Origin of the sequence: Pseudarthrobacter sp. L19, from assembly GCF_050859435.1 — a bacterium.
Taxonomy (GTDB): domain Bacteria; phylum Actinomycetota; class Actinomycetes; order Actinomycetales; family Micrococcaceae; genus Arthrobacter.
Genome location: NZ_CP193935.1, coordinates 2,393,837 through 2,509,179, shown reverse-complemented (window position 1 = coordinate 2,509,179; position 115,343 = coordinate 2,393,837). Strand labels below are relative to the sequence as shown.

Genomic DNA, 115,343 nt, shown 5'->3' with positions numbered 1-115,343 from the left:
ACTCCGACGGCGACGTCTTCGTCCACTACTCCGAAATCCAGACCGGAGGCTTCAAGACCCTCGATGAGAACCAGCGCGTTCAGTTCGAAATCGGCCAGGGTGCCAAGGGCCCCCAGGCCACCGGCGTCACGGTTGTCTAATTAGGCCTTCAGGAATGCGTTAGAAGCATTCCCGGCTAAGAAAATGATCCCCGGCTTTTGCCGGGGATCATTTTTGCGTTCCGCCGTCCCGCTAGCGCACGAGCGTCCGCAGCAGCCGGGCGCTCTGGCGCACGGACAGGTCGGGCAGGTAGGCCCGGCTGAGCGCCCGGCCCATGGCCGGAAGCTGCAGCGGGTCCTGGTAGTACAGGTAGAGCGTGCGGTACTCGGGCTTGAAGCGGGACTTGAACGTCGCCAGCGAGCGGAAGCCGTAGACCGGTTCCAGCGCCCGGCCCACCACGTCCAGGATCCCGGCCAGGCCCTCGCCGCCGGCACCGTCGGAGTCCTCGTCCCGGGTCTCGTCGCGGGATTCGTCGCGCGCCAGCGGCGATCCGGAGAGGGAGATGACGTCCACCGAGTCGCGCAGTTCCGTCACCGCCGAGGCGATCAGGAACTCCATCACCCCCGGAAAGGCGTCGCCGCGGCGCCGCATGAAGTCCAGGGTCCAGCTGACCAGCGATCCGCCGTCGTACACGGGGAGCCAGCTGGTGACGCCCTGCACCCGGCCCTCCGCGTCCACGGCCAGGCAGCACAGCACCTCGTCGTCCATCAGCTCGTCCAGGCCGCCCAGCGTGAAGCCCATCTCGGGAACGGACTTCCGGGCCGCCCATTCCTCCGAGACCTCGCTAAGCTGCGCCCGCAGCGCCGGCGAGAAGTCCCGGTAACGGCCCCAGACGGCGTGCACGCCCGTCTTGGCCGCGCGGTTCATCGCCGTGCGGACGTTCTGCCACTCCTTGCCCTTGAAGGTCAGCTCCTCCAGGCCCAGGCGCGTCTCCTGGGCAACCGCCAGCCGCCGGAAACCACGGGACTCCAGCAGCGGCCAGATTTCGTCCGTGCAGGAGTAGAAGCACGGGATCAGGGCATTGTCGGCGCAGAAGTCCAGGAACCCGGCGGCGGTGTCCAGCCGGTTCGCCGCGGGCCCAAGCGGCCCGCCGAGGGTCAGCGCCACATTGTTGTGCTGCTGGTAGGCGACCGCGCCGCGGGCGGCCTGGTTGAACCAGAACTTGTTCGGCTCCCAGAGAGCCATCCAGGACAGCGAGTCGCCGCCCTGGTGCACCAGCCGGCGCGCCACCTCGCGGTCCCCGTGGCCGGCGTCGGTGCCGTGTGCCCGGCGCAACAGCACCAGCCACACACCGGCCAGCGCCACCACCCAGAAGGCGATGCCGGAGTAGGCGAAGAGGAAGGCCTCCACGGGGTTCCGGTCCTGGAAGACCCGGTTATAGGTCCCCGGAATCGGCAACGGCAGGTACTGCCGCGCCAGCTCGGCCGCCAGGCCCAGCCAGCCGCCGTCGCGTTCCAGTCCCCCGGCGGCGAACCAGGCGCCTGTGTACGCGCCGGCCAGGACCAGGAAGGTCCCGCCCACGGTCAGGGCCAGGGTCCGCCGGGCACGCCGGGTGGTTTCGACCCGGAACAGCCGGCGGTTGGCGAACAGCAGCAGCACCAGCGCCAGCGGCACCGCCGCAAGCGGCAGGATGTGCACGAAGCCCGAGCCCATGATGGCCGTGTGCGGCCGGTTGGGGTAATGAGGGATGCGGGCGAACAGGGCCAGGTAGACCGCGGCCAGCGCCGTCACGCCCAGCTGGACCAGGATGGCGATCCGCAGCGCCAGCTGCCGTCCGTGCCGCATCCCGTCGGCGCAGATCAGCAGCAGGACCACTGGCACCACGGCGAGGGCCAGGCCCAGCGGCCCGGCGAAGCCGAGCCGGCCCGCCTCCAGGCACGAGGCGTCCACGGCGCCGCCGCAGTTTTGCTCCAGCTGGTTCAGCGTGGGCAACGGGTTGAGGACGACGTCGCGCAACAAGGCCAGCGGCCCGTTCGCGGTCCGCACCACCGCGGTCAGGATCGGCCCGACGGCGAAGATCGCGACGGTGAGCGAGAGCAGGTTCCGGGTCTCGCGCCCGGTGGATCGGTGCCGCTGCAGGGTGCCCTTGTCCCCCTGCAGCCACCACCCGGCCAGCAGGCCGACCACGGCACCGGAGAGGCCCACCACCGTCTCGGGGTGGCCTACGTACAGCACCAGCAGCAGCGCCACGGAAAGCACCGCGGTCCGCAGCCGGCGCTGCCACAGGGTAGGCAGCAGCCCGCAGGCGGCCAGGGCCACGGCGAGGATCGCTGCGTAGGGCCCTATCAGCGGGGCATCGACCATCAGGCCCAGCCAGCCGTCCCCGGCGTAGCGCGCCAGCTGGGTGACCAGGAGGAACAGGGACACGGCGGCGAACTGACCAGCGAGGAAGAACACGGCCGTGCGCAGGGAGCCCACCCGCCGCTCGGCGACTCCCATCAGCCCGAGGATCATCAGCGACGCCGCGAGGTATGCCAGCGGGTTGGTCGCGAAGAACAGCGAGGTGAACATGGTCCACCAGCGCCCGGCCTGAAGCCCCTGGACGCTGACAGAGGCAAAGTCCAGCAGCGGATCCGGCGGCCCGGCGAGGAAGCTGCCGGTGGCCGCTCCGGCGAAGAGGAAGAGCGCCAGGACCGACAGGGTGACGGGGAGCTGGCGGGCCTGACGGAGGATGCCGCGCAGCCCGCTCACCGCTTGATCCCCCACCGCTGGGCAAGAAAGTCCAGGCCGCCGGGCATGCCGCGTGAGGCCGCTTCCCAGGAGTGCCCGGCGTTGGCGATCCGGTGGTCCTCCACGGCGAAGCCGGCCCTCCTGGCGGCCCCGGCGAGCAGGGCCATGTACTCGATGAACTCGGGGTCGCGTTCGCCGGCACCGAAATACACGGCGTTGCCCTCGTACCGGCGTTCCTGCATCAGGCGCAGCGGGGTCTGTGCCTCGAAGGCCGCCGTGTCGCCGCCGAAGGAGGCGTCGATGGTCTTACGGCGTTCCTTGGCCAGGGACGGCTCCTTCTCGCTGGAGAACGCCAGGGCGGCGCTGTACACCTCGGGGTGGCGGGTCACCATCTCCATGGCACAGGTGGCGCCGTAGGAAAATCCGCCGACGGCCCACTGGTGCGGGTCGGCGTCGACGTCGAGGGTGGCACGGATCCAGTCCGGCACGTCGCGGGAGAGGAAGGTGTCGGCCTTGGCGATGCGGCTGTCCATGCAGAGCGTGTTGCCGGAGGCGGACCCGTTGGGGTCCACCACCACCGCGATCGGGGCCACGCCGCCGTGGTCCGCGGCGAAGCGGTCCATGCGGCTGCGCAGGGCGCCGCCGGTCAGCCAGTCGGCAGGGGCCCCAGGCTGGCCCGAGAAGAGGACCAGGACCGGCAGCGCGGGCCGGGGCGTGCCGCGGTAGGCCGGCGGGAAGTAGATGTAGGCGTCGCGGCTCTGGAAGCCGGAGGCGGTTCCGGGGATCGTGGCCTTGCGGACCGTGCCGTCCGGCGGCAGGCCGTTCGGGGCGGTCCATTCGGCCAGCGGAACCGCGGCGGCTCCCCCGGGCTGCTTGCGCAGTGCGTCCTCCAGCACCGGAATGCGCGCGACGGCGGTGCCGGTCAGGTCGCTCACGGTGTGGTTCAGGCCGAAGTAGGCGTTGATCTGGACGGCGGAAAGCAGCAGCACGCCCAGCAGGGCGGCCGTGGCCACTGCGGTGGCTCGGATCCGGTGCACCACCGGCAGGACGGGTCCCGGAATGGCGGCCAGGAAGGGCCGGCGGCCCCAGATGCCGTGCAGCCGGAGCAGCCAGAACAGCAGGGCCGCGACGCCGGGAACGCTCCAGGCGAGTGTCTCCCAAGGCAGTTCCTCGGGGAAGACGGACAGGACGTAGATCAGGAGGAGGTGCACTCCGGCGACCAGCCCGGCGCCCAGCAGCAGGGCAGAACCGACGACCACCGCCGTCGCCCCGGGGGTATGCCGGCGGCCGCTCTTCCACAGCAGGTAGGCGGCACCGGCGGCCGCGGCCGCCCAGGCAACCCAGAGCACCGGCCCGTCCACCAGCCGGATGTCTTCGATGAAGTCCAAGGCGGTTAGCGCCAGGTGCCGACGCCGATGACGGGGCCGGCCTCAAGCCAGGAAGAGAGCCCGGTGTACGCGTCGAAGCGCATGGCCAGCAGGACGTCCCGGCCCTCGTAGTGCAGTTCGACGATCACGGACTCCGGCTGCACCTTCACCAGTTCGGTTTCGGTGGGCGGACGCCGGCCGATCAGCTCCAGGGAGCTGCGGCGGAAGGTGTACTTCGGACGCACGCTCAGGGAGGCAAGACGGAACCACTCGAGGTCGTTGTCCTGATAACGACAAACCCCCATCTGCCAGCTGTTTCCAGCTACGCAAATGGAGGCGTCCACCGTGCCCAGGGCGCGCCGCAGATTAATGCGGCGCACCCCGGAGAGGCACAGTGCAAAGACCAGCAACGCAAACGCCGTTGCCAGGATGATGAACGGAAGACCAGTATCGTCCATCAAGGTAGGGCTAGCGGATCCCCGCAGTAGCCGAATCACCCATCTGGGCGTTGTCGGCCACGATCACCACGCGGTTGTTGTCGACGGAGAAGAATCCGCCGTCAACGTCCACTGCGATGCGGTCACCGGAAACAGGCTCGATGGCCAGTTCACCTTCGGCCAGAATCGCCAGCAGGGGCGAGTGGCCGGGCAGGATTCCGATTTCACCATCGCTGGTGCGGGCCTTGACCATCTTGGCCGCTCCGGACCACACGAAGTGGTCCGCTGCGACAATCTCAACCTCAAGCTCAGCCATATTACTTGGTCTGTTCCTGGATCTTGGCCCACTGGCGCTCGACGTCATCCAGGCCGCCGACGTTGAAGAACGCCTGCTCTGCGATGTGGTCCAGCTCGCCGTCGCAGATCGCCGCGAAGCCTTCCACGGTGTCCTTGATGGACACGGTGGAGCCCTCGACGCCGGTGAACTGCTTGGCGGTGTAGGTGTTCTGAGAGAGGAACTGCTGGATACGGCGTGCACGCGACACGACGATCTTGTCCTCTTCGGAGAGTTCATCGACACCGAGGATGGCGATGATGTCCTGGAGTTCCTTGTTCTTCTGCAGGATCTGCTTCACCCGGACGGCCGTGTTGTAGTGGTCGTTGCCGATGTACTGCGGATCCAGGATGCGCGAGGTCGACGTCAGCGGGTCAACGGCCGGGTACAGACCACGGGAAGCGATTTCACGGGAGAGTTCCGTGGTCGCGTCGAGGTGTGCGAAGGTCGTGGCCGGAGCCGGGTCGGTGTAGTCATCTGCGGGAACGTAGATGGCCTGCATCGAGGTGATGGAGTGGCCCTTGGTCGAGGTGATGCGCTCCTGCAGGAGGCCCATCTCGTCGGCCAGGTTGGGCTGGTAGCCCACGGCGGACGGCATGCGGCCGAGGAGGGTGGATACCTCGGAGCCTGCCTGGGTGAAGCGGAAGATGTTATCGATGAAGAGCAGCACGTCCTGGTTCTGCACATCGCGGAAGTACTCCGCCATGGTCAGGGCGGACAGGGCCACGCGCAGACGCGTTCCCGGCGGCTCATCCATCTGGCCGAAGACAAGGGCGGTGTCCTTGAGGACGCCTGCCTCTTCCATTTCGACCCAGAGGTCGTTGCCTTCACGGGTGCGCTCACCCACGCCGGCGAATACCGAGGTACCGCCGAAGTTGCGGGCAACACGGGTGATCATTTCCTGGATCAGCACGGTCTTTCCGACGCCGGCGCCGCCGAACAGGCCGATCTTTCCACCCTTGATGTACGGGGTGAGGAGGTCGATGACCTTGATGCCGGTCTCGAGCATCTCAGTGGAGCCCTCAAGGGTCGCGAAGGCGGGGGCCTTGCGGTGGATCGGCCAGCGCTCGGAGACCTGCAGTTCGGACTCCGCAACGTCCAGGGGCTGGCCTAGGACGTTGAAGATGTGGCCCTTGACGCCGTCGCCGACGGGCACGGAGATCGGGGCACCGGTGTCGACCACGGTGGTGCCGCGGACCAGGCCGTCGGTCGCCTGCAGCGAGATGGCGCGGATGAGGTTGTCGCCGAGGTGCAGCGCAACTTCGAAGGTGATGGTCTTGGTCTCACCGTTGAGAGAAATCTCGGTGGTGAGAGCGTTGTAAATCGAGGGGATTGCGTCAGCCGGGAATTCGACGTCGACAACCGGGCCAATAACACGTGCAATACGGCCGGTGGCACCGGACGTCGCGGCTACGTGTTCGGTAGCAGTGGCAGTCATCTCTCTCACTTCACTCAGTAGATGGCGTGGGCGGTTAAGTTCGTTCTGTGGTGCAGGTACAGCTGGGCCCGTGACGGGCAGGCTAGGACGCGTTCAGTGCGTCGGCGCCTGCCACGATCTCAGAAAGCTCCTGCGTAATTTCAGCCTGGCGGGCAGTGTTGCGCAGACGCGTGTACTTCTTGATGAGTTCCGTGGCGTTGTCGCCGGCGGACTTCATCGCGCGCTGGCGGGCTGCGAGCTCGGAAGCTGCGGCCTGCAACATGGCGGCGAAGATGCGTGACTCGATGTAGCGCGGCAGCAGGGCATCGAGGACCTGCTCCGTCTCCGGTTCGAATTCGTAGAGCGGCAGCAGCTCCGACTCGGAGGCAGCCTGTTCCTCGACGACCTCCAGCGGGAGCAGACGGATGACCGTCGGTTCCTGCGTCACCATGGACTTGAACCGCGTGTAGACGACATGGATCTCGTCCACACCGCCCTCTTCGTAGACCTCGGCGAAGTCGGCCAGAAGTGCCTCGCCCACCTCGCGTGCGGTCTCGAACTGCGGAGCGTCCGTGTTGCCGGTCCAGACCCGCTCGTACGGACGGTTCCGGAAGTCGAAGTACGCCTGTGCCTTGCGGCCCATGAGGTACATCTTGACTTCCTTGCCCTCCTCGTGGAGCAGCTCGACGAGGCCTTCGGCCTGCTTGAGTACGGTCGCGGAGTAGGACCCGGCGAGGCCGCGGTCGGAGGTGATGACCAGCACTGCGGCCCGGCGGATCTGCTCCGGCTCGGTCACCAGCGGGTGGTCGATTTCGCTCTGGCTTGCGACAGCAGAAACGGCACGCGTAATCGCGTTTGCGTAAGGCAGTGAAGCCGCTACGCGTGCGCGGGCCTTGCCGATGCGCGAGGTAGCGATCAGTTCCATCGCCTTGAAGATCTTGCGCATCGACGTCGTCGAGCTGATCTTCTGGCGGTAGACCCGAATCTGGGCTCCCATACTTATCCTTTCCTAAGCTTCCGTCGGGCCGGGACTGCCGGACCCTCGAGGGATCCGACAGTCCCGGCCTACGGAACTAGCGCTTCTGCTTGACGATTTTTCCTGGTCGACCTGGTCTTCATCGATCGGGGCGTACTCCTCGTGCCCCGCACCGACCAGCAGGCTGTCGCCCTCGCCGAAGAAGCCCTTCTTGAAGTCCACAATCGCGGTCTTCAGTGCTTCTGCGGTGTCGTCGCTCATCACGTTGGTCTGAGCCAGCGTGGTAAGGATGGAGGACTTGTGCTTGAGGTGCTCCAGGAACTCGGTCTCGAAGCGGTTGATGTCCTCAACCGGAACGTCGTCGAGGTAGCCGTTGGTGCCGGCCCAGATGGAAACGACCTGGTCCTCAACCGGGAACGGAGAGTACTGGCCCTGCTTCAGCAGTTCCATCAGGCGTGCGCCACGGGTCAGCTGCTGGCGGGAAGCCGCATCCAGGTCCGAGGCGAACATGGCGAAGGCCTGCATGTCGCGGTACTGGGCCAGTTCCAGCTTCAAAGTACCGGAGACCTTCTTCATGGACTTCACCTGGGCGGCGCCACCGACGCGGGACACGGAGACACCGACGTCGACTGCGGGACGCTGGTTGGCGTTGAAGAGGTCCGACTGCAGGAAGATCTGGCCGTCGGTGATCGAGATGACGTTGGTCGGGATGTAGGCGGACACGTCGTTCGCCTTAGTCTCGATCAGCGGCAGACCGGTCATGGAACCTGCACCGAGCTCGTCGGAGAGCTTTGCACAACGCTCCAGCAGACGGGAGTGCAAGTAGAAGACGTCGCCCGGGTAGGCTTCGCGTCCCGGCGGGCGGCGCAGCAGCAGCGACACGGCGCGGTAGGCTTCGGCCTGCTTGGACAGGTCATCGAACACGATGAGGACGTGCTTGCCGCCGTACATCCAGTGCTGGCCGATGGCCGAACCGGCGTACGGTGCCAGGTACTTGAAGCCGGCCGGGTCGGAGGCCGGGGACGCCACGATGGTGGTGTACTCCAGCGCGCCATTGTCCTCAAGGGTCTGGCGGACCGCCGCGATGGTGGACGCCTTCTGGCCGATGGCGACGTAGATGCAACGGACCTGCTTGTTCACATCGCCGGAAGCCCAGTTGGCCTTCTGGTTGATGATCGTGTCGATCGCGATGGCGGACTTGCCGGTCTGGCGGTCACCAATGATCAGCTGGCGCTGGCCGCGGCCGATCGGGATCATCGCGTCGATGGCCTTCAGGCCGGTCTGCATCGGCTCGTGGACCGACTTGCGCTGGGTCACGCCCGGTGCCTGGAGTTCCAGGGCACGGGTGGTCTCGGCCTTGATCTCGCCGAGGTCGTCAATCGGCTGGCCCAGCGGGTCAACCACGCGCCCGAGGAAGGCGTCGCCCACGGGTACGGACAGAACCTGTCCGGTGCGGTGCACTTCCTGGCCTTCTTCGATGCCCTGGAAGTCACCGAGGACGATGACACCGATCTCGCGGACGTCGAGGTTCTGGGCGAGGCCCAGCGTGCCGTCTTCGAAGCGAAGCAGCTCGTTCGCCATGACCGAGGGGAGGCCCTCAACACGGGCGATGCCGTCACCTGCGGTCGTTACACGGCCAACCTCTACGCGCTCTGCGTTACCGGGTTCGTAGGACGCCGCGAACTCGTTCAACGCATTACGGACGTCGTCGGCGTTGATGGTCAAATCGGCCATCTGCAGTCCCTGCTCTCCTGTTTTCGTGATCATCGTTGCTCACGATGACCGGGGTTTCTTGTCGGTAAGTTGTGCTTGTCCGGCTGACTAGGCAAGCTGTCGCTGGAGCTGGCCCAGGCGGGCGAGGACCGAAGCGTCAACCACTTCGTCGCCTACCTGGATCCGGATTCCACCGATCAGTGCCGGGTCAATGTTCATGTTGAGCTTCAGCTCGCGGCCGTAGAGGGCGTTGAGCGCCGTCTGCAGCCGGCCGGTCTGTTCCTCCGTCAGCGGACGGGTGACGCTGACCGTGGCAATCCAGCGCTGCTGGCGCTTGGCTGCAAGCTCCGCAAAACGGCTGACGAGCCGGGTGACCTTGAGTCCTCGGGGCTGCGCGACGGCCTGGCCGATGAGGACCTTGGCCTCCTCGCTGGCACCGGGGACGAGCTTGGCGGCAAGGGCAGCCTTGGCTGCCTGGCTCGCCTGCGGCTCGGACAAGGCACGCTGAACCTCGTGGCTGGCGTCGACGGCCCGGTTGAAGCCGAAGAGGTCGTTCTCCAGCTCCTCCAGTCCGCTGAGGCCCGAGGCAGAGACTGCCGACTTGTTTTCAGCAACGGCAATGACCACCGTGGCGGCCAGGGTCTCGAGTGCATCGCCGATGTCGCGGGCCGACGCCCAGCGTGAGCCGGCCAGTCCGCTCGCGATCTGCACGGCGTCAGCGGAGACTTTTCCGCTGAACAGCTGCGTGACCAGCGCCGACTTCTCGCTGCCGGTGCGGGACGGGTCGGTCAGGGCGCGGCGCAGGCCAGCGGAGCTGTCCACCGTTCCCAGGATTCCGAAGAGTTCCTTAGCCAACTGCAGCGACGCGTTGGGAAGCGTGGGCTCCAACGCGGCGAGTGCCGCGGTCAGCGATTCGCTCGATACACCTGCCATTACTTAGCTGCACCTGCGCTCTGGTTCTCCAGATCTGCCAGGAAACGATCGACCACGCGGGCCGAACGTGCATCGTCGGTGAGGGCCTCGCCGACGATCCGGCTTGCCAGCGTGGTGGCCAGCGTGCCGACCTCCGCGCGCAGCGACACAACGGCCGCCTGGCGCTCGGATTCGATCTGGGCGTGTGCCTGGGCGGTGATGCGGGCAGACTCGGCAGCTGCCTTCTCCTTCAGATCCGCCAGGATCTGGGCGCCTTCGGCACGGGCTTCCTCGCGGATGCGGTTGGCCTCGGTGCGGGCATCCGTCAGCTGCTGCTTGTACTCTTCGAGTGCCGCAGTGGCCTCAGCCTGGGCCTTTTCGGCCTTGGCAATGCCGCCCTCAATCGCCTCGGCACGCTCTGCGAAGTTCTTCTCGAACATCGGGACAACGTACTTCGTCACGATGTAAAGGAGGACAGCAAAGCCTACGAGGACGACAAACATTTCCCAGATGTTGGGAACGAGGGGGTTGGACCCGGCCTCGCTGGCGGCTGAGATGATCAGCTGCTTCATATTTCACCCGTCCTTATCTACTCGGTTCTGGATGTTCGCTCGTGTTCTGAAGATTTACTCGAGAACGAATGCGAAGACCAGGCCGAGGATGGCGAGGGCTTCAGTCAGCGCGAGGCCGAGGAATGCGATCGGCTGCAGGACGCGCTGGGCTTCCGGCTGACGTGCAACGCCGTTGATGTAAGCAGCGAACACGAGACCCACACCGATACCACCGCCGATGGCGGAGAGGCCGTAGCCGATGAGGTTGAGGGAGCCGTTGATGGAGCCTTCCATTTTTCTTCCTTTCAAGATGCCACCCGTGTGGCAGGTTGTTTGGGTTGCTTCATCCCCCGGAGGGGAAGTCTGTTGGAGCCTTAGTGGCTGTCGGCGTGCAGCGCGCCTTCGATGTAGATCGCGGTCAGCAGCGTGAAGACGTACGCCTGCAGCGCCATGATCAGCGCCTCCAGCATGTACATCGCCAGCGAGCCGGCGAGGACCAGAACCGAGGCGCCCTTGAGCAGGACGTTCTCCTGCATTACCAGGAACTCGATGCCGGAACCGGCGATCATCACGATCAGGTGGCCGGCCAGCATGGTGGCGAACAGACGGAGGCTGTGCGTCACCGGGCGGACCAGGAAGTTGGAGATGATCTCGATCGGGATAACGATCGGAAGAATGTAGACCGGCACGCCGCTGGGGACCGTGGCCAGCTTGAAGTACTTCAGGCCGTTCTTCTTGATGCCGATGGCAATCCAGGTCACGTAGACGATGGCTGCCAGCACGTAGGCGCCGCCGACGTGGGAGAAGCTCGGGAGCTGGATCACCGGGATGGCGCCGTAGATGTTGTTCACCAGGATGAAGAAGAACAGGCTGAACAGCAGCGGGACGTACTTGATGAAGTCCTTGCCGCCGATGATGTCCTTGGCGATGCCGTTCCGGACGAAACCGTAGGCGGCCTCGCCGGCGAACTGCAGCTTGCCCGGAACGAGCTGCTGCTTCCGCGCGGCCAGCACGAAGAAGGTGGCGATAATGACGACCGAGAGGATCACCAGCAGCATCTGCTTGGAGAATCCTTCGGCAGCACCCCAGGGCAGGATTGCCGGCAGGTGCATTTGTTCAATTCCGGGAGGAGTAAACTCTCCTGAATCTTGGGCCGGGAGCGCAAGCGCGATCAACGCGTTTCCTCTCTGCAGTGTCCATCATTGGGCGTTGGGCGGGGAGCGATGGCATTGCTGCCAACCAGTCCCCCTCTGAAATTTTTTGGCATTACTGTTCCGCGTCCTTGGACGGGGCACCTGCAGCGTCGTCTCCGCCAGCCGTAGACCGGTGACTGGTGAGGCCGTGCATATGAGAAAGATAGAACCCTCCCGCGGCTCCAAGCAGGGCGCCTGCGAGCACAATCCAGCGGGTCCCCCACAGATTATCCAGACCCCACCCTATCAAACTCCAGACGATGATTCCGCCAACAATGTAGCTGAACACGGCGATTCCGGCGTTGTAGCCGCCGTCGTCGCCGTCGCGCGAAACGCCGGGGGCACCCATGGCCGGACGGGTGTTTTGCGGGGGGTTCTGGTCACGATTTTTACGGTCCTTCATGGGAGCCGCCTTCCGGGGATTCCGGGTCATTGAATATCTGGAGCCGGGCCCTGCTGAACCCGATAATTTCGGCCGCCTGCCATGCCACAACGGTGACGACCGCGCCGATCAGGAACCAGCGTGCGTGCAGCCAGTCCGGGGAGCCGAGGACAAACAGGACGAGAGCGAAGCCGACAACTTTCACGAAGTAGGTGGCGACAAACAGGCCGATGGCGCCGGAGGGGTTACTCCGGCCCACAAAGTGTCCTACCAGCAGGCTGATGGCGAAGAAGACCATGACAAGCCCCCCGCCGAAGGAGCTGGAGAGTGCACCGAAGCCGCCGTTGAAGATCCAGGCCGGAACGGCCGTCACCACCAGGGCCGCCGCCGCCGCCGCCGAACTCAGGGCGAGGAGCCGCAGCCAGAGTGACGCGGTGGGCCCAGCAACGCCGACGCGTCCGCGGCCGGGCGTGCGTCCGGGCTCGGCGTTGGAAGTCATGGAAACCCAATCGTCGGGGGCGGTGAAGAGGAACGCGGCCAGAGCCGCCCCTGAATTCTACACGAGATAGAACACGGCTAGGCCATCGGCAGCCTGGTCACCTTGGATTTCCGGCGGTAGCGGCGGATCAGGTCCGGTGCGGAAACGTAGAGTCCGAGCACCGCGATACTGCCTGCGACGCAGAGGATCACGCCGGGCAATTGTGCCGTCGCGGCAACGAAGCCTAGACAGATTACTGCAGCGCTGCATGCCGTCACCGTAGCCGATGATTGCAGGTGGGAGAAGCCCACGTCCGTAAGCCGCTGGTAGACGTGCTCACGATGGGAGGCATACCACCGCTCCCCGCCCTAATCCGGCGCAGCAACGTGAAGCCAGTGTCCGCCACATAGATCAGCGTCGGGGAGAGCACGTACTCCACGTAGACGCCGGCGAAAAACGCTGCTACGGCCAGTGCTGCGACGGAGGCCCCGAGCAAATAGCTTCCGACGTCGCCAAGGAACACAGAGCCCCGGCCCAGGTTCCAGGGCAGGAAACCGAGGAAGGCCATGGCGAGGATGGCACCACCGGCGGTAAGCCAGGGCTGGTCCGAAAGGGATCCGGCGGCCGCGTAGGCGGCACCCACGGTGACGCCGTGCATCCCGGAGATACCATTGACGCCGTCCATGAAGTTCGCGATGTTGACGTACGCGGCGATCGCGACCGCGGCCAACGGCAGCCACCAGAAAGACTGCCCGGTCATGACGATCAGGACGGCGGAACCTGTCACACCGATGCCGAATTGCGCGGCGGCGCGGCCGCGGATGGAGAGGCCCCGGAGATCCTCGGTCCAACCGACGGCCGAGCAGGCGGCAATAATGAGCAGCACGACCGCGAAAATCCCCCGGTCCACGGTGACGGCGCCGCCGAGAACCGCAACCATATAGCCGACCCCTGTGGCCAGGGCCGCGGCCAGGCCCATCCCACGGATCGTCGTTTTGCTGTGGGAAGAGCGGGACGAGGGAACGTCCACGACACCGAGGCGAACCAGCCATGGCTTGACGGCGATGGGCAGCAGCAGGCTGGCCAGCAGAGTCACGACGGCGGTCAGCACCAGTGGTGTCATGAGGCGACCCGGACGATTCTGATCGGGCCCGTCTCGTCCGACTCGTCGTCGGGGATCTCCGCGATGCTGGCACCCTGTTCGGTTCGGCAACGCTCAAGCCATGCATCGAGGTCCAGGTTCTCCGGGTCCTCCTCCGTGGCCCGGGTGTGGGAGATTTTGGGGTGCAATGGGCGCTGGTCTTGCTCGCCGGTTCCCACCAGCTCCTCGTGAAGCTTCTCTCCCGGCCGCAGCCCGGTGTAGATGATCTCCACCTGCTTGCCGGACATGGCGATCATCCGCTGCGCCACGTCCAGGATCTTGACCGGTTCGCCCATGTCCAGGATCAACACCTCACCGCCGGAGCCGATGGCGCCGGCCTGGATGACCAGCTGGCAGGCCTCGGGGATGGTCATGAAAAACCGGGTGACCTCGGGATCGGTGACGGTCACGGGACCGCCGACCCGGATCTGCTCGGTGAAGAGGGGAAGCATGGACCCGCGGCTGCCCATGACGTTGCCGAAGCGGACGGAGACAAACTTGCCGGCCGTCTGTCCGGCCATCCAGGCGGTCAGCTTCTCCGCCATTCGCTTGGAGTGGCCCAGCGCGGTGGTGGGGTTCGCTGCCTTGTCCGTGGAGATGTTCACGAAGTGGGAGACCCCGGCGTGCTGGGCGGCCCGCAGCACGTTCAGCGTGCCGCAGACGTTGGTCTTCCATGCCTCCACCGGATACTGCTGCAGCAGGGGCGCGTGTTTCAGCGCGGCCGCGTGGAAGACCACCTCCGGCCGGCGATCCGCAAAAATCTCCCGCAGGGCGTCGCCGTCGCGGATGCTCGCCAGCACGGTGTCCCGGCCGGCCAGCAGGCCGCGGCCGGTGATCGAGATCTGGGTCTGCTGGAGTCCGGTCTCGTCATGATCGAGCATGATCAGCTCGGCGGGCCCGAACGGCATGATCTGGCGGCACAGCTCGGATCCGATGGAGCCGCCGGCGCCGGTGACCAGCACACGCTTGCCCCTGATGTAGCCGGCGATCTCATCGACCTTGATGTCCACCGGTCGTCGGCCGATCAGGTCCTCCACCGCGACGTCGCGGAAGTCGGAGAAGCCGGCCGGCGCAGAGCCGCCAAGCATGTCCCGCAAGGGCGGTAGTACCAGCACGCGGATGTTCAGCCCGGTGACGGCATCGGAGATACGCCGGACCACGGACGCCTCGACGTTGGCGAACGCCAGCACCAGGACCCTGGCGCGGGTGCGGCGGATGATGGCGGGAAGGTCCTCCCCTCGGCCCTGGACCTGCACGCCGGAAAGCCGGAGGTGCTTCTTGGCCGGATCGTCATCGATCAGGCCTACCGGGAAGTACGGGGAATCCGGGTCCTGGAGCATCCGGGTGAGGAGGGAGTTGCCGAGGAAGCCTGCGCCGTAGATGAGGGTGTTCTGCGCGCTGTCGCCGGGCCGGGAGCGGCTCTCGACGTAGAGCCGCTTCACGTATCGGGCCGCGCCCATGAAGAGGCAGGCGAACGGGAACGCGATCAGGCCGACGCTGCGGCCGATGTTGATGGCCTCGTAAAGCACCAGCAGGCTGGCGGTGATGGAGGCGGCGACGATCACGGTCACGAAGACCAGGGCCCGCGCCTCCTGGAAGCTTCCGAACGGGTAGCGGCCGCGGTAGAGGGCCAAGGCGTAGCCGGTCAGCACCTGGACGACGACGGCGATCGCCGCGATGACGGCGGCACCGGCGAACTGCTCGACGCGGATCCCCATCTCGTAGCGCAGCAGCAGGGCCAGGATCACGGCCACCACCCAGGACATGGAGTCCAGGATCAGCTGGATCCAGATCCAGAGGGCCGGCTTTTCGTCCCGGATCTGCTCGGATTCTCGAGGTTCAGATTTCGTAGTCAAGTGAGTGTGCAACCGACTTCCAGTACTGCGGCGGCAAGGCGCCTGGGTCAAAAGTACCCGCGCGGGACTGTCGGACAGCGCGGAACCTAGAACGATACTAAGCCGTATCGTTCCCGCGGCCCGCATCTGCGGGCAGCGGCGGCATGGGTTTCCAGGCCCGGTCGCTAAGGATTTCGCGCGATTCCCGCCATCCCTGCCAGAGCGCGGCGACCCCCGTGAGGGTGCGTTCCACGAGGACCAGCCGGGCGATTTCCTTGCCGAACGTCAGCGCCGTTCCGGCCGCGAAGCCTGCGCGGTTGTACCGGCCGTGGGCCCGGAGATACTGGGCGACGTGGCCGCGGTTGCGCATCACGTAGCGCCGGCTCAGGTCGGAGGAATCGTTGAGGTGGCGGAGGCCGAGGTCCACCTGGCGCTGCGCCCGCACCTTCCGGATCACGAAGGCATTGACGTACACCACCGGCGTGCGCTGCGCGGCGAGCCAGCCGTAGACGGCGTCGTCCCAGGTGATGAAGAAGCGCGGATCGGGAAGGCCGATCTCCCGCGCCACGGACGCCCTGATCAGCATGCCCTCGAAGTTGCCCACGTTGGTACGGAAGACGTCGGAGTGCTTGAACACGTCGCGGGATACCGGGAGGAAGACGCCGAGGGCGTCGACGAAGTGGTGCTGCCAGAAAAAGGGTTGGCCGTTGGCGTCGTAGCGGCGTCCCACGATGCATGAGTAGTCCGGCGTGAACCTCGCCAGCGCGTCGACCGCCCCGGGGAGGACTTCGACGTCGTCGTCCATCAGCCAGAGCCATTCGGCGCCGGCCGCCAGCGCGAGTTCCACGCCACGGGAAAAGCCGCCCGCTCCCCCGGCGTTGGTCTCCAGCCGCTCGTACTGCAGGGGAAGGTCCCCCGCAGTCCTGGCCCGGTCGATCACCGCGGCCGTGTCGTCCGTGCTGGCGTTGTCGACGACGATGATTCCCTCGGGTCTCGTGTCGAGCCGGGCGAAGGAGTCCAGCAGGTTCGCCAGGAAGTCCGCCCGGTTGTAGGTGACGACGACGGCGTAGAGCTTCTCCACGCCGCCTAGCCGTTCCGGGCCATCAGGTCCGCGGGCGCGCCGAAGCCCTTGCCCAGGAAGCCGGTGGAGTAGGCGCGGAACCAATGCGCCAGCCCCTTCAGGTCGCCGGCCTTCAGGAAGTAGTACGGGAAGCCGACCACGTCCGCGCCGAACCAGCGCAGGTTGCGGTATTTGCGGGTAAGGTAGCCACGGTTGCGGAAATAGCAGTAGCGCTTGAAGTTGCCCTCCGGAATGACCGGGGTGATGAAGCCGCCGAAGACCGGCTTCATCTCGGTCCAGGTGGCCGGATGCTGGACGGCGACGGTGGCCAGGGTGCCGTACTTGAGCCCGGCCTTCTTGACCCGGGACAGGAAGTCGACCTCGTCGCCGCGGATGAAGAACTTCACGTCCGGAATGCCGATCGTGTAGAAGACCTCGGTGCGGATCAGGGCGCCGTTGAAGAAGTGGACCATGTCCGGAAGGTAGCCCATCGGGGCCAGGCGGGACCGGTCGTTCGTGAGCAGGCCGTTGATCCGGAAGTTGAAGGAGAGCCGGTTGGGATCGGCCGTGGCCGCGACCAGGGGGCTGATGATGTCCAGCCGGTGCTCGTCGGCTGCCTTGAGGAGCTCCTCGAGGCAGCTGGCGTCCTCCGGGTGCCCGTCGTCGTCCATCATCCAGATCCACTCCGCGCCGGAGGCCATGGCGGCCAGGATCGCGTAGGCGAAGCCGCCGGCTCCGCCGAGGTTAGCCTCGGAGCGCAGGTAGTTGATGTTGTCCATGCCCTGCTCGGCCACCAGCCGGTCGGCCGGATCCGTGCCGGAGTCCACCAGGGCGATCGAGTGGATCGGGGCCGTCTGCGCGGCGAGGCCCTTGAGCAGCAGGGCGAGTTCCTCGTGGCGGTTGAAGGTGACGGCCGCGACGGCGACTTTGGGCTGCACTCTAGGCCTCCGGGGTTTCTGCCGCGGGCTTCGCTTCGGCGGGTTGTTGCGCGGGCGCTTCGGCGGCCGGCTTGGCGGGCTCTACGGCTGTCTCTTCGGCTGCGGTCCCGCCTGCCGGTTCCTCGGCCGCCGGTTCCTCGACAGTGGGCTCATCGGCGCCCGCCGGTTCCTCGCCGGCGCCGAGCACGCCGGGCACCACCTCGCGGATCCGCTCCAGGCTGATGGCGCCCTGCCGGACCACGCGCAGCGGCAGCGATGTGGCGTCGATGATGGTCGACGGCGCGGACTCGGCCTCGCCGTCCACGGGACGCCGGCCGCCCTCGAGGTAGACCTCCACGGACTCGGAGAGCATCGCCTCGGCCTCGGCGGCGGTCTGTGCGGCGGGCTGGCCGGTGCGGTTGGCCGAGGAGACGGCCAGTGGCCCGGTCAGCGTGAGCAGGTCCTGGGCGACGTCGTCGGCCGGCAGGCGCAGCGCGACCGTGCCCTTGGTCTCGCCAAGATCCCAGTCAAGGGAGGGCTGGGCGTGCAGGATGAGGGTCAGTCCGCCGGGCCAGAAGGCCTCGGCAAGCTGGCGGGCCTCTGCGGGAACCTCGGTGGCCAGCCCGTCCAGGGCATTGAGCCGCGGAATCAGGACCGGCGGCGGCATCTGCCGGCTGCGGCCCTTGGCGGCCAGCAGCAGGGTCACGGCCATCGGTGAGAAGGCGTCCGCGCCGATGCCGTACACCGTGTCGGTGGGCAGGACGACGCATTTGTTCTCGCGGATCGCCTTCTGGGCGTGTTCCAGTCCGGCCGCGCGCTGGGCCGCATCGTTGCAATCGTAGCTAGTGGTCACTGGCCTATCCTTTCATTCCGGGCCGGGCTTCGCGGTCCGCGCCGCCGGTGGGGCTTGCCAGGCGCCGGGCGCTGGTGGCCCGCTCCCGGCCGTTGAGGTCCTGATGGGTGGTGATGCCGGTCCAGTGGCCGGTGGTCTCCATCATCCGGGCGATCCAGGCGGCCTGCACCTCGGCGTGCTCCATCACGAAGTAACCGCCGGGCCCCAGCAGCCGCGCGGCTGTAGCCGCGGCCGCCGTCGGAAGTTCCATGCCGTCCGCTCCCCCGCCGTAGAGCGCCTCGGGCGGATCGTGCAGGGCCACCTCGGGTTCGTTGGGCACCGCTTCGGCCGGGATGTACGGCGGGTTGGACACGACGACGTCGAAGGTTCCGTCGTGCTCCGGCAGGGCGTCGCGCAGGTCGCCGCGGACCAGCCGGACCCCCAGTGGCAGCAGGTTTTTCGCCGCCCAGGCGTGCGCGAACTCGCTGTATTCGACGGCGTGAACCTCCGCGCCGGGGACCTCGTGCGCAATCGACCCTGCGATCGCCCCCGAGCCGGTGCCGAGATCCACCACCTTGGGCCGGGCGGGCCGTCCGGGGGCCGCCAGCCAGTCGATGACCAGCTGGACCACGGACTCGGTCTCCGGGCGCGGGATGAAGACTCCGGGGCCGACGGCGAGCTCCAGGTAACGGAAGTGCGCCACCCCGGTGATGTGCTGCAGCGGGATCCGGCGGGCGCGGTCGGCCACAAGATCCCCGTACCCCTCCGGGGCCGGGGTGTCGCCGAGCAGGAGGGCGCGGAGCCGGCCCGGCCCGACGCCCAGGAGGTGGCCGGCGAGGAGCTCGGCGTCGACCCTGGGGCTCGGCACGCCGGCGGCGGCCAGCACCGCCGTCGCCCCGCGGACGGCGTCGGCGAGGCTCTGGGCGGGATCAGGCGTCATCGTGGTCGGTCATCAGTCTCGTCGGATGCTCGCGCCGGGGCGTTAGTCGCCGATGGCGTCGAGGCGGGACTGTTCGTCCATCTCGATGGCGGACTGGATCACTGGTTCCAGGTCGCCGTTCATCACTTGGTCGAGGTTGTACGCCTTGTAACCGGTGCGGTGGTCCGCGATCCGGTTTTCAGGGTAGTTGTAGGTGCGGATGCGCTCCGAGCGGTCCATGGTGCGGATCTGCGACTTGCGCTGCGCCGAGTTCTCGGCGTCGATCTGCTCCTGCTGGTGGGCCAGGATGCGGGCGCGGAGCACGCGCATGCCGGCCTCGCGGTTCTGCAGCTGGGACTTCTCGTTCTGCATCGCGACGACGATGCCGGTGGGAAGGTGGGTGATGCGCACCGCGGAGTCGGTGGTGTTCACGGACTGGCCGCCGGGACCGGACGATCGGTAGACGTCGATCTTGAGGTCGTTCTGGTTGATTTCCAGTTCCTCGGGCTCGTCCACCTCGGGCAGCACCAGAACGCCGGCGGCGGAGGTGTGGATCCGGCCCTGGGATTCGGTGACGGGCACTCGCTGGACGCGGTGCACGCCGCCTTCGAACTTGAGCCGGGCGAAGACGCCTTCGGCGGGGTCGTTGGAATTGCCCTTGACGGCCATCTGGACGTCCTTGTAGCCGCCCAAATCCGACTCGGTGGCGGAGATGATCTCGGTCTTCCAGCCGCGCGATTCCGCGTACCGGCTGTACATCCGCAGCAGGTCGGCAGCGAACAGGGCCGCTTCGTCGCCGCCTTCGCCGCCCTTGACCTCAAGGATCACGTTGCGGGCGTCGTCCGGGTCGCGCGGGATCAGCAGACGGCGCAGCTTCGCGGCGGCCGTCTCCAGGGACTCCTCCAGCTCGGGCACCTCGGCCGCGAACTCGGGATCCTCGGCAGCCATCTCCTTCGCCGCAGCCAGGTCATCGTTGAGTGCCTCCCAGCGGTGGTAGGCCTCCACGATGCCGTTCAGCTGCGCGGACCGCCGCCCCAGCTTCCGGGCCAGCTTCTGGTCGGCATACACAGCAGGATCCCCGAGCTGCGCCTGGATAGCAGCATGCTCATCCAACAGCCCCTGTACGGACTCAAACATTTCAAAACCTCTTTCGACTTGGAACCAAGTCTAGTTATGCGACGGCGTTAGGTGAGAAGGGAGCGTGGCGTTCGGTTTTTGCCGCCCCGGGAGTGGCTTCGGGCCTGCCGGAGCTGGGAGGCTGGCGATCGGAGATCGCAAGCCTCCCAGCGGAGGGGCGGGGGCGGCAAAAACCGAACGACAAAGGGCGGGGCCCGCAAAATATGCGACGGCCCCACCCCTGCTCAGCTACTTGTCGTTATCGGACTTCGCACCAAGCGTCGTCTTCTGCACCTGCATGAGGAACTCGACGTTGCTCTGGGTCTCCCGGATCTTGTTGGTCAGCAGCTCAAGGCTCTGCTGCGTCTCGAGACCGGAGAGGACGCGGCGCAGCTTCCACATGATCTTGACTTCCTCGGGCGAGAGGAGGTTCTCCTCGCGCCGGGTGCCGGAGGCGTTGACGTCCACGGCCGGGAAGATGCGCTTGTCCGCCAGCTGGCGGGACAGGCGGAGCTCCATGTTGCCGGTGCCCTTGAACTCTTCGAAGATGACCTCGTCCATCTTGGAGCCGGTCTCGACGAGAGCGGTGGCCAGGATGGTGAGCGAGCCGCCGTTTTCGATGTTGCGGGCGGCACCGAAGAAGCGCTTCGGCGGGTACAGCGCCGCCGAGTCCACGCCACCGGAGAGGATGCGGCCGGAAGCCGGCGCGGCCAGGTTGTAGGCACGGCCCAGGCGGGTCATGGAGTCCAGCAGGACCACCACGTCCATGCCCATCTCGACGAGGCGCTTGGCGCGTTCGATGGAGAGTTCGGCCACGGTGGTGTGGTCGTCGGCCGGACGGTCGAAGGTGGAGGCGATGACCTCACCCTTGACGGTGCGCTGCATGTCCGTGACTTCTTCGGGACGCTCGTCGACCAGAACCATCATGAGGTGGACCTCAGGGTTGTTCGTGGTGATGGCGTTCGCGATGGACTGCAGGATCAGGGTCTTGCCGGCCTTAGGCGGCGAGACGATCAGGCCACGCTGGCCCTTGCCGATCGGGGCAACCAGGTCGATGACGCGGGGTCCGATCTTCTTGGGGTCGGTCTCGAGGCGCAGCCGCTCGGACGGGTAGAGCGGCACCAGCTTGGCGAACTCCACGCGGTCCTTGAGTTCCTCGGCGGTCTTGCCGTTCACCGAGGTGACGCGGACCAGCGCGTTGAACTTCTGGCGGGCGGACTGCTGGTTGCTGCGGTCTTCGCCTTCACGCGGGGCGCGGATGGCGCCAACGACGGCGTCGCCCTTGCGCAGGTTGTACTTCTTGACCTGGGCGAGGGATACGTAGACGTCGTTCGGGCCCGGCAGGTAGCCGGAGGTGCGGATGAACGCGTAGTTCTCCAGCACGTCCAGGATGCCGGCGACCGGCAGCAGGACGTCGTCCTCGGTGACCTCGACGTCGTCGACGTCGGGACCCTGGTTGCGGCCGCGGCGGCGTTCGTTGCGGTCGCGGAAGCGGTCGTTACGGTTGTTGTCCTGGCGGTCGTTACGGTCGTTGCGATCGTTACGGTCCCGGCGGTTGCGACGGTTCCGGCGGCTGCCGCCGTCGTTGTCGTCGTTGGTGTTGTCGCGGTTGTCGCGGTTGTTGTCGCGGGCGTTCTCGCGTCCGGCGTTCTCGTCACGGTTGCCGCGGCCGCGGGTGTTCTCGCGGCGCTGGGCGTCGTCGTTGCCCTGCTCGGCCTGGCGCTGTTCACCCTGGCGCTGCTCGGCCTGGCGCTGTTCGGGCTGGCGCTGCTCGGCGGCGGCCTGCTCGGCCGGAGCCTCTGCGGTCTCGGCCTGGCCGGCAGCCTGGGCTGCTGCTTCGCCGCGGCGGCGGTTGCGGGTCCGCGGCTGGCGGGCGCGGTCGTTGGTCTCGGCGGGCTGTTCGGCCGGGGCGGCCTCGACGGCCGGCTGGGCTTCCACGGCGGCGGGAGCCTCGGTGGCGGTGCTGATGATGCCGTCGCTGCCGGCGCGGCGGCTGCGGCCGCGGCGGGCCCGCGGGCTTTCCTGCGCCGGGGCCTCGGCAGCGTTGGAAGAGGCAGCGCCGTTGGAAGAAGCGCCCTTCGACGCAACAGCGCCGTTGGAGATGATGCCGTTGTCGCTGGCCTTCTCGGCAGCGGCGGGGGCCTTGCTGACCGGGGTGCCGGCGCGGTGGGCGGAGATGGCGGTCACCAGATCGCCCTTACGCATCCGGGAACCCCGGAAATTCCCAGCTGGCTGGCCAGGGCCTGCAGCTGGGCGAGCTTCAGGCCGGCGAGGCCACTGCTCTTGGCGGGTGCTGCCGAAGCAGCAGAAGATGATGAGTCCACAGCTGGAGACAGCTCGGTGGTTTCGGTCACGAAGGATCCTTCCCCCTCGACGGCGTCCAGGCTAGGAGCTGGACGCGGTGATTGATCTGGGCTGCAGTTCAGATCTGCAGCCGGGATTTGCGGCCCGCCGGACTCAAACCGGCCGGCAGGGCCGGATACTGCTACACCAGGACACGTTCCGAAATGGAGGAACGGCCGGCTGACTTTTCAGGGGTACAGAGTGCTTCTGTAGCGTCCTGCGCCAGACGGAAGCAGGTGGCACCGGAAAATATTGCGCAGTGAAAGATGAGAGTGGGCAACGTGGCCGACATCGCGGTCTTTTGAAAAAGCTAGCGTGATTACCGCCGGTGCACTTCTACTTTAGCACCTTCACTGTCCACGGCCAGCGTCATCACGCGCCAGGACACGCCCGGCGTGTTGTCCGCGGTGTACTCGGCGATGAAGGCCTGGGCCTCGGCCGCCCGCTCCGCACCGTTGGCGAGGACCAGGACCGTGGGTCCGGCACCGGAGACGACGGCGGCGTGGCCGGCGCGGCGCAGGGCGGCAATCAGGTCCGCGCTGGGGCGCATGGCCTGGGCCCGGTAGCTCTGGTGCAGGTAGTCCTCGGTGCCGGGCAGCAGGAAGGCGGGGCTCTGGGTCAGGGCGTGGATCAGCAGCGCGGCACGGCCGGAGTTCATGGCCGCGGCATGGTGCCCCACGGAAGCCGGCAGCAGCGCCCGGGCCGCCTCGGTGGACAGTTCGTAGTCAGGAACGGCCACCACGGGAACGATGTCCGCGTGCACGGCGGCGCAGGTGCTGCTGTACTGGTCACTGTCCTGCCATGACAGCGCCAGTCCGCCGAAAATGGCGGGTGCGACGTTGTCCGGGTGTCCCTCCAGGGTGGAGGTGAACTGCAGGATCCAGTCCTTGCCGCGGCGGTCCGCGGCCGGGACCAGGGCGTTGGCGGCGGAGGCGGCCGCCACCACCGCGGCGGCCGAGGACCCGAGGCCCCGGCCGTGCGGGTTGACGTTGTCCGCGGTGATCCGGAGGCCGGCGTGCCGGTATCCGAGCCGGTGCAGCGCCTCCGTCAGGGCCCGGGCCACCAGGTGGCTCGCGTCGCGCGGCAGCGTGTCCGCTCCCTCGCCGCTGAGGTCGAATTCCAGTTCCCCGCTGTCGAGCGTCTCCACCGTCAGGGTGTCGTGCAGCGACAGGGCCAGGCCCAGGCTGTCGTAGCCGGGGCCCAGGTTGGCGCTGGTGGCCGGGACCCGGACGGTGACGGACTGTCCCGCCGCCACCGTGGGCGTGTCGGCGGCGGATTCCGCCGGGACGGTGAGGGTGGTCTCCACTGCTAGTGCTCTTCCAGTCCCAGTTCCGCGGCGACGGTGACGACGTCGTTGGCCACCTTCACCGGCTGGACGTCGCTGCCGTCCTCGGTACGGAGGGCCCACTGCGGGTCCTTCAGGCCGTGGCCGGTGACGGTGATGACAATGGTCTTACCGGCCGGGACCTCGCCGGCTTCGTGCTTCTTGATCAGGCCCGCGACGCCGGCCGCGGAGCCGGGTTCGACGAAGACGCCCTCGCGGGCGGACAGCCAGCGGTGGGCGGCGAGGATTTCGTCGTCGGTCACGGCCTCGATCACGCCGCCGGATTCGTCCCGAGCGGCGACGGCGGTCTCCCAGGAGGCGGGGTTGCCGATCCGGATTGCCGTGGCGATGGTGTCCGGTTCGGTGATCGGGTGGCCGGCGACGAACGGCGCGGCACCGGCGGCCTGGAAGCCCCACATCACCGGGGTGCGGGTGGCGACGGCGGGCAGGGTTCCGGCGGTGGCGGACTCGTAGGGCGCCGCGTATTCCTTGTAGCCCTTCCAGTACGCGCTGATGTTGCCGGCGTTGCCGACCGGGAGGATGTGGATGTCCGGGGCGTCGCCGAGGGAGTCGACCACTTCGAACGCACCGGTCTTCTGGCCCTCGATCCGGGCCGGGTTGACCGAGTTCACCAGGAACACCGGGTAGGACTCCCCCAGCTTCCGGGCGATCTCGAGGCAGTCGTCGAAGTTGCCGTCCACCTGCAGCAGGGTGGCGCCGTGGGCGATCGCCTGGCTGAGCTTGCCCATGGAGATCTTGCCCTCGGGCACCAGCACGGCGCAGCGCAGGCCGGCGGAGGTGGCGTAGGCCGCCGCGGAGGCGGAGGTGTTGCCGGTGGAGGCGCACACCACGGCCTTGGCTCCGGCGGCGACGGCGGCGGTCATGGCCATGGTCATGCCGCGGTCCTTGAAGGAACCGGTGGGGTTCATGCCCTCGACCTTGAGGTAGACGGTGCAGCCGGTGAGCGCGGAGAGCTTCTGCGCGTGGACCAGCGGGGTGCCGCCCTCGCCCAGGGTGATGACCTTCGTGGCCTCGGTGACCGGCAGGCGTTCAGCGTATTCGCGGATGACTCCGCGCCATTGGTGAGCCACTTAGACCCCTTCTACCCGCAGTACGGATGTGACTGAAGTGATGACGTCCAAGCCCTTTACGGCCTGGACGGTGGCCGCGAGGGCGGCCTCGCTGGCGCGGTGCGTGACGATCCGCAGCTCCGCCGAGGTGGCCGGAGAGGACGGTTCGCGGTGCACTGTTTGCCGCATGGTTTCGATCGAGACGCCGTGTTCGGCGAACAGCTGCGCGATCCGCGCGAGCACACCGGGCTGGTCCGCCACGTCCAGGCCGATGTAGTAGCTGGTGACGGCGGCGTCGATGGGCAGCGCGGGCACGTGGCCGGTGGTGGTCTCGGTGCGGCCGGGGCCTCCCAGGACGATCCGCCGGGCCGCGGATACCAGGTCACCGAGCACGGCGGACGCGGTGGGGGTGCCGCCGGCGCCCTGGCCGTAGAACATCAGCTCGCCGGCGTTCTCGGCCTCGATGAAGACTGCGTTGAACGCGCCATGGACGGCGGCCAGCGGGTGCTCGCGCGGCAGCAGGGTGGGGTGCACGCGGACGGAGACGCCCTCGTTGCCCTCGGAATCACTGAGCTTCTCGGCGATCGCCAGCAGCTTGATGACGAAGCCGGCGTCCTTGGCCGCGGCGATGTCGGCCGCGGTGACGCCGGTGATGCCCTCGCAGTACACGTCTTCCAGGGCGAAGCGGGTGTGGAAGGACAGCGAGGCCAGGATGGCGGCCTTCGCCGCGGCGTCGAGGCCCTCGACGTCGGCCGTGGGATCCGCCTCCGCGTAGCCGAGCCGCTGGGCCTCGGCGAGGGCGTCGGCGAACTGCGCGCCGGTGCTGTCCATCTGGTCGAGGATGAAGTTGGTGGTGCCGTTGACGATTCCCAGGACGCGGGTGATCCGGTCCCCGGAGAGGCTGTCCCGAATGGGGCGCAGGATGGGGATGGCGCCGGCGACGGCGGCCTCGTAGGAGAGCTGCACGCCGGCCTTGTCCGCCTCCTCGTAGAGGGTGGGGCCGTCCTGGGCCAGCAGGGCCTTGTTTCCGGTGACCACGGAGGCGCCGTGCCGGATGGCGGTGAGGATCAGGCTGCGCGCCGGTTCGATGCCGCCCATCAGTTCGATCACCAGGTCCGCGTCCTTGACCAGGGACTCGGCGTCGGTGGTCAACAGGTCCGCCGGCAGCTCGACGTCGCGGCGGGCGTCCGGGGTGCGCACGGCGATGCCGCTGAGCTCCAGGCGGGCACCGGTGCGGGAGGCGAGAGCGTCGGCGTCGTCAATGAGAATCCGCGCTACCTGGGCCCCGACGTTGCCACAGCCCAGCAGGGCCACTTTCAGGGTACGCATTTGCGTCATTCAGACTCCCATGTCGCGGTTCAACAGATCGGCTTCGGTCTCCCCGCGGACAATCAGCCGGGCTGCTCCGTCGCGCAGGGCAACAACGCCCGGACGGGCAAGATAGTTGTAATTGCTTGAGAGGACCCAGCAGTAGGCGCCGGTCCCCGGTACAGCGAGCAGATCACCGGCTGCCACGTCCTCGGGCAGATATACATCTCTAACAACTATGTCGCCGCTCTCGCAATGTTTGCCCACCACCCGGGACAGCTGCGGGGCCGCGGTGGAGCTGCGGGAGGCCAGGACCGCCGAATAATCCGCGTCGTAGAGCACCGGCCGGGCGTTATCGCTCATGCCGCCGTCCACCGACACATAGCGGCGGGGGTACGTAACGTTATCGGCCTCGTCGGCGCTGCCGGCGGACGCCGGGGCGTCGACGCGCACGGTTTTCAGTGTGCCGACCTCGTAGAGCGTGAAGGTGCTGGTGCCCACGATCGCGCGGCCGGGCTCGATCGAGATCCGCGGCGCGGTGATCCCCAGCTCGGCGACCTTCGCGCGGACGACGGCGGCCATCGCCCGGGCAATCTCCGCGGGCGGGCGGGGGGTGTCCACGGGGGTGTAGGCGATGCCATAGCCGCCGCCGAGGTCCAGCTCGGGCAGGTCCACGGAGTACTTCGAGCGCATCGCGGCGAGGAAGTCCAGCAGCTTCTCCGCGGCCACGGCGAAGCCGTCGGGTTCGAAGATCTGCGATCCGATGTGGCAGTGCAGGCCCAGCAGTTCGATGCTGGCGTGGCCGGCCGCGGCGGCCACGGCCTCCTCCGCGGCGGAGAGCCCGGCCTGCTCGGTGGAGTCCCCGGCCATGGAGAGGCCGAACTTCTGGTCCTCGTGGGCGGTGGCGATGAATTCGTGGGTGTGGGCGTGGACGCCCGGGGTTAGCCGGAGCATGACCTTGGCGGTCTCGCCCCGGTGGGCGGCAATCGCCGCGACGCGCTCCAGCTCGGGGAGGCTGTCCACCACGATCCGGCCCAGGCCCATGTCCAGGGCGCGGTGGATTTCGGCGTCGGACTTGTTGTTGCCGTGCAGGGCGACGGCGGCACCGGGGAGGCCGGCGCGGGCCGCGACGGCCAGCTCGCCGCCGGAGGCCGTGTCCAGCCGGAGGCCTTCCTCCTCGACCCAGCGGACGACGGCGGTGCACAGGAAGGATTTGCCGGCGTAGTAGACGTCCACTCCCCGCAGATGTCGGCGAAGGCCTCGTTGAAGGCGTCCTGGAAGGCGCGTGCCCGGGCCCGGAAGTCGGTCTCGCTCATCACGAAGAGCGGGGTGCCGAACTGCCGCTGCAGCTCACTGACCGGAATCCCGTCGATGGCGAGCTCGCCGCCATCGGTGCGGGCGACGCCGGCGGCCCACATCGGCGCGTGCAGGGCGTTGAGGTCGGCCGGGACGTCCAGCCAGTCCGGGGCGAGCGGGGACACGGCGTTGTTGGCGGGGCTTGCGGTCATGATGGTCACATCCGTTCCGGCGCCGAGACGCCCAGCAGGTCAAGTCCGTTGGCGAGCACCTGGCTGGTGGCGTCATTGAGCCACAGACGGGTGCGGTTGAGGTCGGTGACGTCTTCCTCGCCGAGGGGAGCCACCCGGCAGGCGTCGTACCAGCGGTGGTAGGCGCCGGCGATGACCTCGAGGTGGCGGGCCACGCGGTGCGGCTCGCGCAGCTCGGCGGCCTTGGCCACGATTGAGGGGTAGCTGCCCAGGTGCGAGAGCAGTTCGTTCTCCGTGGCGTGGTCCAGCAGGGCGGCGTCGAAGGCCTCCCGGCCGTCCACGGAGCGCTCGACGCCGGCTGCGGCGGCGTTGCGGGCGGCACCGCGGGAGCGGGCATGGGCGTACTGGACGTAGAAGACCGGGTTCTCGTTGCTGTGCTTCTTCAGCAGCTCCGGGTCCAGGGTGAGCGGCGAATCGGCGGGGAACCGGGCCAGGGAGTAGCGCACGGCGTCCTTGCCCAGCCAGGAGATCAGGTCCTTGAGCTCGATGATGTTGCCGGCCCGCTTGGACAGCTTGGCACCGTTGACGGAGACGAGCTGGCCGATGAGGACCTCGATGTTGACCTCGGGGTCGTCGCCCGCGGCGGCGGCGATGGCCTTGAGCCGGTTGATGTAACCGTGGTGGTCGGCGCCGAGGAGGTAGATCTTCTCGGTGAAGCCGCGGTCCTTCTTGGACAGGTAATAGGCGGCGTCGGCGGCGAAGTAGGTCGGCTCGCCGTTCGCGCGGATCATCACGCGGTCCTTGTCATCGCCGAAGTCCGTGGTGCGAAGCCAGACGGCGCCGCCGTCGTCGTAGACGTGGCCCTGCTCGCGCAGCCGGGCGACGGCGCTGGCGATCGCCCCGGCGTCGTGGAGTTCCTGCTCGGAGAAGTAGACGTCGAACGCGACGCCGAACTCCGCGAGGGTCTGCTGGATGTCCTTGAGCTGCGCCTGGTAGGCGGAGGCCCGGATGACCGGCAGCGCCGCCACGTCCGTCAACTCCCGGATGGCCGGGTGCTCGGCGAGGACCTCGTGGCCCAGGTCGGCAATGTATTCGCCCGGGTAGCCGCCCTCGGGAACGTCACGGCCGTGCAGGCGGGAGAGCACGGAGTTGGCGAAGACATCCATCTGCGAACCGGCGTCGTTGATGTAGTACTCCGCCGTGACGTCCGCGCCGGAGGCCCGGAGCACGCGCGCGATCGAATCGCCCAGGGCGGCCCAGCGGGTGTGGCCGATGTGCAGCGGCCCGGTGGGGTTGGCGGAGACGAACTCCATGTTCACGGTGCGGCCCGCGAGCGCGGTGTTGGTGCCGTAGCCGGACCCCGCCTCAACGATGGCCTTGGCGAGCGCCCCCGCGGCGGCGGCGTCGACGGTGATGTTCAGGAACCCGGGCCCGGCGATGTCCACGGCGGCCACCCCGGCGATCCCAGCCAGACGCTCGCTCAGGAGCCCGGCCAGCTGGCGGGGGTTGGTCCCGGCCGGCTTTGCCAGCTGCAGGGCGATGTTGGTTGCCCAGTCCCCGTGGTCCCTGTTCTTCGGCCGCTCCACGCGGACAGCCTCCGGAATATCGGTGGCGGCGAGGGCGATCTCACCGGCGGCGACGGCGTCCTGGAGGCAGGCGGATATGGCAAGGGAAAGTTCTTCTGGGGTCACGGTTCAAGCCTACCGGGGGCCCGCATCTGCGCGGAATTCCGGCACCCGCTGCGTCGTTTTCGTTTGCGGCCCACCTTCCTGCTAAGCTCTAGGACGTCCCGCCGGTGACGGCAGGAATCCCTGATTGCCCTCGTAGCTCAGGGGATAGAGCGTCTGCCTCCGGAGCAGAAGGCCGTAGGTTCGAATCCTACCGAGGGCACAGTGAGAACCCCTCCGCTTCAGCTGAAGCGGAGGGGTTCTTTGCGTTGCGCCTGGGTTCCCGCCTACGGCGTCGCGCCTTCCTTGTCCGCGCTGATCTGCAGGGGCTGCTCGTCCGGCGTCGCCAGGGTCAGCACCGCTTCCTCGACCGTCTCGTGGTCCTCGAGTTCGCGTTCGATCCGGCGCAGCGCCACTGCCACCTCGTGCTCGGGGTGGTCGCCCTCCAGGTCCACGGCCGCGACCAGGTAGAGCTTCCGCGGGCCGACAAATTCGAGGTGCAGGTAGGTCAGCCGGGCGATGTCCCGGTGCTCCAGCACCCGGCGGGCCATGGACTGTTCGATGTCGCTGGTGACGCCCTGGCCCACCAGGAAGCGGCGGTTCCGGTCGATCAGCACGACGGCGACGACGGCCAGCAGGACGCCCACGACGATCGAGCCGATGGCGTCGGGCAGCGGGGAGCCGGTGACCTGGTGCAGGAAGATGCCGACGAAGGCGACCACCAGGCCGATCAGCGCCGCGGCATCCTCGGCGAAGACGGCCCGCAGCGTCGGGTCGGAGCTGATCAGCACCTGCTCCAGGGTGTGCCGGTCCAGTTCGTGCGCGGCCTTCCGGGTCTGCCGGAACGCCTGGACGAAGGAGATTCCCTCGAAGACGAACGCCGCCGCCAGGACGATGTAGGCCACCATGAAGTCCGCGGAGGGCTCGGGCGCGATGATCTCCTGGATGCCGTGCATGATCGAGACCACGGCACCGGCGGTGAAGAGCCCGAATGCCGCGAACATGGACCAGACGTAGGCCTCACGGCCGTAGCCCATGGGGTGGCTCTTGTCCCGCGGCCGGGCCGAACGCCGCTCTGCCAGGAAGAGGAAGACCTGGTTGCCGGTGTCCGCCCACGAGTGCGCCGCCTCCGCCGTCATGGACGCCGAACCGGAGAGGAAGGCCGCCACCGACTTGGCGACCGCCACCAGGACGTTCATCGCGAACGCGATGATCACCGTCAGCAGCGTGGAGCTGGATTTCTTCTTCTCTTTACCGGAGTGCGCCATGGGCTTACCGTACCCGCCGGGAGGCCCGCCCGACGGATCGGGCGGCGGCGCCCCTGCCAAATGTCGCACCCCGCTCTTAGGCTGGTCGCATCGGCTAGAGCAAAGGGGTCTCACATGTACTGCTCCATCATCCCGCCCTACCTGTTGCGCCGGCTGGCGGCACAGACGTCGGAACCCCGGCTGGAGGCGGCCGCGCGCGCCGCCCGGGAGGCGTTGCTGCACGTCAAGAGCGTCCAGGCCGCACGGGCCGCGGCGGCTCCGACGGCCCCGCCGGGAATCCGCCAGGTGGCGCCCGGTCCGCCGCAGCGCACCATCTATGACGCGAAGGGCTCGGAGAACCTGCCCGGCGCCCTGGTCCGCAAGGAGGGTGAGCCGGCCACCTCTGATCCGGCCGCCGACGAGGCGTACGACGGGCTCGGACACACGCACCGGCTCTACGCCGAAGCCTTCGGGCGCAACTCGGTGGACGGCAACGGCCTGCCCCTGGACGCGACGGTGCACTACGGGCAGCGCTACGACAACGCCTTCTGGGACGGCCACCAGATGGTCTTCGGCGACGGCGACGGCCAGGTGTTCAACCGGTTCACGGTGGCGCTCAGCGTGATCGGCCACGAGCTCACCCACGGCGTCACCCAGTTCTCCGCGGGGCTGACCTACCGGAACCAGTCCGGTGCGCTGAACGAGTCCGTCTCGGACGTCTTCGGTGCGTTGGTGGAACAGTTCGTCCGGCAGCAGGACGCGGCGCAGGCCAGTTGGCTGATCGGCGAGGGGCTCTTCACCGACCAGGTCCAGGGCGTCGCGCTGCGCTCGATGAAGGCGCCGGGCACGGCGTACGACGACGACGTCCTGGGCAAGGACCCGCAGCCCGACTCGATGGAGGGTTACGTTCACACCAGCTCGGACAACGGAGGGGTGCACCTGAACTCCGGCATTCCCAACCGGGCGTTCTACCTCACGGCCACCACCCTCGGCGGGAACGCGTGGGAGGCGCCGGGACGGATCTGGTACGAGACCCTGACCGGAGGATCGCTGAAGCCGGCGTCGACATTCAGCGCCTTCGCCAAGGCCACCGCGGCCTCCGCGCAGGAGCTGTTCGGGGCCGATTCGCCGGAGCATGACGCGGTGCGCTCGGCGTGGGAAACTGTCAAAGTCAGGCTGTAAGGCGGCAGCCGGCCGTAATCCTGGTGGCTGGAGACGAACCCATGAAGATCACCGTGCAGCGCAGCGGCGGCGTCGCGGGATTCCAACGCGTCTGGAGTACCGAACCCGCGACGCCGGACGCCGTGGACCGTTGGCAGGGCCTGATCGAGGCGTGCCCGTGGGATGACCTCCCCGGGGACGAGGACGAGGCCCCGCAGCCGGACCGGTTCGTCTACAGCATCCGCGCGGGCCGGCGTCGAGCCACCTTGCCCGAACGGCACATCACGGGTCCGTGGCGCGAGCTGGTCGAGTGCGTGCGCGCCGACGCCGGGGACGTGCCAGGGCAGTAGCCCTCCCTAAACCGCCGCGAGATGGCCGCGGAAGGCCCGCCGGTATGACTGCGGGCTGGTGTCGAGTACCTTGGCGAAGTGGTGGCGGAGCAGGACGGGGTGGCCAAACCCGGACTCCCGTGCAACCTCATCGATGGTCAGGTCCGTCGTCTCCAGCAACTCCTGGGCGCGGAGGACGCGCTGGGAGTTCAGCCAGGCCGCGGGCGTGGCCCCGGTTTCGGCCCGGAAGCGCCGGGCGAAGGTCCGCGGCGACATATGGACCCGCCGCGCCAGCTCGTTGACCGGGTGCTCCTCCGCCAGGTTGCCGACCATCCAGCGCAGCAGCTCCTCCATCGGCTGGGACCCGCACCGGGGAATCGGCCGGTCGATGAACTGTGCCTGTCCGCCGTCGCGGTGCGGGGGCACCACCATGTCGCGGGCGATGCTGGCGGCCACCGCCGCGCCGAATTCCAGCCGCACCAGGTGCAGGCTCGCGTCGATCCCCGCGGCGGTCCCGGCGCTGGTGATGATCCGGCCGTCCTGGACGTACAGCACGTTCTCGTCCACCACCGCCTCGGGATACCTCTCGGCCAGTTCGCGCGAGTAGTGCCAGTGGGTGGTGCAGCGCCGGCCGTCCAGCAGCCCGGCCCGGGCCAGGGCGAACGCCCCCGAGCAGATGGACATCACCCACGCGCCGCGCTCGTGGGCGGCACGCAGGGCATCGATCACGGCGTCGGGAACGTCGGAGTCCTTGCCGAACGGGGTCATGATCACCAGGTCCGCGTCCGCTGCCGCCTCCAAGCCGAGTCCCACGTGCATGGTGGGGCCGGACTGCATCGGGACGTCCCCGGGGACGGGGGTGACGATCCGGAAATCGAAGGCGGGCAGGCCCGCGCCGCGGCCAGACCGGTCGACGCCGAACACCTCGAAAGCGGTGCCGAATTCGAAGATGGAAAAGTTGGGAACCACGATCATTGCCACCGAACGAATCATGATTCAAGTGTGGCAGAAATTCTAGCTTTTTGGGCTTTTCTGCCACTTATTTTTGACCCGCCACCGGCGAACCATAGAGCTATGGAACTCATCGGAATCGCCGTCATCATCCTGGTTATCGCCGTCGCAGCGGCCACCCTCCGCGCCCTCCGCAAGGACGGACTGGGCCACAACCCGCCCGTCCGCTCGGAGGACTACTGGATGGCCCACGACCTGCCAAGCACCGGCTACACCCTGCGGAATTTCTAACCACGCAGCCGGCTTCACACAGCGGCGGGCCGGCCGGGCAGTATGCCCGGCCGGCCCGCCGCTCTCCCCGCAGGACTCAGCCGCCGTGAGCGGCCACGGAGAGCGGCTGCCACTCATTCCAGGTGGCCAGCCGGGACTCGTAGTCGGCGGTGACGATGCCCAGGGGCGCCTCGCCGAAGAAGACCCGCAGCGGCGGTTCGTCCGCGTCCACCAGGGTCAGGATCGGCTCCCGGGTGGCCGTCGGATCGCCCGGGGTGCCGCGCCGGCTCGGCCGGTTGGCCGCCCGCTCGCGGACGCCGTCGTACTCCGGCATCTGTTCGGCGTGACGGGCGGAACTGCCGCCCCAGTCGGTGGCGAAGCCGCCCGGCTCCACCAGGGTCACCTTGATGCCGAACTCCGCGACCTCCTGGGCCAGGGACTGGCTCAGGCCCTCGAGCGCCCACTTGGACGCATGGTAGATGCCCACGGTGGGGAAGGCCGAGACGCCGCCCACGGACGAGACCTGGATGATGTGCCCGCTGCCCTGCTCCCGCAGGAAGGGCAGCGCGGCCTGGGTGACCCACAGCGCACCAAAGAGGTTCGTCTCGATCTGCTCGCGGGCGTCGGCTTCGCTCAGCTCCTCCACCGTGCCGAACTGGCCGTAGCCGGCGTTGTTGACCACCACGTCCAGCCGGCCGAAATGCCCGTGCGCCCGGGCCACGGCGGCGAAGGCGGCGCTGCGGTCCGTGACGTCGAGTTCGATGGGAAGGATCCTGTCGCCGAACTCCTGAACCAGCGCGTCCAGGCTCTTCGCGTCACGCGCCGTCGCGGCGACGTTGTCTCCGCGGCCCAGCGCGGCGAGGGCCCATTCCCGGCCGAAACCACGTGAGGTTCCGGTTATAAACCATGTCTTCGTAGCCATACTCGTACTCCTGTCCAGTGTCGGTGATGTTTCGGGGATGCCTAATCGGAGCTGATCTGCAGCCGGAACCGGTCGCGCTTGGTGTGCAGGTCCCACAGGTGTCCGGCGAGGACGGCCGGGTCTTTCTCCGGGTCGCCGTCGATGATGCGGCCACCGATGATCAGCTGGGACACCTGGATGCCCTCCTCACCGAGCACCTCGTTCAACAGCTGGGCGTAGGCGGCCTGGCCGGCGAACGCGACCGAGGTGCCGGTGACATTGCGTCCGGGCTTTACCGCCGAGCCGCCGTTGACGAAGAGAATGGTGCCCTTGTCCTTGCCCAGGAACCGCATGCCGGGGAGGACCTGGTGGACCGCGGCGACCGGGCCATAGATGGAGAACTCCACGGGTCCCACCAGGTCGGCGGGGGTGGTCTCCAGGACCGGACGCATGAAGTCCTTCTGCGGCAACGGGCTGTACTGCAGCACCTCGATTGGGCCGAGGGTTTCGGTGGCGGCCTCCAGCGCCCGGGTGATGGAGGCGGGGTCGCGGACGTCGGCCGCGAAGCCCTTGGCCTCGATCCCCTCGGCCGAGAGGGTCTCCGCCAGGGCATCCACGCGGCCCTGGTTCCGGGAAAGGAGGGCGACGGAGAAGCCTTCCGCGCCGAAACGACGGGCGACGGCGGCACCGAGCCCCGATCCTGCTCCAATGATTGCGATAGTAGTCATGACGGGTCCAAGTCCCCGGCCCGGCCAAATATTCCTCAGTAGGCTTAGCTTTTGAGCCTTTTCCCCGGAAACCGGCCAGTAGACTGGAGCCAGCCATGACACTCCATATCTCCTACCCCGCCGAGCTGCCGGTTTCCGAGCGCCGCGAGGACCTGATGGCCGCGATCGCCGCCAACCAGGTGACCATCATCGCCGGCGAGACCGGCTCCGGTAAGACCACCCAGATTCCGAAGATGTGCCTGGAACTGGGGCTGGCCGAAAAGGGCCTGATCGGACACACCCAGCCGCGGCGCCTCGCCGCGCGGACGGTGGCCGAACGCATCGCCGAGGAACTCGGAGTCGACATCGGCCAGGAGGTGGGCTTCCAGGTCCGCTTTACCGGCGAGGTCAGCCGGTCCACGAAGATCAAGCTGATGACCGACGGCATCCTGCTGGCGGAGATCCAGCGCGACAAGCTGCTGCGCAAGTACAGCGTGATCATCATCGATGAGGCGCACGAGCGCAGCCTCAACATCGACTTCATCCTCGGCTACCTGAAGCGCATCCTGCCGCAGCGGCCGGACCTGAAGGTCATCATCACCTCGGCCACCATCGACCCGGAGCGCTTCGCCAAACACTTCGGCGGCGAGGAGGAGCCGGCCCCGATCGTCGAGGTCTCGGGCCGCACCTTCCCGGTGGAGATCCGCTACCGTCCGCTGTCCGCCCCCGCCGGCGGTCCCGGCGCGGATGACGGAGACGGCGAGGGCACCGCCTCCGACGATGAGCTGGAGGAGGACCGGGACCCGCTGGACGCCGTCTGCGACGCCGTCGACGAACTCGCCCTCGAGGCCCCCGGGGACATCCTGATCTTCTTCTCCGGCGAGCGCGAGATCCGCGACGCCGCCGAGGCACTGAACGCCAGGATCCAGGCGAACCGGCGGCTGGCCGGCACCGAGGTGCTCCCCCTCTTCGCCCGGCTGAGCCTGCAGGAGCAGCACAAGGTCTTCCATCCGGGCAGCAAGCGCCGGATCGTCCTGGCCACCAACGTCGCCGAGACCTCGCTGACGGTGCCCGGCATCAAGTACGTCATCGACACCGGCACGGCCCGCATCTCGCGCTATTCGCACCGCACCAAGGTCCAGCGCCTGCCGATCGAGCGCGTCTCCCAGGCCTCGGCAAACCAGCGTTCGGGCCGTTGCGGGCGCGTCTCCGACGGCATCGCCATCCGGCTGTACTCGGAGGAGGACTTCGAATCCCGGCCGCAGTTCACCGACCCGGAGATCCTGCGCACCAACCTCGCCGCAGTCATCCTGCAGATGACCGCCATGGGCGTCGCACGCGGGCCCAAGGACGTGGAGAACTTCCCGTTCGTCGAACCGCCGGAATCCCGCGCGATCAACGACGGCGTCACCCTGCTCCGCGAACTCGGCGCCCTGAGCGCGGCCAAGACCGCGGACGCTCCCGACGGCGGCCGGCCCGACGGGCAGCCGGAAGGTGGCCAGCGCCGCGGTGGCCGCCGCCCGGCGGGTCCGGCCGCAACGGCAGCGGCCTCACCGCCGTCGGACAGCAACTCGCCCAGCTCCCGGTGGACCCGCGGCTGGGACGGATGATCGTGGAGTCCGGCAAGCGCGGCTGCGTCCGCGAGGTGATGATCCTCGCGGCGGCGCTGACCATTCAGGACCCGCGCGAGCGTCCCCAAGGGGACGGCTCAGGCAAGCAGCAGCTGGCCGCGGAGAAGCACGCGCGGTTCCGGGATGAGAACTCGGACTTCACCGGCTACCTCAACCTCTGGAACTACCTGCAGGAGAAGCAGCAGGAGCTCTCCTCGACCGCGTTCCGCCGGCTGTGCCGCGCCGAGTTCATCAACTACCTGCGGGTGCGCGAATGGCAGGACCTGTTCGCGCAGCTGCGGCAAATGGCCCGGCCGCTCGGGATCAGCCTGGACAACAAGCGCCTGACCGACCCGGTCGGCAACCACGAGGGCATCCACATCAGCCTGCTCTCGGGCCTGCTGAGCCACATCGGCATCCTGGACGAACGCAAGCGCGAATACGCCGGCGCCCGTGGTACCCGCTTCGCGATCTTCCCCGGCTCTGCACTGTTCAAGAAGTCGCCCACCTTCGTGATGGCCGCCGAGCTTGTGGAAACCAGCCGCCTCTGGGCACGGGTGGCCGCCAAATTCGATCCGCTCTGGGCCGAGCAGGTGGCCCCGGACCTGGTCAAGCGCAGCTACAGCGAGCCACACTGGTCCAAGAAGATGGGCTCGGTGATGGCCCACGAGAAGGTCACCCTGTACGGCGTGCCCATCATCCCCAACCGGCGGGTCAACTACGGCCGCGTGGACCCGGAGCTGTCCCGCGAACTTTTCATCCGGCACGCGCTGGTGGAGGGCGACTGGCAGACCCACCACAAGTTCTTCCACCGCAACCGGGCCCTGCTGCAGGAGATCGAGGAGCTGGAAGCCCGGATGCGCCGCCGGGACATCCTGGTGGACGACCAAACCCTGTTCGAGTTCTATGACGCCCGGGTGGGCAAGGACGTGGTCTCCGAGCGCCACTTCGACAAGTGGTGGAAAGAGGCCCGGCAGCAGGATCCGGCGCTGCTGGACTTCGAGAAGTCGCTGCTGATCAGCGAGGACGCGGATGAGCTCGACGATTCGGCGTACCCGAAGACCTGGTTGCACAAGGGCTTCGAGCTGCCGCTGAGCTACGAGTTCAGCCCCGTGGCCCCGGGGGCCGCGCCGAACCCCTCCGACGGCGTCACCGCCGAGGTGCCCGTGCTGTTCCTCAACCAGCTCGACGACGCCGCCTTCCGCTGGCTGATCCCGGGCCAACGCGTGGAACTGGTCACCGCCCTGATCAAGTCCCTGCCCAAGCAGGTGCGCAAGAACTTCGTCCCGGCGCCCGACGTCGCCCGCCAGGCGGTGGCCGCGCTGGAGGCCGACTTCGATCCCGCCACGGACGACCTCGAGCCGTCCCTGGAACTCGTGCTGCGCAGGCTCCGCGGGCAGGTCATCCCGCCGGGATCCTGGAACTGGGACGCCGTCCCGCCGCACCTGCGCGTCAGCTTCCGCGTGGTGGATACCCGCGGCAAGCTCCTCGACGAGGGAAAGGACCTCGCCGCGCTGCAGGAGAAGCTGGCGCCGGCCACGCGCCGGGCCATCGCCGAGTCACTGGGCGCAACTCCTTCGACAACGGCTCCGAAGAGGGGCGCCGCCCCCGCCGCCGCGGCAAAGGGCAACGCCGGCCAGGGCGGATCAGGCAGTGCACAGCAGGCCGGCTCCCCCGCCGGCTTCACCGAGCTGACCGGCCTCAAGGATTGGACCTTCGGCACCGTGCAGCGCCAGGTCCAGGGCATGGTCAAGGGCCACACCGTCACCGGCTACCCGGCGCTGGTGGACCAGGGCACCTCCGTGGCATTGCGGCTCTTCCAGACCGCGGGCGAACAGGAACAGGCGATGCGCGGCGGCGTGATCCGCTTGCTGGCCCTCAAGGTCCCGCCGCCGGACCGCTACGTCCTGGAGCACCTCAACAACACGGAGAAGCTGACCTTCAGCCAGAACCCGCACGGCTCGGTCTCGGCCCTCATCGCGGACTGCGCCTTGGCCGCGATCGACAAGCTCACGCCGGCCGCCCTCCCGTGGGACGAGCCATCCTTCAAGGCACTGTACGAGCAGGTCCGCGCCGAGCTGATCGACACGGTCTTTACCGTTACCGCCGTCGTCGAGCGCATCCTGGCCAGCACCCGGCGGATCGAGAAGCAGCTCCGCGGCACCACCAGCCTGGCGCTGGTCAGCGCCCTGAATGACATCAAGGCCCAGCTGGAGCAACTGGTCTTCCCCGGCTTCGTGGCACGCACGGGCTACGCCCAGTTGAGCCAGCTGCCGCGCTACCTCGCGGCGATCGAGAAGCGGCTGGAGAAGCTGCCCACCACCGTCCAGCGCGACGCCCAGCATATGGCCGTCGTCCAGGGGCTTGAGGACGACTACGACGACGCCGTCTCGGCCCTGCTCCCGGGCCGGCGCATCGGACCGGAGTTAACCCAGGTCCGCTGGATGATCGAGGAGCTGCGGGTGAGCCTGTTCGCCGTCGAACTCGGGACGGCCTATTCGGTCTCCGAGAAGCGGATCCGGACGGTGCTTAACAAGGCGCTGGCCCCGGCATAACGCCGGGGCCAGCGGGGATACGTCGCGGGGGCCTTTATGCGCCCGGCACGAACTCCCCGTAGCCCGCCGCGCGCAGCCCTTCCCGCAGCTTCTCCGCGTTGACGTCGAGGCGCTCCGGATCCGGGTTCTGGTCCACGGCGCCGAAGTCGTAGTCGGCCATGGAGTTGGACGGCCAGACGTGGACGTGCAGGTGGTTGATCTCGTACCCGGCGATGGTCAGGCCCGCGCGGGCGGAGTCGAAGACGTCCACCTGGGCGGCGCCGATTTTCCGCGCCACCTCCATGACGCGCGCCAGCGTCTCGGGCGACGCGTCGGTCCATCGGTCAACCTCCTCGACCGGCACCACCAGGGTGTGCCCGTCGGCGAGCGGGCCCACGGTCAGGAAAGCGACGACGTCGTCCTCGCGCCAGACGAAACGGCCGGGAATCTCGCCGTTGATGATCTTGGTGAACAGGGTGCTCATGCGTCCGCCTTCTCTGCCGGGGTACCGAGGGTGGAGGCGTCCAGGACGAAGCGGTACTTCACGTCGCCGGCCACCATCCGGTCATAGGCCTCATTGAGCTGGTCAGCGCCGACGAGTTCGATGTCGGAGACCACACCGTGCTCGGCGCAGAAGTCCAGCATTTCCTGGGTCTCCTTGATCCCGCCGATCAGCGATCCGGCGTAGGCGATCCGGCGGCGGATCAGCGAGCCGGGATTGACCGGCGGCATCGCTTCGGACGGCAGGCCGAGCTGGAAGAGCGCGCCGTCAACGCGCAGCGTGCGGAAGTACGGGTTGAGGTCGTGCGGGGCGGCGACGGTGTCGATGATGACGTCGAGGCTGCGGTCCGCCGCTTCCATGGCGGCCGGGTCGGTGGAGAGGACCACGTGGTCGGCGCCGAGTTCACGCGCGGCGGCGAACTTGCGCTCCGACGTCGTAAAGACGGTCACCTCCGCCCCCATCGCCTTGGCGATCTTGACGGCCATGTGGCCGAGGCCGCCGAGGCCCACGACGCCGACGGCGTCGCCCTCCTCGACCTCGAAGTGGTTCAGCGGGGAGAACGTGGTGATGCCGGCGCACAGCAGGGGCGCGGCGGCGGCCGGGTCCAGGCCCTCGGGGATGCGGAGCACATAGTTGCGGTCCACCACGATCGAAGTGGAGTAGCCGCCCTGGGTGACGGCGCCGTCGTTGCGGGCATCCTTGGCCCCGTAGGTGCCGGTCATGCCCTTTTCGCAGTACTGCTCGAGGCCGTCAAGGCAGCTCTCGCATTCGCGGCAGGAGTCGACCATGCAGCCCACGCCGACGCGCTCACCGACGGTGAAGTCGTCGACGGCAGAGCCCACACGGGTGACCCGACCCACGATTTCGTGGCCCGGAATCAGCGGGTAGGTGTTTCCACCCCATTCGCCGCGGCTCGCGTGGACGTCGGAGTGGCAGAGGCCGCAGAACTCGACGGCGATCTCGACGTCGTCGGCCTTCGGGGCCCGGCGGGCGACGGTCAGGGGCACGAGGCCGCTGTCCGGGGCGGTGGCGCCGTAAGCAGCGGCCAGGGTGGGGCCGGCGGCGTCGGTGAGGTCGGGAAGGGGCTTGGCGAGGGGCGGCGGTACGGGGCGTCCTGGAGTCATGGTTCGACGCTACCCCCGGCGTTGGTTTCCGTGCCACTTGGGGGACCTTGCTGGCGGCGCCGGACCCGGGCGGCCGGGTCCGTTGCCGTGTGGTTAAGGAGCGTCCGCAGCATCGGGTCATTGACCGGATCGCCGGGACGGTCCGGGTGGGCTTTGGGCTGAAGCTGGCGCTGGAACCCGGGCACTGACCGTTCAGTCCGTGAAGCCGACCGGCTTGCCCGCGGCCCGCGCATAGGCGATTTCGCCGGTCGTGGATTCGCCGATGTAACCGCCGGGGTTGACCACCAGGATGCGATCGGCAAGGTCGATCTTGCGGCGGTGGACTGCGCCGAGCGTTGATTTCTGCTCATCGGTCAGCGGTCCCGCTGCCTCCGCCGGCGCGAGGACGATGGCACCCGCGAGGGTTAACTCGACGTTGGCCGCGCGCATCTCCCGCACGAAGCTGGCTGAGCCGCAGAGGCAAACGATCTGAGGTCGATCTGGCACGGCCGTGTCCCTTCGCGTTAGTGGGGTGGGAGTCACTGTCGCTGCGCGCGACGGCGTTCGCTGACGAGACTACGTCACAGGCGTGCCGGTTCGATGTCAGACTCTCCCGGCCGTCACTTGGGGCGTGCACGGGCCCGGTCCGGTGGGCCTCGGCTGACACTTCCTTGGCTTCCCCACCCCGAGGACGCGCCACATTCCCGGGCAGCCTTCCCTCCATCCTTTAATGTCAGACCCCCGCGGTTGAATGGGTTCATGGAAGGCAGTCGGAAGCTTTTCGAGGATTCAGTCGCAGTAGCGGACCCAATGGTGGGGGACGCGGCGGCGATCATTGATGAGCTCCGCGCCCTCGAGGACAGGAAATCCGCGATCGCGGCCCGGCAGGCACGGTTGGCCGTGGCGTTGGACCTGGTTCGGCGGCGGGAACAAGCTGCTCTGGGCTTGCCCGCTGACCAGCTCGGTGCCGGGGTCGGGGCGGAGGTCGCATTGGCGCGGCGGGAATCCCCCGCCAAAGGCTCCCGCCTCCTGGGGCTGGCCCGGGCACTGGTGACCGAAATGCCGCACACGCTCGCCGCCCTCGACACCGGGCTCCTGAATGAATGGCGCGCCACGCTCCTGGTCCGCGAGACCGCCTGCCTGGACGCCGCCGACCGGGCCGCGGTGGACGAAGAACTCACCGCCGACACCGGCACCTTCGACGGCGCCGGAGACCGTGCCATCATCTCCGCAGCCAAAGCCGCCGCCTACCGGCACGACCCACGCTCCGTCACCCAACGCGCAGCGCACGCCGAAACCGAACGCAATGTCAGCCTCCGACCTGCGCCTGACACCATGTGCTACCTCACCGCCCTGCTCCCCGTCGCGGCAGGAGTCGCCGCCTACGCCGCGTTGACCCGCCACGCTGACACCGCCCACGCCACCGGTGACCCACGATCCCGGGTGCAGGTGATGGCGGACGCTCTGGTCGAGCGGGTCACCGGGACACCTGGCGGGATCACCGGCATCGAAGTCCAGCTCGTCATGACCGACCGGACCCTCCTCGCCGGAGATACTGAACCCGCCCGCCTCTCCGGCTACGGCATCGTCCCCGCAGGGTGGGCAAGGAAACTCGTGGCCGGCAAAGGCGACAACCCGGAATTCACAACCTGGACCCGGCGGCTTTACACCGCGCCCGGCACCGGTGAACTGATCGGGATGGACTCACGGGCCCGACTCTTCCCCGCCGGGCTGCGCCGCTTCATTGAAGCCCGCGACAACACCTGCCGCACCCCGTACTGCGACGCACCCATCCGGCACCTGGACCACATCATCCCCTGGCACCGCGGCGGAGAAACCACAGCAGCCAACGGCGCCGGACTCTGCGAAGCCTGCAACCACACCAAAGAAACCCAAGGCTGGGTCGTCCGACCGGTCAACGGACCACCGGCAGCGATCCGCCACACCCTTGAACTCAGCACTCCTACCGGCCACAGCCACACGTCCACGGCGCCACCGCTTCCCGGATGCGGTCCGGGGACAAACGTGTCCCAGCCCGAAGAGTCGGACTAAAGGAGGATAACCAGGAAACTCAGGCACCGGCAGCGATTGCGCCACCGGCGGGGAGTCCCCACGAGGGGTCAGCCGGATGAGCAGCTCATCGCCTGAGGTTGGGGTGTCGGCCGCGCGCCCACGGCGGCAAACGTGGCCGTCGTGCCCTTTCGTCGCAACGGACGACTGGCCTGTCAGTGCTGCCTGTGCTGTCAGTGTTGCCTGGGCAAACCGGTCAGTCCTTGGTGGCCGGGGACATGCCGTCCGGCTCGGCGCCGGTGACCACGAGATTTCCGGGGTTGTTGGACCATTCGGAGAAGGACCCCGGATACAGCGCCGCCCGGTACCCGGCGATCTCCAGCGCCGCCACCTCGTGGGCTGCCGTCACACCGGACCCGCAGTACACGGCAGTCTGAACGCCCTCGGTGACGCCGAGCTTCGAGAACCGCCGGCGCAGGGCGTCGGCCGGGAGGAACCGCCCGTCGGGGCCCAGGTTGTCCGAGGTCGGGGCGCTGACCGCACCCGGAATGTGTCCGGCCTGCGGATCCACCGGCTCGATCTCGCCCCGGTACCGCTCGCCGGCCCGCGCATCCAGCAACAGCCCCGACCCGGACCAGGCGCCGGCTCCGGCGGCATCGACCACGGGCATTCCCCCGTCGGTCAGCACGACGTCGCCGGGTTCCGCAGCCACATCCCCGCTTTCGACGTCGAATCCCGCCTCCAGCCAGGCGGCCAGGCCGCCGTCGAGCAGGCGGACCGGGGAAACGCCCGCGTTGCGCAGCATCCACCAAGCCCGGGCGGCAGCCATGTTGCCGGTGTTGTCGTAGGCGACCACGATGTCGCCCTCGCGGATTCCCCACGCTCGGGCGGAAGACTGAAACTGCTCCAGCGGCGGCAGCGGGTGCCGTCCGCGGGTGGGGTCCTCGTGGGGGGCCGCCAGCTCGGTGGCGAGGTCGACGAAGACGGCGCCGGGCAGGTGCCCCTCCAGGTAGTGGTCCCGGCCGTGCGGGTCCCCCAGGGCCCAGCGCACGTCCAGGAGCACCGTCCGCGTGCCCGCATCCAACCGGTCCTTGAGTTCGGCAACAGTCATCAGAGTCTCCATCCCGCCACCCTATCCGGCACAGGGCCCCGGGTAGGCTGTAGCGGTGATCAACGCACGCCACCAAGACCGGGATTGGGCCGACGAGGCCATCCGCCGAATCAACGCGGAAAACAACCGGTCCGCCGACACCCACCTCTACTCGGTGCCCCTGCCCGAGCACTGGGGCGTCCGGCTCTACTTAAAGGACGAATCCACGCACCGCACCGGCAGCCTCAAGCACCGTCTGGCGCGGTCCCTGTTTCTCTTCGGCCTGGTCAACGGCTGGATCCGGGAGGGCACCACCATTGTCGAGGCTTCCAGCGGCAGCACCGCCGTCTCCGAGGCCTACTTCGCGCAGCTGCTCGGCCTGCCGTTCATCGCTGTGATGACCCGGACCACCAGCCGGGAGAAGATCGCGCTGATCGAACAGTTCGGCGGCACCTGCCACCTCGTGGACCACGCCTCGGAGGTCTATGCCGCGGCCGAGGAGCTGGCGGCCAGCACCGGCGGCCACTACATGGACCAATTCACCTACGCGGAGCGGGCCACCGACTGGCGTGGCAACAACAACATCGCCGAATCGATCTTCGGCCAGCTGGCCCTCGAGGAGCACCCGGTCCCCCGCTGGATCGTCGTGGGCGCCGGCACCGGCGGCACCAGCGCCACGATCGGCCGCTACCTGCGCTACCAGCGGCATGCGACCCGGCTCGCCGTCGTCGACCCGGAGAACTCCGCGTTCTTCACGGGCTGGCAGGAACACCGCGACGGCGGCAGCTGCGCGGACGTCACCGGCCTGCCCTCCCGGATCGAGGGCATCGGCCGGCCACGGCTGGAACCCAGCTTCGTCCCCGCCGTCATCGACCACATGATCCAGGTCCCGGACGCCGCCTCGGTCGCCGCCATGCGCCACCTCCGTGACATCGCCGGGCTCCACGCCGGCCCGTCCACCGGCACCAACCTCTGGGGCGTGTGGCAGCTGGTGGCGCAGATGATCGCCGACGGCGAGACGGGCAGCATCGTGTCCCTGATGTGCGACGGCGGCGACCGCTACTCCGGCAACTACTACGACGACGGCTGGCTGAAGGCGCAGGGCCTGGACCCCGCGCCGCACGAGGCCACGCTCCGGTCCTTCTTCGAGACCGGGAGCTGGCCCGCCTAGACCTCCACGGAATCGCCGCTGGACAGGTGCCGGTACTCGGTGCCGTAGCGGGCGCCGATCCGGGTCACATGCGCCTCGACCAGACCCACACCCATCTCGTTGAGCAGCCCGTCGTGGACCGGGAAAGCCCGGGGCGCCCGCACACTGATCACGAAGTCCACCACCTCGCCGATTTTGTTCCACGGCGCATGGATGGGCACCAGCAGCGTGCCGACCTCAATCCCGTCCGGCACCGCGAAGGAATCCCCCGGGTGGTACACATTCGCGTCGATCAGGTAGCCGATGTTGGCCACCACAGGAATCTGGGCATGGATCAGGGCATGCTGGCCGCCGAAGCAGCGCACCGCGAAGCCGGCTACCTCGAGCTCGTCGCCCTCGGCGGCGGTGTGGATCCTGGCGGACGCCGCCGGCGCTTTGTCCCGCAGCGTGGCGGCCACACCATCCGGTGCGTAGAGCTGCAGCTCATCGTCGGCCAGGAGGGCCGCGGTGACGGCGCCGACGTCGATGTGGTCGCCGTGTTCGTGGGTGATCAGCACCGCGTCGGCGCCGGCGAGCGCGACGTCGGTCTCGGAGAAGGTGCCGGGGTCCAGCACCAGGACCTTGCCGTCCTTCTCGATCCGGACACAGGCGTGCGTGAATTTCGTCAGCTTCATCCGGCCAGCCTAGGACCCCCGTCGGAGCGGTGTCCACGGCCCGGCTGGTAATCTGGAACCCCTCTCATCCGGCAGCACCCCCGAGCAGCGAAGCGAGTTCCCATGTCCCACGGCGCCACCACCGACGGCCGGGCGGCCGCCGCGCCGACCGGCGGCAAGGACCAGCCTGCGGGCAGGGAGCAGCGGGTGACCAAGCAGCGGCTCGCGGTCAGCGCCGCGCTGGACGAACTCGCCGACTTCGTCAGCACCCAGGAACTGCACCGCATCCTGCAGGAACGCGGCACCTCCGTCTCCCTCGCCACCTCCTACCGGATCCTGCAGTCACTCGCCGACGAGGGCCTGGTGGACGTGCTGCGGAACGCAGACGGCGAGGTGGTCTACCGCCGCTGCGCCGTCACCGGACACCACCACCACCTGCTCTGCCGGAACTGCGGCAAGGCCGTGGAGGTCGAGGCGCCCGCCGTCGAGGCGTGGGCCGCCCGGATCGCCGCCGAACACGGCTTCACGGCCGTCGAGCACACGGTCGAGATCTTCGGCCTGTGCCCGGAGTGCACAGCCCTGCAGGCCAACAGTTAGCCCGTCCCCATATCCACGACGAACCGGATCTGGCCGCGCGGGTTGGTGATCACCAGCTCTGCCGAATCCAGCTGGTAGACCGACGGTTCCCCGAAGAAGTCCCTTAACCAGGCGCGCTTGTCCGCATCCAGGCAATTCCCCACACCATCGGCCATCCCGGCTGGATCCGGGACCATGCCGAACCCGTCCACCTCCATCGGATCGGTCAGGTCCCCGCACGCGGTACCGAGCACCGCCGTCGTGCTTGCCCGCCGGTCGAAGCGCAGCTGCACTGGTGTGGCGGTGAGCCAGTACAGGTTCCGGCCGCGGGCCTGGGCCCACGACGAGCTGAACGACCGGCAGCTCAGGCTGTCGGCGCCATAGGGAGCGCCGGGGGCGGTGCCGCGACCGGTGGTGGCGGTGGGACAGCTCGACGGCTCGGCTGACGTCCCGGGCTGCGGGGTACTCGGAGTGGACCGGGGCCGGTTGGCGGGATCGATGATCTTCGCTTCCCCAGTCGGGGGATTCCTGGGCTCCCCGATCGCGAGGGACCAGCGGTCGCCGGTCCACGAGATGGCGAACCGGACGACGGGCTGCTGTCCATCGCGCCAGGCAGTGACATTCGACGTAGAGGGGAACTCGCTCCGGACGCCCAGGTGCCAGGTGCCCGGGCCCCAGCCGCGGGTGGCATCCACGAGTTGTTGGGCTTCCGGGCCGGCGTTGGTCATGGCGGGTCCGACGAGGGCGGCGACGTCGTCGGAATTGCCGCCGATGGCCGCCTCCATGACGCTGCGGGCGAAGGGTTCGCGGGCGGCAGGATCCGGCGGGTGCGACGTGGCCCCGAGACCGCACGATGTCACCGCCAACACCAGCGCGGCGGCAACCGCCGCCACGGGAACGCGAAAAATTCCGCGGAAGTCTCCGCGCACCACACCCTGATCCCCCATGCGAGCACCCTACGGCACGGATGCCCGGAAAACGCGCCGATTCCGCCTACGCGGCCACGGGACTGGTCCGGCCGTTGAGGCCGCGCCGGGCACGGACGCCGCCGATGATCCGGCAGACCACGTAGATCAGGAAGGACAGCGTGGTCACGTACGGGCTGATGGGAAGCCGGCCGCCCAGTGCCAGCAGGATCCCGCCGACCGTGGCGGACACGGCGAAGACCACGCTCAGCAGCACCACCAGGCGCGGCGAGGAGGTCACCCGCAGGGCGGCGGCCGCAGGCGTGATGAGCAGCGCCAGCACCAGCAGCGCCCCCACGATCTGGATGGACAGCGCCACGCTGACGCCCAGGAGCACCATGAACCCCAGGGCCAGCCCGCGCACCGGGACACCGCGGGCGGCGGCCACCTTGGGGTCGACGCTGGCGAAGGTGAGCGGCCGCCAGATGGCGACGAGCGCAAGCATCACCACGACGGCGGCGCCTGCGAGGACCTGCAGCTGGACCGTTCCCACCGAGACAATCTGCCCGGTGAGGAGGCCGAACTTGTTCGCGGCGCGGCCCTCGTACAGGGAGAGGAACAGGATGCCCAGGCCCAGGCCAAAGGGCATGAGCACGCCGATGGTCGAGTTCTTGTCCCGCGCCCGGACCCCCATCACGCCGAGGATCAGCGCCGCCACCACGGACCCGGCGAGCGAGCCGGCCACCACGTCCGCGCCAATCAGCAGCGCGAAGGCGGCGCCGGCGAAAGAGAGTTCCGAGATGCCATGCACGGCGAAGGCGAGGTCGCGCTTCATCACGAACGTTCCCACCAAGCCGCCCAGCAGGCCGAGGACCACCCCGGCCCAGAGCGAGTTCTGCACCAAGGCCAGCAGCTCGCCGTAGTTCTCGAAGTTGAAGATGGCGTGCAGTACGGAGTCGAAGTCCACTTAACCCACCTCTCCGGCCACGGCGTGCGCGTCCTCGTGGTGGTGGGTGGTGGCGTCCGGCAGGCCCACCACAATCAGCCGGCCGTTGGCGCGGATCACCTCGACGTGGCTGCCGTAGAGGTCGGAGAGCACCTCGGTGGTCATCACTTCCTCGGGCGTTCCCACCCGGAAGCGGCCGCCGGCCAGGTAGAGCACCCGGTCCACATAGTCCATGATCGGGTTGATTTCGTGGGTCACGAACACCACGGCGCTGTTCTGCTCGTGGCATTGCCGGTTGATCAGGGAGCTGACCGCCTGCTGGTGGTTCAGGTCCAGGGACAGCAGCGGCTCGTCGCAGAGCAGCACGCCCGGATCCGTGGCGAGGGCCTGGGCGACCCGCAGCCGCTGCTGCTCGCCGCCGGAGAGCTGGCCGACGGGCACCTTGGCGTAGTCCTGCGCGCCGACCTCCGCCAGCAGGTCATCGATCCGACGGTTCACCTTCCCGCCGCCGAGGCGGATGCCCCAACGGTGGCCGTCGACGCCGAGGCCCACCAGGTCGCGGGCCCGCAGCGGGGTGTCCGGGTCGAAGGACTCCTGCTGGGGCACATAGCCGATCCGACGGTTCCCGCGGGCAATCGGCTGCCCGTCGAGGGTGCCGGTGCCGGCGCTCAGTTTCTGCAGGCCCAGCAGCACCTTGAGGAAACTCGTCTTGCCGCTGCCGTTGGGCCCCAGAACGGCAAAGAACTCCCCCGGCATGATGTCCAGGTCCAGGTCCTGCCAGAGCACGCGGCTCCCGAACCGCAGGGAGGCGCCACGCAGGCTTACGACGGGTGTCAACTCGGGGATCCTCAATTTCTGTCGGGCCGAACGGCCGCGTCTGATGGGATGATTCTAGGTCCGCTAGCCCCGGCCGAGGGCCTTGGCGAGCGCGTCGATGTTGCCGGACATCCACTGGAGGTACGTTTTGCCCTCGGGCAGCGTCTCGCCGAAGTCCACCACCGGCACGCCGGCCGCGGTGGCGGCGTCCTTGAGCGCGATGGTCTGCGGCCCCTCGGTTTGGGGGTTGTACGCCAGCAGGCGGATGGAACCGGACTTCACGAGGTCGACAGCGGAGCGCAGCACGGCCGGGGGCACGTCGGCGCCGTCCTCGATCGCCGCGGTGTACTCCTCCGGCGTCCGGTTCTGCAGGCCGGCGGCTTCGAGCAGGTAGAGCGGCACGGGCTCGGTCACGGCGACGCCGGCGTTCCCGTCGGCGGCCTTCAGCGCGGCCAGCCGCGTATCCAGGCCGGAGAGGTCCTTCTTCAGGGCCGCCGCGTTGGCCTTGAAGGCGTCCGCGGAGGAGGGTTCCAGGGCCGCCAGCTTGTCGGCCAGGGCGTCGGCGAAGGCGCTCATGCCGGACATGCTGTACCAGACGTGCTCGTTGAAGGACGCGGCGTCCCCGGTCTTGAGGCCCGAGGCGTCGGAGGCGTTCAGCAGGTTCTTCTCCCCCAGACCGGCGTCCCCGGCCAGCTTGTGCAGGAAGTCGTCGTAGCCGCCGCCGTTTTCCACCACCAGCTCGGCCTTCGAGACGGTCAGCTTGTCCTGGGTGGTGGCCTCATAGGAGTGCGGGTCCTGGCTGGTGCGGTTGATGATCGAGGTGACGCGCACCTTGTCCCCGCCCACGGAGCGGACCAGGTCCCCGTACACGCTGGTGGAGGCGACGACGTCGACCACGCCGTCGCCGGCACCCGCACGGTCCGCGGTTGGACCCGGGCCGCAGGCGGTCAGCAGCAGGCTGCTGATGCCTGCCAGGAGAAGGACAGTGGCGGAACGGCGCACGGGAAGCCTCGAATCGTTTATTGAGAAGCGTTAGCAATAGAACGAGTCTAACCCTAAATGGGAATCATTCCTATTTAGGGTCAGACCCGCCGCGCTGCTACTCCTGTCCGAGCCTCCGGTAGCCGGTGGCCTGGGTGGCGTCCCGGATCTCGCCGACGAGCAGTTCGATCACATCCTCGAGGAACAGCACACCCTGCGTGTGCCCGTCCGCGCCGATGACGCGGGCCAGGTGCGAACCCGTGCGCTGCATGACGGACATGGCCTTCTCGATCTCGTCCCCCACGGCCAGGTTCGCGAGGGACCGGATCCGGCTCTCCGCGATCGGGTGATGGTAGCGGGACTCCGGGATGGAGAGCACGTCCTTGATGTGCAGGTAGCCGGAGAGCATTCCCTCGTCATCCAGCATCGGGAAGCGGGAGAACCCGGTCCGGCTCACGGCCTTCTCGAACTCCTCGGGCGTGGTGGCCGCCTTGAGCATCACCAGCCGCTCCAGCGGCACCATGACCTCCGCCGCGGTGTGCTCGGAGAATTCCAGCGCACCGGTGATCAGCCCGGCGTCGTCCACCACCAGCCCGTGCCGGGTGGATTCCTGGACGATCGACTGGACCTCCTCCAGGGTGAAGGAGGAGCTCACCTCGTCCTTGGGCTCGATCCGCATGAGCTTCAGGATGTGGTTGGCGGACCAGTTCAGCGCCACGATCGCCGGCTTCACTCCGCGGGCGATCAGCATCAGCGGCGGCGCCAGCAGCAGGGCCGCCTTGTCCGCCACGGAGACGGAGATGTTCTTGGGAACCATCTCGCCGAAGGTCACGTGCAGGAACGTCACCGCCAGCAGTGCGATGGCGAAGGCGACGACGTCGGCCATCTCCACCGGGATGCCCACGCCCTCCAGCGGTACCGCCAGGAGGTGGTGGATGGCCGGCTCGGCCACCTGCAGGATCAGCAGGGAGCAGACCGTGATGCCCAGCTGCGCGCAGGCCAGCATGAGGGAGACGTTCTCCATGGCCCGCAACGTGGTCTGGGCACGCTTGGACCCGGCCTCGGCGAGCGGTTCGATCTGGCTGCGCCGGGCCGACATGATGGCGAATTCCGCCGCGACGAAGAAGGCGTTGCCGAGCAGCAGCACGGCCAGCCACAGGATTCCTGCCCAGTCGCTCATGCGGCACCGGCCTTCCCGGCGTCGATGCGCCCGTTGTCCGGGCCGCCGCCGTGCTCAGGCGGTGCAGGCTTGAAGCAGATCCGGTCGATCCGGCGTCCGTCCATGCGCGTGACGCTGAGGGTGCCGCCGACGACGTCGACCGTGTCACCCACCGAAGCGATCCGGCCCAGCTGGCTCATGACGTAGCCGCCCACTGTTTCGTAGGTTGACTCGTCCGGGACGGTGAGTCCGGGAATCTGCTCGGAGAGTTCGTCCGGGCGCAGCAGTCCGGGGAAGTACCAGTCGCCGGAGGCGCTTTGCAGCAGGCCGGGGCGGACCTTGTCGTGCTCGTCGGCCACCTCGCCCACGATTTCCTCGACGAGGTCCTCGAGCGTGGCGATGCCGGCGGTTCCACCGTATTCGTCCAGTACGACGGCCAGCTGCAGGTTGCCCTCGCGCAGTTCGGCCAGCAGTCCGTCCAGGTGGATGGTCTCGGGCACGCGGAGGACCTCTGTCATGATGGCTCCGGCCTCGAGGTTGGCGCGGCGGTCCGCCGGGACGGCGATCGCCTTCTTGATGTGCACCACGCCGCGGATGTCGTCGGAGGATTCACCGATCACCGGAAACCGGGAGTACCCGGTGCGCTTGGCGGCCTCGACAATGTCGGAGACCGGCTGGTGGCTGTCGATGGTTTCGACCCGGATGCGCGGGGTCATCACGTCGGCCGCGGTCCGCCCGGAGAAGTTCAGCGTCCGCGACACGAAGTTCGCGGTGCCCTCGTCCAGGGTGCCCATGGCGGCGGAGCGGCGGACCAGCGAGGCGAGCTCGGCGGGCGTCCGGGCCCCGGAGATTTCCTCCTTGGCCTCCAGGCCGAAGAGGTGCAGGACCTTGTTGGAGAAGCCGTTGAGCAGCACGATGGCCGGTTTGAAGATGGCGGTGAACACCAGCTGCGGCCGGGCGAGCGCCTTGCCGACCTGGAAGGACAGCGCAATGGCCGCGTTCTTGGGCACCAGCTCGCCGATCAGCATCGAGAGCAGGGTCGCCAGGATCATCGCCACGACCAGGGACACCGATGTCGCGGCGGCCTCCGCCAGGCCGAGGGCCGCGAGCGGGCCCTCCAGCAGGCGGCCCACCGAGGGCTCCATGACGTAGCCGGTCAGCAGGGTGGTCAGGGTGATGCCCAGCTGGCAGCTGGAGAGCTGGGTGGAGAGGGACTTCAGGCATTTGAGCAGCGGCGCGGCCGCCGTGTCGCCGTTGTCCACGGCGCGTTGCACCGTTGCCTGGTCGAGCGCGACCAGGGAGAACTCGACAGCCACGAAGAAACCGGTGCCGAGGATGAGCAGGAAACCTGCTCCAAGCAGTAGCCATTCCATTTAGCGGCCCGCTTCGCGGGGCTGGAGGAGGGACCGGGGGAAACGTCCCGGCGGAGGATGGTCAGCGGACGCCGACCCTGTTTCCTGGAAGACACTCCGGCCGGCAAAGGATGCGTGCCGGGCGGCGGGAGTGTGATGGGCGCGTGAACGGGGTTTGCCGGCTCTGTGGGTGGACTGGGCGGGAACGGCGTGCGTTCCCCGCTGACAGCCCCCAGGCCGGCACCTAGATTTACTGTCCATAAGACTTTCAGTCTACAGGAGCACCGTTCCCCGCCACCGGGGTGTTTCCCGCCGCCCGGGTGCCGTTACCAGCTCTGCGGGACCGGGCGGCCTTCCTCATACCCGGCGGCGGACTGCAGGCCCACCACCGCCCGCTCGCGGAAGGCGGCCAGGTCCGTGGCGCCGGCGTAGGTCATGGAGCTGCGCAGGCCGGCGGTGATCATGTCCAGCAGGTCTTCCACGCCCGGGCGCGCCGCGTCCAGGTACATCCGCGAGGTGGAGATGCCCTCCTCGAAGAGCGCCTTGCGGTCCTTGTCGAAGGCGCCCTCCCGCTGGTTGCGGTTCTGCACCGCCCGCGCCGAGGCCATGCCGAAGCTTTCCTTGTACTGGCGGCCGTTGGCGTCCAGCTGCAGGTCGCCAGGGCTCTCGTGGGTGCCTGCGAACCAGGAACCGATCATCACCTGGCTGGCCCCGGCGGCCAGGGCCAGGGCCACGTCCCGCGGGTAGCGGATGCCGCCGTCGGCCCAGACGCGGCCGCCCTCATCCCGGGCAGCCGCGGAGCATTCGAGGACGGCGGAGAACTGCGGACGCCCGACGGCGGTCATCATGCGGGTAGTGCACATGGCCCCGGGGCCGACACCCACCTTCACGATGTCCGCGCCGGCGGCAATCAGTTCGCGGGTCGCCTCGGCGGTGACCACGTTGCCGGCCACGACCGGGACGCCGGGGTTGAGGCCCTTGACGGCGGCCAGGGCGTCGAACATCTTCTGCTGGTGGCCGTGGGCGGTGTCCAGGACCAGGACGTCGACGCCGGCGGCGAGCAATTCGGCGGCGCGGCCGGCGACGTCCCCGTTGATGCCGACGGCGGCGGCCACCTTGAGGGCTCCCCCGGCGTCCAGCGACGGACGGTACAGCGTGGAACGCAGCGCGCCCTTGCGGGTCAGGACACCGGCCAGCACGCCGTCGCGCTGGACCGGGGCGAAGTCCGTGCCCGCGGCATCCATCGCCTCGAACGCCCGGCGCAGCGCCTGGCCTGAATCGTGCCCGGCGGCGTCAAAGTCGGCGGCGTCGAACACCAGCGGCTGGTGGCGCATCACGGACCCCAGCGACGCGAAGCGGTCCTGGCCCTCGAAGTCCGCGGCGCGGACCACCCCGGCGACAGCACCGGCGTCGTCCACCACGACGGCGGCGCCGTGCGGACGCTTCCCGATCAGGTGCAGGGCGTCGATTACGGTGTCCGTGGTGCTCAGCCGCACCGGCGTCTCGAAGACCGCGTGCCGGGACTTGACCCAGGACGCGACATCCCGCAGCACCTCCAGCGGGACGTCCTGCGGCAGCACGGCCAGGCCGCCGCGGCGGGCCATGGTCTCGGCCATCCGCTTTCCGGTCACGGCCGTCATGTTGGCCACCACCAGCGGAATCGTCGAGCCGGTGCCGTCGTCCGCGGCGAGATCGACATCCAGCCGGGACGTCACCTCCGACCGGGACGGGACCAGGAAGAGGTCCGAGTAGGTCAGGTCGGTGCTGGGCTCACTGAGGAAACGCACGGTTGCTCCTTGCCGGAAAAGGGGTTCTCCGAACGATTCTAGGCGAGCCCTGCGACACTCCGGCGGCCGCCCCGAACCCGCTATTCCCGGCCCGCTACGGCCCGGCAATGATTTGAGTCACGCTTATTGGCGGATTCGCGCGGGTCGTCACTAGACTGGCAAAGGTCTGGGTTCACTGGACGCGGAGAACTGGTTCGATTGACGTGCTGCGGCACCGTGGAAACCAGCGGGAATCAAACTCATGGAAGAGGCGTATTTCAAGTGCCAGAGCAGCCAAGCCACCGTCTACCCGAGGAATTTGGCGGAAACGAGTGGCTCGTTGACGAACTGTACGAGCGGTACCAGCAGGACAAGAACACGGTAGACGCCAAGTGGTGGCCCCTGTTCGAGTCTTTTGAAGCCAGCGACGGTTCCTCGACCAACGGCGCGACGGCTCCGGCCGCAGCCCACCCCACCACCCGCGAACTCCCTGTCGTGGCGCCCGCCGCCCCGGCCCAGGCAGCCCCTGCCGCTCCGGCCCAGGCAGCCCCTGCCGCTCCGGCCCCCGCGGCTCCTGCTGCCGCCCCGGCCCCCGCCGCCCCGAAGGCTCCGGCCACCGTGGCCCGCGACGGCGCGAAGACCGCAGAGCCCGGCGCCGGCACCCAGCCCATCCCGGCCCAGCTCCCTAAGAACGTCAAGGCACCGACCGCCCCCGAGGAAGACGTCGTCTCCGTCCTCCGCGGCCCGGCGAAGGCCATCGCCGCCAACATGGTCACCAGCCTCGAGATTCCCACCGCCACCAGCGTCCGCGCCATCCCGGCCAAGCTGCTGATCGACAACCGCGTCGTGATCAACTCCAACCTGGCCCGCGCCCGCGGCGGCAAGGTTTCCTTCACCCACCTGATCGGCTACGCCGTCATCCGGGCCCTCGCCCAGTTCCCCTCCATGAACGTCTACTACGACGTCGTCGACGGCAAGCCCTCCGCGGTGCAGCCGGCGCACGTGAACTTCGGCATCGCGATCGACATGCCCAAGCCGGACGGCACCCGCCTCCTCATGGTCCCGAACATCAAGAAGGCGGAAACGCTCAACTTCTCCGAGTTCTGGCACACCTACGAGGACCTGATCAAGCGCGCCCGCAACGGCAAGCTGACCGCCGACGACCACGCCGGCACCACGGTCTCGCTGACCAACCCGGGCGGCATCGGCACCGTGCACTCGGTCCCCCGCCTCTCCAAGGGCCAAGCCGCCATCATCGGCGTCGGGGCGCTCGACTACCCGGCCGAGTTCCAGGGCGCCAGCGAGAAGATCATCGCCCAGAACGCCATCAGCAAGGTCCTGACCCTGACCTCCACCTATGACCACCGCGTCATCCAGGGTGCCGGCAGTGGCGAGTTCCTGAAGCTGGTGCACCAGCTGCTCCTCGGCGCGCAGGGCTTCTACGACGAAATCTTCGAATCCCTCCGCATCCCCTACGAGCCCGTGCGCTGGAGCCCGGACCTGCAGGTGGACCCGGCCGACGAGATCAACAAGGTCGCCCGGATCCAGCAGCTGATCCACTCCTACCGTGTCCGCGGCCACCTGATGGCGGACACCGACCCGCTCGAGTACGTCCAGCGCAAGCACCCGGACCTCGACGTCCTCACCTACGGCCTGACCCTCTGGGACCTGGACCGCGAGTGGCCCACCGGCGGCTTCGGCGGCAAGCCGATGCTGAAGTTCCGCGACATCCTGGGCGTGCTCCGCGACGCCTACTGCCGCACCACCGGCATCGAGTACATGCACATCCAGGACCCGGCCGAGCGCAAGTGGTTCCAGGACCAGCTGGAGCACCCGTACTCCAAGCCGAGCCGCGACGAACAGCTCCGCATCGTCTCCCGGCTCAACGCCGCCGAGGCCTTCGAAACGTTCCTGCAGACCAAGTTCGTCGGCCAGAAGCGCTTCTCCCTTGAGGGCGGCGAGTCGCTGATCCCGCTGCTGGACGCCATCATCTCCGACGCCGCCGACGACGGCCTCGACGAGGTTGCGATCGGCATGGCCCACCGCGGCCGCCTGAACGTGCTGACCAACATCGCCGGCAAGACCTACGCCCAGGTCTTCCGCGAGTTCGAAGGCACCCAGGACCCCCGCTCCGTGCAGGGCTCAGGCGACGTGAAGTACCACCTCGGCACCGAGGGCACCTTCACCTCCGACAACGGCAAGCAGACCAAGGTCTACCTCGCCGCCAACCCCTCGCACCTCGAGGCCGTGGACTCCGTGCTCGAGGGCATCGTCCGCGCCAAGCAGGACCGGCTCGACCAGGGCGAGACCTTCCCCGTGCTGCCGATCATGGTTCACGGCGACGCGGCCTTCGCCGGCCAGGGCGTCGTCGCGGAGACCCTGAACCTCTCCCAGCTGCGCGGCTACCGTACCGGCGGCACCATCCATGTGGTGGTCAACAACCAGGTCGGCTTCACCACCGCGCCGTCGTCCTCGCGGTCGTCCACCTACTCCACCGACGTCGCCAAAATGATCCAGGCGCCGGTGTTCCACGTGAACGGTGACGACCCGGAGGCCGTGGTCCGCATCGGCCAACTGGCCTACGAGTTCCGCCAGCGGTTCCACAAGGACGTCGTCATCGACATGGTCTGCTACCGCCGTCGCGGCCACAACGAGGGCGACGACCCCTCGATGACCCAGCCGCTGATGTACAACCTCATCGAGGCCAAGCGCTCGGTCCGCAAGCTCTACACCGAGTCCCTGATCGGCCGCGGCGACATCACCGAGGAAGAAGCGGAGCAGCTGCTGCGCGACTACCAGGAACGCCTGGAGCGGGTCTTCGCCGAGACCCACGCCGCGCAGACCTCGCCGATTCCCGTCATCACCGCGGACACCGGCGCCGTCTCCGACCTGGAGCTCCCCTCGGCCCAGCAGTCCGACACCGGTTCCGGCGCACCCGAGTCCACCGCGATCTCCGCGGAGACCCTGGCCCGGATCGGCAAGGCCCACATCGAATACCCCGAGGGCTTCACCGTCCACGCCAAGCTCAAGCAGCTGCTGGAGAAGCGCGAAGTGATGTCCCGTGAGGGCGGCATCGACTGGGGCTTCGGCGAACTGGCCGCCTTCGGCTCGCTGACCATGGAGGGCGTCCCGGTCCGGCTCGCCGGCCAGGACTCCCGCCGCGGCACCTTCGTTCAGCGCCACGCCGTCTTCCACGACCGCGCCAACGGCGACGAGTGGACCCCGCTGGCCAACCTCACCGAGGACCAGGCCAAGCTCTGGATCTACGACTCCCTGCTCTCCGAATACGCGGCCATGGGCTTCGAATACGGTTACTCGGTGGAGCGCCCCGACGCACTCGTGCTCTGGGAGGCCCAGTTCGGCGACTTCGTCAACGGTGCGCAGACCATCATCGACGAGTTCATCTCCTCGGCCGAGCAGAAGTGGGGCCAGCGGTCCTCGCTGGTGCTGATGCTCCCGCACGGCTACGAGGGCCAGGGCCCGGACCATTCCTCCGCCCGGATCGAGCGCTTCCTGCAGCTCTGCGCCGAAGAGAACATGATCGTGGCCAACCCCACGACCCCGGCCTCGCACTTCCACCTGTTGCGCCGCCAGGCCTACAGCCGTCCGCGGAAGCCGCTGATCATCTTCACCCCGAAGCAGCTGCTGCGCCTCAAGGCGGCGGCCTCCTCGGTGGAGGACTTCACCTCGGGCGCCTTCCGCCCGGTCATCCCGGAGCACGAGCAGCTTCAGGCGGACGCCGTCGAGCGCGTGCTGCTGGTGTCCGGCCGGCTCTACTACGACCTGCTGTCCACGCGGCAGAAGACCGGGGACACCACGACGGCGATCGTCCGCGTCGAGCAGCTCTACCCGCTGCCCGCCGAGGAGATCGCGGCCGAACTGGCCAAGTACCCGAACGCCGAGGTTGTCTGGGGCCAGGACGAGCCCGCCAACCAGGGTCCGTGGCCGTTCATCGGCCTGAACCTGCCGGACGCCCTCGACCGCCGCGTGCGCCTCGTTTCCCGCCCCGCCTCCGCCTCCACGGCGGCCGGGTCGATGAAGCGCCACGCAGCCGAGCAGGACACTTTGCTCAAGCAGGCGTTCGCACGTAAGTAGTACCGGGCTGCCCGGCCGGAAGTGGAACACCACGAACCGGCCGGGCAGCGTCGTTCGAACCAGCAGCCGGGTACGTGGGCAGCGTCCCGGGACGGGGCGCAGGGAGTGAAGAGGTAGACGTGGAAGATCGTATGCTGCGGATCGCAGCCGTGGGAGATGAACTGCTGGCCGGCATGGGCGATCCCCGCGCCCTGGGCTGGCTGGGCCGGGTCCTGGCGCGCACGCCGCAGGACGGCCTCAGCCTCGAGAGCTACCCGCTGCCCTGCCCCCAGGAGGGCACCGAGGGCCTGGCCGATCGCTGGCTGGAGGAGGCCGGCCGCCGGTTCTCCCCGCAGAGCGAGAACCGCCTCGTCATCGGCCTCTCCGGACGGGACATCGAATTCGGCCTCTCCACCGCCCGCAGCCGGCTCAACCTCGCCAACATCCTGGACTCGGCCTCGCAGAACAAGATCGAAGTCTTCGTCGTGGGGCCGCCGCCCACCCTCGACCCGGCCCAGAACCGCCGGCTCGGTGAACTGAACACCGCCTTCGCCGACGTCACCACCCGCCGCAAGCACCTCTACGTGGACACCTTCTCCCCGCTGCTGAACCACGACCAGTGGCGCCAGGACCTGGCCGCGAACGGCGGGACCCCGGGGCAGGCCGGCTACGGCCTGATGGCCTGGCTGGTGCTGCACCGCGGCTGGTTCCAGTGGCTGGGCATCGCCACCCCGGAATAGAACGCGATATATCTTGACCCCGCCCTCCGGCGGCGGTAGCGTGGTGCCATCAACGCGATATATCGCATCCTGCAGCCGAAGAGGAACCATGGAAGAGAACTCATGGACCGTCACCGGTCCCCGGACCATCGACGTCGACGGCGTCCGCTCGCTCAAGCTCGGCATCGTCCGGGGCCGCTTCGACATCGTCAGCCATGACGAGGACGTGGCCCGGATCGAAGTATCCGCGATCGACGGCGACCCGCTGGCCATCAGCCTGACCGACGGCCGCCTGGAGATCCGGCACCAGCTGCACGGACCCCAGGGCTGGTTCAAGAACCTCATGGGCACGGTCAACAACAACTCCACTAACTCGGTGGTCATCAGCATCGCCTTGCCCGCCGGCGTTGCCGTCGAGGCGGGCACGGTCAGCGGGGACGGCATGGTCTCCGGGTTGACCGGCCACACCCGGCTCAACACCGTCTCGGGCTCCGTCCTGGCCGACGGTACCGAGGGCGAGCTTGGGGTCAACACGGTCAGCGGCGAGGTCATCGCCCGCAACCACCGTGGGGTCCTGACGGCCAAGAGCGTCTCCGGCGAGGTCACCGCCTCCGGCGACTTCAGCAACATCCGCGCCAATACCGTCAGCGGCGACCTCAGCTTCGACCTCTTCGGCTTCACCCAGGACTTCGGCGCCAACTCCGTCTCCGGCGACGTCACGGTCCGGCTCCCCCACGACGTCGGCGTGGACATCATCGCCAAGTCCGCCAGCGGCGCCGTCGTCATCGACGATCAGCAGTACACCCAGCCCGGTGGCAGTGTGCAGACCATCGCCGGCCCGGACGCGAAGCTGATGCTGGTGCGGACCAACTCGGTCTCCGGCAAGACCGCGCTCTTCCACCGCCAGCCGGAACCCGGCAGCGAAGCGGGCCTCTGATGCCGCCCGTCTTTGCGCACGGCGCGCTCCGGCTCTACCTGCTGGCCCTGCTCGAGTCGGGTCCCAAGCACGGCTACGAGCTGATCAAGGCCCTCAGTGACCGCTTTGGCGGCACCTACTCCCCCAGCGCCGGGACGATCTATCCCCGGCTCGGCAAACTCGAGGAGGAGGGGCTGGTGGCCACCAGCCCCGAGGGCCGGCGCACGAATTACAGCATCACCGACGCGGGCCGGGTGGAGTTGGACCGACGGCGGGACGAACTCGCCGCGGTGGAAAGCGACATCTCAGCCTCCGTCCGGCGCCTGGCCGACAAGCTGCGCGAGGACATCCGGAGCAACATGCAGGGCCTGCGGGCAGACCTGGCCGCGACCGCCGAAGCCGCCCGCGGCGCGGCGCGGGCCGGCGCAGCGGCGCGCTACTCCCGGGAGGGTGACCTCCGGCTGCGCGAGGCCGAGATGCTGGTGCAGTCCTTCCGCGACGACATCCGGGTGGAACTGCGGCGGCACGCGGGGCAGGAACCGGTCAGCCCGGTGACCCTGGAGACCGTCCGGACCGTCCTGGACCAGGCCCGGATCTCCATCCGGAATTCCCTGGACGGGTGACCTTCCGACCCTGGCGGCAACGCCCGTCCGGTTCGCGGCGGCCCCGCCAATGTGGGAGACTTGAGGGCAGCTCTTTTGAGTACCAAAAATTAAGGAGGCCAGCTATGAGCAAGCGTGCACGTAAACGTCGTGACCGTAAGCGTGGCGGCGCGAACCACGGTAAGCGCCCCAACACCTAAGCCACGGCTTGGATAGACAGCTTTAAAGCCGAAGACCCCGGAAACCATCTGGTTCCGGGGTCTTTTGCTGTCTCGGCCGGCCGTCGTGGCCGGTGGCCGGATCAGGCGTCGGCCGGCTTGTACGAATGGATGCGGTCGAGGATGGAGTTCTTGAGGTTCTCCGGGGCCGCCTCGGAGCAGGATCGCTTCACCATGACCCGGATGACACACTCCAGGTCATACTGCTCGTGGCATTCCGGGCACCCGTCGAGGTGGTCCTTGATCTCTGCAATGTCGTCGTGCGTCAGGGCGCCGTCGAGATACTCGTAGATGCGCTGCATCCGGGTGTCGTCGCAGTCGCCCAGTCCCTGGCAGTCGCTCATTTCCTGTTCTCCTGATTGTTGCCTTCGGCCGCGGCGGTCTCGCCTGCGGCCCTGAAACCCCGTTCGGCCGCGTAGTCGGCCAGCATGTCCCGCAACATGCGCCGGCCGCGGTGCAGCCGGGACATGACGGTCCCGATCGGGGTGTTCATGATGTCTGAAATTTCCTTGTACGCGAAGCCCTCGACGTCGGCGAAGTACACCGCCAGCCGGAACTCCTCCGGAATGGACTGCAGTGCCCGCTTCACGTCGGAGTCGGGCAGGTGGTCCAGTGCCTCCGCCTCTGCCGACCGCAGCCCCGTGGAGGTGTGCGATTCGGCTCGGGCCAGTTGCCAGTCCTCGATGGTGTCCGAGTTCGACTGCAGCGGCTCGCGCTGACGCTTGCGGTACAGGTTGATGTACGTGTTCGTCAGGATGCGGTACAGCCAGGCCTTGAGGTTGGTTCCCGGCTTGTACTGGTGGAAGGCGGAGAAGGCCTTGGTGTAGGCCTCCTGCACCAGGTCCTCAGCGTCCGCGGGGTTCCGGGCCATCCGCATCGCCGCCGAATACAGCTGGTCGACGTACTGCATGGCGTCACGTTCGAAGCGGATGCGCCGCTCCTCCGTGCTTTCGACGTCGGTATCCAGCGGCGTGCCGCTGCCGTCCACAGCGACGGTTTCGCTGGCGGCGCGCTCGGCCGCAACGTCCTCGACGGCGGTCTCCCGGTCCGACGGGGTGGCGGCGGCTTCGTTCCCGGCTGCCTGGTGCTTGGCCGCGACGGCCGGATCCATGGTGCTCATTGCCTTCAAGTCTACTGTCACCGCGGGCCTGCCACCGGTTTTGGTGGTTCCCGGCGGACCCGCGAAGGCACGGGCCCAGGGGTTGGCGACGTCCGTGTCGGTCCGTTCCGTGGTCTGAACCAGAGTCAAACTTCCACCTCTCCTCGCTATTGCGGCACTACCTGCACAACCCCCGTAAACAGGCAAATATTCCGCAAAAGTGCAAGACTAGAACCGGTTCCCCGCAGAACACCCGCGGTTCATCCACCCAGGAGGAAATTCATGTCGCCAGTCCGGTTCTTCGCCCGTCCCATGCTCGCCTCCAGTTTCGTGCTCGCAGGCATGGATAAGTTGCGGAACGCGGACGATACGGCCACCCAGCTGTCCCCCCTGCTGAGCCGCGCGGCCGACGCCCTCCCCTTCCAGACCTCCGAGAAGACCCTGGCCCGCGTGATCGGGGGCGCCCAGGTGGGCGCCGGCGCCTGCTTCGCCCTCGGCAAGTTCGCCCGCCTGTCCGCGACCGTCCTGGGCGTCATCTCCGCCCTCAACGCGTACGTCGAGTGGCGCTCCGCCGACATCTCCTCCAAGGAAGGACGCGAGAACCGGCGCAAGCAGCTGCTCAAGAACATCACCCTGACCGGCGGCGTGCTCCTGGCCTCGGTCGACACCAATGGCAAGCCGAGCCTGGCCTGGCGCGCCGAGCACCTCGCCGCCGACGCCCGCCGCTCCACCGCCCACCTGGCCGCCGACGCCCGCCACTCGACCGCCCACCTGGCTGCCGACGCGCGCAAGAGCACCGGCAAGAAGCTGAAGAAGGCCGACAAGGCGGTCCGCAAGGCCGTGGACAACGCCGTCGGAGCCTAGAGCGTCAATGACTGGTACTGCCCCCGCCGCAGCTGAATCCGTGCCCGCCGGCGGCGGCCCGCACTGGCCCGCGCCCTTCGCCGGCCACCCCATCGATGCCACCGTCACGGTCCCGGGCTCCAAGTCCCTCACCAACCGCTACCTGGTGCTCGCCGCCCTTGCCGACGGACCGTCCCGGCTGCGGGCGCCGCTGCATTCGCGTGACTCGGCCCTGATGATCGCGGCCCTGCGCCGGCTCGGGGCCACCATCACGGAGGTTCCCGGCGACGGCGCGTTCGGCCCCGATCTCGACGTGCTGCCGGCGCCCGCCGGGGCGGGCACGGGTCCGGCCGACATCGACTGCGGCCTGGCCGGCACCGTGATGCGGTTCGTGCCGCCGCTGGCCGCGCTCCGGCAGGGCCGGACGGTGTTCGACGGCGACCCGCACGCCCGGCTGCGGCCGATGGGCACCATCATCGAGGCCCTCACCGGCCTCGGCGTCGACGTCGCCGCGCCCGACGGCGGCCCCGCGACGGCCCTCCCCTTCGCCGTCGAGGGCACCGTCGAAGTCCGGGGCGGCCACCTGGTGATCGATGCCAGCGCGTCCTCCCAGTTCGTCTCAGCCCTGCTGTTGGCCGGCCCCCGCTTCACCGAGGGCCTGCACCTGGAACACCGCAGCGCCGCCAACCCCGGCCAGCCCGTCCCCAGCCTGGACCACATCGCGATGACCGTCACCACCCTCCGGGAGCTCGGCGTCACCGTCGATGACTCCCGCCCCAATCACTGGATCGTCTCCCCCGGCCCCATCCGAGCCTTCGACCGTCGAATCGAGCAGGACCTCTCCAACGCCGGACCGTTCCTCGCCGCGGCCCTCGCCACCCGCGGAACCGTCCGCATCCCCGACTGGCCCGTGGGCACCACGCAGGTCGGCGACCTCTGGCGCGGCATCCTTACCGCGATGGGCGCGACCGTCAGCCTCGAGGGCGGCACCCTGACCGTCACCGGCGGCCGGTCCATCAGCGGCGGCACCTTCGCCGACACTAGCGAGCTCGCCCCCACGGTCGCCGCGCTCTGCGCCCTGGCCGACGGCCCCTCCACCCTGACCGGCATCGCCCACCTGCGCGGCCACGAAACGGACCGGCTCGCCGCGCTCGTCACCGAGATCAACCGGCTGGGCGGCGACGCGGAGGAAACCGCCGACGGCCTCGTCATCCGGCCCGCGCCGCTTCACGGCGGGGTGGTCCGCAGTTACGCCGACCATCGGATGGCCACCGCCGGAGCCATCCTGGGCCTCGCCGTCCCCGGCGTCGAGGTCGAGGACATCGCCACCACGGCCAAGACCATGCCGGACTTCCCGCAGCTTTGGGCCGACATGCTCACCCCGGCCGAGGGCACCAGTGCAGACGAGACCCGTGCAGACAAGGACGCCGCCGGTGGCCCGCAGCACTGACTCCTGGGACGAATCCGACGTCAGGATCCGCCCCAACAAGAAGGGCTCCCGGCCGCGCACCAAGGACCGGCCCAGCCACGACGACGCCGTCACCGGCCGGATCATCACGGTGGACCGCGGCCGCTACACCGCCGTCGTCGCCGAGGGCACCGATACCGAGCGCACCGTGATCGCCGCGCGTGCCCGCGAGCTGCGCCGCAACCCGGTGGTGGCCGGCGACTTCGTCTCCCTGGTCGGCAACGTCAGCGGCGAACCGGATACCCTCGCCCGGCTGGTGAAGATCCAGGACCGGCGTACCCTGCTGCGCCGCAGCGCCGACGACACCGATCCGATCGAGCGAGCGGTGGTGGCCAATGCCGACCAGCTGGTGGTCGTCGTGGCCGCCGCCAATCCGGAGCCCCGCACCGGCTTCATCGACCGCGCGCTGGTCGCCGCCTACGACGCCGGGATCGAGCCGCTGCTGCTGATCACCAAGGCCGACATCAAGGACCCGGCGGAGCTGCTGGCGAACTACCGCCACCTCGACCTGCCCGTCATCATCTCCAAGACCGCCGACGCCTCCGCCTCCGGCATCGATGCGCGTTCCGACGACGGCCTCTCCGCCCGGCTCGACGGCCCCGCCGTCGCCGAACTGCACGGCCACCTCGACGGCAGGGTCACCGTCATGCTCGGCCACTCCGGCGTCGGCAAGTCCACCATGGTCAACGCCCTCACGGGGGCGGAGCGGGCCACCGGCGGTGTCAACGCCGTCACGGGCCGCGGCCGCCACACCTCCTCCTCCGCTTTGGCGCTGAAGGTCACGGACGCCCCGGCCGGCAGCTGGATCATCGACACCCCCGGCATCCGGTCCTTCGGGCTGGCCCACGTGGACCCGGACCGCATCCTGCGTTCCTTCCCCGATCTGGCCCCCGGCACCGAAGACTGCGAGCGCGGCTGCAAGCACGACGCCACCGCCGTCAATTGCGGCGTGGACGCGTGGGTGCAGGCCGGCCACGCGGGGCCCTCGGGCCCGGCCCGGCTGGCCTCTCTGCGCCGCCTGCTGGGCACCGACCCGCGGCACGAAGCCCAGGAGACCAAGGAACTGGGCACCGTCTCCTGACCGCTCGTCGCCTCTCCGCTGCTCTGCCGATCCGGCCGTCGGGGACGTGGCCTCCCCGGCCGGGGCGCGTTTAGACGGTAGTTTGGAAGCATGAGCCAACCCGCGTCGAGCTACAACGATGACCTGCGCCTTGCCCACGTCCTGGCGGACTCGGTCGATTCCCAGACCATGAGCCGCTTCAAGGCCCTTGACCTCAAAATCGAGACGAAGCCGGACCTGACGCCGGTCACCGACGCCGACAAGGCCGCCGAGGAAGCCATCCGCGGCCAGCTTTCCCGCTCCCGCCCCCGCGATGCCGTGTTGGGCGAGGAATTCGGCAGCTCGGGCCACGGCTCCCGCCGCTGGATCATCGACCCGATCGACGGCACCAAGAACTTCGTGCGCGGCGTCCCGGTCTGGGCCACCCTGATCGCCTTGGTGGACGAGGGCGAGCCGGTGGTCGGCGTCGTCAGCGCCCCTGCCCTCGGCAAGCGCTGGTGGGCCGCCAAGGGCGCCGGTGCCTACACGGGCCGCTCGCTGGCCGCCGCCACCCGGCTGCGGGTCTCCAACGTCTTGGACCTCTCGGACGCCTCCCTCTCCTACTCCAGCCTCGGCGGCTGGAAGCAGCGCGGCAACCTCGACGAATTCCTGGGCCTGACCGAGGAAGTCTGGCGCACCCGCGCCTACGGCGACTTCTGGTCCTACTGCCTGGTGGCCGAGGGCGCCGTCGACATCGCCTGCGAACCGGAGCTGAACCTCTACGACATGGCCGCCCTGGTCCCGATCGTCACTGAGGCCGGCGGCCGGTTCACCTCCCTCGAGGGCGAGGACGGCCCGTTCGGCGGCAACGCCCTGGCCACGAACTCGATCCTGCACTCCGAGGTCCTCAAGCGGCTCAACCCCAACCTCGACGACCTGCTCTAGAGCAGGGCCTTTTCTGGGGGCCGGTTCCGCGTAACACAGCGCTTCACATTGCCGCGCCCCTTTCCGGGGCGCGGCACTTGTGTCCTAGGCTCGAAACAGGTCACGAGTGCCAGCGCTAAACCCCGGTTTGCTGGCCGGCAACCCTCTTTCGCGGCGGGGTGCCCCGGGTGACGACCTGGCCGGTCCGGAGCGGACCCGGCAAGCGCGGATCCCCTGCACGCGGGGTCCTTTTCGAGCGAGGTCCCATGTCGACTGCCATTTTTTCGTCCCCAGCATCCACCCCCACGGCCGTATCTGCCGCCCGCGCCCCGCTGGCCGCCGTGACCGGCGCCGAGATCCAGGCTCCGCTGATCCAGGGCGGCCACGTCCGCTACGCCAATCTGGACTACGGCGCCTCGACCCCCGCCCTGTCCGTGGTCTCCGCCTACCTCAACGAGATCCTGCCCTACTACGCCAGCGTCCACCGCGGTGCCGGCTACGCCTCCCAGCTGAGTACCTCGGTCTACGAGAACGCGCGGACCATCGTGCGGGACTTCGTCGGCGGCCGGCCCGACGACGCGGTCATCTTCACCCGGAACACCACCGATTCGCTGAACCTCCTGGCCGGGTGCCTGCCCACCGCCGGCGGCCGGCACCTGGGCGAGGTCCTGTACCTGGACATCGAACACCACGCGAACCTGCTGCCGTGGCAGGGCGTTCCGCACCGCAGCGTCGTCGCCGCGCCCACCCTGGCCGGGACGCTGGCGCGGCTCCGGGCGGAGCTGGCCGCAGGCGGCATCAGCCTGCTCGCGGTCACGGGCGCGTCGAATGTCACCGGCGAGATCCTGCCCGTCCGGGAGCTGGCGGCGCTGGCGCACGAGCACGGGGCCCGGATTGTCGTCGACGCCGCGCAGCTGGCCCCGCACCGCCGGATCGACGTCGCGGCCGACGGCATCGACTACGTCGCCTTCTCGGGGCACAAGCTCTACGCCCCGTTCGGCGCGGGTGTCCTGGTGGGGCGGCCGGACTGGCTCGACGCCGGAACGCCGCACCTGGCAGGCGGCGGCGCCGTCCGCGACGCCCGGCTGGACGCCGTCAGCTGGACCACCGGACCGGCACGGCACGAGGGGGATCACCCAACGTCCTCGGCGCGGCCGCCCTGGCCCGCGCCACGCAGGCGGTCGCCGCCCTGGACGAAGCATCCTGGCACGGCCATGAGGATGCCATCCGGTCCTTCCTTGCCGACGGCCTGCGGGAGATCGACGGCGTGAGCGTGCACCACATCTTCGAGGAGACCGACCGCGGGGACGGCCACGGGACCATCGGCGTGGTGAACTTCTCGGTCGCGGGGTACGACGCCGGCCTCGTCGCCGCGTACCTGTCCGCCGAGCACGGGATCGGCGTGCGGGACGGCCGGTTCTGCGCGCATCCGCTGCTCAAGCGGCTGGGCCTTCCCGCCGGGTCGCTGCGCGCCAGCTTCGGCCTCGGCTCCCGGCTCGAGGACGCCGAGCGGCTGCTGGCCGCGCTGCGGACGCTACGACGGGACGGCCTGGGCTGGGACTACGTGGTGGATGCCGGGCGCTGGGTACCGGCGAACGACACCCGCAGCTACCCGCACTGGGCGCCCAACACCCCCGGCACCGCCGGGGCAGCCCCCTGCACCCTCGACGGCCCCGAATAGCCGGTTTACGGTAGATTCGACGGGTATCTTCCCGAGCTGCCGAAGGAGAGTTCACGTGGCAGGCGGCGGCCCCAAACTGCATCAGACCCGGCGGAAGGAGCTCGGAGCGAGCTTCCAGGACGGCGGGGAACACTATGACCGGGTGCGGCCCGGCTATCCCGCCGACTCCGCCGACTGGCTGATCCCCGCCGGAGCCCGGGACGCGGCCGACGTCGGTGCGGGCACCGGAAAGTTCACCGCCCTCCTCGTGGACCGCGGCCTGGCCACGGCCGCCGTCGACCCATCGGCGGACATGCTGGACCAGCTCCGCGCAATCCTCCCGGGCGTTCCGGCCACGGTGGGGACCGCCGAACACACCGGGCTCCCGGCGTCGGCGTTCGACCTGGTGACGGTGGCGCAGGCCTGGCACTGGTGCGAGCCGCTGCAGGCCAGCACCGAGGCCGCCCGCATCCTGCGGCCGCACGGGGTGCTCGGGCTGATCTGGAACCAGCTGGACACCTCCGTACCGTGGGTGCACCGGCTGTCCCGGATCATGCACGCCGGGGACGTCCACAAACCCTCGTTCCGCCCACCGGTCGGGCCCGAGTTCACCGGGCTGGAGAGCCACCTGACCCGGTGGGAGGACCCGGTGACGCCGGAGGAGATCCTGGAGCTGGCCAAGTCCCGCAGCTACTTCCTGCGGGCCGGGGAGGCCACCCGGGCCAAGGTGCTGGCCAACCTCCAGTGGTACCTGTACGAGCACCTCGGTCACGGTCCCGGCGAGACGCTGGCCCTGCCCTACCTCACCCAAAGCTGGCGCGTGGTCAAGGTCTGAGCCTATGATTTCGGTATGCCTAACTTTTTGTTCAGGCATACGGAAATCATTGGACCCATCAGCCGCAGGAGCCTGCAATGTTGCACCTCGCCGGACAGGATCCCGCCGCCGGCGGCCGGAGCCCGGTCCGTGGCAGGAAGGGGCACCGCCGCGCCCTGCTGGGGCTGCTGGGACCGGCCTTCGTCGCCGCGATCGCCTACGTGGACCCCGGCAATGTGGCGGCCAACCTTACCGCCGGCGCCCAGTTCGGCTACCTGCTGGTCTGGGTGCTGGTGGTGGCCAACGTCGTCGCCGTCCTGGTGCAGTACCAGTCCGCCAAGCTCGGCATCGTCACGGGCCGCAGCCTGCCGGAATTGCTCGGGGAACGCCTGCGTCCCGGCTGGCGGCGCGCCTTCTGGGTCCAGGCCGAGATCGTCGCGGCCGCCACTGACCTGGCCGAGGTGGTGGGCGGCGCCGTCGCCCTCTACCTGCTCTTCGGCCTCCCCCTCCCCTGGGCGCCGTCGTCGTCGGCGGCATCTCCATGGCGCTGCTGGCCATGCAAAGCCGGAACCGGCAGCGGCCCTTCGAGCTGGTGATCATGGGCCTGCTGGGCATCATCACGGTGGGCTTCCTGGCCGGGCTGTTCATCAGCCCGCCGGACCCGTCCGGGGTCCTCTCCGGACTGGTCCCCGGGTTCCGCGGCCCGGACACCGTGCTGCTGGCCGCCAGCATGCTGGGCGCAACCGTCATGCCGCACGCCATTTACGTCCACTCCGCGCTCTCCCGGGACCGGCACCGCCCGGACCGCCACCGGCACGTTCCGCAGCACGCGCTGGACCGGCTGGTCCGCGCCACCCGCTGGGACGTCATCGCGGCGCTGGCCGTGGCCGGGATCGTCAACATCGGCATGCTGCTGCTGGCCGCGTCGACCCTCGGCGGGGTGGAGGGCACGGACAGCATCGAGGGCGCCCACGCCGCCATCAGCGCCAGCCTGGGACCGGTGGTGGGTGTGGTTTTCGCGGTCGGACTGCTCGCCTCCGGCCTGGCTTCGACCTCGGTGGGCTGCTACGCCGGCGGAACCATCATGGAGGGGCTCCTGAAGATCAGGATTTCGCTGATGGTGCGCCGGCTCGTGACCCTGGTGCCCGCCGTGGTGCTGCTGGCGGTGGGCTTCGACCCGACCTGGGCGCTGGTGCTCAGCCAGGTGGTGCTGAGCTTCGGCATCCCGTTCATGCTGGTCCCGCTGGTGGTGCTGACCAGCAGTACCCCGCTGATGGGCGGCTTCGTCGACCGGTTGCCGCTGCGGATCGCGTCCGTGGTCAGCGTGCTGCTGGTGGTGGCCCTGAACCTGGCGCTGCTGTGGTTCACGTTCACCGGTGCGGCCGGACGGTAGGCTAGGGGCTGTGAAAACCAGCCCGCCTTCTTCCTCGATCGAGGACTACGTCAAGGTCATCTACACCTTCACGGAGTGGCAGGACAAGCCGATCACCTCCACGCAGCTGGCCCAGCGCCTCGGCGTCGCGAACTCCTCGGTTTCGGAGATGGTCCGCAAGCTCAAGGAGCAGGGTCTGGTGGACCACAAGCCCTACGGCGCCGTCACCCTTACCGCGGACGGTGAGCGGCTGGCCCTGTCCATGGTCCGGCGGCACCGCCTGATCGAGACGTTCCTGGTGCAGGAGCTCGGCTACCGCTGGGACGAGGTCCACGACGAGGCGGAGACCCTGGAGCACGCGGTCTCGGACACTTTCATCGACCGGATGGCCGCCAAGCTCGGCCACCCGGTCCGCGATCCTCACGGCGATCCCATCCCCGCGGCCGACGGCTCGGTCCTGATGCCCCTGGCCGTCCGGATGAGCGAATTGGCCGACGGCCAGGGCGGCCGCATCACGCGGATCAGCGACGAGAACCCGGACCTGTTGCGCTATCTGGCGACCGAACGGATCGAGCTGGACGCCGCCGTCGCGGTGCTGGGCCGGAAGCCGTTCGGCGGGCCCCTGATGGTGCGGATCGCCGGACCGGACGGATCCCGGGAGCTCGATCTCGCCGACGGGGTCGCGGACGCCCTGTGGGTGCACCCGGAGTCAACCGACGAGGAAGAACCCGGCAGCTGACCTGCCGCTAGTCTCCGCTAGCCCCGGAGACTCCCCCGCCGTCTGGCGCAGTCCCGTCTGCTGCAGTCCCGGCGGACGCCTCCGCGGGCTGCGGCGGATTCCGGATTCCGACGGCGGAGGCCAAGGCGCCGGCGACGAAGAGCGCGGCGGTGACCAGCGACGTCGCGTGCAACCCCGCGGTGGTGATCACCGGCCCGGTGATCAGCCCGGCGAAGGCGATGGTCACCAGCCCGGCGATGCGGGCGACGGCGTTGTTCACGGCCGAGCCGATCCCGGCCTCCTCCGGCGGGACCGCGCCGAGGATGGCCGAGGTCAGCGGCGCCACCGTCACGGCGAGGCCGATCCCGAAGACCACGACGCCGGGCAGGACCTGCCACGCATAGTCCAGGGGCAGGCCGATGCCGAGCATGAGCAGGAAGCCGGCCGCGCAGAGCAGCGGCCCGGCGGTCATGAACCAGCGGGGGCCAAAACGTCCGGAGAGCGCCCCCATCCGGGACGAGAGCAGCAGCAGGATCAGCGTGGAGGGCAGCAGCGCCAAACCGGCGGCGGTGGCGCCGAGCCCGGCCACCTGCTGGAGGTAGAGGCCCAGGACGAAGAAGCCCAGGTTCAGTGCCCCGTAGATGACCAGGGTGGCGGCGTTACCCCAGCCGAAGTTCCGCACCGTGTAGAGCCGCAGCGGCATCATTGGCGCGCGGGTCCGGCCCTCGTGCACCAGGAACGCTGCGAGTCCGGCGATGCCCACGGCCAGCGGCAGCCACACCTGCGGGGAGCCCCAGCCCTGGCTGCCGCGCTCGATGAAGCCATAGACGATCCCGCCCAAGCCGACGACAGCGAGGACCGTGCCGGCGACGTCGATGCTGCTGCCGGGAGGCCGCTCCAGGTCCTGGGCGCGCAACCGGCGCAGCGCCGGCCACACGGCGGCGGCGGGAACGATGTTCAGGAAGAAGATCACCCGCCAGGTGAAGACGTCCACGGAGATCCCGCCCAGCAGCGGGGCGGCGACGATCGCGCCGGAGGTCCACGCGGACCACTTGCCGATCGCGGCGGACTGGGCGGGGCCGCTGAAGATGGTGACGATCAGCGCCAGGGAGCTGGGCACCAGCAGCGCACCTGCCACACCCTGGAGGCCGCGGAAGATGATCAGCGACTCGCCGTTCCACGCCACCCCGCACAGGATGGACGTGGCGGTGAACCCCGCCAGCCCCCATTCGAGGACCCGGACGCGGCCGAACTGGTCGGAGAGGGATCCTGCCACCAGGATCAGCGCGCCGAGGGTCAGCAGGTAGGCGTCGACCACCCATTGCTGGACCACCAGTCCGCCGCCGAGTTCCCGGCTGATGGCCGGCAGGGCCAGGTTCACCACGGAGCCGTCCAGGAAGGCGATGAAGGAGGCCACGATCGCCACGTAGAGCACGCGCTTCTGCAGGCTTGTCATGGGTGCGGCGGGGGTGCCGGGCATGGTTCGTGCCTTCCTGATCCGGTGCCCTGAGCCTAGCACCGGGCGCCCCGCCGGGGGCCCGCGGGTATCCTGCACCGCCGTCGTCCGGGGCACTGCGGCGCCGCTTCTTCCACCGTCGCGTAAAATTGACGGATGATTACCCGCCGCGAAGCAGCCCAGGTCCTCGATATTCCGCTGGAAATGGCCAGCCGCCACGGCCTCCCCGCCCGGCTCTCCGACGCCGAACTCGCCGAACTGCTGGACAGCCCGCCGGCGTGGCTGCGCCAGTCCAAGGCCAACCGGACCGGCAAGCGGCCGGTGTGGGTCCAGCTCACCTGCACCGTCTGCGGCTACTCGGAGGCCGCGCGGCCGAAGAAGTGGTGGCCCGAGTTCAGCTGGGTGTGCTGCGAACGGCACTCCCCTTCGAGCTGCCGGAGCTGGCCCCCAACCACGTCCGGAGCGAGTACGAGGGCGTCGGAACCCGGTTTGTCGGCGTCGTGGACGTGGCCGTACCCGGGGCGTAGCCTGAACGAACGGGTTCATCCCGGGCCCGTTTCTGTTGAGGGAGTGCGCCATGCCTGATAAGTCGCCGCACCGGCACCAGAGCAAGAAGCCGGTCAAGACCATCAAGGAAAAACGGGCCGAGAAAAAGCCAAGCACATCGTCGATGAGCACACGGACCAGGTGTCCCACCTCAAGCGGCGTTAACGACGAAACGGCCGGAAGCAGAAGCTTCCGGCCGTTTCGCTGGGTTGGTGGAGATGGGGGGAATTGAACCCCCGTCCGATGTCGTGTTGTCAGGGCTTCTCCGGGCGCAGTTTGCGTCGGATTTTCTCGGCCCCAGCCATCCTGCAAACAGGTGGCTGATCCGGGCCCAGTCATCTAAGAGTCCCGTTTACCCCGATGACGGGGGTAAACAGCAGTGGCTATCTAAATGACGCCAGGATCCGGGGCAATAGCAACCTCGGGCTGACGGACTGTCTTACTGCTTAGGCAGCGAGAGCGAAGTCAGTGCGTTTTGATTCGGCACTTATTGGTTTGCAGACAGCGTTTACGAGATAATTCTGCATCCTCGGCCCGCTTCACCTGTCGCGACTAACATCGTCGAAACCGATCATCCCCGTGTTTAGTTATCAAACGTCCATAACCCGCCGTTCGGGACCTTGTGGATCCCTCACGGACACTCAATGATAACGCAGCCGCCACCGGAATCATTCCCGCGGCCGGCGGCCGGCGCGGCCCGGCCTTAGCGGCGGTTGCGTTCGCGCATGACGCGCAAGGCCTCGCGCTTGTCCTGCTGTTCGCGCAGGGTCTGGCGCTTGTCGTATTCCTTCTTGCCGCGCGCGACGCCGATCTCCACCTTTGCCCGACCGTCCACGAAGTAGAGCTGCAAAGGCACGATGGTGAAGCCCGACTCACGGACTTTGTGCTCGATCTTGGTCAGTTCCTCGCGGTGCAGGAGCAGCTTCCGACGGCGGCGGGCGGCGTGGTTGGTCCAGCTCCCCTGGTGGTACTCGGGGATGTGGATAGCTTCCATCCAGAGCTCGCCGTTGTAGAAGGTGCAGAACCCGTCCACCATGGACGCGTGGCCCTCGCGCAGGGACTTGACCTCGGTACCCATGAGCGCGATGCCTGCCTCGTAGGTATCCAGGATGTGGTAGTCGTGCCGGGCCTTGCGGTTGGTGGCCACTGCCTTCCGGCCACTTTCTTTGGGCACGGTGCTAACTCCTCAATCGATGGTGCAATTCACTCCAGTTTAGAGCAGGCCCATGGGGTCGACCGCCTGGCCGTTGACCCAGGTCTCGAAGTGGGCGTGGCAGCCGGTGGAGTTGCCGGTGGTGCCGGAGTAGGCGATGAGCTGTCCCTGGCTGACCTGCTGGCCGACCGAGACCACCACGGAGGTGTTGTGGTAGTAGACGGTGGTCAGTGAGTTGCCCTGGATGACGCCGTGGGAGATCTTTACCCGGTTGCCGCCGCCGTCGTTGCCCCAGCCGGCGGAGAACACGGTGCCCGCTGCCGCGGCGTAGACCGGGGTGCCGCAGGTGGCACCGAAGTCGATGCCGGTGTGCATGTAGCCGCCCTGGCCGTAGAAGTCGATGGTGCCCGGCGGCGTCGCCCGCCAGCCGAAGCCGGAGGTGATCGGAATGTTGGCCGCGAAGGGGTGCCGCAGCCCGAATGCCGAGATGGGACCCGGTGCGGGCGGAACGTAAGGTGCCTGGGGCGGCGGCGCCTGGCCCTGGGCCTTGGCTGCTGCGGCCGCTGCCGCCGCGGCGGCCTCGGCGATCCTGCGCTGTTCGGCCAGCCACGCCTCGCGGAGCTTGCGGTCCCGCTCTGCGATTTCGGCGGCCACGGCGTCCTGCTGGGCCTTGACCTGGGCGAGCTGGTTCTGGATGCCAGGCTTGGCGGCCTGGAGTTCGGCGTTGATCCGGGTGGTGTCGGCGATGAGCTTGTCGACCTGGGCCTTCTTGGCCTCGGCCTCGTCCCGGGCCGCCTTTTCCCGCTCCAGCGCGGCGTCGGCCTTGGACTTGAGGTCCTTGATCTCGGCCTCCACCGCCTGCAGCCGCGCCTGGGAGTTCACGTTGGTGGCGTTCTGCTGGGTGAGCTTGTCCATCGCCGAGTTCTGGCTGCGCAGCGCCTGGTCGGCCAGGTCGATGGTGTCTGTGAGGCTGCCGCCCTGGTTCGAGCCGAAGAAGAGCGAGAGGTTGGAGGGAACGCCCCCGGACTTGTAGGCCTGGGTGGCGATCTGGCCGATCAGCTTCTTGGTCTCGGTGATCTTCTGCTGGTCGTTCTGGAGCTGCTGGGTGATCTTGGCCTTGTTCTGCTGGGCCAGGTCCACCCGCGCGGCGAGGGCGTCAACTTCCTTGACTGCCCCGGCCACCCTGCCCTGGGCCTCGAGGAGTGACTGCTGGGCCCCGGGCAGCTGGCCCTGGTACACCACCAGGTCGGCCGCGGCCTGGGAGATCTTCGCGTCGACGAATTCGAGGGAGTCCTGGACCCGGGCGGCCTGGTCCCGCAGGGCGGCCTGCTGGTCCTCGAGGTTGTCCGCCACGGCCAGCGGCGCGGGCGCGCCGAGGCTGGCGGCGAGGGCCAGCACGACGGCGGTGCTGACCAGCCGGCTGTGGCGGAGGGCCTTGCGGGCCGCTGCGGTGCGTCGTGCCTTCGGTGTCATGGGCAGTTCCTCTACGTTGCGCACGGCTAGACCCTGAGGTACCGGCGGAGGGTCAGGAGCGATGATATTCCGGCGAGCACGATGCCCAGCCCGATCAGGGCGGGGGCAAGGATCAGCGTCTGGCCCGGGGAGATGAAGGCGGTGTCCGGGTACTGCTTGGACAGGAAACCGTTGAGGAAGAAGTTTGCCACGGCCCAGAGCGTGCCGGAGGCCAGGGCCGCACCGATCACTGCGGCAATAACGCCCTCGAGGATGAAGGGCAGCTGGATGACGGTCTTGGAGGCGCCGACCAGCCGCATGATGCCCGTTTCCCGGCGGCGGCTGAAGGCCGAGAGCCGGATGGTGGTGGCGATCAGCAGGATGGCGCAGATGATCATGACGCCGGCGATGCTGACGGCCACGAGCGAGGCGGCGTTCATGGCCGAGAAGAGCCGTTCCAGCAGCTGGCGCTGGTCGATGACGGACTCCACGCCGGCCTGGGACGAGAAGTTCTCGCTGATGACCTGGTACTTCTCCGGGTCCTTGAGGTTGATCCGGAAGGAGGCCGGGAGCTGGTCCGGGGTGACCGAGTCGACGATCGGCGAGTTGGAGAACTGCTCCTTGAAGTGCTTGTACGCGTCGTCCTTGGATTCGTACTGGAAGTCGTTGACGTACTGGGCCACGGACGGGGACTGCAGGAGCTTGCGCAGGTTGTCCTGCTGCTCCTGGGTGGCCGGGCCGGAGGCGCAGCCGGGCGCCGTCGATCCGTCGCTGCAGAGGAAGATCGCCACCTGGACCTTGTCGTACCAGTAGCCCTTCATCTGGTTGATCTGCAGCTGGAGCATGCCGGCCGCGCCGACGAAGGTGAGCGAGACGAAGGTGACCAGGATGACCGAGACCACCATGGAGAGGTTGCGGCGCAGGCCGCTGCCGATTTCCCCGAGGATGAAGGCGAGCCTCACAGCTGGACCTCCCCGGCGTCGTCGGCCTTGGCCGTGGTGGTGCCGGCCGGGCCGCCGTCCGGTGTTCCTCCTCGTCCCGGACGCTTGCGTCGCGGCCCGGCGGGCCTGGCCCACCGTGGGGATCATCGAGGTGTAGAGGGCGCGGGCTTCGTCGCGGATGACCTTGCCGTTGCGGAGTTCGACGACGCGCTTGCGCATTTCGTTGACGATGTCGTCGTCGTGGGTGGCCATCACCACGGTGGTGCCGTTCTGGTTGATCTTGTCCAGGACGCCCATGATGCCCATGGAGGTGGTGGGGTCCAGGTTGCCGGTGGGTTCGTCGGCCAGCAGGATGCCGGGGCGGTTGACGACGGCGCGGGCGATTGCCACGCGCTGCTGCTCGCCGCCGGAAAGTTCGTGCGGGAGGCGGTTTTCCTTGCCCTCGAGGCCAACGGTCTTGAGGACCTCGGGCACGGTTTCGCGGATGACGCTGCGGCTGCGGCCGATGACCTGCATGGCGAAGGCGACGTTGGCGAAGACGGTCTTTTGCGGCAGCAGGCGGAAGTCCTGGAAGACGACGCCGATCCCCCGGCGAAGCCGCGGCACCCGCCAGCTGGAAATCCGGGCCACGTTCTGGCCGGCGACGTAGACCGCACCGGAGGAGGCCCGGTCCTCCTTGAGGACCAAGCGCAGGAAGGTGGACTTGCCGGAGCCAGAGGCCCCCACGAGGAAGGCGAACTCTCCCCGGTCGATCTCAAGGTTGATCGAATCCAGCGCCGGCCGCGCCTTCTGGTCGTAGACCTTGGTGACATTTTCGAAGCGGATCATGACCCTATGTACCCAGCAGGAGCCGGGCATCTTTCAGACCAGTTCTGCCGCCGGGGCGCGGGCTTTCTTTTGGGGGAAATAGGGCACCGGCCCTCCGACTATACGCACCGGCCCCGGCGCGCCGGCCGGAGGGCGGTGGCGTGTCGCGGGAATTTGGGCCGCTGGGCCGCGGGGTTTACTTCTCCGCGTTGCGGTTGTCGGTGCGCCAGCGGATGCCGGCGTCGATGAAGTCGTCGATCTCGCCGTCGAATACGGCCGAGGTGTTGCCCACCTCGTGTTCGGTGCGCAGGTCCTTGACCATCTGGTAGGGGTTGAGGACGTAGGAGCGCATCTGGTCGCCCCAGGAGGCCTTGACGTCGCCGGCGAAGGCTTTCTTTTCGGCATCCTCCTGCTCCTTCTTCAGCAGCAGCAGGCGGGACTGGAGGACGCGCATGGCGGCGGCGCGGTTTTGCAGCTGGGACTTCTCGTTCTGCATCGACACGACGGTGCCGGTGGGGATGTGGGTCAGGCGTACCGCGGAGTCGGTGGTGTTGACCGACTGGCCGCCGGGGCCGGAGGAGCGGAAGACGTCCACGCGGATCTCGTTGTCCGGGATCTCGATCGAGTCGGTGGATTCGATCAGCGGGATGACCTCGACGGCGGCGAAGGAGGTCTGGCGGCGGCCCTGGTTGTCGAAGGGGCTGATCCGGACCAGTCGGTGGGTGCCCGCCTCGACGCTGAGCGTGCCGAAGGCGTAGGGAGCCTTGACCTCGAAGGTGGCCGATTTCAGGCCGGCTTCTTCGGCGTAGGAGGTGTCCATGATGGTGGTCGGGTAGCCATGGCGTTCGGCCCAGCGCAGGTACATCCGCAGCAGCATCTCGGCGAAGTCCGCGGCGTCCACGCCGCCGGCGCCGGCCCGGATGGTCACCACGGCTTCGCGTTCGTCGAACTCACCGGAGAGCAGGGTGACCACTTCGAGGTCGGCGAGCGCCTTGCGGACGGATCTCGAGCTCCGCGGCGGCCTCCCCCATCGAATCCTCGTCGCCCTCGTCCTGGCCGAGCTCCACGAGCACCTCGAGATCATCGATGCGGGCCGCAAGCTTGTTGAGGCGCTCAAGTTCGGACTGCTTGTGGGAGAGCTTCGAGGTGATGACCTGCGCGGCGGAGGGATCGTCCCAGAGATTCGGCTCGCCGGCGCGCTCGCTCAGTTCAGCGATGTCTTCCTTGAGCGCCTCGACGTTGGAGACGTTCTCGATCGAGGCGTAGGTGGCGCGCAGGGCGCGGATTTCAGCGGGAAAATCAATGTTTGCCATGGTTTTTCAAGCCTACCCCGGTTGCGAGTCAGCGCGTCAGCCGGGACCGCGCCGTCGACGTCGCCTCGATCCTGATGCCATCGGGGACCAGGAAATTGACGATCGGCGGGTGCACCGCCGCGCTGAGGACCACGACGGCGGTAGCCCCGTCGGGGCTGCCGGTCGCCGGCGTGACGGCCAGGCCGTTGAAGCGGGCGTAGGCGCCGTCGCGGGTGAGGTAGTCGAGGGTGGTGCTGCGGACCCGCGGGCCGCTGAGGATGGCCGTCGGGGTACCGGAGCTGCCGTCGATCTGGCCCAGGGTAAAGCTGTCCGCCGCGGCGATCGAGGCGCCGTCGGCGAGGGAGAGCAGCTTCTTATGTTCGAGGTACACGCTGGAGGCCGCGGCAACCACGGTGACGATCAGCAGGGCGATCAGGACATAGCCGATGATCAGGACCATCAGCTGGCCGGCCTCGCGGGCGTCCTCCGGCTGTTGCGGCGCCGTCTTTCTACTTCCTGTCCGCGGCCCCATCAGCGGAACCGTCCGACGATCTGGGTGGCGGTGGCGCTCAGGTGTCCGGCGTCGAGCCGCAGCGCCTCGCCGAACGGCACGAACGGCAGCGGGACGGTGAGCCGGACCGTCACGGTGACGGCGGATCCGGCGGCGGTGCAGTCAGGGGAACTGCAGACGGTTTCCAGGGTGGCATTGCCCGCGGGCTGCCCGTAGTCGGCGAGCGCGAGTTGGACGGCCTGTTCCGCCGCGGCACGCCCCGCCCCGGCGTCGGTCTGGGCGACGAAGACCTTGGCCGCCTGGTCCGCGGCCCCGGCCACGGCAAACGACCCGCCCTGCAGTTGGCCGAGCGTGATGACGAAGTACACCACGGGGACCATCAGGAGCAGCGCGAGGAAGGTGAACTCGACGACGGCGCTCCCCTGTTCCGGGTTGGTCCCGGCTCCGTCAGGGTCCGGGACTGACGGGGATTCAGTGTCCGGGACAGCCACGGCTTCACGGCTGGAAGGCGGCATGGCCCTTCACCTCCAGCATCCCGGTCGGACCGATCAGGCCGATGACGGGCAGCGGGGCACGGACGGTCACCTCGAGGGTGCGGATTCCACCGTAGCTGGCCTCCCCCGTGCTGACATCGCGGGCGAAGTCAGAGGTCAGCGCCACGCCGATCAAGTGCGCTGTGCGTTCCCTCGCGTCGCCTGCGCCCCGGTCGGCGAGCGTGCCGTACCGCGCCCCGGAGGCAGCGGCGTCAATCAGGGTGTTCTGGACGTGCAGGACGAGCGCGAGCTGGACGATGGCCAGGAAGAACACGGTCGCAAGGGCGCCGACCATCACGAAGTCGACCACGGCGGAACCCCGCTCGGGGTGCTGGCTCTGGGCTGACTGGCCGTCGCGGCGCCGGATCGGGACGGACCGCACTGCTTTTCGCCGGGCCGGGCGGCGCGAGAGTCCTATCCGCCGGGCCCCGCGGTCCTCGTCCCTGTCGTTCCGGCTCCCCGTTCCCCTGCCACCGCCGTCGGGCGCCCGCGGCGGGTCACCTGCCGGTGCGTGTATCACCGCCTATTGCCCGACCTTTTGCATCGCCTGATTGAAGAGCCCTTCGAGAGCTGGCCCGGCGATGGCGAGGAGGGCGGCGACCAGGACGGCAGACATCAGCGTGATCATCACCCAGCCGGGGACGTCACCCCGCTCCCGGGGGTCGCCTCCAGCCCGCTTGCCCTTGTGGAGCTTCACGGGCGCCGCACCCGCGCACCAGAGGAGCGCGAAAAGCAGCCTGTTCATGACGCGAGCCGGATGTGTTTGTGTTGCCATGTGATTCCCCTTTTTCTTGTGCTGCTGATGTTCTTGATGTTCTTTCGATTCGTGGGCGGGCTCGCCCGTCAGAGGCCCAGGGTGATGGCCGCCAGGCCCGGGAAAACGGCGAAGACGACCGTCAGGGGCAACACGCCGAAGACGAGCGGAACCATCATGCCGATCTCCTTTTTGCCTGCAGATTCCATGAGGTCGCGCTTGGCGGCGTCTCGGACGTCCTGGGCCTGCGCCCGGAGGATTTCCGCCAGCGGTGTGCCCCGCTCGACCGCGACGATGAGTCCGTCGACGAAGCGGACCAGCGGGGCCAGATTGGTCCGGGCGGAGAATTCCTGCAGGGCTTCAACCAGCGCTGGCCCGCCCTAGTGGACGCGAGCACCAGGCCGAACTCCTTGGCCAGTTCCCCTTGGGTGCGGCGGCACACCCGGTCCAGCGCCCCGGTGGCGCTCTCGCCGGCGCTCACGGCCAGGGCCATCAGCTCGGCGACGCTCGGGAACTCCGCCATCATGCGGACCTCACGCTTCTTGATGCGGGCACCGAGCGCGTAGTCCCGGAGCATGAAGCCGGCCAGACCCGCGGCGACGACGATCAGGACCGCGAAGAGCGGGTTCAGCCGCACGGCCAGACCACTGATCAGGACTATGGCCACCGCACCCACGAATCCTCCGGCGGCCCAGAGCAGTTGTTCCGCGCGAAACTCGACGGCGGTCTTGTCACTCCCGGCGCGCACCAGCCTGCGGTTCAGGGCGGTCGTTCCAGGGTTGAGCCGGCCCAGAGCCCGCATCCAGTCGCCGAGGACGGGCCGAAGGATGCGTTCCAGGGGTCCGAAGGGAGTGAGATTCCGGGGTGCCTCGTGCAGGAGCCGGGATTGCACGCTGTAGGAGCGAAGCTGCGGGGCGATCCGTTCGGTAAAGCTGACCGGCCGCATGAACGGCAACCGCACCAGCACCAGCCACAGCGCGGCTCCGAGCACGGCACCGCACGCCGCCGCGGAGGCCAGCAGCGCGCTCATCGGAGCACCCGTTCGTCCTGAGGAAGGGCGCCGATCCGGAGCATCAGTGTGTAACAGACGAGCGAGACCACCAGGCCTCCGACCAGCACGGCGGCACCGGCAGCCGTGTTGTAGGCGGCGACCGCTTCGGGCCGGCTGGCGAGCAGAACGAGCACAATCCAGGGTGCGGCGACGGCGAGGCGGGCGGCGTTGACAGTCCAGGACTGGCGCGCCTCCAGTTCGCTGCGGGTACGGGCATTCTCACGCAGGAAGTCCGCGAGGGTACCGAGCAAGCGCCCAAGATCGGAGCCACCCACCTCGCGGGTGAGGCGCAGAGCTTCCACGATGCGGTCGGCGACGGGGTCGGCGAGCCGTTCCTTAAGCCGATTCAGGGCCGGGTCGAAGCGGCCACCGGACCGATAGTCGGCGCCAAAGTCCTGGAAGAGCGGACGCAGCTCGGAGGGCCCCTTGTCGCCGAGCTGGATCAGGGCCTCGGGGAGCGACAGCCCGGCGCGGATCGCCGACCGCAGGTGGTCGACGACGTCGGGCCACAGTTCACGGAGCACGGCCGTCCGTTTTCGTGCCCGCCACCTGACGGCGCCCAACGGCAGCCATCCTCCGAACAGCCCGAAGCAACAGGAGATGGGCCACGACCGGGTGCCGGCGAAGAAGAGCAAGGACACGAAACCTCCGACGCCGATGCAGGTGGCCAAGAGTCCGGCCCTGCTGACCTTTTCGATGCCGGCGGTGCGCAGCAGGTCATCCAGGCGGTTCACCTTCTGAGGCCGTGGTGCCCTGGCCGGTTGCTCCCAGGCGGACCACCAGATCAACAGCAGCCCCACTCCCCCGAGCAGCCCCAGCAGCGGCGCCATCAGTGCGACTCCAGCAGTGCCGCGACGTCGTATCCGGCCCGGGCGAATTTCTCGGCCGCCGGCATCGAGTTCGCCCGGGCTGCCAACTGGCCGCCGTCGAGCTCGAACACCATGGAGGACTCGATAACTCCGTTCTCGACCCTGCGGCCCAGCGCGAGGATTTCGGTTACCTGCCGGCGACCGTTCGCGTGGCGACTGCAGTGGACGACGAGGTCGATGCAGGACGCGACGGTGGGGACGACGAAGGCGCTGGAGATGTTCTCGCCCGCCAAAAGCGGCAGGGTGCAGATCTTCGTGACCGCGTCGTGGGCGGAGTTGGCGTGGACGGTGCACATCCCGGGAAGACCAGAATTCAGGGCGATGAGCATGTCAAGGCTTTCAGCCTCCCGGACCTCGCCGACCACTAGGCGGTCCGGGCGCATCCGGAGCGCCTCCTTTACCAGTCGGCGAAGTGGGATTTCGCCTTCGCCTTCGAGGTTCGGTTGCCGGCATTGGAGCCCGACGACGTCGCGGAGAGGGAACTTCAGTTCGAAGATCTCCTCTACCGTGACCACGCGCTCCCGAGTGCCGATGCTGGCGGCGAGACAGTTCAGCATGGTTGTCTTACCTGCCTGCGTAGCGCCCGAGACGAGTATGTTCAGCCCGCTGGCGACGGCCGCTCCAAGGAACCGGGCGGCCTGCGGCGTGAGGGTGCCGAGCTCGACGAGGTGCTCCAGCCTGCTGGCTTTCACGACGAACTTGCGGATATTGATGGCCCAGTGGCGCCGGGTCACGTCCGGGATGACGACGTGCAGCCTGGATCCGTCCGGGAGGGATGCATCGACGAAGGGCGACGAGAGGTCGAGACGGCGGCCGGAGCTTTTGAGCATGCGCTCGACCAGATCGTGGACCTGCTGCTCGGTGAGGGCGGCCGACGTCAGCTCCGACTCGCCGTTGCGGGCCACGAAAATCTCGTTCGGCGCGTTAAGCCAGATTTCCTCGATCGCCGGGTCATCCAGAAGGGGCTGCAGCGGGCCGAACCCGGCGACGGCGTCGAAGACAAAGCGGCGTGCCGTGTCCAAAGGTCCGATCGGTGGCAATGGGGCCAGGAGGGCCCGCTCGTCATAGTCCAGTACGGCCTCATCGACCAGACGGCGCACCTCGAGTGTCTGCCGCAGCGGATCCAGCCCGCGACGTCGGATCAGTTCCCGGACTTCGTCCTCGACGATGCGCACAGCTTCCACGGTGCCCCCAACATGACCGCTGCCCCTTCCCCTGGGGCAGTGCAACTGGGGTTAAACCTAGAGGAGGCTCTGCAATCCAACAAGGGTTCCGAAACTCCCTGTGGACAAATTACTCGGCGGCAGCGCCAGCCCTATCGGTCAGGGGCGCGTACCCGTGCGGGTTGTTACTTTGCCAGCGCCAGTGGTCCTCACACATTTGGGCGAGGCTACGTCGTGCGGACCAGCCCAGGTCTGCCAGCGCAGCGGAGGGGTCAGCGTAGCTGACCGCCGCGTCGCCCGGACGGCGGGGAGCGAACTCGAAAGGCACCGGACGGCCAACCGCCTGACCAAACGCCTCGATGACCTCAAGCACCGAGGACCCACGGCCGGTGCCAAGGTTCCACCGGAACACACCTTCTTTGCCGCTGATGTAGTCGAGGGCAGCCAAGTGGCCGCCGGCCAGGTCCATCACGTGAATGTAATCCCGCACGCCGGTTCCGTCCGGCGTCGGGTAGTCGTTGCCAAACACCATGACCTTCTCACGGCGGCCCACGGCAACCTGAGCCACGAAGGGAAGCAAATTGTTCGGAATCCCGCTGGGGTCCTCACCGATCAGGCCGGATTCGTGCGCGCCGACCGGATTGAAGTAACGGAGCAGGGCGATGCTCCAGCGCGCGTCCGCCGCTCCCAGATCGGACAGGATGTCTTCGATCTGTTCCTTGGTACGGCCATAGGGGTTTGTGGCGTCCAGCGGAGCCTTCTCAATCAGCGGGACTTCCTCCGAGGCACCGTATACGGTCGCTGAAGAGCTGAAGACCAGCCTGCGGACACCGGCCGCGTCCATACTGTGCAACAGGTTCAGGGTGCCCACCACGTTGTTCTGGTAGTACCAGAGCGGCTTCTGGACCGACTCCCCGACTGCCTTCAGACCGGCGAAGTGGATGACCGCGTCGAATCCGCCCTCGGCGAAGACGGCATCGACGGCGGCCGCATCGAGCAGGTCGACCTCGCGGAAGTCGACTTTTTGCCCACGAGTCGCTCCACGCGCCGCAGAGATTCGGGGTTCGAGTTCATCAGGTTGTCCAACACCACGACGTCGTGGCCCGCCTCGAGCAAGCAGAGCGTGGTGTGGGATCCGATGTAGCCGGCGCCGCCGGTGACCAGTACCTTCATGCGCTCCAGTCTAGGGTGGCCGCGCCCGGGAATCATGCCGGGCCCCGCGGCGGTCGATTGTGCCCGGCCAACGGCCAACATTTACCATGGGATCTGACGTCCGGAGTTTGGGTGCCGGCGGAGCCCTGGCCGTTCCGCGCCCGAACTGCCCTGAACCAGGAAGTACTTCATGCCGCCGATCACGGCTCAACGAACTGCCATCAGCACCCCGGTGCCCGCCGCCCGAGCGACAGCCCTGCGCAATGATATCCAAGGGCTGCGGGCCATCGCGGTGGTTTCGGTGTTGCTGTACCACATGGGCGTGCCCTTCATACCCGGCGGATTTGTCGGCGTCGACGTCTTCTTTGTCATTTCCGGGTTCCTCATTTCCGGCCTGATCATCCGTGAGCTGAAGCGGACGGGGACCTTTTCCTTCTCTGCTTTCTACGCGCGCCGGCTGAAGCGGCTCGCGCCGGTGTATCTGCTGGTGCTGATCACCTCCGGCATTGCCGTCATGACCCTGTTAACCCCGCTCCAGGCCGGGCGCTACGTCAAAGACCTAATTGCGGCCGCGCTCTACGCAGCGAATTTCAACTTCGCCATGCAGACGTCCGGCTACTTCGCCGACCCCGAGCCCTCACCCTTCGTGCACTTCTGGTCATTGGCGGTGGAGGAGCAGTTTTACTTCGTTTGGCCAATCCTGCTTTTCCTGGCATTCCGTCGCGGACGCGACGTACGAAGGACGCTCTGGTACCTGCTGGCCGGCGTCTTCGCCGTCTCCTTGGCGCTGAGCGTTGTCCTGTCCCACACCCAGCCGACGAGTTCGTACTACCTCTTGCACACCAGGGCGTGGGAACTGGCTGCCGGAGCGCTGGCCTACCTGGCATCGGCAAAACTTTCCGGGCTGGCACGCAGAGTGCGCGTCATCCTCTTGTCCGGTGGCGTACTGGCCGTCGTTGTCTCCGTGCTGCTGATCACGAAGGCCATGGAGTTCCCCGGCTGGGTGGCCGTTTTCCCGGTGCTGGGCACCGTGGCAATCATCCTGGCCGGCAGCGGGGGAATCATGCCGCCGGGGGCGGAGAGGCTGCTGGGCAACAAGCCCATGCTGTTCTTCGGCAATATTTCCTACTCGCTCTACCTTTGGCACTGGCCCCTCCTGGTCATCCCGCAATTGCTGGCGCCCGGCCAGTTGCGGCTTCGCGACAAAGCGGTGCTGGCGGTCGTCGCCATCGTGCTCGCCACGCTGACCTACTCCTTCGTCGAGAAGCCTTTTCAACGGCTTGGCGTAGGCGGCAGGAAGCGCCTGATCTACGTCGTCGCCCTAGGCACGACGGCGGCAATGGTGCTGGCGTTCGGAGGGTGGAGCTTCTTTCAACAGCGGGCCCTGCAGACCGCTCAGGCGTCGAGCAACCTGACCATCGGCGCGGACCGCGCGGGGACCGACCAGTCCACCTACGCCGACTCCGTGGTCGACGCCCAAGGGCATTGGCTCACGCAACCCAAGCTGACGCCCTCACTGGACACCGTCGACAAGGACCTGACGGAAATCTTCACGAACGGCTGCAACAACAACGGATCGGACTACAACACGACCGGATGCGTCTTCGGGAAGGCCGACTCCCCCGGACCGTGGTGCTGTTTGGCGACTCCCACGCAGGGCACTGGTTCCCGGCGCTCAAGAAGGCCGCTGACGTCCAGGGGTTCAAATTGATCACAATCACCAAGTCGGCCTGCCCTTCCGTCCAGTTGCCCATCACGGGCCACCCCGACATCAATGGTCCCTTCAACTGCGACAAGTTCCAGCGCGGGGGCTGGAGCGCATCCGTGAACTCAAGCCGGAGAGCGTCGTCATCTCCAACGCGGAACGCAGCTACCGTGCCTTCCCCGGCGTCGGCGCGGACTATGACAAGGAATGGTCGGCGGGGCTGTCCGCTCTGCTGGACGGACTGCCCAAGGGAACTAAACCGGTCATCATCGGCGACAACCCGAGCTGGCCGCAGAGTCCCAATGCCTGCGTATCCCAGCACCTGGGCGACCCCGACACCTGCGCCGTCAAGCGGACGGACTCCTTCAGCGCTCCCCTGCAGGGCATGGAACGGGACGCGATGAGTTCGCGGGGAGGCAGCTTCGTGGACACCGTCGACCTGCTCTGTGCCACGGACTCCTGCCCCGCCGTCTACCGGAGCGTCCTCATGTCCCGCGACGGAAACCATGTGACGACTCCTGCCGCGAGGGCACTCGCAGCGCCCATTGCGGCAGCGCTGCGCTAACCCTGCCCACGACTCACTTTTCCTTGCAGGAATCTGCGGCTGACTTCCCTTTCAACACAGCTAACACGCGTACCATAGGCCTCTGTAGTAACGTCCGCCCCACGGGTGTTACCTTGTGTCCATCATGCGGAGGCACCCGGCGTGAGTCGTCGGCCCTTATGCGCACCGAACTCCAGCGTCAGCGGAGGCGGTGAGACGGGAAGCCCACTTCCTCCAGGAGAACTAAAATGAGTCGAGCCCTGATCCCTTTCCCGGTTCCCGACGGTCGGCGTAGCCTGCACCGGGGGGTCGCGGCCCTGGCCGCCGTACTGCTCCTGTCCACTGGTGCCGCCGGCACCGCCACGGCCGCCCCGGCAGTCCAGTCGGTGCCCGCCACTCCAGACCCCGGCCGCCAAGCCGGCCATGCTCAGAAGCGATTTCCTCTCCACGATCGGCCCGAACGGGGCCAGCATGGGCGATGGCGTCCGGAAACATGAGGGAAAGTCCACGGCCCCGGGTGTCGCCTCCGCGGACGGCTCGGCCGCCGCGACATGGATGCCCCCGGGCGTCCAGGGTCTGGATGTCAGCAACTACCAGGCTGGCGTCGACTGGGGCGCTGAAGTCGGAAAGGGTGCAAAGTTTGCGTACGTCAAAGCCAGCGAAGGCAACTACTACCTGAATCCCGCCTTCAAGTCGCAGTTCAACAACTCATTCAACGCGGGCCTGGTCAGGGGTTCCTACCACTTCGCCATCCCCCACCCCGACGCCGGTACGGCCGCCGACCAGGCACGCTATTTCGTCGCCAACGGCGGCGTATGGTCGGGGACGGGATGACCCTCCCCCGCTTCTGGACATCGAGTACAACCCCTATGTCGGGTCCTACTTCGGAAACACCTGCTATGATCGCACGCCGGACCAGATCGTCTCCTGGGTCCGTGAGTTTTCCGATACGGTCTACTCGCTGACGAAGCGACTACCGGCCATCTACACCACCACAGACTGGTGGCGCACCTGTGCCGACAATAACGGCGGATTCTCCGGGAACCCGCTCCACATCGCCGCTTATGGCACGCAGCAGCCGGGAACACTGCCGAACGGCTGGATCGGCCAGGATATTTGGCAGTACAGTAGCACGGGCCCGTTCGCCGGCGACTCCAACGTCTGGCGCGGAACGCTGGCTCAACTGCAGTCCTTCGCCACCGGAGTTACGGTCAACACCAACGGTGCCATCGGCCAGGCCTGGATGGCCGCCGGCGGTGCGAATGGAAGCTGGGGCCGCGCCACCAGCCTCGAGAGCTGCAGTTCGTCGCTCTGCCTCGAGGTCTTCGAGCGAAGAATGGCCTACTGGACCCCTCAGCGAGGTGTCCTGTCGGTCGCCACCAGCGGGGGCATTGGTTCGGCCTGGCGGAGTTCCGGCGCGGCCGCCGGCGAATTTGGCCTGCCGGTGGCTAACGAGGCTTGCACCTCGGCATTCTGCGTCCAAAACTACGAAACCGGAGACCTATACTGGTCATCCTCGACCGGAGTGCAGTCGATCTACTCGGGCACTGACAACTCGACCATCGGCGCTTACTGGAAGCAGCTTGGCGGACCCAATAGCAAATATGGCCTGCCCACCACAGCCGAAACCTGCGGCGCCAACTACTGCGCCCAGTATTTCCAGTACGGCTCGATTTACTGGACCGCGGGAGCCGGAATACAGCCCGTCTTCACGAACGGGGACAACTCGACCGTGGGCGGGGCCTGGGTCAAACTCGGCGGCATCAATAGCAAGTACGGGTTCCCCACGTCCGCCGAGAAGTGCTACTCCACCTACTGCGAACAGCTCTTCCAGCGGGGCCGCGTCGTGTGGAGCTCAGCCGGCGGCGTCCAGCCCGTGTTCACCAACGGAGACAACTCCACCATCGGGGGCCTCTGGGTGACCTCGGGGGCCAGCACCAGCCGGTACGGCTTCCCCATCGGCCCGGAGACATGCGGCAGCACCTCCTGCCAGCAGCGTTTCCAGTTCGGCACCATCGTCTGGAGCAGTGCGGGCGGCATTCAACCGCTCTTCTACAGCAACGATAACTCCACGATTGGCGCCTACTACACCCTGAACCTGGGGGGAACGGGCGGCAAGTACGGCTTCCCGCTCAGTGCGGAAACATGCCAAAACGGTGCGTGCGTCCAGAAATTCCAGTACGGCAAGGTGTACTGGAGCAGCGCCGGTGGAATCCAGCCGGTGTGGACGAACGCGTCCACTGCCACGATCGGGGGTTACTACGAGTCCCTCGGCGGCGCAGCCAGCCCGCTTTCCTACCCGGCCAGTGCTGAACAGTGCAACACCAGTGTCTGCTACCAGCGGTTCCTCTCCGGCTACGTCACCTGGTCCTCCCCCACAGGGCTTCAGACGGTCAACACCACCCGCGACATTGGCCGGGCGTGGCTGGGCCAAGGGGGCATCACGGGCTCCCTGGGCGTGCCCAAGAGCAGCGAACAGTGCTCCGGGACTACGAGCTGCACCCAGGGTTTTGTCAACGGGACCATCCGGTGGAGTTCCACTGCGGGAATCGCCATCGTGAAGAACCCCTAGGCGGCACGACCGGCATCCGGCTGAGAGGGGCCGGGCCTACGAACCACGACCGGTTCATAGGCCCGGCCCTCGTGCTATGCAGGCACCGATCCCGTCGACACCCTCTGTCGCACACCCTGCCGCGACCCTAAATCTCCGCCGGGATCGGGCGCGCCCCACAGAAAAGCCCCGCAGCGGCACCCGTGGAAGGGCTGCCGCTGCGGGGCTTTTCTAGGGGGCTAGCGAACCTCGGCCTGGGCAGCGACCTCGGGCTTGGGCACCTCATCGATCGCGATGCGCCGCGCGAGCTTCGTCGTCGAAATCTCCATGTGACGGAAACGCTGGTAGGTGGTGGACATGAAGACCAGCACGGAAACGATGGTTCCGTAGAGCACCAGGTCCGTTCCACGGCCCACGCCGAAGAAGTTCGCCACGGTGGACAGCATCCCCGGGAAGAAGATGGACAGCACCGCCACGATGGCGAAGACAATGAGCATCATCCTGCGGATGGCCAGGTGGCGGGCGTTGGAACCTCCCCGCATCAACGCCACCGAGACGATGATGACGGCCAGGACGAGCGCGATTTGAACGAAAATCAGCATCTGGGCGGGCCTTTGCTACTTGAAGAAGAGTTCGAAGACGATGTTCACGGCATTCAGGAGCGACTGCCCCTTCGCCTTCGAGTAGTCGGTGTAAATGATTTCCACCGGATGCTCCACGTACCGCGGCTGCAGCTTTGCCAGCTGATGAACCAGTTCGGAGGCGTGCGCCATGCGGTTTTGGGTGAGGTGGATTTTGGCGGCCACCGTAGGGCTGATAGCCCGCAGCCCGTTGTGGGCATCCGTGAGGTCGAGTCCGGTCGCGAGGCGCGACTGGATCGCCGCCGTCTTGAGCACCACGCGCTTGGCCGGAGACAGTTTCGTCCTCTTATCAAGGAAGCGGGAACCGAGGACAATATCTGCCTCGCCCGCCCGGATCCGCTCCACCATGGCCTTGGCGTCCTCGATCCGGTGCTGGCCGTCGGCGTCAAAGGTCACGATGCAATCGAGCTCCGGGTCCTGAAGCGCGTATTCGAATCCGGTCTGCAGGGCAGCACCCTGGCCCAGGTTAATGGGGTGCTGGACGACGACGGCGCCTGCGGCCCGCGCAATGTCCTGGGAGCCGTCGGAGCTACCGTCGTCAACACAGACAACGTTGGGAAACTCCTTCCGGAGATCCGCTACGACCCCGCCTACGACGGTAGCCTCGTTGTACATCGGAATAACGAACCATGTGCGACTCACAAGAATCCAGTATTCCATAAGCCCGTCGGTCGTCCGCCCGGGCCGTCAGGGGCTGCCGGTATAGTGGTCTGCACTGTGACCCGGCGCATCGGGCCGTCGCCATTGCGGGGCCGGCGAGGTGTGCAGCCCCGAGAGAAAGCTCGCAACCACTTTGACCGTCCCTGTTTCTCCGGTCCCGGCCTCGGCCCACCACATCGCGTTCGTGGTCAACAACTATTTGCCGAGCGTGGGCGGCGTCGAGTTCCATGTGGCCGCGTTGGCCAAGCAGCTGGCAATCCTGGGTGCGCGCGTCACGATCTTCTGTCTCGATAATGAAACACCGTCGGAACTGGACGCCAACCCGCGGATCGTGCGCCTGCGCTGTTCCCCGGCCGTGGGAGGCGTTCTGGCGTGGCCGTGGCCAGGAACCACCCGCACAATCCGCAGGCTCCTGGGGTCGAGCCCGGTGACGGCCGTCTCGACCCACACCAGGTTCTTTCCCATGTCATTGATCGGGGTCCGGCTTGCCCGCGGGCTTCGAGTCCCGGCCATCCATACCGAACACGGTTCCGCCGCAGTTAAAGGTGTCTCCCCGCTCGTCGCCGTCGCCAGCGCTGCCGAGGACCGCACTTTGGGCAGGATGGTGCTTCGCGGTGCCACCCGGGTCCTCTGCATCTCCGACGGCGCCAAAGGGTTCGTCAAGGCTCTCTCGGGCGTTGACGGCGAAGTTTTTCACAATGCGATTGATACGACGGCGTTCACCCCGCCTGCGGTGACAGCGGGAAGCCGAACGCACCTCGTGTACGTCGGTCGGGTGGTTCCCGGAAAAGGCTGGGAACTTGCCCTGTCCACTGCGGAGAGGCTTGCCGCCAATCATCCCGACGTGGAGCTGCACATTGTGGGTGACGGCATCGACCGGGATACCCTGTCCGCCCGCGCCGCCGCCTCGCCCCTGGGCGAACGGGTAGTAATCCATGGGCAACAGCCGGCCGGCCGGATCGCCGAACTCCTCCAGGGAAGTGTCTTCCTGAACCCGACGGTGCTGTCAGAAGGCTTCCAAACCACATTGCTCGAGGCGGTGGCCGCGGGAGCCGCCGTCGTGAGCACCCCGTGGGCGCGGCACGCTACTTGCTGGACGCGGGCGCCGACGTGCGTTTGGCTGACGCGGCAGACGCCGACGCATGGCTGGCCCACGCCGAGGCCGCCCTGCTGTCCCCCGTCTCCGCCCCGTCGCCGTCGCTCATTGCATCCTTTGACTGGAAACAGCGGGCGGCCGAGTATCTGGCAGTCGTCAATAGCGTGCGGGTGTCCTGACCATGAGCAGGCTCCACTTCGTTGGCTCCTCTGTGCTCGGTGCCGCCGGCAGCGCTATGGTGCCGATCTCGGCCCTCCTGTTGTTCTCAACGGTGGATTACGGGGCGTTCTCAGTGCCCTACCTCATTTTCGCGCTCGGCTGGTCGATGACGCTGTCAGCCGTGTGCGATACCTGGGCCCGCGGGCGCTCCGAAGGCACGGGAAGGCGGGAGTGGGACAGCTATTCAGGGGCCCTCCTGACCGGCGCGGCCGCGGCCGCACTTGTCACCGTGGCCGTGACCGGGTTCGTGCTGGGCAACTGGATGAATGCGGTCGCCGCCGGCGCCGGTGTCGGAGCCAACATCTACCGTCTCGGCGCCAGGTTTTTCCACTCTGCCAGCAAGGGCCCGCAGGCTGTCCTTGCCTCCGACACGGCCGGAGTGGCGGTGTTTGTGCTGGCCGTGGCCGCCACCCTGGTCATGCATTTGCCGCCACTGGCCGGTGTCCTGACGGGGTGGGCCCTGGCAAGCCTGGCCTCAGCCCTGTTGTTTCCCCTGCCCCGACCCGGCCGCGGAACGGGCCTCGTCTCGTGGGTGCGCCAGCGGCGTGCCCGCATCGTCCCGCTGCTGGGGGAATCCCTGCTGATGGACGCGGGATCCATCGGCGCGCCCCTGGCCATGGCGCCCTTCCTCGGCACAGCCAATTTCGGCGCCTACCGGAGCATCTCGAGTGTCGCCATGCCCATCCAACTGACGCTGGACCCGATCCGACCGAACATCTCCCAGATGCCGCCGTCGGTTCTGCTGAGCCGCAAGGTCCTCGCTGTGGTGCTCGGCGTCGCGGCGCTGATGTCCGCGGCGTGCTTCGCCGTCCTGGGGTTGGTTCTGCCGCACCTCCACTTCGTCGCCGGTGCGCTGGCCACGTTGGCTCACTACGCGGTGGCCTGCACCGTTTACGTCGCGGTGGGGTTCCTTGGCCATTTTTACTACATCGTCTCGCGCGGAATTCTTGCCCACGGCAGCCTCGTTAGGGGCCGGGCCATCCAGACGGCCATGCACATCCTGTTCCCCTTTACCGGGCTGTTCCTCACCGGATTGGACGGAGCGATCTGGGGCTTTGTCGCCGCCAATGCGGCTGCCGCGTTAGTGTGGCCCGCATTCCTGCTCCGCCAGCACGGTGCCGTGGTGGGCGCCGCCGGGCGGGCCTAGGCACCGGCTTTGATAAAGTGGCCAGAGTTTCACTGTGATCACCCTAGGGAGTTTTGATGCGTACGCTCATGCCGATTTACGGCACCCGTCCGGAGGCCATCAAAATGGCTCCGATCGTCTCGGCGCTCCAGGACTCACCGGATTTCGACTGCGTCGTCACCGTCACCGGGCAGCACCGCCACATGCTCGACCAGGTCAACGAACTGTTCAATATCGTCCCGGATCACGACCTGAACATCATCCAGCCCCGGCAGACCCTGACCGGCATCATGACCCGCACCATCGAGGGCTTGGACAAGCTCTTCGCTGAAAAGAAACCGGACGCCGTCATCGTCCAGGGGGACACCACCACGTCGACCGCCGGGGCCATTGCCGCCTTCTACCACGGCATCCCGGTCGTCCATGTCGAGGCGGGACTGCGCAGCGGCAATCTGTATTCGCCTTTCCCCGAAGAGGCCAACCGTAAAATTACCTCACAGATCACGGCCCTGCACCTTGCGCCGACATCGGAGAGCCGCAGCAATCTGCTGGCCGAGGGAATCCCGGCCCGGGACATTGTAGTCACCGGAAACACCGTGATCGACGCCCTGCTGGCCACTGTCAGCAAACAGGTCCCGTTCACGGATCCGGCGCTTCAGGAACTTGCCGAATCCGGCCGGCGTATCCTTCTGGTCACGACGCACCGCCGCGAAAACCAGGGCGAGGCCATGCGGGGGTCGGCCGGGCGCTTGCGCGCATCGCCGAGGCCGAGCCGGACCTGACGATCGTGCTCCCGGCCCACAAGAATCCCGTGGTCCGGGAGGCCGTCCTCCCCTTCATCGAGCACCACCCGAACGTCGTCGTCACCGAGCCTCTCGCATACGGCGAATTCACCCGCATGCTTTCGCTGGCCGACGTCGTTCTCACGGACTCCGGCGGAGTCCAGGAGGAAGCACCCAGCCTCGGCAAGCCGGTTCTCGTCATGCGCGAGAACACCGAACGTCCCGAGGCGGTTCATGCCGGGACCGTCCTGCTGATCGGCACCGATGAGGACCGTGTGGTCGCCGAGGTTTCTACGCTGTTGCACGACCAGGAGCACTACGACGCCATGGCCCGCGCCGTCAATCCCTACGGCGATGGCCAGGCGGCGGCGCGTACCGTTGCCGCGCTTCAGGCGATGTTCGGCCTTGGCGAGCGGCTGCCGGACTTTGACCCCTCCGCGCCCCTGGCCGAGGCCGGGACGAACGGATGACGATCGCTTTCCTCCGCGCCACGCACGTTGCACCCGATCCCCGGGTGGAGAAGGAAGTCAACAGCGTCCTCAAGGAGCACAAGGACATCCTCATCCTCGGGTGGGACCGCGGCGGTGATCTGGCCCGCGACGAGGTCCTGACCTTCGAAAACGGCTCGGCCAGAATCCTGCGTGCAGGCATCAGGTCTGGATACGGAGCCAGCGTCGGCACACTGCTCGGCATGGCGTTGTTCCAGTTCTTCCTCATCCGGCAACTTTGGCGCCACCGCAAGGGCATCACGGCCATCCACGCAAGCGATCTCGGTACGGCGCTGAGCGGACTTGTCATGGCCCGGCTTCTCCGCGTGCCGCTGGTCTACGACATTTACGACTACTTCGTCGATTCCTTCTCGGTGCCACGCGCCGTGGCACCTTTGATCGAACGCATCGACACGTTTGTCATCAACCGCGCGGACGTGGTCATCATTGTCGGCGAAAACCGCGAATCGCAACTGTCCAAAGCCCGGCCCAAGAAGCTGGTTGTCATTCACAACAGCCCTCCCGCGACCGTCGTCAACGCAGTGCGTCCCGACGACCCGCGCAAGCGGTTCGTCTACGTTGGCATTCTCAGCGAAGGCCGGCTGCTGGCGGAGTTGCTGGAACTCTTCTCCAGGCGCCCGGACTGGCATCTGGATATCGGCGGTTTCGGTGCTCTCGAGGCCACGGCCCGTCGATTCGCAGCCGACAATGACAACATCACGTTCCACGGCCGGCTGCCCTACGCAGAGACGCTTCGGTTGGAGGCGGCGGCTGACTGCCTGCTGGCGGTCTATGACCCGGCGGTCCCGAATCACAAGTACTCCTCACCGAACAAGTTCTACGAGGCCCTTATGCTCGGCCTACCGATCATCGTCGCGGCCGAGACCGGCGTGGACCAACTGGTCAGCGAACACCGCGTCGGACTTGTGTGTGATTACTCCGCCGGCTCTTTTGAACTGGCCGCGGACAGACTCTTCGCCGACTCCGATGAGCTTGAAGAGATCCACCTCCGGGCCCGCAGCCTGTTCCAGACCACCTTCAGCTGGGAAATCATGGAGAAGAGACTTCTCTCGATTTACCGTTCACTTCTCTAAACTTCGCCCGAAAGACCACTGATGTTCCCTTGCGATGCGGTATGCCCGTGATTTACGCCGAATTGGCTCCCCTTGTTTGCGCCGCGATCGCCGTGCTGGCCGTCCCCGGCCTCCTTGTGTCCTGGGCGGCCGGTGCACGCGGCTGGACACTCGCCGGAGCAGCCGCTCCCGTGAGTGTGTCTGTCATTTCCGTCACCGCCGTGCTGACCGGATTCGTCGGGCTGCCGTGGGGCATGCTTGTTGTGACAGCGGTGGCCGTGGTCCTGGCGGCCGCCCTGTTCCTGTTGCGCCGCTTGTTTCCGCGAACGGTCACCAGCCAGGGCGTGGAAACCGCCGGGGCTCTACCGCGGCAACGGTCTAACGTGCGACGTCGTGAGCGGTGGAAGAGGAACGGCTCCGGCACGGAGATTATCGTTGGATGGCTCGCCGTCGGAGTGGTGTTCCTGCTTCTCTTCTGGCGTCTGGCGCACATCTTTGGCGGCGTCGACAACATCTCCCAAACCTTTGACAACGTCTTCCACTTGAACGCCGTGCGTTACATCGTGGACACCGGCAACGCATCATCGCTTCGCGTAAGCGGCTTCACCTCGTCCACGGGGATGGGCGGTTTCTATCCGGCCGCCTGGCACGATGTAGCGTCTCTCACGCAACAGCTGACCGGCAGCACTGTTCCCGCCGCCGTCAACGCGACCAACGTGGCTATCTCGGGCCTTGTGTGGCCTCTTTCGTGCCTCCTGCTCGCCACTTCCCTCTTCGGCCACCGGCGAATCGTGGTAGTCACCGCCGCAGCCATGAGCGCCGGCTTCAGTTCCTTCCCTTATCTGATGCTCGACTTCGGTGTCCTCTACCCCAACCTGCTCTCCATTGCCCTGTTGCCCGCAGCCATCGGCTTTGCGGCCATGGCGCTCCGCGCGGCCAAGGGTCTCGAAGTACCTACCCTCACCGCCTGGCTTCTCGCCGTGGGTGCGGTTCCCGGCGTAGCGCTGGCCCATCCGAGCACTCTGATGGCGTTGCTGGCCTGGACCCTGCCTGCGGTAGCGGCCGCCGGTTTGGCGCTGGTGCGGCGCTGGCGCGGACGCTGGGGTACGGCCAGGTCGACAGTTGCGGTGGCACTCGGGTTTGCCGCCTACACGGCCGTGCTCCTCGTCGCATGGAAGCTGGTGCGTCCGGACGAGGCACAGTCCACGTGGCAACCGATCCAGGGCCTGGCCCAGGCATTCGGCCAAGCACTCACCAGCGCCCCGCAGGGCCGACCCATCCCGTGGTTTATCTTCGCCGCCACGCTCGCCGGGATCTGGGCCATGCTCAGGCACCGCCGCCAGTTGTGGTTGTTGGCCATGTTTGCCATTTCCTGCATCATGTTCATCGTCGTGTCCGGCTACCCCTTCGGCCCCTTCCGAACCTGGTTCACGGGAGTCTGGTACAACGATCCCTTCCGGCTCGCGGCACTGTTGCCGGTCGCTGCGCTCCCCGTGGCGGCCCTCGGCGTTCTGTGGCTCGCGGACGACGTTATTCCTACCGTATGGAACCGGATCGGGGCTGCGGGCGACCGCGTCCGCGCTCTGAGGGTGTCCGCATCCCGCAGCAAAGCCGCGTCCGCGGCCGCCGCCCTCGTAGCCTTCGCAGGCGTCCTCCTCCTTACCCAAGGCGGAACAGTCTCCGCGGCAGTCGCCTCGGCGGCAGGCAGTTACGCGCTGACGCCTGCTTCGCGTCTGGTCGACAGTAACGAGATGAAACTCTTGGTCCGCGCCGGACAGGAAATCCCCGCCGACATCGTGGTGGTTTCCAGCCCCTGGACCGGGGCGTCCATGGTCTATGCGATCGCCGACCGCAAGTCCTTGACCCCGCATATCTTCAGCGAATTCGGCGCCGATACGAGCGCGATCCTCAACCGCTTGAATCAAGCCGGGACGGATCCCAAGATTTGCGACATTGTCAGGAAAATGAAGACCTACTACGTCTTGGATTTCGGAACCCGCGAAATACACGGTGCCGTCCACACGATGCCCGGCCTGGTCGGCATGGATACAAACCCCGAATTTTCCTTGGTGGACCACGAAGGCGAGGCCAAGCTTTATAAGGTCACAAGCTGCGGCCAGTAGCCACCTTCGCGCATTTTTTCCGCATTTTTTCCACGCAATCCGGGCGCCCGCTTTTCATTCCCCAAAGGTTTAGCGTGGCATTCTTCCGGCCGGCCGGGAAATTGCGGCTGCTGGTGTATCTTCAAAGCGGATACTGAAGCCGCGCGCCCGTTGACAGCGCGGCTTTCCCGGTCCATTCCCCGGCTGTACCACCACTGGAAGATTTGTCATGCCTTTTCACGCCCCCACTTCCCGGAATTTACTGCTGGCTGCCGCCATGAGCGGCCTGATGATTCTGGGCGCCTCCCCCGCCGTCGCTGTACCGGCTACACCCACTTCCCCAGCGACTCCACCAGCGACAACCTCGGCACAGCCTGCCGGCACGACGTCACCGACGCCGACTTCCAAGGCCGTACCGACGACGCCCTCAGCCGTTCCTCCCGGGCCTAGCTCGCCCAGCGCTCCCCCAGTCACTCCGGCGGCGCCGGTTCCAAACGAGCAAGTCACGGAACCTGCACCCGCACCGGCAGCCACCTCCGCGCCGGCCGCCCCCGCAGCGGCGGCGGCAGGGAAACAGCGCGGTACATCGTGAGGTATGCGGCCGGAACCGACGTGAAGTCCAAAGCCGACTCACTGAAGTCAAAAGGCGTAGGGGTCGAGAAGACCTTTTCCCACGCCATCAAGGGTGCCACCGTCACCGCTACCCCCGCGGAAGTTGAACAACTCAAGCAGACCCCCGGGGTCTCCGCCGTCCAGTTGGATCAGCGGGTATCCATCAGCCAGGACTATTCGCCATGGGGCCTGGACCGTTCGGACCAGCGTTCCCTTCCGCTGAACACCTATTACCAGCCGCTGTCCAGCGGATCCGGCGTCAAGGCCTACATTGTCGACACCGGCGTCCGGACCACCCATATCGATTTCACCGGTCGGGTGGCGACGGGCTTCACCGCCATCAACGACGGCGGGGGCGTGACTGACTGCAATGGCCACGGTACCCACGTGGCGGGAACTCTCGCCGGCACGAAATACGGCATGGCTAAGTCAGCCACGATCGTCCCGGTGCGGGTTCTGTACTGCGACGGATCCGGCTACACCTCTGACGTCATTGCCGGGCTGGACTGGGTCACAGCCGACCACCAGCCCGGGCAGCCTGCCGTGATCAACATGAGCATGGCCGGCTTCACCGACCCCGCCTTCGACGCCGCCGTCCAGGGTGCCATCGACGACGGCATCACCGTCGTCGCCGCCGCCGGCAACTACGGCGTCGACGCCTGCACCGGTTCTCCTGCAAGGGTGCCTGCCGCCCTCACGGTTGCCGCGACGGACAAGACCGACACCCAGCCTTCCTGGTCTAACTCGGGCAGCTGCGTGGACCTCTATGCACCGGGCGTCAGCATCACATCGGCCGGCAACGCATCCGATACCGCTGAGGCCATCAAGTCGGGCACGTCGATGGCGACGCCGCACGTCGCCGGAGCCGTTGCGGTGTTGCTGTCACAGAACCCTTCCATGACCCCGGCCCAGGTCAGCGCGGCCATCATCTCGAATGCAACAGTCGGGGCGGTCAACTCGGCGTCCCCCGGCACCCCCAACCGCCTCCTTTACATCCCAACGCCCCTGGCGCTCAAGGGCTTCCAACTGAACGGCGGATTCGGTGCTTCCCTGTCCGGGGAGACGTATGGCCTGACGGGGGGCGGCGGTTACCTGGCATACCAGCTCGGCGCCATCCACTGGACTCCGGGAACCGGAGCCCACACGACCACCGGCTCGATCCGGGCGCTCTGGGCCTCGCGGGGCTTCGAAACCGGCAGCCTCGGCTACCCGGTGACCGACGCGCTGCCCTACCCCAACGGCGGTCTCGCCCAGGTGTTTCAAGGGGTCTCTGTCTACTGGACGTCCGGTGGTGGTGCTCATACCACTGACGGTGCCATCCGCACCGCGTGGGCGGCTACCGGCTTCGAAAGCGGCCCGCTGGGCTACCCGGTGTCCGATCAACTGACTTATGCCAACGGCGGACTGGCGCAAGGCTTCCAGGGGGGCGCCGTCTACTGGACATCCGGCACCGGCGCCAGGGCCACGTTCGGTCCGATCAGGTCTGCCTGGGGCGCGCAAGGATTCGAGAGCGGCCCGCTGGGCTACCCCACCACCGATGTTCTCAGCTACGCCAACGGCGGACTCGCCCAGGGTTTCCAGGGCGGCGCGATCTACTGGACCGCCGCCACCGGGGCGCACGCCACCTCCGGGGACATCAGGACGGCATGGGGAGCCCTTGGGTTCGAGAGTGGCAAGCTGGGCTACCCCACTACCGATGTCCTTAGCTACGCCAACGGCGGACTCGCTCAGGCCTTCCAGGGCGGCACGATCTACTGGACGGCGGGAACGGGTGCACACGCAACCGCCGGACCGGTCCGGGCTGCGTGGGCGGCGCAAGGGTTTGAAACCGGCAAGCTCGGGTACCCCACCACGGACGAAACTGCCTCGGTGAACGGTGGCGTCTCGCAGGGATTCCAGGGCGGAGCCATCTACTGGACGCCTACGACCGGTGCCCATGCCAGCGCCGGAAAGCTCCGGACGGCGTGGGGCGCGCTCGGCTATGAAAACGGCAAACTGGGATATCCCACAACCGACGAGCTGAGCTACCCCAACGGTAGTCTCGCGCAGGCTTTCCAGGGCGGTTCCATCTATTGGACGTCCGCTACGGGAGCGCACGCGACCAGTGGTCCGATCCGCTCGGCATGGGCCTCGCTCGGCTTCGAGGGCGGCAAGCTCGGATACCCCACGACGGACGAGATGAATTACAGCAATGGGGGTGTCGCCCAGGCCTTCCAGGGCGGTGCGATCTACTGGACGTCCGCCACCGGCGCTCACGCCACCAGCGGTCCGATCCGTACGGCGTGGGCAGCGCTCGGCTTCGAAACCGGTACGCTCGGCTACCCCACCAGCGACGAAATGAGCTACCCTCTCGGGGGTTCCGCCCAAGCCTTCCAAGGTGGATCCATCTATTGGACCGCAACCGGCGGGGCCCATGCAACGGCCGGACCGATTCGGTCAGCATGGGCAGCGTTAGGGTATGAGGGCGGAAAGCTTGGCTACCCTGTGAGCGACGAGATGAACTATCCCAACGGGGGACGTGCGCAGGCTTACCAGGGAGGGTCGATTTACTGGACTTCCGCTACCGGTGCCCACGCCACGTCCGGTCCCATCCGGGCGGCGTGGGCAGCACAGGGATTTGAATCTGGCCGTCTGGGCTACCCAACGTCAGACGAGTACACGTCGGCAGACGGTTTGATTCAAAGGTTCCAAGGCGGAACAATCTCTTGGACACCCGCCGGTGGGGCGGCGATAAAGTAGTGATTTAGGAAGTGCCGCTAAACACTGATGGTCGGTGCGCACCGCACACGGCGCGCACCGACCATCTTCGTTAGATTCAGCCCAGTGATCAGAGGGCGATGGGCACGTGGATCAGCGCGAGCTTTCCGTCCGAAGCCGGGCGACAGCCTCGTGAATCGGACCGTCGAACACCACGTTGCCGTGCTGCAGCACCACTCCCCTGTCACAGATCCGGGAAACCAGTTCGAGGTCGTGGCTTACCACCACGAGGGTCTTCCCGGCAGCGGACAGTTCCTTGATTTTGTCCAGGCACTTGCGCTGGAAAGGCTCGTCGCCGACGGCGAGGATCTCGTCGACGAGGAATACCTCCGGGTCGGTGTGGACTGCCACCGAGAACGCCAGGCGCAGGTACATACCGGATGAGTAGAACCGCACCTCAGTATCGATAAACTCGCCAATTTCAGCGAAGTCGACGATGGAATCGAACTGCTCGTCGATTTGCGCCTCGGTCATCCCGAGAATCGCGCCGTTCAGGTACACGTTGTCCCGTCCGGACAGATCATGGTGGAAGCCCGCCCCCACCTCGATGAGTCCCGCAACCTTGCCCCGGGTCCGCACCGACCCCGTGTCCGGCAACATCACGCCGGAGATGTGCTTGAGCAGAGTGGACTTTCCCGAGCCGTTGAGGCCCAGCAGAGCCACGGTTTCACCCTGCTGGACCTCGAGGTCGACGTCGTGCAGGGCGTGGAACTTCTTCGACAGATCGCCCTTGCGACCCGTGAAGAGCCAGACAATGGTCTCCTTGAGGGAACGGGTGTGACGCAGCACGAACTGCTTGTTGATTTTCTTTACTTCGATTGCCACCGGCATGCTAGAGCTCCTGCGCGAATCGGCCCTCAAGCCTACGGAACGTCCACTGGCCCACGAACAGCAGAGCAAAGGACACGACTAGTCCGACCGGAAGCCACAGCGAGAGCAGGTTCGGCGGGATCGGCGCCGACCCGTCAGTGGTCGGCAGCCAGAAGGCGTAGTGGAAAGCCTCGACGCCGATGGTGATGGGGTTCACCTGATAGACCGAATACCAGCCCTCGCCGAGCTTGTCCCGCACCATCGTCCACGCGTACATGACCGGTGACGCCCACGTTGCGACCATCAGCAGCATGTCAACAATGTTTTCGAAGTCGCGGAAATAGACATTCGCCGACCCGAAAAGCAGGCCCAGGCCCGTAGCCAGCATGGCCACGATGATGAAGCCTGCGGCTGCGGCCAAGAGCTGGAGCAACGAGGGCTGCCAGCCGACCACGAGGCAGGCGGCGACCAGCACCGCCAGCTGGGGTACAAAGTGCACCGCCGAGACCCAGACGGAAGCCACCGGGAAAAGCTCCCGGGGCAGGTAGATCTTCTTGATCAGGCCGCCGTTGCTGACAATCGACCTCGCGGCATTGCTGAGCGCCTCGGTGAAGAAGTTGATCAGCACGATGCCGGAGAAAAGGTAGATGGCATAGTTGGCCAGGCCGTTCGGGTTCCTGGGGCTGCGCTCGAGGCCCAGGAAGACTCCTAGCGCGATGTAGAAGACGAAGAACTGCACCCCGGGCTTGACGTAGGACCAAAGGAGACCCAGGACCGACCCGCGGTAGCGGATCTGCAGCTCCTTGCGAACCAGCAGCTTGAGCAGGAAGCGCTGTCTGAAGACTTCGGCGAGCCCGCCGCCCACGCCCGGGCGGACGAGGGCGTCGGGGCCGCCGCTGGAAACGGCTGAGGTCACTTCGACTCCGGGGTCTGCGCCGAGGGCTTCTCCGTCATGGCCTCGAAGGTCTGCTTCCAAGTGTTGGGGGAAGTGAACTCCGGCAAAGCCTCGGAATACATCGTGGACAGCTTGTCCCAGTCACGCAGGAGCTGCTGGTGCAGCTTAACGCTCCGGGCCATCATGGTCCGGAATTGCTCTGGTTGCCGCTTGTACCAGGAAGCACCGGAGCCGTCGGCCGAGGAAACGATCGCCGAATCCAGCTGCGACAGGCGCCACCAGCGGGCATCCATGGCCGGCACAAGTGCCTCCGGGTGCTCCAGAGCACCCGGGCGCACCCCTGGACCTGGCGGATGCCAGCCGTCGCGGCCGTTGCAAGTGCGTTCAGAAGAGACTTGGGTGCCCTCGGCTTCTTTCCGTGCCTCGGGGGCTTGACCCGCTTGACCGCCGGGAAGCCGGAAACCTCTTTGGTGATCCTCGCGTCGTCGAATTCAGCGCGACGGGCCCGAATCTCGGGCAGCTTGGTCTTGATCGTTTCGTGCAGGTGCGAAGGTCCCTTCAGGAGATCCTCCAAGGCGTCGAGGCGCAGCTCGACGGCTGAGTACTGCATTGAAAGCAGATGCTTGACGTCCACCATGAAACTCATCCGCGGCAGGATGCCGCCCTTTTTGTAGGGCGAGTAGACCAAGGCAGCAAGCCAGCGGTTGCGCTGGTGGAAGTAGGCCTGCCAGTCGATGGTGTCGTCCTTTTCGGTCCACGGCATGTGCCAGACGGCCGCACCCGGGAGGGTTACCGTCTGATAGCCGTGGCGCCGGGCGCGGATGCCGTACTCGGCGTCATCCCACTTGATAAAGACAGGAAGAGCCAGCCCGATTTCGCGGACAATGCTGGTGGGGATCAAGCACATCCACCAACCGTTGAAGTCGACGTCGATCCGACGGTGCATCCACGGAGTGGTCCGCAGGTTACTGGCCGAGAAATCATGTGCTTCGCGGGTGCTCTCCACCGCACCCCAGAAGAACTTGTACTCGTTCACTTCTTCGCCAAACGTGTGCATGACCGAGCGTTCGTAGAGATTGAACATGTGGCCGCCGACGATCGTCGGCTTGCGCGTGAAATCAGCGAAATTGATGGCCCTGAGGACACCCTCGGTTTCGATGATGACGTCGTCATCGAGCAGCAGGACGTACTTGCTGCGTCCGTCTTCCACCGTCTCGTGCATACCGCGGGCGAATCCGCCGGAGCCGCCAAGGTTTCCCTGTTCGATGATGCCGAACTTGTCGCCCAGCCGGGCCGCAGCTTCCTCGAAGCCCTCCTGGTCGCGCACCTTCTGCGTGCCCTGGTCGGTGATCAGCAGCCGGTCGAGTACCTCGAGAAGCTCCGGGGACTCCGCGAAGGTGGTCAGGTGCTTGACGCAGTAGTCAGGCCTGTTGAAGGTCGTCACAGCAACTGTGGCGGTCCCGGGGACGAAGCCCTCCGGCTTACGCACCGACCACTCGGCGCCGACCAGTTTGACCTGTTCCGAACCGGCGACGAGGTCGAACCAGTACCAGCCGCCGTCACCGAAGTTGGCGAGGGGAAGAACGACGTCGGCCGGTGAACCTGCGTCTACGCTGATGCTCTCCACCCGGTTGGACGTTCCCCGGGCGGTTGAGCGGGAAATAACTACCGTGGCAGGGGCGTCCACTTCAACGGTAAGCCGGACGCCGGAAACATCGGTGTGGGCCCGCCAGTAACTGGCCGGGAAGGCGTTGAAGTAGGTGCCGAACGATACCCGGCGGAAGGCCGGCAGGTGAAGCTGGCGGCGGTTTTCCAAGAAGTCCGTCCGGACCTTTGCGCCGGTCGAGGCCACAGCAGTGACACCCGCGCCGGACTTCGAGTTCTGTGAGTCCTCGGACACCACGCGCTGGGCGGCATTGAAGTCAAGGTAGAGCGGAAGGGTGTCGGTGTCTCCGTCGGTGGGGAAAACGACCCGGTGAACTGTCTGCCACTCTTTGTTCACGGGAGCGCGGGACCCTTCGTTCAGAATTTCAGTCGCAACGCTCATGCGTCCACTCCTCCGCTTTCAATCGTGGCGCCGGCCTCGAAGTGCGGGCGGATCTTGTTCTCGAACATGGTCAGGGCGGACCCGATAGCCATGTGCATGTCCAGGTACTTGTAGGTGCCGAGGCGCCCGCCGAAGAGGACGTCCTTCTCGGCCGCCGCGAGGTCGCGGTACTTCAGCAGCCGCCCGCGGTCCGCGGGGTGTTGATCGGGTAGTAGGGCTCGTCGCCCTTTTCTGCGGCGCGGGAGAATTCGCGCATGATGACGGTCTTTTCCGTCTGGTAGTCGCGCTCCGGGTGGAAGTGGCGCGGCTCGATGATGCGAGTGTAGGCGACGTCGTCGTCGTTGTAGTTGACCACAGAGGTGCCTTGGAAGTCGCCGACGTCAAGCACCTCTTCCTCGAAGTCAATGGTGCGCCAGGAAAGGTCGCCCTCAGCGTAGTCAAAGTAGCGGTCCACAGGACCGGTGTACACGACCGGGATGTTCCCCACGACCTTGTTCTTGGAGTATTCGTGCGACTCGTCGAAGAAGTCCGTGTTCAGCCGGACCTCGATGTTCGGGTGCTCCGCCATCTTTTCGATCCATGCGGTGTAACCGTTGGTCGGAAGGCCCTCGTACTTGTCGTTGAAGTACCGGTTGTCGTAGTTGTACCGCACCGGGAGCCGCGAGATGATGCCTGCGGGCAGGTCCTTGGGGTCTGTCTGCCATTGCTTGCCGGTGTAGTGCTTGATGAAGGCCTCATACAGCGGGCGGCCGATCAGCTGGATGCCCTTATCGTTGAGGTTCTGCGGATCGGTGCCCGCGAGCTCGCCGGCCTGTTCCTTGATCAGATCCTGAGCTTGGCCCGGCGTCAGGTTCGCCCGGAAGAACTGGTTGATGGTCGCCAGGTTGATCGGCAGGGAGTAGACCTCACCCTTGTGGACGCCGTAGACCTTGTGGACGTAGTTAGTGAATGTCGTGAACCGGTTCACGTACTCCCACACACGGTCGTTGGAGGTGTGGAAGAGGTGCGCACCGTAGCGGTGGACTTCGATTCCGGTCTGCTCTTCCTTTTCGCTGTAGGCATTGCCGCCGATATGGTGGCGGCGGTCGATAACGACGACCTTCAAGCCCAGCTCAGTGGCGGCCTGTTCTGCGATTGTCAGGCCGAAAAAGCCCGACCCTACGATGACGAGGTCAGCGGTCACAAAATCTCCTGGTTTGAATGCGGGCAGCACAGCGTTAGGCAATGTCTGCTGCTCTAGCGTACCCGAGTCGGGCCGTGAAACCGCGCCCCAGTTCGTCGGGGGACGCCTTCGCAGTACCCCCGGGTTGTCCACATACCGCTTGTTCGCCAGCCCCGCCCGGTCGGCAATCCCTACTCTGGATCCCGGAGGAAGGCGCGAAGGAAACTGCGCGATGATCTTGCACTGCACCTTGGCGGGCGGACCGGGGTCGGTGATCCTTTCGCCGGTGGAACTGGCCGTGGAACTGCCTGATGGCTGCGCCGGCAGCCGGCTCGAAGGGGCCCTCAGGGGAAAGTTCGCCACGTCCCTCCTGCGGGTGGCCGGGGTGCCCCTATCCGCTTTGTCGGCGGGCACTCTCCCGCTGGTCAACGGCGCGGTGCTTGTCGACGGACCTATGCCTGCGGCCGGAACCGTACTTCCCGCCAGCACCGAGCCGACGCTGACACTGGCCGTCCTTGGCGGTCCCGCCGCGGGAACACTCCTGCCCCTACGACGCGGCACCTACCGGCTGGGCCGAAGCGGCGTCGACCTCGTCATTCCGGATCCGGGACTCTCCCGCGAACACGCGAAGCTGAAAATCACACCTACGTCAGCCACCCTTGAGGACCTTGGAAGCGCTAACGGGACGTGGGTGGACGGCCGCCGGATTTCGCTGGCCCCGCTCACCACGGGTACTGAGATCCGGTGCGGTAACTCGACCTTGGGTCTGTTCGGCGGCTCGCCCGGAGATCAGTCTTTTGTAAACGACGAAGCCGGCGCCGACACCTCCGCACCCCTTCCGCTCCCGGCTCCGCCCTCTACTGGTCACCTCCCCACGCTCCTCATAACGTCCTTGCTCCCGCTGCTCGCCGGAATCGTCCTGACCCTTGTCACCGGGACGTGGATGTTCCTTGCCTTCACCGCCTTTTCTGCCCTTCCGGTGCTGGTCTCGGGGTTTAGCGGACGACGGCGCCGCCGGCAGTGGCACTCCAAAGTCGCCGCCGCCGCGCTGGCTGACGCAGATCGACGCCGTCGCGTCGCGCCGTCGATTTCCGCCCTGGTGACCGCCTCCGCAGCTTGGCCTCGGGGAGTCCCTCAAGAATCTGCCGGCGATAGCATCCGTGTAGCAGGGGGTCCTCACGATCGCCCCACTGCAGTAAATTCGGTGTGGCTACGGCTGGGATTGGCCGAGCAACTGGCCAACGTGCGGCCGCCGTCGGACACCGGTAGTTTCCGTCCTCCCAATAACGGAAGGTTGCCCGTCACCCTCGATCCCGGGATCGAGGCACGACTGTCGGGGCAAACTCAAGCGATGGAGGGACTGCTGCGCTCCTTCGTCATTCAGCTCGCCGCCTATCCCCGCGCGGCACTGACCCCGCTATATCTCATCGGCCCACCCGGGAGGCTTCTCCTCTCCGCGCGGTTCCTGCCGAGGGTCTTCGCTACCGCGGTGGAGGCAGACGCCGTCGCTGCACTGAGACGGACTCTGCCATCGGCGGCCGGTCCTCCCGGTGTCGTCATCTGTCTGCCCAGCTACCCCGCCTCGGAGGCGTTACGGGCGGAGATAGCTCGGTCGGGCTGGCAACTCATCACCTGCTGCCAGGATGGGCCCGCCGGGGAACGGTCGGGACAAACGGTGAGCCTCACGACCACCGCCGGCCGACTGACCACTCCCTCGTGGGTGACAGAATTCGTGGCAGACCTCGTCCCGGAGGCTGTCTTCGATAGTTTCTGTCGTCGCCGGGGCGGACAGCCAGCCGTGTCGCCAACGTCGGGCGGCATCCCTGCACGCTGCGAGCTGCAGGGAGCGCTACCGCTCACCAACGATTCGGTGAGGCGCCGTTGGGCCGCCACGTCGCTGCCTACGGCGCCACGGATGGGGCTCTCCGTGCCGGTGGGCCAGGGTGCCGCCGGGCCAGTGTTGATTGATTTGCAGCGTGATGGGCCACATCTACTCGTTGCCGGCACGACAGGCTCCGGAAAATCGGGGTTTCTCCGGACCCTCGTGCTCGCCCTCGCAGCCTCCCATGCGCCGAACGAGGTCAACTTCCTCCTCATCGATTTCAAGGGTGGCTCCGGCTTGGGCCCGCTGGCCGAGCTACCTCACTGCGTCGGCGTTCTCACCGACCTGGACGGCCACGAAATTGACCGTGTACTTGTCTCGCTCCGGGCGGAAGTACGCCGCCGCGAGCGACTCCTCGCCCGGGCGGCCGTTCCCGATCTCGCCAGCTACAGGTTCGGCGGCGACAGGCCGACAGCACTCCCACATCTCATTCTCGTGATCGACGAATTCCGAATGCTGGTCGATGAGGCACCGGCCGCACTGTCCGAACTCATGCGCATCGCCGCCATCGGCCGCTCCCTGGGCATCCACCTCGTCATGGCCACCCAGCGTCCCCAGGGAGCGCTCAACGCGGACATCCGCGCCAACGTCACCAGTTCTGTCGTCCTGCGCGTCCAGTCCGACGCCGAGTCGCTGGACGTTATGAATGCCAAGCTGGCCGCGACCATCCCCAACGACACTCCCGGCCGGGCCTACCTTCTTCGGGGCAACGCCCAGCCCGAAGAATTCCAGACGGCCACTCTCACTGGGGCGGAGCGCAACACCGGGGCGGGGCCGCAGGTCACGGTGATGACCGCCCAGGAGTTCCTCACGGCTCCCCCGTTGTCGGCAGCCCATCGCGCCGAACCACCGGACGATACGGCGGACGCCGCTGCACCTTTTATCGAACTGGCGCGCACGCTGTGGCTGGACGACGGCGGCGAACTTCAGCACCGGCCCGTCGCGCCACCCCTACCGACAAGAGTTTCCTTCCCGGGTCCGGCGTCCCTCATTCGCTCCACTGGTGATCCGGGCCCGGTACGGGGGCCTGGCTTCCGTCTGGGGATGAGCGACCTGCCGGAGCAGCAGCGTCAGAGCACCGTCGCTTGGTCGCCTCCTGATGACGGTCATCTGGCCTTGATCGGCGGACCTACCCAAGGGCGCGGCACCCTTTCCGCCGGCCTGGGGCTGCTGCTTGCCCAGTGGGGTGCGGACGCGACTAAGCCCGCGTACCTCCTCGACGCCGACGGTACTCTGGCAAGCGCCACCAACCACCCGATGGCGGGAGCCGTTGTCGGACCCGGGGAAACGCGGCGCGCCGCCCGACTCCTGGCCAGATTATGCGAGGAAACGGAACGCCGACACGCTGCACAGTCCGCTAAGGCGGCACCACTGCTGTTGGTCGTCCACGGCTGGGGAACCTGGGTTTCTGCGTTTCGTTCGGGCCTGTACGCCTGGGCCGAGGACCTCTTTCAGGACCTGATCCGGGGCGGCCCCGGAGCAGGGATCTCCGTCATCGTCACCGGGGAGCGGGAGCTGGTGACCGCCAGGTTCTTCGCTTCGCTGCCCAACCGGATCTACTTCCCCGCCACCGCGACCCCGGAGAGCCGGCTCCTCTGGCCGGCCCTGCCGAAAGTTCGGGCTATCCCGGGCCGGGTCATCGCGTCCGGGCCGTTCGTGGCAAGCTCGCCTCCCGACGCCGAACGCCCCGCGCCGGACTTCACGGCACCCAAGGATCGAGACGAGGGTGTTGGGACGGGACAGACGCGCTACCGGGGATCGACCGTCAGCGGGGACGACGACGGCCCGGACGACGAAGCCTCGGACAGCGGCACGTTGCGGGTGGCGCAACTCTTCGAACCGCCGTCGTGGGCCGGGCGGGCGATGAACGGTGAGTTCGTCGCCACAGACGCCCGGCTCGGCCTTCCCTTTCGGGTGGAGGCGCTCCCCGACCGGGTCACGGTGCGGGATGTGGCGTCCCGCCTCCTCGCGGGCGAGGCAGACGGAGGCACGGCCGAGAGGAACGGCCGGAACCATGGCCAACTCTGGATCGGTTTAGCCGGCGACGAACCGGGGCCTGCGGGCATCACACTCCCGACGTCAGGTGTCGCCGCCGTGCTGGGCGCGCCCGGGACGGGGAAGAGCACGCTCCTGGAAACCCTGGTCACTCTTAACCCCTCGATGAGCTGGCTGAAGCCGGATAAGCAAACACCGCAGGAGTACTGGACGGGCATCTGTCGGAAAGCCGACGCGGGAACCTTGGACCGGCAGGCGGTGGCGCTCGCCGACGATCTCGACCTCTCGACTCCGGAGGTCAACGCCGCGTTGCGGGACCTCAACGGCCGGGGTTGGAGGGTGGTCTTCACCGCCGGCTTCGGCCCCCTTCTCCAGCAACGGGTGCCGTTGGCGATGCAGGCCCGCGTCTTCGGCAGGGGCGTCCTGCTTCGGCCCCGCAGCCTGATGGAGGGCGACCTCTTCGGGGTACGGTTCGACCCCGAGCCGCATCAGCCCGCCGGACGGGCGGTCCTCATCGGCGACGGTGCGGCAACGTGGGTTCAGCTCGCCGTACCGGAGCCGTCAGCGTTGTCCAGGAGAGGTGCCAAAGGACAAACCTCTGAGATACAGCCGGAGGAGACCTCGAAATGATCCGAATCAGGCGACGGGAATGCCCCCGCGACAAACCAGGCAATTGCGCTTACAGCGCCGGCGGGGACCCACCGGCCCGAGAGGCATAGGCAATGACGCGCTTGTCGAACAACAGCACGATCGCGACGGCGGCGGGCACCAGCATCGCAAGCCCGGCCAGCGGGTACCCGCCCGTCAGCGTGGGGAAACCGATCGTGAGCGCGAACAGCTGGGCCACCAGCGCTCCCGCGCGCGGCCAACGATAGCCGCGGAACAGGAAATGGCCCACCGCGAACAGCCAGGCCGAGAAGGCCAGCAACAAGCCGAGGGTGAAGACCGCTCCCCAGAAGGAGAGCACCGGGGCTCCGGTCAGCAGCTGCAGCGCATACCAGCCGGCCGCCACCAACAGGGCCGCCGCCTCAAGGGCAGCGACGGCCGAGATGACGGCGATGCCGGCGGGGCGGGGAGGCCGGGCCGGGTCCGGGGCGCCGGCGGGTGATCCGCCCGGGTTATCGGGCTCAACCGGCCCCTGGGGATTCTCTGCGGGTCTTGACACACTGGCACCATACCCGACATAGTCAAAACCACTTGGGGGACCGCCGATGCATGTGATGCATCGCTCACGAATCGGCGGCATATGGACCGCTAAGACCCCTTGTTTACGCAGCGTTAACATGACACGCTTAATCCAGATGACCGAGGGGGCCCACTGGGCCCTTTCTTATGAAGCCTCTAGTGAATAATTTCACAAGAGGCCGAACGAATTCCCAGGAATGGAGTTACTGATCAGCATGGATTGGCGTAACCGCGCAGCGTGCCTCGACAAGGACCCGGAGCTGTTCTTCCCGGTAGGAAACACCGGACCTGCCCTCCTGCAGATTGAGGAAGCCAAGAGCGTCTGCCGCCGCTGCCCCGTCGTGGACACCTGCCTCCAGTGGGCTCTCGAGTCCGGCCAGGACGCCGGCGTCTGGGGCGGCATGAGCGAGGACGAGCGCCGGGCCCTCAAGCGCCGCGCGGCCCGCGCCCGCCGCGCCTCCTAGCTCGGACGCCGGGCTCCCCCGGAGCACTAAAGAATAACGACGAAAGCCCCGGACCACGCGGTCCGGGGCTTCTGTCGTTGTCAGCTATAAATCACCGCGAGGCCAGGCTGAGGACCACCTGCACGGCGGTGCCCCCGCCCTCCCGCGGTTTCCACTGGATACTGCCGCCCAGCTCGGACGTCACGAGGGTGCGGACAATCTGCAGCCCCAGCCCCTCGGTGTAGGACCCGGCAGGGAGCCCGACGCCGTCGTCCGCCACCGTCACGGTCAGCAACTCATCGCCGTCCTCGCTCTCCGAGCGGTCCGCGAGCAGCCATACCGTCCCGGCCCGGCCTTCAAGCCCGTGCTCGACGGCGTTGGTGACCAGTTCGTTGATGACCAGGGCCAGCGGGGTCGCGAAGTCGCTGGGCAGCTCGCCGAACATGCCGGAGCGCTGGGTGCTCACCTGCTGGGAGGGCGATGCGACCTCGGCGGAGAGCCGGAACTGACGGCCGATGAGCTCGTCGAAGTCCACGCTCTGGGTCAGGCCCTGCGACAGCGTCTCGTGCACCAGGGCGATCGTGGCCACCCGCCGCATCGCCTGTTCCAGGCCCTGCTTGGCCTCGTCGCTGACCATACGGCGCGACTGCATCCGCAGCAGCGCCGCCACCGTCTGCAGGTTGTTCTTCACCCGGTGGTGGATCTCGCGGATGGTGGCGTCCTTGGTGACGAGTTCCATTTCCCGCCGGCGAAGCTCGGAGACGTCGCGGCAGAGCACCAGGGCGCCGAACCGCTGCTGCTCGTCCCGCAGCGGGATCGCACGGAGGGACAGGCTTACGCCACGGGATTCGATCTCGCTCCGCCACGGCATGCGGCCGGTGACCACGAGCGGCAGCGTCTCATCCACCATCCGGCGGTCCTTGAGGAGCCCGGCGGTGACCTCGGCCAGGGAACGGCCCTCCAGGGATTCCCCGTCGCCGAGCCGGCGGAACGCGGAGACCCCGTTGGGGCTGGCGTACTGCACGATCCCCTCGGCATCCAGCCGGATCAGGCCGTCACCGACTCGCGGCGCACCGCGCCGGGATCCGGTCGGCGAGGCGAAATCGGGCCAGAGGCCGAGCGTGCCCATCCGCAGCAGGTCGTAGGCGCACTGCCGGTAGGTCAGCTCGAGCCGGGACGGCATCCGCGAGCTGGACAGGTCCATATGCGAGGTGACCACCGCGAGCGTCCGGCCGTTGCGCACCATGGGCACGGCCTCCACCCGCATAGCCATGTCGCTGCTCCAGTTGGTCTCATTGGAACGCTCAATGACGCGGCTTTCCCATGCCTTGTCGACCAGGCGTTTCAGGTCCGAGCGGATGCCCTCCCCCACGAAGTCAGCGTGGAACACCGTGTGCGAGGTGGAGGGCCGCACGTGCGCCAGCGCCACGTACCCCAGTTCGGGGTGCGGGAACCACAGCGCCAGGTCGGCGAAGGCCAGGTCGGCGACCATCTGCCAGTCCCCCACGAGCAGATGAAGCCACTCGGCGTCCCCCGGCCCGAAATCAGCGTGTTCCCTGATGGGGTCGGTAAAGATTGCCACAGCACCTCCATTTGCGACGCGGGGACCGGCAGGCTCCTAGCGTCGAACGATTGACCTCAAGAGCCTCAATGCTACCGACAGCGACGCCATGTCATCGGCCTCGAGCGCGTTGACCTCGTCAAACATGCTCTTGGCACGCTCGAGTTGCTCGACGTTCTTGCTCTCCCACGCCACCAGGCGTTCCTCGGCCGGCATCTCGGCCGGCGTCGCTTCGAGGACCGCGGTCGTCATGTCCGACACCGTCGAGTAGAGGTCGTCGCGGAGGGCCGCTCGGGCCAGCGCCTGCCAGCGGTCCTTGCGCGGAAGCTTGGTGATCCGCTCGAGCAGGGAGTCCGCGTGGAACCGGTCGAAGACCGTGTAGTACACATGCGCGATGTTCTCCACCGGTTCCGGGCTGGCGTGAACGATTTTGGCGATGTCCAGCAGCACGAAGCTCTCGAACAGCTCCGCCCAGCGGTGCGCCAAATCCTCCGGAAGTTCCCAGCCGCGGGCCTTCTCCAGCCACTGCTGCACCCGCTCGCGGTCACCGCCGCGCAGGTACTCCAGCAGGCGGGCACGCATCGGATCCAGCAGCGGCTTGAAGTCGGCGACGATCTCTTCGATCGGCCGCGCCGCGTTGCCCTGGCTGAGGACCCAGCGCACGGCCCGGTCCAGGAGCCGGCGGATGTCCAGGTGGACGGTGCTCCAGTGTTCGGTCGGGAACGACGCCGGCAGTTCGTTGAGCTCGCCGACCATGACGTCGAGTTCGTAGACCTCGCGGAGGGCGACGAACGCCTTGGCGACGGCGGCCTCCGTGGCGGAAGTTTCCTCCATGGCCCGGAACGGGAAGGTGATGCCGCCCATGTTGATCATGTCGTTGGCGACGACGGTCGCGATGATCTCCCGGCGCAGCGGGTGGGTGTCCAGCTCGGCGTCGAACCGTTCGCGCAGCTGCTTCGGGAAGTAGGAGCGCAGCGTGCGGCGGAACCACGGGTCCTCGGCGAGGTTGCTCTCGCGCAGTGCCGTGGCGAGCTCGATCTTGGCGTAGGCGGCCAGCACGGAGAGTTCCGGGGAGGTCAGGCCCTGGCCCTGGTCCAGGCGTTCGCGCAGCGTGGCGGTGGTGGGCAGCGCCTCCAGGTCACGCTTCAGGTCCGCGGACTTCTCCAGCCAGTCCATCAGCCGCTCGTAGCTGGGGCTCCATTCGGCCACGCGCATCCGGTCGTTGAGAAGCAGGATGTTCTGGTCGATATTGTCCTCGAGCACCAGGCGGCCGACCTCGTCGGTCATCGAGCCGAGGAACGCGGCCCGTTCCTCCGGGTCGAGCTTGCCCGCGGCCACCATCCGGTCGACGAAGATCTTGATGTTGACCTCGTGGTCGGAGCAGTCGACGCCGGCGGAGTTGTCGATCGCGTCGGTGTTCAGGATGACGCCCTGCAGGGCCGCCTCGATGCGGCCGCGCTGGGTCATGCCGAGGTTGCCGCCTTCGCCGACCACCTTCACGCGCAGCTCACGGCCGTCGACCCGGATGGAGTCGTTGGCCTTGTCGCCGACTTCGGCGTTGGTTTCGGTGCTTGCCTTGACGTAGGTGCCGATGCCGCCGTTGTAGAGCAGGTCGGCGGGTGCCAGCAGGATGGCCCGGAGCAGTTCCGGCGGGCTGAGCCGGGTGGTGCCTTCCGGCAGCCCCAGGGCCGCGCGGACCTGCGGGGAGACGGGGATGGACTTCGCCTGGCGCGGGTACACCCCGCCGCCCTCGCTGATCAGCGTCTTGTTGTAGTCGTCCCACGAGGAGCGGGGCAGGTCAAAGAGCCGCCGCCGTTCCTCGAAGGAGGACGCCTCGTCGGGGTTCGGATCGAGGAAGATGTGCCGGTGGTCGAACGCGGCGAGCAGGCGGATGTGCCTGGAGAGCAGCATGCCGTTGCCGAAGACGTCGCCGGACATGTCGCCGACGCCGACGACGGTGAAGGGCTCGGACTGGGTGTCGAGGTCCAGCTCGCTGAAGTGGCGCTTGACCGACTCCCAGGCGCCGCGGGCCGTGATGCCCATGGCCTTGTGGTCGTAGCCGACCGAGCCGCCGGAGGCGAAGGCGTCACCGAGCCAGAAGCCGTACTCGGCGGCGAGGCCGTTGGCGATGTCGGAGAAGGACGCCGTGCCCTTGTCCGCGGCGACGACGAGGTAGGAGTCGTCGCCGTCGTGCCGGACGACGTCGGCTGGCGGCACGAGGGCCTCACCCTCGGGGGTGGTCACGACGTTGTCGGTGATGTCGAGCAGGCCGCGGATAAAAGTCTTGTAGCTCTCGATCCCCTCGGCCATCCAGGCGCCGCGGTCGGCGGCCGGATCCGGGAGCTGCTTGGCGTAGAAACCGCCCTTGGCGCCGGTGGGCACAATGACGGCGTTCTTGACCGTCTGTGCCTTGACCAGGCCCAGGATCTCAGTGCGGAAGTCCTCCCGGCGGTCGGACCAGCGCAGGCCGCCGCGGGCGACCTTGCCGAACCGCAGGTGGACGCCCTCGACGCGGGGCGAGTACACCCAGATCTCGAACATCGGGCGCGGGAACGGCAGTCCGTCGATCCCGGCCGGGTCCAGCTTGAAGCTGACGTGGGTCTTGTTTTGGTAGAAGTTGGTCCGCAGCGTGGCCTGGATCAGGTTGGTGAAGG

At 67.6% G+C, this 115,343-nt stretch carries 92 protein-coding genes, 1 tRNA gene, 1 other RNA gene, 16 pseudogenes and 1 riboswitch (2 of these 111 running past the window's edge); of the genes and pseudogenes, 40 read left to right on the top strand and 70 right to left on the bottom strand.

The window, feature by feature from the left end; translation table 11 throughout:
* Window positions 1-140: the 3' portion of a cold-shock protein gene (locus ACRQ5B_RS11930; protein ID WP_003804766.1), read on the top strand. Its footprint begins 64 nt before the window's first position; 140 of the gene's 204 nt are visible here — the last part of the coding sequence; the start codon falls outside the window, past its left edge; its stop codon occupies window positions 138-140.
* Window positions 141-231: 91 nt separating this feature from the next.
* Here the strand turns inward: ACRQ5B_RS11930 and ACRQ5B_RS11925 are convergent, their stop codons facing one another.
* From ACRQ5B_RS11925 to argS, 27 genes and pseudogenes are all read right to left on the bottom strand, one after another.
* Window positions 232-2,730 carry a rhomboid family intramembrane serine protease gene (locus ACRQ5B_RS11925; protein WP_432394100.1) on the bottom strand — a complete coding sequence of 833 codons (2,499 nt, stop codon included), beginning with the start codon at window positions 2,728-2,730 and terminating at the stop codon, window positions 232-234.
* A complete protein-coding gene (locus ACRQ5B_RS11920) occupies window positions 2,727-4,097 on the bottom strand; it encodes an alpha/beta hydrolase (RefSeq protein WP_432394097.1) in 1,371 nt (456 codons plus the stop codon). The genes ACRQ5B_RS11925 and ACRQ5B_RS11920 overlap by 4 nt, the downstream gene beginning before the upstream one ends.
* Before the next feature lie 5 nt (window positions 4,098-4,102).
* The gene (locus ACRQ5B_RS11915; protein WP_432394094.1) at window positions 4,103-4,534 is read right to left on the bottom strand and encodes a DUF2550 domain-containing protein; all 432 of its coding nucleotides are present in this window, start codon (window positions 4,532-4,534) and stop codon (window positions 4,103-4,105) included.
* 10 nt (window positions 4,535-4,544) lie between these two features.
* The gene (locus ACRQ5B_RS11910) at window positions 4,545-4,829 is read right to left on the bottom strand and encodes a F0F1 ATP synthase subunit epsilon (RefSeq protein ID WP_290257408.1); all 285 of its coding nucleotides are present in this window, start codon (window positions 4,827-4,829) and stop codon (window positions 4,545-4,547) included.
* A gap of 1 nt (window position 4,830) precedes the next feature.
* Window positions 4,831-6,285 carry a F0F1 ATP synthase subunit beta gene (atpD, locus tag ACRQ5B_RS11905; RefSeq protein ID WP_290257407.1) on the bottom strand — a complete coding sequence of 485 codons (1,455 nt, stop codon included), beginning with the start codon at window positions 6,283-6,285 and terminating at the stop codon, window positions 4,831-4,833.
* 82 nt (window positions 6,286-6,367) lie between these two features.
* Window positions 6,368-7,261, bottom strand: a complete 894-nt coding sequence (locus tag ACRQ5B_RS11900) for a F0F1 ATP synthase subunit gamma (RefSeq protein WP_290257406.1) — start codon at window positions 7,259-7,261, stop codon at window positions 6,368-6,370.
* A gap of 76 nt (window positions 7,262-7,337) precedes the next feature.
* Window positions 7,338-8,974, bottom strand: a pseudogene (gene atpA / locus ACRQ5B_RS11895) (F0F1 ATP synthase subunit alpha).
* Window positions 8,975-9,061: 87 nt separating this feature from the next.
* The gene (locus tag ACRQ5B_RS11890; RefSeq protein ID WP_432394090.1) at window positions 9,062-9,886 is read right to left on the bottom strand and encodes a F0F1 ATP synthase subunit delta; all 825 of its coding nucleotides are present in this window, start codon (window positions 9,884-9,886) and stop codon (window positions 9,062-9,064) included.
* Complete coding sequence (locus ACRQ5B_RS11885; RefSeq protein ID WP_364134739.1) at window positions 9,886-10,437, bottom strand: F0F1 ATP synthase subunit B; 552 nt, start codon at window positions 10,435-10,437, stop codon at window positions 9,886-9,888. The genes ACRQ5B_RS11890 and ACRQ5B_RS11885 overlap by 1 nt, the downstream gene beginning before the upstream one ends.
* Before the next feature lie 54 nt (window positions 10,438-10,491).
* A complete protein-coding gene (atpE, locus tag ACRQ5B_RS11880; RefSeq protein WP_432394087.1) occupies window positions 10,492-10,710 on the bottom strand; it encodes an ATP synthase F0 subunit C in 219 nt (72 codons plus the stop codon).
* 80 nt (window positions 10,711-10,790) lie between these two features.
* Window positions 10,791-11,591 (bottom strand): F0F1 ATP synthase subunit A, encoded by an 801-nt coding sequence (gene atpB / locus ACRQ5B_RS11875; protein WP_146337178.1) that lies wholly within the window; start codon window positions 11,589-11,591, stop codon window positions 10,791-10,793.
* 91 nt (window positions 11,592-11,682) lie between these two features.
* Window positions 11,683-12,012 carry a hypothetical protein gene (locus ACRQ5B_RS11870; protein ID WP_432394084.1) on the bottom strand — a complete coding sequence of 110 codons (330 nt, stop codon included), beginning with the start codon at window positions 12,010-12,012 and terminating at the stop codon, window positions 11,683-11,685.
* Window positions 11,999-12,490, bottom strand: a complete 492-nt coding sequence (locus tag ACRQ5B_RS11865) for a hypothetical protein (RefSeq protein WP_432394081.1) — start codon at window positions 12,488-12,490, stop codon at window positions 11,999-12,001. The genes ACRQ5B_RS11870 and ACRQ5B_RS11865 overlap by 14 nt, the downstream gene beginning before the upstream one ends.
* A 253-nt stretch (window positions 12,491-12,743) precedes the next feature.
* Window positions 12,744-13,580: a UDP-phosphate glycosyltransferase gene (locus ACRQ5B_RS11860; RefSeq protein WP_432394078.1), complete on the bottom strand. Its 837-nt coding sequence runs from the start codon at window positions 13,578-13,580 to the stop codon at window positions 12,744-12,746.
* Window positions 13,581-13,588: 8 nt separating this feature from the next.
* A complete protein-coding gene (locus ACRQ5B_RS11855) occupies window positions 13,589-15,466 on the bottom strand; it encodes a polysaccharide biosynthesis protein (protein WP_432394076.1) in 1,878 nt (625 codons plus the stop codon).
* Window positions 15,467-15,563: 97 nt separating this feature from the next.
* Entirely contained in the window at window positions 15,564-16,526 is a 963-nt protein-coding gene (locus ACRQ5B_RS11850; RefSeq protein WP_432394073.1) for a glycosyltransferase, read from the bottom strand.
* A 5-nt stretch (window positions 16,527-16,531) separates the two neighbouring features.
* Window positions 16,532-17,443: a glycosyltransferase gene (locus ACRQ5B_RS11845; protein WP_432394071.1), complete on the bottom strand. Its 912-nt coding sequence runs from the start codon at window positions 17,441-17,443 to the stop codon at window positions 16,532-16,534.
* A gap of 1 nt (window position 17,444) precedes the next feature.
* On the bottom strand, window positions 17,445-18,275 hold the full coding sequence (locus ACRQ5B_RS11840; RefSeq protein WP_432394068.1) for an L-threonylcarbamoyladenylate synthase: 831 nt from the start codon (window positions 18,273-18,275) through the stop codon (window positions 17,445-17,447).
* A gap of 4 nt (window positions 18,276-18,279) precedes the next feature.
* Complete coding sequence (gene prmC / locus ACRQ5B_RS11835) at window positions 18,280-19,194, bottom strand: peptide chain release factor N(5)-glutamine methyltransferase (RefSeq protein ID WP_432394065.1); 915 nt, start codon at window positions 19,192-19,194, stop codon at window positions 18,280-18,282.
* Window positions 19,195-19,236: 42 nt separating this feature from the next.
* A complete protein-coding gene (prfA, locus tag ACRQ5B_RS11830; RefSeq protein WP_290257390.1) occupies window positions 19,237-20,310 on the bottom strand; it encodes a peptide chain release factor 1 in 1,074 nt (357 codons plus the stop codon).
* 228 nt (window positions 20,311-20,538) lie between these two features.
* A complete protein-coding gene (gene rho, locus ACRQ5B_RS11825) occupies window positions 20,539-22,494 on the bottom strand; it encodes a transcription termination factor Rho (protein WP_432394061.1) in 1,956 nt (651 codons plus the stop codon).
* Complete coding sequence (locus ACRQ5B_RS11820) at window positions 22,473-22,643, bottom strand: hypothetical protein (protein WP_432394058.1); 171 nt, start codon at window positions 22,641-22,643, stop codon at window positions 22,473-22,475. Before ACRQ5B_RS11820 ends, rho begins: the two co-directional genes overlap by 22 nt.
* 308 nt (window positions 22,644-22,951) lie before the next feature.
* Complete coding sequence (gene thrB / locus ACRQ5B_RS11815) at window positions 22,952-23,938, bottom strand: homoserine kinase (RefSeq protein WP_432394055.1); 987 nt, start codon at window positions 23,936-23,938, stop codon at window positions 22,952-22,954.
* Between the two features lie 2 nt (window positions 23,939-23,940).
* Window positions 23,941-25,047 carry a threonine synthase gene (gene thrC / locus ACRQ5B_RS11810; RefSeq protein WP_432394052.1) on the bottom strand — a complete coding sequence of 369 codons (1,107 nt, stop codon included), beginning with the start codon at window positions 25,045-25,047 and terminating at the stop codon, window positions 23,941-23,943.
* Window positions 25,048-26,364: a homoserine dehydrogenase gene (locus tag ACRQ5B_RS11805; RefSeq protein ID WP_432394049.1), complete on the bottom strand. Its 1,317-nt coding sequence runs from the start codon at window positions 26,362-26,364 to the stop codon at window positions 25,048-25,050. It lies immediately after the preceding gene.
* Window positions 26,365-27,842: pseudogene (lysA, locus tag ACRQ5B_RS11800) on the bottom strand (diaminopimelate decarboxylase).
* 5 nt (window positions 27,843-27,847) lie between these two features.
* Complete coding sequence (gene argS / locus ACRQ5B_RS11795) at window positions 27,848-29,512, bottom strand: arginine--tRNA ligase (protein WP_432394046.1); 1,665 nt, start codon at window positions 29,510-29,512, stop codon at window positions 27,848-27,850.
* A 126-nt stretch (window positions 29,513-29,638) separates the two neighbouring features.
* Between argS and ACRQ5B_RS11790 the strand changes: the two genes are divergently transcribed.
* Window positions 29,639-29,711: transfer RNA gene (locus tag ACRQ5B_RS11790), tRNA-Arg, on the top strand.
* Between the two features lie 64 nt (window positions 29,712-29,775).
* On the opposite strand, the gene ACRQ5B_RS11785 is transcribed toward ACRQ5B_RS11790, so the two are convergent.
* Complete coding sequence (locus ACRQ5B_RS11785) at window positions 29,776-30,756, bottom strand: cation diffusion facilitator family transporter (RefSeq protein WP_432394043.1); 981 nt, start codon at window positions 30,754-30,756, stop codon at window positions 29,776-29,778.
* Window positions 30,757-30,870: 114 nt separating this feature from the next.
* On the opposite strand from ACRQ5B_RS11785, the gene ACRQ5B_RS11780 reads away from it, so the two are divergent.
* Both ACRQ5B_RS11780 and ACRQ5B_RS11775 read left to right on the top strand, forming a co-directional pair.
* On the top strand, window positions 30,871-31,917 hold the full coding sequence (locus tag ACRQ5B_RS11780; protein WP_432394040.1) for a M4 family metallopeptidase: 1,047 nt from the start codon (window positions 30,871-30,873) through the stop codon (window positions 31,915-31,917).
* A 41-nt stretch (window positions 31,918-31,958) separates the two neighbouring features.
* On the top strand, window positions 31,959-32,246 hold the full coding sequence (locus ACRQ5B_RS11775) for a protealysin inhibitor emfourin (protein ID WP_412883423.1): 288 nt from the start codon (window positions 31,959-31,961) through the stop codon (window positions 32,244-32,246).
* A 6-nt stretch (window positions 32,247-32,252) separates the two neighbouring features.
* On the opposite strand, the gene ACRQ5B_RS11770 is transcribed toward ACRQ5B_RS11775, so the two are convergent.
* Window positions 32,253-33,218 (bottom strand): GlxA family transcriptional regulator, encoded by a 966-nt coding sequence (locus tag ACRQ5B_RS11770; protein WP_432394037.1) that lies wholly within the window; start codon window positions 33,216-33,218, stop codon window positions 32,253-32,255.
* Between the two features lie 81 nt (window positions 33,219-33,299).
* Between ACRQ5B_RS11770 and ACRQ5B_RS11765 the strand changes: the two genes are divergently transcribed.
* Complete coding sequence (locus ACRQ5B_RS11765) at window positions 33,300-33,467, top strand: hypothetical protein (RefSeq protein ID WP_412883425.1); 168 nt, start codon at window positions 33,300-33,302, stop codon at window positions 33,465-33,467.
* A 76-nt stretch (window positions 33,468-33,543) separates the two neighbouring features.
* Here ACRQ5B_RS11765 and ACRQ5B_RS11760 read toward each other — a convergent pair whose 3' ends face one another.
* Both ACRQ5B_RS11760 and ACRQ5B_RS11755 read right to left on the bottom strand, forming a co-directional pair.
* Window positions 33,544-34,368 (bottom strand): SDR family oxidoreductase, encoded by an 825-nt coding sequence (locus ACRQ5B_RS11760; RefSeq protein WP_432394034.1) that lies wholly within the window; start codon window positions 34,366-34,368, stop codon window positions 33,544-33,546.
* A 41-nt stretch (window positions 34,369-34,409) separates the two neighbouring features.
* Window positions 34,410-35,075, bottom strand: a complete 666-nt coding sequence (locus ACRQ5B_RS11755; protein ID WP_432394031.1) for an SDR family NAD(P)-dependent oxidoreductase — start codon at window positions 35,073-35,075, stop codon at window positions 34,410-34,412.
* 95 nt (window positions 35,076-35,170) lie between these two features.
* Here ACRQ5B_RS11755 and hrpA point away from each other — a divergent pair, with 95 nt between their 5' ends.
* Together hrpA and ACRQ5B_RS11745 are read left to right on the top strand one after the other, a co-directional pair.
* Window positions 35,171-36,664 (top strand): ATP-dependent RNA helicase HrpA, encoded by a 1,494-nt coding sequence (hrpA, locus tag ACRQ5B_RS11750; protein WP_432394028.1) that lies wholly within the window; start codon window positions 35,171-35,173, stop codon window positions 36,662-36,664.
* A complete protein-coding gene (locus ACRQ5B_RS11745; protein ID WP_432394025.1) occupies window positions 36,661-39,219 on the top strand; it encodes a DUF3418 domain-containing protein in 2,559 nt (852 codons plus the stop codon). Before hrpA ends, ACRQ5B_RS11745 begins: the two co-directional genes overlap by 4 nt.
* A gap of 34 nt (window positions 39,220-39,253) precedes the next feature.
* On the opposite strand, the gene ACRQ5B_RS11740 is transcribed toward ACRQ5B_RS11745, so the two are convergent.
* The 3 genes from ACRQ5B_RS11740 to ACRQ5B_RS11730 form a co-directional block, all read right to left on the bottom strand.
* A complete protein-coding gene (locus tag ACRQ5B_RS11740) occupies window positions 39,254-39,682 on the bottom strand; it encodes an HIT family protein (protein WP_412883429.1) in 429 nt (142 codons plus the stop codon).
* Window positions 39,679-40,824 carry an NAD(P)-dependent alcohol dehydrogenase gene (locus tag ACRQ5B_RS11735; RefSeq protein WP_432394022.1) on the bottom strand — a complete coding sequence of 382 codons (1,146 nt, stop codon included), beginning with the start codon at window positions 40,822-40,824 and terminating at the stop codon, window positions 39,679-39,681. Before ACRQ5B_RS11735 ends, ACRQ5B_RS11740 begins: the two co-directional genes overlap by 4 nt.
* A 192-nt stretch (window positions 40,825-41,016) precedes the next feature.
* Complete coding sequence (locus ACRQ5B_RS11730) at window positions 41,017-41,310, bottom strand: hypothetical protein (RefSeq protein WP_432394019.1); 294 nt, start codon at window positions 41,308-41,310, stop codon at window positions 41,017-41,019.
* Window positions 41,311-41,562: 252 nt separating this feature from the next.
* On the opposite strand from ACRQ5B_RS11730, the gene ACRQ5B_RS11725 reads away from it, so the two are divergent.
* Window positions 41,563-42,855, top strand: a complete 1,293-nt coding sequence (locus tag ACRQ5B_RS11725) for an HNH endonuclease (protein WP_432394016.1) — start codon at window positions 41,563-41,565, stop codon at window positions 42,853-42,855.
* A 214-nt stretch (window positions 42,856-43,069) separates the two neighbouring features.
* On the opposite strand, the gene ACRQ5B_RS11720 is transcribed toward ACRQ5B_RS11725, so the two are convergent.
* Window positions 43,070-43,936, bottom strand: a complete 867-nt coding sequence (locus ACRQ5B_RS11720; RefSeq protein ID WP_432394013.1) for a sulfurtransferase — start codon at window positions 43,934-43,936, stop codon at window positions 43,070-43,072.
* A 46-nt stretch (window positions 43,937-43,982) separates the two neighbouring features.
* On the opposite strand from ACRQ5B_RS11720, the gene ACRQ5B_RS11715 reads away from it, so the two are divergent.
* The gene (locus tag ACRQ5B_RS11715) at window positions 43,983-45,074 is read left to right on the top strand and encodes a PLP-dependent cysteine synthase family protein (RefSeq protein WP_432398752.1); all 1,092 of its coding nucleotides are present in this window, start codon (window positions 43,983-43,985) and stop codon (window positions 45,072-45,074) included.
* Here ACRQ5B_RS11715 and ACRQ5B_RS11710 read toward each other — a convergent pair.
* Entirely contained in the window at window positions 45,071-45,727 is a 657-nt protein-coding gene (locus ACRQ5B_RS11710) for an MBL fold metallo-hydrolase (RefSeq protein WP_432394010.1), read from the bottom strand. The genes ACRQ5B_RS11715 and ACRQ5B_RS11710 overlap by 4 nt on opposite strands.
* A 102-nt stretch (window positions 45,728-45,829) precedes the next feature.
* On the opposite strand from ACRQ5B_RS11710, the gene ACRQ5B_RS11705 reads away from it, so the two are divergent.
* Window positions 45,830-46,303 carry a Fur family transcriptional regulator gene (locus ACRQ5B_RS11705; protein ID WP_377969942.1) on the top strand — a complete coding sequence of 158 codons (474 nt, stop codon included), beginning with the start codon at window positions 45,830-45,832 and terminating at the stop codon, window positions 46,301-46,303.
* Here the strand turns inward: ACRQ5B_RS11705 and ACRQ5B_RS11700 are convergent.
* The 7 genes from ACRQ5B_RS11700 to ACRQ5B_RS11670 all read right to left on the bottom strand — a co-directional run bounded on the left by ACRQ5B_RS11700 (window position 46,300) and on the right by ACRQ5B_RS11670 (window position 54,228).
* Complete coding sequence (locus ACRQ5B_RS11700) at window positions 46,300-47,229, bottom strand: hypothetical protein (protein WP_432394007.1); 930 nt, start codon at window positions 47,227-47,229, stop codon at window positions 46,300-46,302. The genes ACRQ5B_RS11705 and ACRQ5B_RS11700 overlap by 4 nt on opposite strands.
* A 46-nt stretch (window positions 47,230-47,275) precedes the next feature.
* Window positions 47,276-48,154 carry a metal ABC transporter permease gene (locus tag ACRQ5B_RS11695; protein WP_432394004.1) on the bottom strand — a complete coding sequence of 293 codons (879 nt, stop codon included), beginning with the start codon at window positions 48,152-48,154 and terminating at the stop codon, window positions 47,276-47,278.
* Window positions 48,155-48,970 carry a metal ABC transporter ATP-binding protein gene (locus tag ACRQ5B_RS11690; RefSeq protein ID WP_432394001.1) on the bottom strand — a complete coding sequence of 272 codons (816 nt, stop codon included), beginning with the start codon at window positions 48,968-48,970 and terminating at the stop codon, window positions 48,155-48,157. It lies immediately after the preceding gene.
* Window positions 48,971-49,033: 63 nt separating this feature from the next.
* Window positions 49,034-49,951, bottom strand: a complete 918-nt coding sequence (locus ACRQ5B_RS11685; RefSeq protein ID WP_432393999.1) for a metal ABC transporter solute-binding protein, Zn/Mn family — start codon at window positions 49,949-49,951, stop codon at window positions 49,034-49,036.
* A 97-nt stretch (window positions 49,952-50,048) separates the two neighbouring features.
* Window positions 50,049-51,110 (bottom strand): hemolysin family protein, encoded by a 1,062-nt coding sequence (locus ACRQ5B_RS11680; RefSeq protein WP_432393996.1) that lies wholly within the window; start codon window positions 51,108-51,110, stop codon window positions 50,049-50,051.
* On the bottom strand, window positions 51,107-52,462 hold the full coding sequence (locus tag ACRQ5B_RS11675) for a hemolysin family protein (protein WP_432393994.1): 1,356 nt from the start codon (window positions 52,460-52,462) through the stop codon (window positions 51,107-51,109). Before ACRQ5B_RS11675 ends, ACRQ5B_RS11680 begins: the two co-directional genes overlap by 4 nt.
* Before the next feature lie 305 nt (window positions 52,463-52,767).
* Window positions 52,768-54,228 carry a GuaB1 family IMP dehydrogenase-related protein gene (locus ACRQ5B_RS11670; protein ID WP_432393992.1) on the bottom strand — a complete coding sequence of 487 codons (1,461 nt, stop codon included), beginning with the start codon at window positions 54,226-54,228 and terminating at the stop codon, window positions 52,768-52,770.
* Between the two features lie 261 nt (window positions 54,229-54,489).
* Between ACRQ5B_RS11670 and ACRQ5B_RS11665 the strand changes: the two genes are divergently transcribed.
* The 5 genes from ACRQ5B_RS11665 (at window position 54,490) to ACRQ5B_RS11645 (ending at window position 60,718) form a co-directional block, all read left to right on the top strand.
* Complete coding sequence (locus tag ACRQ5B_RS11665) at window positions 54,490-58,302, top strand: multifunctional oxoglutarate decarboxylase/oxoglutarate dehydrogenase thiamine pyrophosphate-binding subunit/dihydrolipoyllysine-residue succinyltransferase subunit (protein ID WP_432393989.1); 3,813 nt, start codon at window positions 54,490-54,492, stop codon at window positions 58,300-58,302.
* A gap of 119 nt (window positions 58,303-58,421) precedes the next feature.
* Window positions 58,422-59,021 carry a GDSL-type esterase/lipase family protein gene (locus tag ACRQ5B_RS11660; RefSeq protein ID WP_432393986.1) on the top strand — a complete coding sequence of 200 codons (600 nt, stop codon included), beginning with the start codon at window positions 58,422-58,424 and terminating at the stop codon, window positions 59,019-59,021.
* Between the two features lie 88 nt (window positions 59,022-59,109).
* Entirely contained in the window at window positions 59,110-59,937 is an 828-nt protein-coding gene (locus ACRQ5B_RS11655; protein ID WP_432393983.1) for a DUF4097 family beta strand repeat-containing protein, read from the top strand.
* Window positions 59,937-60,539, top strand: coding sequence for a PadR family transcriptional regulator (locus ACRQ5B_RS11650; RefSeq protein ID WP_432393980.1), 603 nt, complete (start codon window positions 59,937-59,939; stop codon window positions 60,537-60,539). The genes ACRQ5B_RS11655 and ACRQ5B_RS11650 overlap by 1 nt, the downstream gene beginning before the upstream one ends.
* 104 nt (window positions 60,540-60,643) lie before the next feature.
* A complete protein-coding gene (locus ACRQ5B_RS11645) occupies window positions 60,644-60,718 on the top strand; it encodes a 50S ribosomal protein bL37 (protein ID WP_369299106.1) in 75 nt (24 codons plus the stop codon).
* 101 nt (window positions 60,719-60,819) lie between these two features.
* Here ACRQ5B_RS11645 and rsrA read toward each other — a convergent pair whose 3' ends face one another.
* Window positions 60,820-61,080 (bottom strand): mycothiol system anti-sigma-R factor, encoded by a 261-nt coding sequence (rsrA, locus tag ACRQ5B_RS11640; RefSeq protein ID WP_412883445.1) that lies wholly within the window; start codon window positions 61,078-61,080, stop codon window positions 60,820-60,822.
* Window positions 61,077-61,877, bottom strand: a complete 801-nt coding sequence (locus tag ACRQ5B_RS11635; protein ID WP_412884914.1) for a sigma-70 family RNA polymerase sigma factor — start codon at window positions 61,875-61,877, stop codon at window positions 61,077-61,079. Before ACRQ5B_RS11635 ends, rsrA begins: the two co-directional genes overlap by 4 nt.
* Window positions 61,878-62,117: 240 nt before the next feature.
* On the opposite strand from ACRQ5B_RS11635, the gene ACRQ5B_RS11630 reads away from it, so the two are divergent.
* The 8 genes and pseudogenes from ACRQ5B_RS11630 (at window position 62,118) to ACRQ5B_RS11595 (ending at window position 70,694) form a co-directional block, all read left to right on the top strand.
* Window positions 62,118-62,699: a DoxX family protein gene (locus ACRQ5B_RS11630; protein WP_432393977.1), complete on the top strand. Its 582-nt coding sequence runs from the start codon at window positions 62,118-62,120 to the stop codon at window positions 62,697-62,699.
* 7 nt (window positions 62,700-62,706) lie between these two features.
* A complete protein-coding gene (gene aroA, locus ACRQ5B_RS11625; RefSeq protein ID WP_432393974.1) occupies window positions 62,707-64,128 on the top strand; it encodes a 3-phosphoshikimate 1-carboxyvinyltransferase in 1,422 nt (473 codons plus the stop codon).
* Window positions 64,112-65,227: a ribosome small subunit-dependent GTPase A gene (gene rsgA, locus ACRQ5B_RS11620; RefSeq protein ID WP_432393971.1), complete on the top strand. Its 1,116-nt coding sequence runs from the start codon at window positions 64,112-64,114 to the stop codon at window positions 65,225-65,227. The genes aroA and rsgA overlap by 17 nt, the downstream gene beginning before the upstream one ends.
* A gap of 90 nt (window positions 65,228-65,317) precedes the next feature.
* Window positions 65,318-66,130 carry a histidinol-phosphatase gene (gene hisN, locus ACRQ5B_RS11615; RefSeq protein WP_432393968.1) on the top strand — a complete coding sequence of 271 codons (813 nt, stop codon included), beginning with the start codon at window positions 65,318-65,320 and terminating at the stop codon, window positions 66,128-66,130.
* A 98-nt stretch (window positions 66,131-66,228) separates the two neighbouring features.
* Window positions 66,229-66,341: riboswitch (SAM riboswitch) on the top strand.
* A gap of 34 nt (window positions 66,342-66,375) precedes the next feature.
* Window positions 66,376-67,790 (top strand): annotated as a pseudogene (locus ACRQ5B_RS11610) (aminotransferase class V-fold PLP-dependent enzyme).
* A 55-nt stretch (window positions 67,791-67,845) separates the two neighbouring features.
* The gene (locus tag ACRQ5B_RS11605) at window positions 67,846-68,604 is read left to right on the top strand and encodes a class I SAM-dependent methyltransferase (protein ID WP_432393965.1); all 759 of its coding nucleotides are present in this window, start codon (window positions 67,846-67,848) and stop codon (window positions 68,602-68,604) included.
* Window positions 68,605-68,681: 77 nt separating this feature from the next.
* A pseudogene (locus tag ACRQ5B_RS11600) lies at window positions 68,682-69,976 on the top strand (Nramp family divalent metal transporter).
* 10 nt (window positions 69,977-69,986) lie between these two features.
* On the top strand, window positions 69,987-70,694 hold the full coding sequence (locus ACRQ5B_RS11595) for a metal-dependent transcriptional regulator (protein WP_432393962.1): 708 nt from the start codon (window positions 69,987-69,989) through the stop codon (window positions 70,692-70,694).
* A gap of 7 nt (window positions 70,695-70,701) precedes the next feature.
* Here ACRQ5B_RS11595 and ACRQ5B_RS11590 read toward each other — a convergent pair whose 3' ends face one another.
* Window positions 70,702-72,153 carry an MFS transporter gene (locus ACRQ5B_RS11590; RefSeq protein WP_432393959.1) on the bottom strand — a complete coding sequence of 484 codons (1,452 nt, stop codon included), beginning with the start codon at window positions 72,151-72,153 and terminating at the stop codon, window positions 70,702-70,704.
* A gap of 132 nt (window positions 72,154-72,285) precedes the next feature.
* On the opposite strand from ACRQ5B_RS11590, the pseudogene ACRQ5B_RS11585 reads away from it, so the two are divergent.
* Window positions 72,286-72,656, top strand: a pseudogene (locus ACRQ5B_RS11585) (hypothetical protein).
* Window positions 72,657-72,885: 229 nt separating this feature from the next.
* Here ACRQ5B_RS11585 and ssrA read toward each other — a convergent pair.
* From ssrA to galE, 14 genes and pseudogenes are all read right to left on the bottom strand, one after another.
* Window positions 72,886-73,254, bottom strand: a transfer-messenger RNA (tmRNA) gene (gene ssrA, locus ACRQ5B_RS11580).
* A 124-nt stretch (window positions 73,255-73,378) separates the two neighbouring features.
* A complete protein-coding gene (gene smpB / locus ACRQ5B_RS11575; protein WP_364139060.1) occupies window positions 73,379-73,849 on the bottom strand; it encodes an SsrA-binding protein SmpB in 471 nt (156 codons plus the stop codon).
* 39 nt (window positions 73,850-73,888) lie between these two features.
* Window positions 73,889-75,301, bottom strand: coding sequence for a peptidoglycan DD-metalloendopeptidase family protein (locus tag ACRQ5B_RS11570; RefSeq protein WP_377970773.1), 1,413 nt, complete (start codon window positions 75,299-75,301; stop codon window positions 73,889-73,891).
* A 26-nt stretch (window positions 75,302-75,327) separates the two neighbouring features.
* Entirely contained in the window at window positions 75,328-76,242 is a 915-nt protein-coding gene (ftsX, locus tag ACRQ5B_RS11565) for a permease-like cell division protein FtsX (RefSeq protein ID WP_290257337.1), read from the bottom strand.
* Window positions 76,243-76,260: 18 nt separating this feature from the next.
* Window positions 76,261-77,049 (bottom strand): annotated as a pseudogene (gene ftsE / locus ACRQ5B_RS11560) (cell division ATP-binding protein FtsE); the annotation flags it as partial.
* Window positions 77,050-77,224: 175 nt separating this feature from the next.
* Window positions 77,225-78,341, bottom strand: a protein-coding gene (gene prfB / locus ACRQ5B_RS11555) for a peptide chain release factor 2 (protein WP_290257335.1) whose coding sequence is annotated in 2 segments (ribosomal slippage) — window positions 77,225-78,031 and window positions 78,033-78,341 — 1,116 coding nt in all. Because the reading frame shifts where the segments join, the coding sequence is not laid out codon by codon here.
* A gap of 28 nt (window positions 78,342-78,369) precedes the next feature.
* A complete protein-coding gene (locus tag ACRQ5B_RS11550) occupies window positions 78,370-78,852 on the bottom strand; it encodes a pilus assembly protein TadG-related protein (RefSeq protein ID WP_432393955.1) in 483 nt (160 codons plus the stop codon).
* Complete coding sequence (locus ACRQ5B_RS11545) at window positions 78,852-79,346, bottom strand: hypothetical protein (RefSeq protein ID WP_432393953.1); 495 nt, start codon at window positions 79,344-79,346, stop codon at window positions 78,852-78,854. The genes ACRQ5B_RS11550 and ACRQ5B_RS11545 overlap by 1 nt, the downstream gene beginning before the upstream one ends.
* A complete protein-coding gene (locus tag ACRQ5B_RS11540) occupies window positions 79,327-79,746 on the bottom strand; it encodes a TadE/TadG family type IV pilus assembly protein (RefSeq protein ID WP_432393951.1) in 420 nt (139 codons plus the stop codon). The genes ACRQ5B_RS11545 and ACRQ5B_RS11540 overlap by 20 nt, the downstream gene beginning before the upstream one ends.
* Before the next feature lie 141 nt (window positions 79,747-79,887).
* Window positions 79,888-80,139: a hypothetical protein gene (locus tag ACRQ5B_RS11535; protein ID WP_432393949.1), complete on the bottom strand. Its 252-nt coding sequence runs from the start codon at window positions 80,137-80,139 to the stop codon at window positions 79,888-79,890.
* Window positions 80,140-80,207: 68 nt separating this feature from the next.
* Window positions 80,208-81,148, bottom strand: a pseudogene (locus ACRQ5B_RS11530) (type II secretion system F family protein).
* Window positions 81,145-81,999: a type II secretion system F family protein gene (locus tag ACRQ5B_RS11525; protein WP_432393947.1), complete on the bottom strand. Its 855-nt coding sequence runs from the start codon at window positions 81,997-81,999 to the stop codon at window positions 81,145-81,147. Before ACRQ5B_RS11525 ends, ACRQ5B_RS11530 begins: the two are co-directional and overlap by 4 nt.
* Window positions 81,999-83,222, bottom strand: coding sequence for a CpaF family protein (locus ACRQ5B_RS11520; protein WP_432393945.1), 1,224 nt, complete (start codon window positions 83,220-83,222; stop codon window positions 81,999-82,001). The genes ACRQ5B_RS11525 and ACRQ5B_RS11520 overlap by 1 nt, the downstream gene beginning before the upstream one ends.
* Window positions 83,223-83,331: 109 nt before the next feature.
* A pseudogene (gene galE / locus ACRQ5B_RS11515) lies at window positions 83,332-84,374 on the bottom strand (UDP-glucose 4-epimerase GalE).
* A 169-nt stretch (window positions 84,375-84,543) separates the two neighbouring features.
* Here galE and ACRQ5B_RS11510 point away from each other — a divergent pair.
* From ACRQ5B_RS11510 to ACRQ5B_RS11485, 6 genes and pseudogenes are all read left to right on the top strand, one after another.
* Window positions 84,544-85,596: pseudogene (locus tag ACRQ5B_RS11510) on the top strand (acyltransferase family protein); the annotation flags it as partial.
* 353 nt (window positions 85,597-85,949) lie between these two features.
* Window positions 85,950-86,096: pseudogene (locus ACRQ5B_RS11505) on the top strand (SGNH hydrolase domain-containing protein); the annotation flags it as partial.
* Complete coding sequence (locus ACRQ5B_RS11500; protein ID WP_432398751.1) at window positions 86,060-86,623, top strand: SGNH hydrolase domain-containing protein; 564 nt, start codon at window positions 86,060-86,062, stop codon at window positions 86,621-86,623. The pseudogene ACRQ5B_RS11505 and the gene ACRQ5B_RS11500, both read left to right, overlap by 37 nt.
* A 402-nt stretch (window positions 86,624-87,025) precedes the next feature.
* On the top strand, window positions 87,026-87,436 hold the full coding sequence (locus tag ACRQ5B_RS11495) for a GH25 family lysozyme (RefSeq protein ID WP_432393943.1): 411 nt from the start codon (window positions 87,026-87,028) through the stop codon (window positions 87,434-87,436).
* Window positions 87,396-87,740, top strand: a pseudogene (locus ACRQ5B_RS11490) (GH25 family lysozyme); the annotation flags it as partial. The gene ACRQ5B_RS11495 and the pseudogene ACRQ5B_RS11490, both read left to right, overlap by 41 nt.
* Window positions 87,741-87,845: 105 nt before the next feature.
* Entirely contained in the window at window positions 87,846-89,174 is a 1,329-nt protein-coding gene (locus ACRQ5B_RS11485) for an LGFP repeat-containing protein (RefSeq protein WP_432393942.1), read from the top strand.
* A 218-nt stretch (window positions 89,175-89,392) separates the two neighbouring features.
* On the opposite strand, the gene ACRQ5B_RS11480 is transcribed toward ACRQ5B_RS11485, so the two are convergent.
* Complete coding sequence (locus ACRQ5B_RS11480) at window positions 89,393-89,755, bottom strand: DUF2304 domain-containing protein (protein WP_432393940.1); 363 nt, start codon at window positions 89,753-89,755, stop codon at window positions 89,393-89,395.
* Between the two features lie 15 nt (window positions 89,756-89,770).
* Window positions 89,771-90,409 carry a glycosyltransferase family 2 protein gene (locus ACRQ5B_RS11475; protein ID WP_432393938.1) on the bottom strand — a complete coding sequence of 213 codons (639 nt, stop codon included), beginning with the start codon at window positions 90,407-90,409 and terminating at the stop codon, window positions 89,771-89,773.
* Window positions 90,410-90,554: 145 nt separating this feature from the next.
* Here ACRQ5B_RS11475 and ACRQ5B_RS11470 point away from each other — a divergent pair.
* The 7 genes and pseudogenes from ACRQ5B_RS11470 to ACRQ5B_RS11440 form a co-directional block, all read left to right on the top strand.
* Window positions 90,555-91,469 (top strand): annotated as a pseudogene (locus ACRQ5B_RS11470) (glycosyltransferase family 4 protein); the annotation flags it as partial.
* A 95-nt stretch (window positions 91,470-91,564) separates the two neighbouring features.
* Entirely contained in the window at window positions 91,565-91,729 is a 165-nt protein-coding gene (locus ACRQ5B_RS11465) for a hypothetical protein (RefSeq protein ID WP_432393936.1), read from the top strand.
* Window positions 91,730-91,731: 2 nt separating this feature from the next.
* On the top strand, window positions 91,732-92,916 hold the full coding sequence (locus ACRQ5B_RS11460; protein ID WP_432393934.1) for a hypothetical protein: 1,185 nt from the start codon (window positions 91,732-91,734) through the stop codon (window positions 92,914-92,916).
* Between the two features lie 56 nt (window positions 92,917-92,972).
* A pseudogene (wecB, locus tag ACRQ5B_RS11455) lies at window positions 92,973-94,147 on the top strand (non-hydrolyzing UDP-N-acetylglucosamine 2-epimerase).
* Complete coding sequence (locus ACRQ5B_RS11450; RefSeq protein WP_432393932.1) at window positions 94,144-95,259, top strand: glycosyltransferase family 4 protein; 1,116 nt, start codon at window positions 94,144-94,146, stop codon at window positions 95,257-95,259. The pseudogene wecB and the gene ACRQ5B_RS11450 overlap by 4 nt, the downstream one beginning before the upstream one ends.
* Before the next feature lie 47 nt (window positions 95,260-95,306).
* Window positions 95,307-97,361, top strand: coding sequence for a DUF6541 family protein (locus ACRQ5B_RS11445; protein WP_432393930.1), 2,055 nt, complete (start codon window positions 95,307-95,309; stop codon window positions 97,359-97,361).
* 591 nt (window positions 97,362-97,952) lie between these two features.
* The gene (locus tag ACRQ5B_RS11440; RefSeq protein WP_432393929.1) at window positions 97,953-100,691 is read left to right on the top strand and encodes a S8 family serine peptidase; all 2,739 of its coding nucleotides are present in this window, start codon (window positions 97,953-97,955) and stop codon (window positions 100,689-100,691) included.
* A gap of 111 nt (window positions 100,692-100,802) precedes the next feature.
* Here ACRQ5B_RS11440 and ACRQ5B_RS11435 read toward each other — a convergent pair whose 3' ends face one another.
* The 5 genes and pseudogenes from ACRQ5B_RS11435 to glf form a co-directional block, all read right to left on the bottom strand.
* Window positions 100,803-101,540, bottom strand: a complete 738-nt coding sequence (locus ACRQ5B_RS11435; RefSeq protein WP_432393927.1) for an ABC transporter ATP-binding protein — start codon at window positions 101,538-101,540, stop codon at window positions 100,803-100,805.
* A gap of 1 nt (window position 101,541) precedes the next feature.
* Complete coding sequence (locus ACRQ5B_RS11430; RefSeq protein WP_432393925.1) at window positions 101,542-102,435, bottom strand: ABC transporter permease; 894 nt, start codon at window positions 102,433-102,435, stop codon at window positions 101,542-101,544.
* A complete protein-coding gene (locus ACRQ5B_RS11425) occupies window positions 102,432-102,707 on the bottom strand; it encodes a hypothetical protein (RefSeq protein WP_432393923.1) in 276 nt (91 codons plus the stop codon). Before ACRQ5B_RS11425 ends, ACRQ5B_RS11430 begins: the two co-directional genes overlap by 4 nt.
* Window positions 102,596-104,461, bottom strand: coding sequence for a glycosyltransferase (locus ACRQ5B_RS11420; RefSeq protein ID WP_432393921.1), 1,866 nt, complete (start codon window positions 104,459-104,461; stop codon window positions 102,596-102,598). Before ACRQ5B_RS11420 ends, ACRQ5B_RS11425 begins: the two co-directional genes overlap by 112 nt.
* Window positions 104,458-105,644: pseudogene (gene glf, locus ACRQ5B_RS11415) on the bottom strand (UDP-galactopyranose mutase). Before glf ends, ACRQ5B_RS11420 begins: the two are co-directional and overlap by 4 nt.
* Here glf and ACRQ5B_RS11410 point away from each other — a divergent pair.
* Together ACRQ5B_RS11410 and ACRQ5B_RS11405 are read left to right on the top strand one after the other, a co-directional pair.
* Window positions 105,625-106,374, top strand: a pseudogene (locus ACRQ5B_RS11410) (FHA domain-containing protein); the annotation flags it as partial. The pseudogenes glf and ACRQ5B_RS11410 sit on opposite strands and share 20 nt — an antisense overlap.
* 1,164 nt (window positions 106,375-107,538) lie before the next feature.
* Window positions 107,539-110,130: an FtsK/SpoIIIE domain-containing protein gene (locus tag ACRQ5B_RS11405; RefSeq protein ID WP_432398750.1), complete on the top strand. Its 2,592-nt coding sequence runs from the start codon at window positions 107,539-107,541 to the stop codon at window positions 110,128-110,130.
* Window positions 110,131-110,179: 49 nt separating this feature from the next.
* Here the strand turns inward: ACRQ5B_RS11405 and ACRQ5B_RS11400 are convergent, their stop codons facing one another.
* A complete protein-coding gene (locus ACRQ5B_RS11400) occupies window positions 110,180-110,560 on the bottom strand; it encodes a hypothetical protein (protein ID WP_432398749.1) in 381 nt (126 codons plus the stop codon).
* A 340-nt stretch (window positions 110,561-110,900) separates the two neighbouring features.
* Here ACRQ5B_RS11400 and ACRQ5B_RS11395 point away from each other — a divergent pair, with 340 nt between their 5' ends.
* Window positions 110,901-111,149 (top strand): WhiB family transcriptional regulator, encoded by a 249-nt coding sequence (locus ACRQ5B_RS11395; RefSeq protein WP_003804966.1) that lies wholly within the window; start codon window positions 110,901-110,903, stop codon window positions 111,147-111,149.
* A gap of 91 nt (window positions 111,150-111,240) precedes the next feature.
* On the opposite strand, the gene ACRQ5B_RS11390 is transcribed toward ACRQ5B_RS11395, so the two are convergent.
* Window positions 111,241-112,710 (bottom strand): sensor histidine kinase, encoded by a 1,470-nt coding sequence (locus ACRQ5B_RS11390; protein ID WP_432393916.1) that lies wholly within the window; start codon window positions 112,708-112,710, stop codon window positions 111,241-111,243.
* A gap of 36 nt (window positions 112,711-112,746) precedes the next feature.
* Window positions 112,747-115,343, bottom strand: a pseudogene (locus ACRQ5B_RS11385) (NAD-glutamate dehydrogenase) (it continues 2,268 nt past the right edge of the window).

Coding starts and splice junctions, on each gene's coding strand:
- ACRQ5B_RS11890 (WP_432394090.1), bottom strand. CDS start 9,886: ATGGCAGGTGTATCGAGCGAATCGCTGACCGCGGCACTCGCCGCGTTG.
- ACRQ5B_RS11765 (WP_412883425.1), top strand. CDS start 33,300: ATGGAACTCATCGGAATCGCCGTCATCATCCTGGTTATCGCCGTCGCA.
- ACRQ5B_RS11700 (WP_432394007.1), bottom strand. CDS start 47,229: ATGGGGGATCAGGGTGTGGTGCGCGGAGACTTCCGCGGAATTTTTCGC.
- ACRQ5B_RS11485 (WP_432393942.1), top strand. CDS start 87,846: ATGGCCGCCGGCGGTGCGAATGGAAGCTGGGGCCGCGCCACCAGCCTC.
- ACRQ5B_RS11535 (WP_432393949.1), bottom strand. CDS start 80,139: ATGGCAACACAAACACATCCGGCTCGCGTCATGAACAGGCTGCTTTTC.
- ACRQ5B_RS11495 (WP_432393943.1), top strand. CDS start 87,026: ATGCTCAGAAGCGATTTCCTCTCCACGATCGGCCCGAACGGGGCCAGC.
- ACRQ5B_RS11755 (WP_432394031.1), bottom strand. CDS start 35,075: ATGACTACTATCGCAATCATTGGAGCAGGATCGGGGCTCGGTGCCGCC.
- ACRQ5B_RS11475 (WP_432393938.1), bottom strand. CDS start 90,409: ATGTACAACGAGGCTACCGTCGTAGGCGGGGTCGTAGCGGATCTCCGG.
- ACRQ5B_RS11710 (WP_432394010.1), bottom strand. CDS start 45,727: ATGAAGCTGACGAAATTCACGCACGCCTGTGTCCGGATCGAGAAGGAC.
- rsrA (WP_412883445.1), bottom strand. CDS start 61,080: ATGAGCGACTGCCAGGGACTGGGCGACTGCGACGACACCCGGATGCAG.
- ACRQ5B_RS11780 (WP_432394040.1), top strand. CDS start 30,871: ATGTACTGCTCCATCATCCCGCCCTACCTGTTGCGCCGGCTGGCGGCA.
- ACRQ5B_RS11775 (WP_412883423.1), top strand. CDS start 31,959: ATGAAGATCACCGTGCAGCGCAGCGGCGGCGTCGCGGGATTCCAACGC.
- ACRQ5B_RS11680 (WP_432393996.1), bottom strand. CDS start 51,110: ATGAGCGACTGGGCAGGAATCCTGTGGCTGGCCGTGCTGCTGCTCGGC.
- ACRQ5B_RS11805 (WP_432394049.1), bottom strand. CDS start 26,364: ATGACGCAAATGCGTACCCTGAAAGTGGCCCTGCTGGGCTGTGGCAAC.
- ACRQ5B_RS11420 (WP_432393921.1), bottom strand. CDS start 104,461: ATGAGCGTTGCGACTGAAATTCTGAACGAAGGGTCCCGCGCTCCCGTG.
- prmC (WP_432394065.1), bottom strand. CDS start 19,194: ATGACGCCTGATCCCGCCCAGAGCCTCGCCGACGCCGTCCGCGGGGCG.
- ACRQ5B_RS11745 (WP_432394025.1), top strand. CDS start 36,661: ATGATCGTGGAGTCCGGCAAGCGCGGCTGCGTCCGCGAGGTGATGATC.
- ACRQ5B_RS11740 (WP_412883429.1), bottom strand. CDS start 39,682: ATGAGCACCCTGTTCACCAAGATCATCAACGGCGAGATTCCCGGCCGT.
- ACRQ5B_RS11885 (WP_364134739.1), bottom strand. CDS start 10,437: ATGAAGCAGCTGATCATCTCAGCCGCCAGCGAGGCCGGGTCCAACCCC.
- rho (WP_432394061.1), bottom strand. CDS start 22,494: ATGCGTAAGGGCGATCTGGTGACCGCCATCTCCGCCCACCGCGCCGGC.
- ACRQ5B_RS11735 (WP_432394022.1), bottom strand. CDS start 40,824: ATGACTCCAGGACGCCCCGTACCGCCGCCCCTCGCCAAGCCCCTTCCC.
- ACRQ5B_RS11915 (WP_432394094.1), bottom strand. CDS start 4,534: ATGGACGATACTGGTCTTCCGTTCATCATCCTGGCAACGGCGTTTGCG.
- ACRQ5B_RS11655 (WP_432393983.1), top strand. CDS start 59,110: ATGGAAGAGAACTCATGGACCGTCACCGGTCCCCGGACCATCGACGTC.
- ACRQ5B_RS11865 (WP_432394081.1), bottom strand. CDS start 12,490: ATGACTTCCAACGCCGAGCCCGGACGCACGCCCGGCCGCGGACGCGTC.
- ACRQ5B_RS11870 (WP_432394084.1), bottom strand. CDS start 12,012: ATGAAGGACCGTAAAAATCGTGACCAGAACCCCCCGCAAAACACCCGT.
- ACRQ5B_RS11760 (WP_432394034.1), bottom strand. CDS start 34,368: ATGGCTACGAAGACATGGTTTATAACCGGAACCTCACGTGGTTTCGGC.
- ACRQ5B_RS11770 (WP_432394037.1), bottom strand. CDS start 33,218: ATGATTCGTTCGGTGGCAATGATCGTGGTTCCCAACTTTTCCATCTTC.
- ACRQ5B_RS11630 (WP_432393977.1), top strand. CDS start 62,118: ATGTCGCCAGTCCGGTTCTTCGCCCGTCCCATGCTCGCCTCCAGTTTC.
- ACRQ5B_RS11460 (WP_432393934.1), top strand. CDS start 91,732: ATGAGCAGGCTCCACTTCGTTGGCTCCTCTGTGCTCGGTGCCGCCGGC.
- atpE (WP_432394087.1), bottom strand. CDS start 10,710: ATGGAAGGCTCCATCAACGGCTCCCTCAACCTCATCGGCTACGGCCTC.
- ACRQ5B_RS11425 (WP_432393923.1), bottom strand. CDS start 102,707: ATGGATGCCCGCTGGTGGCGCCTGTCGCAGCTGGATTCGGCGATCGTT.
- ACRQ5B_RS11900 (WP_290257406.1), bottom strand. CDS start 7,261: ATGGGAGCCCAGATTCGGGTCTACCGCCAGAAGATCAGCTCGACGACG.
- ACRQ5B_RS11545 (WP_432393953.1), bottom strand. CDS start 79,346: ATGCCGCCTTCCAGCCGTGAAGCCGTGGCTGTCCCGGACACTGAATCC.
- ACRQ5B_RS11675 (WP_432393994.1), bottom strand. CDS start 52,462: ATGGAATGGCTACTGCTTGGAGCAGGTTTCCTGCTCATCCTCGGCACC.
- ACRQ5B_RS11650 (WP_432393980.1), top strand. CDS start 59,937: ATGCCGCCCGTCTTTGCGCACGGCGCGCTCCGGCTCTACCTGCTGGCC.
- ACRQ5B_RS11435 (WP_432393927.1), bottom strand. CDS start 101,540: ATGCCGGTGGCAATCGAAGTAAAGAAAATCAACAAGCAGTTCGTGCTG.
- ACRQ5B_RS11395 (WP_003804966.1), top strand. CDS start 110,901: ATGGATTGGCGTAACCGCGCAGCGTGCCTCGACAAGGACCCGGAGCTG.
- ACRQ5B_RS11705 (WP_377969942.1), top strand. CDS start 45,830: ATGTCCCACGGCGCCACCACCGACGGCCGGGCGGCCGCCGCGCCGACC.
- atpD (WP_290257407.1), bottom strand. CDS start 6,285: ATGACTGCCACTGCTACCGAACACGTAGCCGCGACGTCCGGTGCCACC.
- ACRQ5B_RS11910 (WP_290257408.1), bottom strand. CDS start 4,829: ATGGCTGAGCTTGAGGTTGAGATTGTCGCAGCGGACCACTTCGTGTGG.
- ACRQ5B_RS11720 (WP_432394013.1), bottom strand. CDS start 43,936: ATGGAGACTCTGATGACTGTTGCCGAACTCAAGGACCGGTTGGATGCG.
- prfA (WP_290257390.1), bottom strand. CDS start 20,310: ATGTTTGAGTCCGTACAGGGGCTGTTGGATGAGCATGCTGCTATCCAG.
- aroA (WP_432393974.1), top strand. CDS start 62,707: ATGACTGGTACTGCCCCCGCCGCAGCTGAATCCGTGCCCGCCGGCGGC.
- ACRQ5B_RS11405 (WP_432398750.1), top strand. CDS start 107,539: ATGGGGCTCTCCGTGCCGGTGGGCCAGGGTGCCGCCGGGCCAGTGTTG.
- ACRQ5B_RS11525 (WP_432393947.1), bottom strand. CDS start 81,999: ATGGCGCCGCTGCTGGGGCTGCTCGGGGGAGTGGGGCTGCTGTTGATC.
- ACRQ5B_RS11590 (WP_432393959.1), bottom strand. CDS start 72,153: ATGCCCGGCACCCCCGCCGCACCCATGACAAGCCTGCAGAAGCGCGTG.
- ACRQ5B_RS11570 (WP_377970773.1), bottom strand. CDS start 75,301: ATGACACCGAAGGCACGACGCACCGCAGCGGCCCGCAAGGCCCTCCGC.
- ACRQ5B_RS11725 (WP_432394016.1), top strand. CDS start 41,563: ATGGAAGGCAGTCGGAAGCTTTTCGAGGATTCAGTCGCAGTAGCGGAC.
- hrpA (WP_432394028.1), top strand. CDS start 35,171: ATGACACTCCATATCTCCTACCCCGCCGAGCTGCCGGTTTCCGAGCGC.
- ACRQ5B_RS11450 (WP_432393932.1), top strand. CDS start 94,144: ATGACGATCGCTTTCCTCCGCGCCACGCACGTTGCACCCGATCCCCGG.
- ACRQ5B_RS11785 (WP_432394043.1), bottom strand. CDS start 30,756: ATGGCGCACTCCGGTAAAGAGAAGAAGAAATCCAGCTCCACGCTGCTG.
- hisN (WP_432393968.1), top strand. CDS start 65,318: ATGAGCCAACCCGCGTCGAGCTACAACGATGACCTGCGCCTTGCCCAC.
- ACRQ5B_RS11480 (WP_432393940.1), bottom strand. CDS start 89,755: ATGCTGATTTTCGTTCAAATCGCGCTCGTCCTGGCCGTCATCATCGTC.
- ACRQ5B_RS11550 (WP_432393955.1), bottom strand. CDS start 78,852: ATGGGGCCGCGGACAGGAAGTAGAAAGACGGCGCCGCAACAGCCGGAG.